Source organism: Fibrella forsythiae, assembly GCF_017353175.1.
GTDB classification, from domain to species: Bacteria; Bacteroidota; Bacteroidia; order Cytophagales; family Spirosomataceae; genus Fibrella; species Fibrella forsythiae.
The window spans coordinates 115,344-230,686 of record NZ_JAFMYW010000010.1; the positions used below are offsets into that span (position 1 = coordinate 115,344).

88 protein-coding genes (1 of these 88 only partly in view) are annotated in these 115,343 nt (G+C 53.6%); 44 read left to right on the plus strand and 44 right to left on the minus strand.

The window, feature by feature from the left end:
- The 3 genes from J2I46_RS26435 to J2I46_RS26445 all read right to left on the minus strand — a co-directional run.
- Nucleotides 1-30: the 5' end (the start) of an isochorismate synthase gene (locus tag J2I46_RS26435; protein ID WP_207332102.1), read on the minus strand. 1,239 nt of this gene lie to the left of the window's left edge; 30 of the gene's 1,269 nt are visible here — the first part of the coding sequence; its start codon is at nt 28-30; its stop codon lies beyond the left edge, outside the window.
- A gap of 114 nt (nt 31-144) precedes the next feature.
- Nucleotides 145-1,119 (minus strand): DUF4349 domain-containing protein, encoded by a 975-nt coding sequence (locus J2I46_RS26440; protein ID WP_207332103.1) that lies wholly within the window; start codon nt 1,117-1,119, stop codon nt 145-147.
- A 184-nt stretch (nt 1,120-1,303) separates the two neighbouring features.
- On the minus strand, nt 1,304-1,702 hold the full coding sequence (locus J2I46_RS26445) for a DUF1573 domain-containing protein (RefSeq protein ID WP_207332104.1): 399 nt from the start codon (nt 1,700-1,702) through the stop codon (nt 1,304-1,306).
- A 314-nt stretch (nt 1,703-2,016) separates the two neighbouring features.
- On the opposite strand from J2I46_RS26445, the gene J2I46_RS26450 reads away from it, so the two are divergent.
- The 3 genes from J2I46_RS26450 to J2I46_RS26460 all read left to right on the plus strand — a co-directional run bounded on the left by J2I46_RS26450 (nt 2,017) and on the right by J2I46_RS26460 (nt 5,425).
- Nucleotides 2,017-3,327, plus strand: a complete 1,311-nt coding sequence (locus J2I46_RS26450) for a sensor histidine kinase (protein ID WP_207332105.1) — start codon at nt 2,017-2,019, stop codon at nt 3,325-3,327.
- 24 nt (nt 3,328-3,351) lie between these two features.
- A complete protein-coding gene (locus J2I46_RS26455) occupies nt 3,352-4,071 on the plus strand; it encodes a response regulator transcription factor (RefSeq protein WP_207332106.1) in 720 nt (239 codons plus the stop codon).
- A gap of 88 nt (nt 4,072-4,159) precedes the next feature.
- Nucleotides 4,160-5,425, plus strand: coding sequence for a WD40 repeat domain-containing protein (locus J2I46_RS26460; RefSeq protein ID WP_207332107.1), 1,266 nt, complete (start codon nt 4,160-4,162; stop codon nt 5,423-5,425).
- 182 nt (nt 5,426-5,607) lie between these two features.
- Here the strand turns inward: J2I46_RS26460 and J2I46_RS33375 are convergent, their stop codons facing one another.
- The 4 genes from J2I46_RS33375 to J2I46_RS26480 all read right to left on the minus strand — a co-directional run bounded on the left by J2I46_RS33375 (nt 5,608) and on the right by J2I46_RS26480 (nt 13,260).
- Entirely contained in the window at nt 5,608-8,649 is a 3,042-nt protein-coding gene (locus tag J2I46_RS33375) for an Ig-like domain-containing protein (protein WP_207332108.1), read from the minus strand.
- Between the two features lie 2,053 nt (nt 8,650-10,702).
- Entirely contained in the window at nt 10,703-12,253 is a 1,551-nt protein-coding gene (locus J2I46_RS26470) for an ABC transporter permease/substrate-binding protein (RefSeq protein ID WP_207332109.1), read from the minus strand.
- A gap of 76 nt (nt 12,254-12,329) precedes the next feature.
- A complete protein-coding gene (locus J2I46_RS26475) occupies nt 12,330-13,061 on the minus strand; it encodes an ABC transporter ATP-binding protein (RefSeq protein ID WP_207332110.1) in 732 nt (243 codons plus the stop codon).
- 43 nt (nt 13,062-13,104) lie between these two features.
- Nucleotides 13,105-13,260 (minus strand): hypothetical protein, encoded by a 156-nt coding sequence (locus J2I46_RS26480; RefSeq protein ID WP_207332111.1) that lies wholly within the window; start codon nt 13,258-13,260, stop codon nt 13,105-13,107.
- A gap of 31 nt (nt 13,261-13,291) precedes the next feature.
- Here J2I46_RS26480 and J2I46_RS26485 point away from each other — a divergent pair, with 31 nt between their 5' ends.
- From J2I46_RS26485 to J2I46_RS26495, 3 genes are all read left to right on the plus strand, one after another.
- Nucleotides 13,292-16,225: a hypothetical protein gene (locus J2I46_RS26485; protein WP_207332112.1), complete on the plus strand. Its 2,934-nt coding sequence runs from the start codon at nt 13,292-13,294 to the stop codon at nt 16,223-16,225.
- Between the two features lie 323 nt (nt 16,226-16,548).
- The gene (gene recA, locus J2I46_RS26490) at nt 16,549-17,637 is read left to right on the plus strand and encodes a recombinase RecA (RefSeq protein WP_207332113.1); all 1,089 of its coding nucleotides are present in this window, start codon (nt 16,549-16,551) and stop codon (nt 17,635-17,637) included.
- Between the two features lie 131 nt (nt 17,638-17,768).
- Complete coding sequence (locus J2I46_RS26495; RefSeq protein WP_207332114.1) at nt 17,769-18,173, plus strand: hypothetical protein; 405 nt, start codon at nt 17,769-17,771, stop codon at nt 18,171-18,173.
- 24 nt (nt 18,174-18,197) lie between these two features.
- On the opposite strand, the gene rnc is transcribed toward J2I46_RS26495, so the two are convergent.
- Nucleotides 18,198-18,965: a ribonuclease III gene (gene rnc / locus J2I46_RS26500; RefSeq protein WP_374758105.1), complete on the minus strand. Its 768-nt coding sequence runs from the start codon at nt 18,963-18,965 to the stop codon at nt 18,198-18,200.
- A 150-nt stretch (nt 18,966-19,115) separates the two neighbouring features.
- On the minus strand, nt 19,116-19,355 hold the full coding sequence (locus tag J2I46_RS26505) for an acyl carrier protein (protein ID WP_085412421.1): 240 nt from the start codon (nt 19,353-19,355) through the stop codon (nt 19,116-19,118).
- 265 nt (nt 19,356-19,620) lie between these two features.
- Between J2I46_RS26505 and kdsA the strand changes: the two genes are divergently transcribed.
- Nucleotides 19,621-20,430 carry a 3-deoxy-8-phosphooctulonate synthase gene (gene kdsA, locus J2I46_RS26510; RefSeq protein WP_207332115.1) on the plus strand — a complete coding sequence of 270 codons (810 nt, stop codon included), beginning with the start codon at nt 19,621-19,623 and terminating at the stop codon, nt 20,428-20,430.
- 51 nt (nt 20,431-20,481) lie between these two features.
- Here the strand turns inward: kdsA and J2I46_RS26515 are convergent, their stop codons facing one another.
- Nucleotides 20,482-24,705 (minus strand): hybrid sensor histidine kinase/response regulator transcription factor, encoded by a 4,224-nt coding sequence (locus J2I46_RS26515; RefSeq protein ID WP_207332116.1) that lies wholly within the window; start codon nt 24,703-24,705, stop codon nt 20,482-20,484.
- A gap of 170 nt (nt 24,706-24,875) precedes the next feature.
- Here J2I46_RS26515 and J2I46_RS26520 point away from each other — a divergent pair, with 170 nt between their 5' ends.
- From J2I46_RS26520 to J2I46_RS26545, 6 genes are all read left to right on the plus strand, one after another.
- Nucleotides 24,876-27,638 carry a PQQ-dependent sugar dehydrogenase gene (locus tag J2I46_RS26520; RefSeq protein ID WP_207332117.1) on the plus strand — a complete coding sequence of 921 codons (2,763 nt, stop codon included), beginning with the start codon at nt 24,876-24,878 and terminating at the stop codon, nt 27,636-27,638.
- Nucleotides 27,639-28,513: 875 nt separating this feature from the next.
- Nucleotides 28,514-31,585, plus strand: a complete 3,072-nt coding sequence (locus tag J2I46_RS26525) for a SusC/RagA family TonB-linked outer membrane protein (RefSeq protein WP_207332118.1) — start codon at nt 28,514-28,516, stop codon at nt 31,583-31,585.
- Nucleotides 31,586-31,606: 21 nt separating this feature from the next.
- Complete coding sequence (locus J2I46_RS26530; RefSeq protein WP_207332119.1) at nt 31,607-33,343, plus strand: RagB/SusD family nutrient uptake outer membrane protein; 1,737 nt, start codon at nt 31,607-31,609, stop codon at nt 33,341-33,343.
- A gap of 279 nt (nt 33,344-33,622) precedes the next feature.
- A complete protein-coding gene (locus tag J2I46_RS26535; protein ID WP_207332120.1) occupies nt 33,623-36,949 on the plus strand; it encodes a VCBS repeat-containing protein in 3,327 nt (1,108 codons plus the stop codon).
- A gap of 18 nt (nt 36,950-36,967) precedes the next feature.
- Nucleotides 36,968-37,378, plus strand: a complete 411-nt coding sequence (locus J2I46_RS26540; RefSeq protein WP_207332121.1) for a hypothetical protein — start codon at nt 36,968-36,970, stop codon at nt 37,376-37,378.
- Nucleotides 37,379-37,461: 83 nt separating this feature from the next.
- Nucleotides 37,462-37,767 (plus strand): rhodanese-like domain-containing protein, encoded by a 306-nt coding sequence (locus J2I46_RS26545; RefSeq protein WP_207332122.1) that lies wholly within the window; start codon nt 37,462-37,464, stop codon nt 37,765-37,767.
- 30 nt (nt 37,768-37,797) lie between these two features.
- Here the strand turns inward: J2I46_RS26545 and J2I46_RS26550 are convergent, their stop codons facing one another.
- From J2I46_RS26550 to J2I46_RS26570, 5 genes are all read right to left on the minus strand, one after another.
- A complete protein-coding gene (locus J2I46_RS26550; RefSeq protein ID WP_207332123.1) occupies nt 37,798-38,283 on the minus strand; it encodes a YeeE/YedE family protein in 486 nt (161 codons plus the stop codon).
- Nucleotides 38,284-38,288: 5 nt separating this feature from the next.
- Nucleotides 38,289-38,861, minus strand: coding sequence for a YeeE/YedE family protein (locus J2I46_RS26555; protein WP_207332124.1), 573 nt, complete (start codon nt 38,859-38,861; stop codon nt 38,289-38,291).
- Nucleotides 38,862-39,405: 544 nt separating this feature from the next.
- Nucleotides 39,406-39,723: a thioredoxin gene (trxA, locus tag J2I46_RS26560; RefSeq protein WP_207332125.1), complete on the minus strand. Its 318-nt coding sequence runs from the start codon at nt 39,721-39,723 to the stop codon at nt 39,406-39,408.
- A 243-nt stretch (nt 39,724-39,966) separates the two neighbouring features.
- Nucleotides 39,967-40,167, minus strand: a complete 201-nt coding sequence (locus J2I46_RS26565; protein ID WP_207332126.1) for a YgaP family membrane protein — start codon at nt 40,165-40,167, stop codon at nt 39,967-39,969.
- A gap of 121 nt (nt 40,168-40,288) precedes the next feature.
- On the minus strand, nt 40,289-40,927 hold the full coding sequence (locus J2I46_RS26570) for a Crp/Fnr family transcriptional regulator (RefSeq protein ID WP_207332127.1): 639 nt from the start codon (nt 40,925-40,927) through the stop codon (nt 40,289-40,291).
- A gap of 206 nt (nt 40,928-41,133) precedes the next feature.
- On the opposite strand from J2I46_RS26570, the gene J2I46_RS26575 reads away from it, so the two are divergent.
- Nucleotides 41,134-41,607 carry a c-type cytochrome gene (locus tag J2I46_RS26575; RefSeq protein ID WP_229379964.1) on the plus strand — a complete coding sequence of 158 codons (474 nt, stop codon included), beginning with the start codon at nt 41,134-41,136 and terminating at the stop codon, nt 41,605-41,607.
- A gap of 87 nt (nt 41,608-41,694) precedes the next feature.
- On the opposite strand, the gene J2I46_RS26580 is transcribed toward J2I46_RS26575, so the two are convergent.
- From J2I46_RS26580 to egtB, 3 genes are all read right to left on the minus strand, one after another.
- Nucleotides 41,695-42,717: an SDR family NAD(P)-dependent oxidoreductase gene (locus J2I46_RS26580; RefSeq protein WP_207332128.1), complete on the minus strand. Its 1,023-nt coding sequence runs from the start codon at nt 42,715-42,717 to the stop codon at nt 41,695-41,697.
- A 68-nt stretch (nt 42,718-42,785) separates the two neighbouring features.
- Nucleotides 42,786-43,781: an L-histidine N(alpha)-methyltransferase gene (egtD, locus tag J2I46_RS26585; protein ID WP_207332129.1), complete on the minus strand. Its 996-nt coding sequence runs from the start codon at nt 43,779-43,781 to the stop codon at nt 42,786-42,788.
- An 18-nt stretch (nt 43,782-43,799) separates the two neighbouring features.
- Entirely contained in the window at nt 43,800-44,993 is a 1,194-nt protein-coding gene (gene egtB / locus J2I46_RS26590; protein WP_207332130.1) for an ergothioneine biosynthesis protein EgtB, read from the minus strand.
- Between the two features lie 221 nt (nt 44,994-45,214).
- Between egtB and J2I46_RS26595 the strand changes: the two genes are divergently transcribed.
- The 5 genes from J2I46_RS26595 to J2I46_RS26615 all read left to right on the plus strand — a co-directional run bounded on the left by J2I46_RS26595 (nt 45,215) and on the right by J2I46_RS26615 (nt 49,265).
- On the plus strand, nt 45,215-45,700 hold the full coding sequence (locus J2I46_RS26595) for a DUF4385 domain-containing protein (RefSeq protein WP_207332131.1): 486 nt from the start codon (nt 45,215-45,217) through the stop codon (nt 45,698-45,700).
- A 42-nt stretch (nt 45,701-45,742) separates the two neighbouring features.
- Nucleotides 45,743-47,218, plus strand: coding sequence for an ATP-binding cassette domain-containing protein (locus J2I46_RS26600; protein WP_207332132.1), 1,476 nt, complete (start codon nt 45,743-45,745; stop codon nt 47,216-47,218).
- Nucleotides 47,219-47,278: 60 nt separating this feature from the next.
- Complete coding sequence (locus tag J2I46_RS26605; RefSeq protein WP_207332133.1) at nt 47,279-48,160, plus strand: bifunctional 5,10-methylenetetrahydrofolate dehydrogenase/5,10-methenyltetrahydrofolate cyclohydrolase; 882 nt, start codon at nt 47,279-47,281, stop codon at nt 48,158-48,160.
- 515 nt (nt 48,161-48,675) lie between these two features.
- Nucleotides 48,676-48,813, plus strand: a complete 138-nt coding sequence (locus tag J2I46_RS26610) for a hypothetical protein (protein ID WP_207332134.1) — start codon at nt 48,676-48,678, stop codon at nt 48,811-48,813.
- 11 nt (nt 48,814-48,824) lie between these two features.
- Nucleotides 48,825-49,265, plus strand: coding sequence for a pPIWI-associating nuclease domain-containing protein (locus J2I46_RS26615; RefSeq protein WP_207332135.1), 441 nt, complete (start codon nt 48,825-48,827; stop codon nt 49,263-49,265).
- A gap of 85 nt (nt 49,266-49,350) precedes the next feature.
- On the opposite strand, the gene J2I46_RS26620 is transcribed toward J2I46_RS26615, so the two are convergent.
- Entirely contained in the window at nt 49,351-50,169 is an 819-nt protein-coding gene (locus J2I46_RS26620; RefSeq protein WP_207332136.1) for a PepSY-like domain-containing protein, read from the minus strand.
- Nucleotides 50,170-50,451: 282 nt separating this feature from the next.
- Between J2I46_RS26620 and J2I46_RS26625 the strand changes: the two genes are divergently transcribed.
- Nucleotides 50,452-51,150: a GDSL-type esterase/lipase family protein gene (locus J2I46_RS26625; protein WP_207332137.1), complete on the plus strand. Its 699-nt coding sequence runs from the start codon at nt 50,452-50,454 to the stop codon at nt 51,148-51,150.
- A gap of 198 nt (nt 51,151-51,348) precedes the next feature.
- Here J2I46_RS26625 and J2I46_RS26635 read toward each other — a convergent pair whose 3' ends face one another.
- Complete coding sequence (locus tag J2I46_RS26635; protein WP_207332138.1) at nt 51,349-54,333, minus strand: TolB-like translocation protein; 2,985 nt, start codon at nt 54,331-54,333, stop codon at nt 51,349-51,351.
- A 139-nt stretch (nt 54,334-54,472) separates the two neighbouring features.
- On the minus strand, nt 54,473-54,649 hold the full coding sequence (locus J2I46_RS26640; protein ID WP_207332139.1) for a hypothetical protein: 177 nt from the start codon (nt 54,647-54,649) through the stop codon (nt 54,473-54,475).
- 173 nt (nt 54,650-54,822) lie between these two features.
- On the opposite strand from J2I46_RS26640, the gene J2I46_RS26645 reads away from it, so the two are divergent.
- Both J2I46_RS26645 and J2I46_RS26650 read left to right on the plus strand, forming a co-directional pair.
- Nucleotides 54,823-55,398 carry a DUF4136 domain-containing protein gene (locus tag J2I46_RS26645; protein WP_207332140.1) on the plus strand — a complete coding sequence of 192 codons (576 nt, stop codon included), beginning with the start codon at nt 54,823-54,825 and terminating at the stop codon, nt 55,396-55,398.
- Between the two features lie 117 nt (nt 55,399-55,515).
- Nucleotides 55,516-56,760, plus strand: coding sequence for an ABC transporter permease (locus J2I46_RS26650; RefSeq protein WP_207332141.1), 1,245 nt, complete (start codon nt 55,516-55,518; stop codon nt 56,758-56,760).
- A gap of 73 nt (nt 56,761-56,833) precedes the next feature.
- On the opposite strand, the gene J2I46_RS26655 is transcribed toward J2I46_RS26650, so the two are convergent.
- A complete protein-coding gene (locus J2I46_RS26655; protein WP_207332142.1) occupies nt 56,834-57,301 on the minus strand; it encodes a hypothetical protein in 468 nt (155 codons plus the stop codon).
- Nucleotides 57,302-57,389: 88 nt separating this feature from the next.
- Complete coding sequence (locus tag J2I46_RS26660; protein WP_207332143.1) at nt 57,390-58,253, minus strand: TraB/GumN family protein; 864 nt, start codon at nt 58,251-58,253, stop codon at nt 57,390-57,392.
- 130 nt (nt 58,254-58,383) lie between these two features.
- Between J2I46_RS26660 and J2I46_RS26665 the strand changes: the two genes are divergently transcribed.
- Complete coding sequence (locus tag J2I46_RS26665; RefSeq protein ID WP_207332144.1) at nt 58,384-61,791, plus strand: methylmalonyl-CoA mutase family protein; 3,408 nt, start codon at nt 58,384-58,386, stop codon at nt 61,789-61,791.
- Nucleotides 61,792-61,828: 37 nt separating this feature from the next.
- On the opposite strand, the gene J2I46_RS26670 is transcribed toward J2I46_RS26665, so the two are convergent.
- The gene (locus J2I46_RS26670; protein ID WP_207332145.1) at nt 61,829-62,356 is read right to left on the minus strand and encodes an NADPH-dependent FMN reductase; all 528 of its coding nucleotides are present in this window, start codon (nt 62,354-62,356) and stop codon (nt 61,829-61,831) included.
- A gap of 81 nt (nt 62,357-62,437) precedes the next feature.
- Here J2I46_RS26670 and J2I46_RS26675 point away from each other — a divergent pair, with 81 nt between their 5' ends.
- From J2I46_RS26675 to J2I46_RS26725, 11 genes are all read left to right on the plus strand, one after another.
- Entirely contained in the window at nt 62,438-63,175 is a 738-nt protein-coding gene (locus J2I46_RS26675; RefSeq protein ID WP_207332146.1) for a tRNA1(Val) (adenine(37)-N6)-methyltransferase, read from the plus strand.
- A gap of 117 nt (nt 63,176-63,292) precedes the next feature.
- The gene (locus tag J2I46_RS26680) at nt 63,293-64,267 is read left to right on the plus strand and encodes a glycosyltransferase family 2 protein (protein WP_207332147.1); all 975 of its coding nucleotides are present in this window, start codon (nt 63,293-63,295) and stop codon (nt 64,265-64,267) included.
- 183 nt (nt 64,268-64,450) lie between these two features.
- Entirely contained in the window at nt 64,451-65,092 is a 642-nt protein-coding gene (locus tag J2I46_RS26685; protein WP_207332148.1) for an inorganic pyrophosphatase, read from the plus strand.
- Between the two features lie 202 nt (nt 65,093-65,294).
- A complete protein-coding gene (gene sppA / locus J2I46_RS26690; protein ID WP_207332149.1) occupies nt 65,295-67,076 on the plus strand; it encodes a signal peptide peptidase SppA in 1,782 nt (593 codons plus the stop codon).
- A 157-nt stretch (nt 67,077-67,233) separates the two neighbouring features.
- Nucleotides 67,234-68,853, plus strand: a complete 1,620-nt coding sequence (tssD, locus tag J2I46_RS26695; protein WP_207332150.1) for a type VI secretion system tube protein TssD — start codon at nt 67,234-67,236, stop codon at nt 68,851-68,853.
- Between the two features lie 70 nt (nt 68,854-68,923).
- Nucleotides 68,924-69,790: an ankyrin repeat domain-containing protein gene (locus J2I46_RS26700; protein ID WP_207332151.1), complete on the plus strand. Its 867-nt coding sequence runs from the start codon at nt 68,924-68,926 to the stop codon at nt 69,788-69,790.
- Between the two features lie 181 nt (nt 69,791-69,971).
- The gene (locus tag J2I46_RS26705; protein ID WP_207332152.1) at nt 69,972-71,336 is read left to right on the plus strand and encodes a glutamine synthetase family protein; all 1,365 of its coding nucleotides are present in this window, start codon (nt 69,972-69,974) and stop codon (nt 71,334-71,336) included.
- A 113-nt stretch (nt 71,337-71,449) separates the two neighbouring features.
- On the plus strand, nt 71,450-72,490 hold the full coding sequence (locus J2I46_RS26710) for an aminoglycoside phosphotransferase/kinase family protein (RefSeq protein WP_207332153.1): 1,041 nt from the start codon (nt 71,450-71,452) through the stop codon (nt 72,488-72,490).
- Nucleotides 72,491-72,604: 114 nt separating this feature from the next.
- Complete coding sequence (locus J2I46_RS26715; RefSeq protein WP_207332154.1) at nt 72,605-73,444, plus strand: TIGR01459 family HAD-type hydrolase; 840 nt, start codon at nt 72,605-72,607, stop codon at nt 73,442-73,444.
- 144 nt (nt 73,445-73,588) lie between these two features.
- Entirely contained in the window at nt 73,589-74,059 is a 471-nt protein-coding gene (locus tag J2I46_RS26720; RefSeq protein WP_207332155.1) for a hypothetical protein, read from the plus strand.
- A gap of 36 nt (nt 74,060-74,095) precedes the next feature.
- Nucleotides 74,096-74,800, plus strand: a complete 705-nt coding sequence (locus J2I46_RS26725) for a VIT1/CCC1 transporter family protein (protein ID WP_207332156.1) — start codon at nt 74,096-74,098, stop codon at nt 74,798-74,800.
- 85 nt (nt 74,801-74,885) lie between these two features.
- Here J2I46_RS26725 and dinB read toward each other — a convergent pair whose 3' ends face one another.
- Entirely contained in the window at nt 74,886-75,941 is a 1,056-nt protein-coding gene (dinB, locus tag J2I46_RS26730; RefSeq protein ID WP_229379965.1) for a DNA polymerase IV, read from the minus strand.
- Between the two features lie 310 nt (nt 75,942-76,251).
- Between dinB and J2I46_RS26735 the strand changes: the two genes are divergently transcribed.
- Nucleotides 76,252-77,943: an AMP-binding protein gene (locus tag J2I46_RS26735; RefSeq protein ID WP_207332158.1), complete on the plus strand. Its 1,692-nt coding sequence runs from the start codon at nt 76,252-76,254 to the stop codon at nt 77,941-77,943.
- Between the two features lie 68 nt (nt 77,944-78,011).
- Here J2I46_RS26735 and J2I46_RS26740 read toward each other — a convergent pair whose 3' ends face one another.
- Both J2I46_RS26740 and J2I46_RS26745 read right to left on the minus strand, forming a co-directional pair.
- A complete protein-coding gene (locus J2I46_RS26740; protein WP_207332159.1) occupies nt 78,012-78,701 on the minus strand; it encodes a thioredoxin domain-containing protein in 690 nt (229 codons plus the stop codon).
- 214 nt (nt 78,702-78,915) lie between these two features.
- A complete protein-coding gene (locus J2I46_RS26745) occupies nt 78,916-79,341 on the minus strand; it encodes a LytR/AlgR family response regulator transcription factor (protein ID WP_229379966.1) in 426 nt (141 codons plus the stop codon).
- Nucleotides 79,342-79,567: 226 nt separating this feature from the next.
- Here J2I46_RS26745 and J2I46_RS26750 point away from each other — a divergent pair, with 226 nt between their 5' ends.
- Nucleotides 79,568-80,395, plus strand: a complete 828-nt coding sequence (locus J2I46_RS26750) for an MbnP family protein (protein WP_207332160.1) — start codon at nt 79,568-79,570, stop codon at nt 80,393-80,395.
- 23 nt (nt 80,396-80,418) lie between these two features.
- The gene (locus tag J2I46_RS26755; RefSeq protein WP_310589087.1) at nt 80,419-81,510 is read left to right on the plus strand and encodes a cytochrome-c peroxidase; all 1,092 of its coding nucleotides are present in this window, start codon (nt 80,419-80,421) and stop codon (nt 81,508-81,510) included.
- Nucleotides 81,511-81,583: 73 nt separating this feature from the next.
- On the opposite strand, the gene J2I46_RS26760 is transcribed toward J2I46_RS26755, so the two are convergent.
- Nucleotides 81,584-82,015: a hypothetical protein gene (locus J2I46_RS26760; protein WP_207332161.1), complete on the minus strand. Its 432-nt coding sequence runs from the start codon at nt 82,013-82,015 to the stop codon at nt 81,584-81,586.
- A 174-nt stretch (nt 82,016-82,189) separates the two neighbouring features.
- Here J2I46_RS26760 and J2I46_RS26765 point away from each other — a divergent pair, with 174 nt between their 5' ends.
- Nucleotides 82,190-84,430, plus strand: a complete 2,241-nt coding sequence (locus J2I46_RS26765; protein ID WP_207332162.1) for a S9 family peptidase — start codon at nt 82,190-82,192, stop codon at nt 84,428-84,430.
- A gap of 50 nt (nt 84,431-84,480) precedes the next feature.
- Here the strand turns inward: J2I46_RS26765 and J2I46_RS26770 are convergent, their stop codons facing one another.
- Nucleotides 84,481-84,729 (minus strand): hypothetical protein, encoded by a 249-nt coding sequence (locus J2I46_RS26770; protein ID WP_207332163.1) that lies wholly within the window; start codon nt 84,727-84,729, stop codon nt 84,481-84,483.
- Nucleotides 84,730-84,898: 169 nt separating this feature from the next.
- Between J2I46_RS26770 and J2I46_RS26775 the strand changes: the two genes are divergently transcribed.
- A complete protein-coding gene (locus J2I46_RS26775) occupies nt 84,899-86,533 on the plus strand; it encodes an NFACT RNA binding domain-containing protein (protein WP_207332164.1) in 1,635 nt (544 codons plus the stop codon).
- Nucleotides 86,534-86,610: 77 nt separating this feature from the next.
- Here J2I46_RS26775 and J2I46_RS26780 read toward each other — a convergent pair whose 3' ends face one another.
- The 7 genes from J2I46_RS26780 to J2I46_RS26810 all read right to left on the minus strand — a co-directional run bounded on the left by J2I46_RS26780 (nt 86,611) and on the right by J2I46_RS26810 (nt 97,578).
- Complete coding sequence (locus tag J2I46_RS26780; protein ID WP_207332165.1) at nt 86,611-87,858, minus strand: glycosyltransferase family 1 protein; 1,248 nt, start codon at nt 87,856-87,858, stop codon at nt 86,611-86,613.
- 226 nt (nt 87,859-88,084) lie between these two features.
- On the minus strand, nt 88,085-88,525 hold the full coding sequence (locus J2I46_RS26785) for a VOC family protein (protein ID WP_207332166.1): 441 nt from the start codon (nt 88,523-88,525) through the stop codon (nt 88,085-88,087).
- 117 nt (nt 88,526-88,642) lie between these two features.
- Nucleotides 88,643-90,013, minus strand: a complete 1,371-nt coding sequence (locus J2I46_RS26790; RefSeq protein WP_207332167.1) for a glucoamylase family protein — start codon at nt 90,011-90,013, stop codon at nt 88,643-88,645.
- Nucleotides 90,014-90,162: 149 nt separating this feature from the next.
- The gene (locus tag J2I46_RS26795; protein ID WP_229379967.1) at nt 90,163-91,830 is read right to left on the minus strand and encodes a glucoamylase family protein; all 1,668 of its coding nucleotides are present in this window, start codon (nt 91,828-91,830) and stop codon (nt 90,163-90,165) included.
- A gap of 107 nt (nt 91,831-91,937) precedes the next feature.
- Complete coding sequence (locus J2I46_RS26800; protein WP_207332169.1) at nt 91,938-92,840, minus strand: LamG-like jellyroll fold domain-containing protein; 903 nt, start codon at nt 92,838-92,840, stop codon at nt 91,938-91,940.
- Nucleotides 92,841-93,002: 162 nt separating this feature from the next.
- Nucleotides 93,003-94,538, minus strand: coding sequence for a RagB/SusD family nutrient uptake outer membrane protein (locus J2I46_RS26805; RefSeq protein WP_207332170.1), 1,536 nt, complete (start codon nt 94,536-94,538; stop codon nt 93,003-93,005).
- A 13-nt stretch (nt 94,539-94,551) separates the two neighbouring features.
- Nucleotides 94,552-97,578: a SusC/RagA family TonB-linked outer membrane protein gene (locus J2I46_RS26810; protein ID WP_207332171.1), complete on the minus strand. Its 3,027-nt coding sequence runs from the start codon at nt 97,576-97,578 to the stop codon at nt 94,552-94,554.
- Between the two features lie 303 nt (nt 97,579-97,881).
- Between J2I46_RS26810 and J2I46_RS26815 the strand changes: the two genes are divergently transcribed.
- Nucleotides 97,882-100,695 (plus strand): two-component regulator propeller domain-containing protein, encoded by a 2,814-nt coding sequence (locus tag J2I46_RS26815; protein WP_207332172.1) that lies wholly within the window; start codon nt 97,882-97,884, stop codon nt 100,693-100,695.
- Nucleotides 100,696-100,702: 7 nt separating this feature from the next.
- On the opposite strand, the gene yiaK is transcribed toward J2I46_RS26815, so the two are convergent.
- From yiaK to J2I46_RS26830, 3 genes are all read right to left on the minus strand, one after another.
- Complete coding sequence (gene yiaK / locus J2I46_RS26820) at nt 100,703-101,686, minus strand: 3-dehydro-L-gulonate 2-dehydrogenase (protein ID WP_207332173.1); 984 nt, start codon at nt 101,684-101,686, stop codon at nt 100,703-100,705.
- Nucleotides 101,687-101,804: 118 nt separating this feature from the next.
- The gene (locus tag J2I46_RS26825; RefSeq protein WP_207332174.1) at nt 101,805-103,820 is read right to left on the minus strand and encodes a M1 family aminopeptidase; all 2,016 of its coding nucleotides are present in this window, start codon (nt 103,818-103,820) and stop codon (nt 101,805-101,807) included.
- Between the two features lie 26 nt (nt 103,821-103,846).
- On the minus strand, nt 103,847-104,263 hold the full coding sequence (locus J2I46_RS26830) for a DUF2141 domain-containing protein (RefSeq protein WP_207332175.1): 417 nt from the start codon (nt 104,261-104,263) through the stop codon (nt 103,847-103,849).
- A gap of 63 nt (nt 104,264-104,326) precedes the next feature.
- Here J2I46_RS26830 and recJ point away from each other — a divergent pair, with 63 nt between their 5' ends.
- Nucleotides 104,327-106,096: a single-stranded-DNA-specific exonuclease RecJ gene (recJ, locus tag J2I46_RS26835; protein ID WP_207332176.1), complete on the plus strand. Its 1,770-nt coding sequence runs from the start codon at nt 104,327-104,329 to the stop codon at nt 106,094-106,096.
- Between the two features lie 180 nt (nt 106,097-106,276).
- On the plus strand, nt 106,277-107,011 hold the full coding sequence (gene lptB / locus J2I46_RS26840; RefSeq protein WP_207332177.1) for an LPS export ABC transporter ATP-binding protein: 735 nt from the start codon (nt 106,277-106,279) through the stop codon (nt 107,009-107,011).
- 74 nt (nt 107,012-107,085) lie between these two features.
- On the opposite strand, the gene J2I46_RS26845 is transcribed toward lptB, so the two are convergent.
- Both J2I46_RS26845 and recO read right to left on the minus strand, forming a co-directional pair.
- Nucleotides 107,086-107,892, minus strand: a complete 807-nt coding sequence (locus J2I46_RS26845) for a hypothetical protein (RefSeq protein ID WP_207332178.1) — start codon at nt 107,890-107,892, stop codon at nt 107,086-107,088.
- A gap of 119 nt (nt 107,893-108,011) precedes the next feature.
- Nucleotides 108,012-108,704, minus strand: coding sequence for a DNA repair protein RecO (gene recO, locus J2I46_RS26850; protein WP_207332179.1), 693 nt, complete (start codon nt 108,702-108,704; stop codon nt 108,012-108,014).
- A gap of 118 nt (nt 108,705-108,822) precedes the next feature.
- Between recO and J2I46_RS26855 the strand changes: the two genes are divergently transcribed.
- Nucleotides 108,823-109,365 (plus strand): hypothetical protein, encoded by a 543-nt coding sequence (locus J2I46_RS26855; RefSeq protein ID WP_310589088.1) that lies wholly within the window; start codon nt 108,823-108,825, stop codon nt 109,363-109,365.
- Nucleotide 109,366: 1 nt separating this feature from the next.
- Here J2I46_RS26855 and J2I46_RS26860 read toward each other — a convergent pair whose 3' ends face one another.
- The gene (locus J2I46_RS26860) at nt 109,367-110,218 is read right to left on the minus strand and encodes an SdiA-regulated domain-containing protein (protein ID WP_207332180.1); all 852 of its coding nucleotides are present in this window, start codon (nt 110,216-110,218) and stop codon (nt 109,367-109,369) included.
- A gap of 105 nt (nt 110,219-110,323) precedes the next feature.
- On the opposite strand from J2I46_RS26860, the gene J2I46_RS26865 reads away from it, so the two are divergent.
- On the plus strand, nt 110,324-111,727 hold the full coding sequence (locus J2I46_RS26865) for a M20/M25/M40 family metallo-hydrolase (RefSeq protein WP_207332181.1): 1,404 nt from the start codon (nt 110,324-110,326) through the stop codon (nt 111,725-111,727).
- A gap of 68 nt (nt 111,728-111,795) precedes the next feature.
- Here the strand turns inward: J2I46_RS26865 and J2I46_RS26870 are convergent, their stop codons facing one another.
- Both J2I46_RS26870 and J2I46_RS26875 read right to left on the minus strand, forming a co-directional pair.
- Nucleotides 111,796-113,004, minus strand: coding sequence for a sialidase family protein (locus J2I46_RS26870; RefSeq protein ID WP_207332182.1), 1,209 nt, complete (start codon nt 113,002-113,004; stop codon nt 111,796-111,798).
- Nucleotides 113,005-113,057: 53 nt separating this feature from the next.
- Complete coding sequence (locus tag J2I46_RS26875) at nt 113,058-115,340, minus strand: TonB-dependent receptor (protein ID WP_374758106.1); 2,283 nt, start codon at nt 115,338-115,340, stop codon at nt 113,058-113,060.
- Nucleotides 115,341-115,343 lie beyond the last annotated feature (3 nt).

Below are 115,343 nucleotides of genomic sequence, written 5' to 3' on the forward strand. Positions count from 1 at the left end.
GGTGTTGGAACCGGCAGATGAAGCAGTCATGAGCGCAAGTAGGTACGAAAGGACCTGTATACTGTACCAACAGATTGCAGCGGCGTTTGGTGCTAAAAACGTTATCATCGGCGGGCCACCAACACGGAGAAAGTTTCGAGTTGACTAGGTTCTGGCCAACAGTGTTCGCCTGAAGCGCCCGATAATGTATCTGATCAGCACGTAGGCAACCAGACAAAACAGAATAATACCCCAACCTTCGAGCAACAGGAGAATGACGTTCGCCAACACGTGCCCTCCGGTGGCAAGGGCATCGGCTGCTTTGGTCAGAAAAGCAGGTTCGTATGCTTTCACGTCATTACCGTTCGGAAGAACCGTTCGTTGACATGATTGCCGCTGGTAGATGGTCAGGGTTATGGTGCTGAGCTGAAGCTGATCAACCAGCAACAGATCGTTGATGCGTGCCTCGTCGGTTTGCTGTTGATGGGTTAGCCGGTTCTCTTCCGTATCGTTAACGTCGCCCAGTGTTGAACCCCGTTTATCGATGGCCGCCCGCAGGCGCTGGGTATATGCCGTATTGCGCTGCTGGGTCTGAGCGGCAGCCAGGCGTTGTAAGGCCACATCGTCGGACTTTATTTCCCGAAAATCAAGGTAATCAGACAGGCCAACGAGGGCGCAGAGGGTGGTGTCGAGGCGGGCGTTGGGAACGCGTAGCGTCATGGAGTTGCTGACCGTGAAGCGCGTGGTTTCGAGTAGTGAATCAGCGCTGATGGCTACCGTTTCGGTGTCGTCTTTCTGGCTATCGAGTCTGGTGAAGGTGACAAAGCCTCCGTATCGGGCCGTGATCGCTTCGATCCGGTTGGTTGCGTTGACAACATTATCGACCCGAAACTTTATGTCGGCGGTACGAATGAACTGACGGGCGGGGAGTTTGGTCTGATCGGCCGATGCTCCCGGCAGCGTAGCGGGTGCTTCCTGGGCGGTTGCTTCAGGTACTGGTTGGGGAGCCGTCGAGTCTGTCAGTAGCCTGGCATCTGACTGAGGCTGGTATACCTGCTTTGGGCTTTCCTGCTTCGATTGGCAGCTAGCCAGCCAGAGTAGCGTTAGAGCCAGCAGAATAGGGTTGTTAAGGGTCTTCATTGGCTTTCTTGTATCGATGTTTGACGGTTACTCATTCCATAACCCGCTCACTATTAGTTGGTAAAGCATAGGGGTATGCAGGCTTGCCTGAATGGGCGCATCCAGTTACTAGGGGGGGGATAACATGAGTGCCAGCCTGAACCTGTCTGTTCGGGCTGGCACTCGTGCAGGGGGCTGCAAACGGTTACCGTCCGCTTGGTGCGGTGCCTTCGGCCACTACTTCGCCCTTGAACATCAGCGTAACAGCCCCACCGTCGGCATTCGATTCTACGTAGACCGTTTTGCTGAACGCGCCCAGAGTTGCTGCATTGAAGGTGGCTTTGATCTGCCCTGTTGCGCCGGGCATCACCGCTTCTTTGGGCCAGTCAACGCCGGTGCAGCCGCATGACCCCTTGGCATAGGTGACCAGCAGCGGCGCTTCGCCTTTGTTGGTGAATGTGTACGAAACGGTGACTGGCTTGCCCTGATGTATTTTGCCGAAATCATGGGTGGTGCTGGTCCAGCCAAAGGCTGCTGCCAGCGTGTGGGCCACTACGGTTCCGGCTACCAGAAGCGCCGATAAAAGAAGCGTTAACGTTTTCATAAAGAATGAATTAAGCGATGGTTTTAGGTCCGTCGGGCTTTCCGGCGGTTTGCTGGATCAAAAGTAGACGATGCCTGGGGGGCGCTTGTTAACGGCTGGTTATCAGTTGTTAATGAAATGTTAAAGGACCCGTAAAGCATAAAGGAGTGATAGCGCGAATGAGCGAACGCTGTACTTTAGTTGTCGAAAGAGTGAATGAACGACTATGGATTGGTAAATGCCGGACGATGCACCCGCAGCCAACTCGTTTACCGTCTTCTGCCGCTTGACCTGATCGCTCTTTCACGCGTTACTTCGTTCACTCGTTATCATATATGTCCCGTTCGTTGATTCGGCTTCTGGTTGTGCTGTCGGTAATTGCCATTGTGGGTATTCTGACGGTACAGGCCATCTGGCTGCGCCGGGCCTATGCACTGGGCGAGCGGCAGTTTCGGCAAACAGCTTTTGTGGCGTTGCAGGAAGTAGCCGATGAGGTGGCGCGTCTGAACAACATTCGGCAAACACGCCTGGCGGTCACTCAGCTCTCAACCGATTACTTCGTTGTTCGTACTGATGCGCCCATCGACCCGATCCTGCTGGAGCATTACCTGCAGAATGCCTTTCGCCGGCACCGTCTTCTGACTGATTTTGAATACGGCATCTACAATTGCGAAAGTGAGCGGATGGTGTACGGAGCCTACGCCAGTTCTAAACAAGCAAGTGCCGGCCAGCCTACCAAACGAATCAGCCGGAAACGCACGCTGCCCAAGATTAAGGGTTACACGTACTATTTCGAGATCCGCTTTTTGGGTCAGGCAGGCGTAGTGGCAGGTCAGCTCGACGGTTGGATCGCGTCGTCGGTGGCCGTAGGGCTGGTTGTATTGCTCTTTGGCTACACGCTTTGGGTTGTGCTTCGTCAACGCCGGCTGACCGAAATTCAGCGCGATTTTATCAACAACATCACCCACGAACTGCAAACGCCCGTGTCAACGCTGCGAATTGCGGCGGGGGTGCTTCAACTGCCCGATATTGGTCAGCAACCCGAGCGCCTGCGGCAATATGCCCGCATTGTGAACGAAGAGAGCCGCCGGTTACAGCAGCAGGTGCAGAATATACTGCAACTGGCTCGTCGCCGACAAACGGGCTTTGCCCAGGTACGTACCCCGCTCGATCTGAACGAGGTAATGGCGGCACTGGCAGGTCAGTATTCGCCGCCGCTACAACTTGATCTTCAGGCGGCTACAGCGATTGTAGAGGCTGATCGGTATGCACTCGAAACATTACTGACCAACCTGATCGATAATGCCCGTAAATACTGCGAAGGTACACCCTGCGTGGTGCTGGGCACACGGACAGAAAACAACCGGCTGGTCTGGTCGGTGGCCGACAACGGCATTGGCATTGCCAGAACGCATCACAAGGCTATTTTTCGGCAGTTTTATCGGGTTCCAACCGGCGATGTGCATGATGTAAAAGGCTTTGGCCTGGGCCTGTATTATGTGCGGCAGGTAGCCCGTGCCCATGACTGGCGTATTCGGCTCGAGAGCGCGCCGGGTCGGGGAAGTCGGTTTGTATTCATCAGTCGGCCGGGTACGTTGCCGAAAGAAACGGGTATAACTGGTGTAGTTGTTGATGGAGTAAACTAACGTACCTACAAACCCTGCCTGTTCTTGACACCCCGCGCCCGGATTTTATACGTCGAAGACGACATTAACCTGAGCTTCGTCACGCGCGACAACCTCGAAGCCGCCGAGTTTGCCGTGTATCACTGCACCTCCGGAACCGACGGCTGGACCGCTTTTCAGACCGGCTCCTTCGATCTGTGCCTGCTTGATGTGATGCTGCCGCAGACCGATGGCTTCGCGCTGGCCCGACAGATTCGGGCTGTCAACACCGACGTACCTATCCTGTTCCTGAGCGCCCGTGCTGACCGGGCCGACCGGCTCACGGGGCTGCGTTTAGGAGCCGATGATTACCTGACAAAACCGTTCAGCATCGATGAGTTGTTGTTGAAAATTGACGTGTTCCTGAAGCGGAGCCGAGCTACGGTGCCGCCCGCTACTGCTCAGGTGCGTGCTGCCTCATCACTTCCTGTTATAGGTACGTACCTGTTCGACCAGGCTAACCTGACGTTGCTGCGGGCCGGCCTGAATGATGTGCTGACGCAACGCGAGGCTGATGTACTGGCTTTTCTGCTCAACCGGGCCAATACCGTTGTTCGGCGCGATGACTTATTGCGGGCCATCTGGGGAGATGATGATTATTTCATGGGCCGCAGTCTGGATGTGTTTATCTCGCGGCTCCGCAAGCGGTTGTCGGCCGATCCGGCGGTTCGTATCGATAGTGTGCATGGCGTTGGTTTTCGGCTGGTTATTCCAGCTGTTTCGTAGACAATAAGCGCCGCCAGAATCGTTAGGTAATCTGATTCCTGCGGGTATCTTTGTGTTTCACCTAAACAGCGTTTTTTACCGATTACACATGAAAAAAGTCAGTTTTCTCGCTGCGTGGCTGATGCTGGCGGGCATCACCACAGGCACCGCTTTTGCGCAGGCACCTATCCAGTTCAACGCCCGGGCGCTGGTCGCCATTTCTGACGCTGACTTATCGGCCTCAGCCCTTGTCGACGGTAACCGGTACACCACCCCCGGCACCCGTGATCAACTTACGTACATTAGCTTCCCCCTGAACCGTAACGGGCAAAGCATTGGCACCTCAAACACCCTGTCGAATTCGATGGCGCTGACCGATAAGGTGCTGGCCATTGCGCCGAACGGGCGGCTGGGCTTTGTGGTTGAAGGCCGTGGCCAGCTTAGCGATAGCCTGGCAACGATCAAAGGCATCACCGATTTTCCGGCCACAAACTACATGTTTGCAGTAGACCTGAGTTCGCCACAGAAGCCGCTGGTCAAATATCGGCTTCCTGTTGGTGCCGGCGGGGCACTGACGGCGGTGGCCCTGGCCCCCAACGGAACCAGCCTCGTTATTGCCTCAACCGAATCGGGTAAGGAGCTGAAACTGATCGATCTGGATGCCAGTTCAAAACCAAAATATGTTCTGACGTCTGCGTCGCCGGTTCCGGGTGTTGCCATTACCGACGTTACGTTCCACCCGGGTGGGCAGTTTGTGGCTTACACCACCGCTGCCGGTGAAGTGGGTATTATGAAATATGTTGTCGACGAGAAGACCAAGAAACCATATGTAGCGGCGCACGGTAAACCCGTAAAAGTGGGTACCCAGCCTGGTTCCGGTAAATTCACGGCCGACGGCAAACACTACGTTGTTGCCGACAGCAAAGAGAATAAAGTGTTTGTTGTTGAATTTGGTACCGACGAAACACCCGTTGATGCCAAGATTGCCTCGCAGGTAGCGACCTCCGAAGCCCCCGAGGCCGTAGCTATCAGCCCCGACGGGTCAGTTGTGGCGGTGATTAGCTCCATGCAATCGGGTCAGCCGTTTACGAATGCAGCAGCGGGTAAAAGTGAACTGGCGCTGTTTGCCTTGTCGGGTGGTCAGCTGACGGCGGGTGGTAAAGCCCAGATCGACGGCGTTATGCCACAGGCCGTAGAGTTTGACAAAACAGGCGATAATCTGGCCATTGCCATTCCCGAATACCTGGATTACGGGATGCGTAACGGCGGTATCGAGTTTTATAAAGTAACAAAAGGCGCCCAACCCAGCCTGACCAAACAGCCGGGCCGTATCAGTCTGACGCGGGGTGTACACGCAATTCGGGTAGTAAACTAGTTCGGTTGAGCCGATATAACAAAAAGCGGAGCAGGGCAACCTGTTCCGCTTTTTTAGTAATGATACGGGTACGTTGACGAGTCGACACTACGGTTCGCTGGCCGGGTATCAACAACGTACCTGACAAGTAAAACGGGCTGGCTTCAGTACTGAAGCCAGCCCGTTTTATTGACTAACTGCTTCTACAACTTCATGATCTTCCGGACCACGTGGTGCTCGCCGACCTGTACGTTCAGCAGGTAAAGCCCGGCGGGTTGCTGACCCAGGTCGAGTACCGTTTGGCGGGCGTCTGTCTGCCGGGTCAATACGGGCATCCCCGTCATATCGCGCAGGATTAACTGGGCTGGTTCTCGTGCTGTGATAGGCAGGTCGATTGATACCGTCAACAGGTTCTGTGTAGGTACCGGATACAGCGATACCGTGTTCAACAACGGATTCTCGACAGCTAGTAACGGAAGAACCGTTACTGCGGCCGTACCCGATACGGGGCCGGTACTGCTGCAGTTATTGCTCACCGACGTCAGGAAATAACTGGCTGTTTTGGATGGCAATACAGACAGAATATGCGGATTGGCGTTGGTCTGAAACGTGTTGACCGTTTGCTGAGCCCCATCGATAATTGAGCTGTAGCTGATCGACCAGGGGCCATCGCCGGAAAGGGAAATGCTCAGGCTGGCCGGGCTGCCTTCGTACACGGCCTGTGTGCCGCTTAAAACAGCAGCGGGCAGTCCGCGAACCGTCAGCACCGTTGGGCTACGTAGCCCCGGCACCTCGGCCCCCGGATTGGTGGCCACTACCCGAACAAAATAAGGGCCCCCTTTTAAACTAGCCGGTAAATTGGCGGTGATGGTGCTGCCAGTACTGGTTGCAGAGGCATCAACGTAGTTTTTCGACGTAGTATCGGCCACCTGAACCTTGAAGGCATTACCCGTATTGAACACACCGGTGGTTGCATAGGTGACGGCAAAACTGGTGCCCGCGCAGACCGTTCCCACCGTCAGCGCCTGTGTGCTCACCGTTGGAATATTGACGAAAATAGTGGCCGTGGCGGGGTTACCCGGCAGCCCGTTTCCGCAAACGTTCGATACGCTGGCTACCCGGTAGGTGGTTGTTTGCAGTGGTTTTACCGAAACCGATGATAATGTATCGGTAGCAATGCCGGATGTGCCGTCTGTCAGGGTGTAGGCGTACGGCGGTGAACTCGTAAACCGAAGTCTTAACGACGCCGTCTGACCATAATTGACCGTGGTAGAGCCCAATAAGCCCAGGGTTGGGTTGGTATTGATGACCAACCGGATGGTGCTGCGCGGACTGACGCAGCCGCCACTTGAAACCGAGTATACCTGATAGGTTTCGCCCCCCTTGGTTGCGTTGGCAGTGGGTGGGGTTGGGTTCTGATCGCTGGCCGGTAGCAGCTGACCATTCGGGTCGAACCAGCGGAGGCCAGGTCCGGTTGCGCCTAGCGGCTGAGCTACATCGTTGCGGCAGTACGTCACCAGCGACGACGATATCACCGGAGCTGGATTGGCTACTACGGTCACGCGCAACAGACCCTGATCACTAATGCAGCTATTAACCGTTTGGGTCACGCGGTAGTCCATCGCGTAGGTATTGGTTACGGCTGGGGTGGGCGTGAAGTTTTCGGGGAACGCGTTACCATCAACAAAATACCACCGCAAGTTTTGGCCCTGGGCCGAGAGCGGCTGTACGGTCTGCTTTGGCTGGTCGGGATTGTTGCTACTTTCGAGGCAATAGGTGACTGCCTGCGTAACAGGTGGCGCGGGTTTAGGCTGTACCACCACCGAGTAATCGATCTTCGGCCCTTCGCAGCCGTTTGTCGATTGCGACACCCGGTATAGCCACGTACGGGGCGTTTCCGTGTTCAGAACGGGGGCCGTTGACCCAAGCGGGCTGTTGTTGGCGTCGTAATATTTCAGATCGCTACCGTTTGCCTGAAGCGCCCGGCCCGGGCTAAACTGGCACAACTGGAACGGCGTGATACTCGGCTGCCCCGGCGTTGGTTTAACCCGCACCGTGACTGTAGCCGGGTTGCTCCGACAGCCGTTGAGCTCCTGCAGTACCTGATACGTATACGTTTTAGCGTCGCCGTTTTGTGGCGTTGGGCCTGTTGCGCTCTCTTTACCATCCACCAGCCAGATGATCGAGGCGTTGGTTTCCGGGGTGGCTGTCAGGGTGGGTGCGCTGTACGTTTGGCAAAATTCAACGTTGCTCGTGGTGGTTGGTAAGGCCGGCTTGCGCTTTACCGTTACGTTGATTTGCTGACGAAGGCTTTCGCAGCCGTTTATAGTTTGGGTAACGAAGAACTGCTGCGGGTTACCAACGTTCGACGCCGCCGTGCTGGGCGTTGGTGCCTGGCCATTAGCCGATCCGCCCGTGCTGCTGCCATACCAGAGCAGGCTCTGACCCGAAGCAACAATAGGCGAGGCTGATTCTTCGGCGCAATACTCTTTGGGCTGGGTAAAGGTGGGGTTGCCGGGAATGGCATACACAGGTACGTCATACGTAATCTTCGGTCCCTCACAACCATCTGTCGACTGAGATACTTTGTAAACAACTGTTGTCACCTGGCTAGTGCTGGGCGAGGGGGCTGTAGTGCCAAGGTACTTGTCGTCTTTGTCGTAATATTTCAATTCTGTCCCGTTAACCTGAAGCGGCTGCGAGTCGCGGTTCAGACAAAGTGAGTACGCTTTGATACCAGGCTGGCCCGGTGTTGGTTTCACTGTCACCTTCACCGTAGCGGCGTTACTGCGGCAACCGTTCAGGGTTTGTAACAACTGGTACGTGTATGTTCGGTCTACGTCATTGGGCGTTACAGGTGCCGTTCCGCTTTCTGATCCATTATTGACCCAGATTAGCGTAGCACCACTTTCGGGTTGCGCTGACAGGGAAGAAGGTGCGTATGTCTTACAAAAAGCAGTACTAATGTCGGAGAGTTGGTCAGGTTTACGCTTCACCGCCACGGTAACCCGTTGCCGTTGCTGACTTTCGCAGCCTGCCACTGTTTGGCTAAGGAAAAACTCCTGAACTGCACCCACATTACTGGCATTGGAACTTGGTGTCGGTGCCTGTTTGTTGCCTGTTACCGCTGTTGCTGATGTGTACCATAATACTCCTGGCTCCGTGGCCGATAGGCCCGTTACGGCGTCGCCGGCGCAGTATGTGCGCGATTGAGCCGAGGTTGGGGCAGGTGGTGTAGCATTCACATAGGCTGTCACAGTGAGTAGATCACTCGGGCAACCATCACTATTGGTCTGGGAAACGTAATAAGGTGTGCCCCCCTGATTTGCTGTAGAGGGCGATGGCGCCTGTGCGAGACTTGTACTGTTAGGTGCGTTTGAGGTATACCACTTTATGTTTTCACCTGTAGCTGCTAACTGATACGAACTCTGACCCTGGCAGAAGTTGGCAATGTTATTGTCATATGACGTCGTTGGTTTAGTTGGGGTGGCTTTTACTTGAACCGGTACAGCAAGAAAGTCGCTCTGGCAGTCGTTTCCATCTGTTTGCGTTACCTGATACGTGTATGAGCCTGACCTGGTTGGAGCTTGAGTAGTCGTATTTGAGATGAACGTACCCAGATTACTACCCCCGTCGGTATACCACCGTAGTTTGTTGCCATTGGCTGTTAGTGAAGTAGGAGCTTGGGCTGAGCAGTATATATATGAACCCGACAACGTAGGTTTGCCAGGTAGTGCACGAACAAAAAAGGTCAGCTCAGCGCTTTTCGTACTAACACAACCATTACCATCGGTTTGGGTTACTTCGTAAATAGTTTGACTGTTGGGCTGCGAAGTAGAGGGGCTTGGCGCGCCGGGTAAAGGAGTATTGCTTCCCTTTACATACCAAGTTATCGAATTAGAACTCGACGACACTGTCAGTGCTCTTACAGACTCGTTCTGACAGACCGATACATTCTGAACGCTAGGGGGGGTTGGCCGTTCATTGATTGTCACGTCAACGGTTTGTGATGGGCTTGAGCAACCATTTGCGTTTTCCTGCCTCACCTGATACTGCCCTGCCTGAGCGGTTGAACTCAGTGTGATAGAGGTGCTATTTATTGGCGTTGAATTCCCAGGAACAGTCCAAAAGATTGACGTGCCATTGCCGGTGGTTTGAGCTGATAACGTTGTTGGTAAATCGTGCCGACAGATTGATAGACTCGTTTTAGAAACGTTAGGCGGAGAAGACGGTGGCGCGTCGTAAACACGAATAAGAATTTCTTTCCGGCTGCTTTCACAGCCTGTTGAACTCAATTGACTAACGCTATAGCTATATAAGCCGGTAGTAGTAGGTGCTGATGGAGGAGAAGCCGACGTTGTGCTATTAGGCGGACTATACCACCGGAGCGAGGCTCCCGCTACGTTAGTTGATGCTGTTAAGGTGACTGGTGGGTTATTTGTAGGGCAGTAAACTGCTGGTGGTGTTACTTTATCCGGTACTGGCGGAGGGTCTGATAAATACACAGTGAGAGCCGTTCGGGCGCTTAAACACTGGTTTATTTTCTGGGCGATATAATAAGTAAGTGAGGAGTTGGGCGTGCTAGAAGCGGTCGGTATAGAATAGGTGTTGCCCTGACTGATAGACGTAGACGTAGAGCCTGAATACCATTCCACGTTGGTACCGGTAACCGAGATAGGTTGCGTTCCCGTATTAGCGCAGACTGCTAGGCTGTTTGTTGTGCCGACACTTAGTGAGGGTGTGCCAATAGCAATGTTACTTGTAAAGGGACTAGTCCTTATAGGGCTACTTGACCGTATCCAGAACTTATAACCTGTAGCATAAGGCAATGTAGACAGGGAGGGTAACGTGCCTGATATTGTGAACGTGGAAGTGCCTATAGGCACAGCGCTTCCGTTAATATTGATAGGCGAAGAAGTATCACCGTTACCACTCGATAGTTGGAGCGCAAAGGAATTTGTGGCTGAAAACGAGCCTGTTGTTGTAAATGTTACCGAAACAGGCGATCCTGGACAGGGTGCAACTGGCGATATAGCGTTGATCGTAATGGTTTGCGACCAGGATAAACTACTGGTGGCAAGGCTACTTATGATGGCTAGCCACGCAGCTAGATAACGACGAGTAAAGAACCGATTCATACTATGAATTTTATGAGTTAGATATGATACGTACCCCAAAGGTAGGGTATTTAACCGGAGTCGAAGTCCACGTTTTAGCTAAAAAGCCGCCTCGAATCGTTGTTAAATCCAATTCCTGAACTAAAATGGAGTGTGCTCAAAAACCAGACCAGATTGACATCTACTGTTGATCTATGTAGCTGGTCAGCCTTGAAATAGAGCGGATACCGAGCGATTGGGCTTCCGGGCGGCGCATCATCAGGCAGTAGGCGTTATTAAAGCCCAATGGTTTTCCCCAGTGTAGTTGATACCGCCGGGTAAACTCCTGATCAACATACTTATATACGGCTTCTGGTTGCCCATTCAGGGAGTCTAGCACGGCGGATTTGGGTTGAAGGATCACCAGCAGCCCTGTGCCCGTATACTCAGGATAGAAATCGATGGCACCCGTACGCAGGGCATCGAAGCAGAGTTGCGTACCACCAAAGCCAGTCTTCGACGCTACCCGTAGCGACGTATGCCCTTCGATTAGCTGCCGGTAGATCTCGGCCAGAATATACTGTTCGGTAAACACTTTCGAGCCCATGACCACCTGCCCTCGCCGAGGCCCCGAGGGCGAACGCAACAACCCGGCCCGGTTTAGGAATTCCCGCGCTACCCGCTCCGGCGACTGGTGCAGGTAATCGGCCCGGTAGTTCAGGTCGGTCATGATCGAGTCGGTAAGTCGACCTGCCAGACGGTCGAGCGCCGGGCCAAGTTCCGGGTATGTTCTGAGCGTTGCTTCGCGCACAACCGGAGCGGCGGCATAGGGTGGGAACGCATGCTTGTCGTCATCGAGCACCACGAGGTTGAAGGCCTTGATACGTCCGTCTGTTGAATAGCCGCTGATCACGTCGACTTTTCGGGTACGTATGGCCTCGTACATCAGGCTTTGGTCGAGCAGACGGTTCGAGATGTTGAGGCCGTAGGTTTTCTGCAAACCCGGATACCCGTCGGCCCGTCCGCCAAACTCATGGGCGAAACCTGCCAGCAGCTTTGTTTGCCCGGCCCGTGGCAGCAGATAGGCCGACGATAATACCGGAAGCAGCAGTAGCCACAGGCCGGTCCGGCTGCGTAACTGCCCCCATTTAACCACCTGTAATCTGGCCAGGCCCCAATCGAAAAATACGGCCAGCAACGCCGCCGGAATAGCACCCGCCAGCATCATGTTGGTGTTATTCAGGGCAATGCCGCCGAAAATGAACTCGCCAAGCCCGCCTGCCGCCACGTAGGCCGCCAGCGTAGCCACGCCCACGTTGATCACCGTGGCCGTGCGGATTCCCGCAAAAATGACGGGAAGTGCCAGCGGCAGTTCAACCCGGCGTAATACCTGCCCATCCGTCATGCCCATGCCCCGTGCCGCTTCGGTTAGTGTTGGGTTTACTTCCGTAATGCCCACGTACGTATTTCTGATGATAGGCAGTAACGCGTATAAGAACAGGGCCATCAATGCCGGACCAGCGCCAATGCCCAATAGCGGAATCAGGAAACCCAGGAGCGCAATGCTCGGCACGGTTTGCAACACGCCGGCCACACCCAGCACCACCGATGCTACCCGCCGCCGTTTGGCAATGAAAATTCCCAGTGGCAGACCAATCAGTAAGGCCAGTAGCAGCGACCCAAACGTTAAGCCAATGTGGGTCATGGTCTGCTCGAGCAGTTTGGCAGCGTTTTCGCGTATAAATTCAAGCATAAATCAAGGATCAGTTACCCGTGAATAAGTATCAGTGGCTACCGTATGGAACGTGCCATAGCAGCACTGATAACTGTTACAGTGCCATGTATTCTTTAACGAAATCGGTAGCTGGCTGGTCGCTTAACTCGCTGGGTGGCCCAAGTTGAACGATCCGGCCGGCGTCCATGAGGGCAATTCGGTCGCCGAGGTTGACGGCTTCGCGCACGTCGTGGGTAACCAGCACAATGGTTTTCTGTTGCAGCGCTTCCAGTTCCCGAAATTCACGGCGAATGGCGGCGCGGGTAATAGGATCGAGCGCGCCGAAGGGTTCATCCATCAGAATGATCGGCGGGTCGGCAGCCAGGGCGCGGGCCAGGCCGATGCGCTGGCGCTGACCTCCGCTGAGCTGATCGGGGAAACGCAGCAGCACGGAATCGGGCAGGCGGAGCATCGCCAGCAGTTCCTGGGTACGTTGCTTCATTCGGCCGTCGTCCCAGCCGAGCAGGCGCGGCACTACGGCAATGTTGTCGGCCACGGTATAATGCGGGAACAGCCCGGCATCCTGAATAACGTACCCAATACTTCGGCGTAATAGGTGTGGTTCCTGCTGCCGGATATCCACGCCGTTGATGGCGATCGTGCCCGAATCGGCGTCGATCAGGCGGTTCAGCATCTTTAATGTTGTGGTTTTACCGCAGCCCGACGTACCCAGCAGTACCAATGTTTCGCCCGCCGGAATTGTCAGTGTAAGGTTATCAACAACGGCCCGGTCGTGGTAGCGCTTGGTTACGTTAGTCAGGCAAATGGCAGAAGTAGCATCGTTCATGAAAGACAGGGTGTCCACTGCTTATGGCTGTTGACACAATAAGCTAACCCCAAAGCGTGCGGTTTTGATTATACGCCAGGCGCCGTTGGGCTAAATCACCGGCCGTTGGGTACGTTGTCGGTACGTTCAGTAAAAATAGCTGGAACAACGTAAATAGGCTACGTACTGGCAGGCGTACCTTGCCGTTGTGGATGGTCATCGTTGCCAGTCATCGTCACCTGTTTCGGTCTATGCTTATTCTTCGCGCCCGATTGGCTTTGTTTGTTCAACAACAGGCGGCCAACCGTGTATTCTGGCTTGTTCTGACCGGACTAACCGCCGCCCTGATTGGCTTTGTGGAACGGCAATTCAATGGCGGCGACCTTCATTCGCTGGCCGGCCAGTATGTCGACACGGGCGTCAATCCGACGATACTCATCAGGGATTGGCCAGCCGAACGTAGTTGGCTGGCGTGGCTGGATTTAACCGTCGATACGTTACTTTTTCTGCCGGCCTATACGCTCACGCTGGCTATCTGGTGCCGGTACTTTTCTTACCATAGTTTGTTTGTCACCAATCGGTTTCGGCCGCTCCTGAAACTGGTTATGCAGTGTGCTGGCCGCTGGATCAGGCGGTTGCTGGTTGTGGCTGCGTTGGCCGACCTGCTCGAGAACGTGACCATGATGGGCTGGCTGCTGGCCTACCCCGGGCCCTTGGCGGGCGGGGCTATACTGCTGTTGCGGCTATTGAAGTTTATACCGGCCGGGGCCGCCGTTTTTTTTATTCTGCTTCATCCGTTGGGCATCATGCTGTCGATCCGTGAAGCATTTTTCCGGCTCATTGGTATCGATCGGTACAATCAGGCTGACGTTCGCCACCGACTGATGCACCACATAAACCGGCGTCGTCAGACTGATCTGGACATTCGGAATGCCGTACTTCGGTTCAAGCACGATAAGGCATTTACCCCGCCGCCGCCGCTATCGTTCGGTGCGTATGTTTCTACCCTCTGGAAGGGCTTTCTGAACGTGCAATTTGTGGTATATCTGCTGCTGGCCATGTTTGGCGTTTTTCAGCTCGATCAGTTCGACGAACTTTTCTATTTCCTGCTGACCGAACAACGTGGCCTGTGGGTAGTGCTGTTTACGCTTATTGCGCTTTGTCTGTGGAGCGGCATGGTGTATGTGAGCAGTAAAATTCTGCTGTTCATCCAGCCTAATTTTTTCGAGGGCGTTGATCCCGATAAAGTAGACTCAACGGCCCGGGCGCTCGACAAAATAGGGGCTGAACTGCGGCTGCTTCGCAACACGCCTCTTTGGCTATCGCATGTGCCGTTTTTGTTACTGTTCCTGACCCTTGCCCTCAACTTTGGTCGTCTGGCGTCTGTGGAGCAGAAAACGCCGGATTTCGCCTTTAAATACGTTTCCATTCTGCTGGCACTATCGGTCGTTTATGTGCTGTTTGCGATCGTTATCCACCGGATTCATTACTATTCCGACAAAGAAACCCGGCCCGAGCGGCGCTGGTCGTTTGCGCTGTTCAAGCCCGATTCGCCCGCCAGCGATTATGCCCTGCTTGTGGATAGGGCTCCTTACAGTATCCTGTATGGGCAGGGCGTGCTGGTTATCCTGATGCTGCTATTTCTGCCTTCTGCTACCGGCCTGATCCTGTCGAAAGGCATTGGCCTTTATGCCATCGTTATGATCTGGCTCACTGGCCTGGCCTACATGGGTACGTTGCTGTATCAGTTCAACCAACTACCCAAATACCCCGTTCTGGTAGGTCTGCTGCTTGCCGTGCTGGCCTTTTCGCGCTTCAACGACAACAGCGATATTCGGCAAAGTCCGGTTAAGCTGAATGCGAAGACCGGCGAACCCGACACAACGGCTCGCCGCCCCAGTGTGGAGGCCTACTATACCCACTGGCTGAAAACCCGGCACGCCTTCACCGACACCAGTACCCTGCCTGTGGTGGTCATTGCTACGGCCGGCGGCGGTATTCGGGCTGCCGCCTGGACAACCGAATCGCTGATTGCGTTGAACAAACAGATACCCGGCTTCGATCACCACGTATTGGCCATCAGCGGAGTATCGGGCGGTGGGGTCGGTGCGGCTACCTACGTGGCTGTTCTGGGTGGTCAGGCAACGGTTCCTGTCAGCCAGTCGCTCACCTCGTTTCCCGACAGTATTACGGCGCATCTGCGAAGTGTGGTGACCGAAGACCTGGTATCGCCTGCGGTGGCGTCGATGCTGTTCCGGGGAGGAATTCATAACTTCATTCCGTTTCCGCTACACGCCATTGACCGGAACCGCTGGCTCGAAGATGCCTGGGAACAACGCCTGCTGACAAGCACTAATATACCGAATGATGGCGTACGGGGCCAGCTTACCGAATCATTTCTGTCGCTCTGGCCCGACAGTACCACGCTGACGACCGATTCGCTGAATCTGCCCGCCCTGCTGCTGAATGGGGCCGTGGCCGAAACGGGTCAGAAAATTGTGATGAGCAACCTCGATCTGGGCAATACCAGCGACCGGCAAAACCCATTCTACGACGTAGCCGATCTCTTTGCCAGCACAGGCCACGATGTTCCCTACAAAACGGCTACATTTCTCTGCGCCCGGTTTCCGTTCGTAACCAGCGGCGGCAAAGCGAAGGGTGTGCTGCCCAACATCACAACCGACGTTCGGCAGACCAGTTACCACATTATTGACGGCGGCTATGCCGAGAACACGGGTATCGTCACGGCGGTGCAACTGATCAAAAAACTGCAGCGCATCAGCGAAAGTCTGAGCAAGCCGGCGGCGGGTCGGGCTACGCTTCGCAGACCGGTGGCTTATTACCTGCTGTTTCTGCCCAACTATGCTGCCTCAGAAGCGAAGGGTTCGGTGAATACGTTCCGTTTTCTGGTTGAACCGGTGAAAGGATTTCTGAATACATGGGACCGGAACGGGGTTAGCCTCGACCAGCTTATCGGCCGTACATTGCAGGGCGACAGGCGCGCGCTTAGTTTCGATTACGCCAGCCTGATGCTCAACACAAAGAAACACCGGTATCCGCTGGGCTGGTATATTTCGCCTACGGCCGTCGGTAAAATGGCCGGTCAGGCGCAGGTCGATGTGGGGCGTCAACTGGCTGATTCTACCTCAATTTTCAGGCAATTGAAGCGACAAATCCATCCCTGAAGCCTCGCCGCAGCTCCCCGCCCTGAAGGGTACTCGCTATCGCCCGAGCGTTGCCAACGCGAAGTGACTATCGCGCCAGCAGTTACTCTTCAGAGTGGGACGGGGCACCAATGGATGGGTTAGCTCTAATTCAGAAGAAAGGTGGAGTTAGATGATTGATTATGAGTCTGTTGGTGTTCTGAAATGTGGCTTATGCACACTCGTTTCAGTTTCGAAAGAAGTATGGGTTAGGTACGTTGCCTGCCTACTGATTTCATTGTAAAAATCGCTTGGAAAAGCCGCAAAAAAGTCTTAATTTTATTGAGTTAAACAACCCCGTAAACATGGCAAAATCCGATTCTGCTACGGCCACAGCAACTGCTAATGACAACAAGCTGAAAGCCCTTCAGACAACTATTGAGAAACTAGATAAAGCGTTTGGCAAAGGAACCGTTATGCGGCTGAGCGAGAGCAAAGTCGTTGACGTACCTGTTATCTCAACAGGCTCGCTAGGCCTTGATCTTGCCCTTGGCATTGGTGGTTTACCACGCGGCCGGGTCGTTGAAATATACGGTCCTGAATCGTCGGGTAAAACCACGTTGACGATGCATGCCATTGCCGAAGCCCAAAAACTAGGTGGCCTTGCCGCCTTCATCGACGCCGAACACGCTTTCGACCGGACGTATGCCGAGAAGCTGGGTATCGATGTAAATAACCTGCTGATTGCCCAGCCCGATAACGGCGAACAGGCGCTCGAAATCACCGAGCACCTGATTAGCTCCGGTGCCATCGATATTATCGTCATTGACTCCGTTGCCGCTCTGGTACCAAAAGCAGAGATCGAAGGTGAAATGGGCGAGAGCAAAATGGGTCTTCAGGCTCGTCTGATGTCGCAGGCGCTGCGGAAACTGACGGGTACGATCAATAAAACCCAGTGCTGCTGCATTTTCATCAACCAGTTGCGTGAAAAGATCGGTGTGATGTTCGGTAACCCCGAAACAACAACCGGTGGTAACGCCCTGAAATTCTACGCATCCGTTCGCCTTGATATCCGTCGTATCGGGCAGATCAAAGAGGGCGCCGATAACGTAGTGGGTAACCGGACCAAAGTGAAAGTGGTGAAGAACAAACTGGCGGCTCCCTTCAAAGTCGTTGAGTTCGATATCATGTATGGTCAGGGTATCTCGAAAGTAGGTGAGATTCTTGACCTCGCCGTTGAGATGGAGATCGTGAAAAAATCCGGCTCATGGTTCTCATATGGCACCAGCCGTCTGGCACAGGGTCGGGATGCCGTGAAAGACCTGATCCTCGACAATCCCGAGTTGATGGCCGAACTGGAAGGCAAGATCCGCGCGAAAATCTCTGAAGACCAAAACGCCCTCCTCGACCCAATGGGTGCCGTTGAAGAGGAAGACGAAGTGGCTGAATTATAAGTTTAGCCGTTTAGCCGCTTTTATGAAAAGGGCCGTTTCTTAAGTGGAAACGGCCCTTTTTTGCTGCCTTTACCACTGCAGCGAGAGGAATATGCGATAGCTTCCCAAACTTGAAATAACATAACACCAGCATGGAGGAAGATCCTGATTTTGAATTGAAAATTAGTGCAACAATTCATGGTGAAGATTTTATGCCTCGTAAGCTTCTGTCAATGAGCAAATTGATATTTGATGATTGCCAAGAGAAGGGGGATGAATACGTGCGTAAAACGCATAAGGGTATTCACCAAAGCGGTTTGGCTACGCTCTCTGTAGCCGTAAAATCGCTATCAGAGAGGAATAGTCAGTTCGATAGCTTGCTCGCTATGATTGTTGATAACTATAAAGCTATTAAAGATAGCGGTGGCATTAGCATTAGTATTTGGGTAGCTGTTTTCCGCTCGATACAGGGAAATTGGGAAGCTACACCGGAGCAAATTCAAAAGATAGCGTCGTTCAACGGTTCGCTGGCCGTTACGTACTACAGAGAAGCCTAGATTAATCCAGCAACGTACCTGCGCTTACTTCAGCTCTAATTTTTTGAAAGCATCTTCAGCGGCTGATTGTTCCGCCTTTTTCTTACTGTAGCCACTGCCCGTAGCAAACGGCTCATCGTTGACGATAACCTGGGCAATGAACTCGCGGAACTGGCTGCTGCCCTGTTCCGAAATAATTTCGAAACGAAGGTCTTTGCCTTCGCGCTGCGCCCATTCAATCAGGCGGCTTTTAAAGTTGCCGTTATTGTTCACTACGGCGTCGAGATCGTAGTGGGTCAGCAACTTTTTCAGGATGAAGCTCCGGGTAAAATTAAAGCCTTTATCCAGGTAAACGGCTCCAACGAGCGCTTCAAGCGCATCGCCATACATAGAAGTTCTGGCGGGCATAAGCCGACCGCGCTGCCCGTCGTATTCGATCAGATTATCGAGACCGATCTTGCGCGAAATAACATTGAGCATTTCGCGGTTCACGATCCGCGAGCGAATCTCGGTCAGAAAACCTTCGTCTTTGAAGGGGTATTTTTTAAAGAGGTATTCGGCGATGACCATCCCCAGAACGGCATCACCAAGGTACTCAAGCCGCTCGTTTGATTCCCGAAAGCCAGTCACTGCCGACTCTTTGGAGGCCGACGTATGTAGTACCGCTAACTGGTAAACGCCTATGCGTGAAGGGGATTCGCCGATGATGTGCGCAATAGCCTGACGCAGTTGCCGACGTCGGTTTTTCTCATCAGACGAGCTAAACCAATGGGCAAACGGTTGCTTGAAGAAGCGGGGCAATGCGAGATCCACAAAAAAGCGGCGAAAAGATTCTAAACGAACTGGCAGCTGAGCAAGGGCCGGAACCGGCTGGCGTCGATACGCCGCAATGGCGTACAAAAAGAAGATATGGCCGGGATCAGTCAATATGTTGATGCCCGGCCATGACTTAATGCGTTGAGCTTACTTGCCCGTGTTCTCGTCCAGGTATTTGATCGCCTGACCTACCGTGGTGATGCTCTCAGCCTGATCGTCCGGGATTTGTACGTTGAATTCTTTTTCAAATTCCATAATCAGTTCGACCGTGTCGAGGGAATCGGCACCAAGGTCGTTTGTAAAGCTTGCTTCCGGCGTAACTTCCGACGGATCAACACCTAATTTATCAACGATGATTTGCTTTACTTTTTCAGAAGTCTGAGACATTTCGGTAGTCCTTTTGTGTTAAAAAACTTCGCAAAGAAAACACTTTACCAACGTAAAGCCAAACAATTTTTGCAGCTTGCTATCGTTGATTTTGCACGCCAATTTACACTTAACTCACTTGTTATAAGTTTATTACTTATATATAAGCAGTACTTGTAGCCGTTATGAATAGTGAACTCTACTAAGTGAATAGTGTATGTTTTGCCCGGCATACAGCCGGGAGCCTTGTACCTTTGCCGGGTTATATCGTCTTAATTTGATTGTCATGCTGATCCCGAAACTCAAACATACTGATAATGACCGCTTTTTTTTGATGGCTGGCCCCTGTGCTATTGAAGGCCGCGATATGGCCCTGCGCATTGCCGAGCGCATCGTTACCATTACCGATCGCCTGCAAATCCCGTACATCTTCAAAGGGTCGTATCGGAAAGCAAACCGGACTAAACTAAACTCCTTTACCGGCATCGGCGACGAACTGGCCCTGTCAATTCTGGAAGAGGTTGGCCGTACATTCGATATTCCCACGGTTACCGACATTCACGAGTCGCACGAAGCGGCTATTGCGGCACCACATGTCGATGTGTTGCAGATCCCGGCGTTTCTGTGTCGTCAAACCGAGTTGCTGGAAGCGGCGGCCAAAACGGGGAAGGCGGTAAACGTAAAAAAAGGGCAGTTTTTGTCGGGCGAAAGCATGGGCTTTGCCGTTGAAAAGGTAAAAGCCACCAACCCCGATGCCGTCGTTTTCCTGACCGATCGGGGCAATTCCTTCGGCTACGGCGATCTGGTTGTGGATTACCGGAATATACCGGCCATGCAGGCTCATGGTGTACCGGTTGTAATGGATTGCACGCACTCGCTGCAACAACCCAATCAGGCATCGGGCGTTACGGGCGGTAAACCGGCGCTGATCGCCACCATTGCCAAAGCCGCTATCGCCGTAGGGGCAAACGGATTATTCATCGAAACGCATATGAACCCTGCCGAAGCCAAATCAGACGGAGCCAATATGTTGCCGTTAGACCAGCTTGAAGCCCTGCTTGAGCGGTTAGTGCGCGTTCGGGAAGCGATATTGTGAGAGTTCACTGGGGTCAGCAATACATATCAGCGCAAAGCAACGTACCTACACTTACACGCTCAACTCCTGCTGTTGTTTAGTATAATCGGAAGGGGAAAGGCTATATACATTCTGGAAGGTTTTACGGAAGTGCTTTACATCTTCCATACCCACCAGGGTTGCCACTTCCGACACGCGCAACGTACCTGACGTGAGCAGTTGCGCGGCTCGTTTCATGCGAATGTCGCGAATGAACTCAACAACTGTCTGGCCCGTAATGGCTTTCACCTGCCGGTAGAACGACGATTGGCTCATGCCCATTTCCCGCACCAGTGTGGGTACGTTGAATTCAGGGTCGCTGAGGTTGGCCTCTACAATGGCCATTGCCCTTTCGAGAAGTTGCTTCTCCTGATCGGGAATGACCACATCGGTCGGTTCGAGCAGGATCTGGCGCTGGTAGTATTCCTTGAGCTGATGCCGACTCTGAAGCATCATGGCAATTTTGGCGTACAGGATTCGGGGGTTGAACGGCTTTGCCAGGTACTCGTCGGCACCCGTTTCCAGCCCTTCCAGTTCATGTACGACGGCTACCCGGGCAGTTAGCAACACCACCGGAATATGCATCGTTTTTGGGTGTTGCTTAATCTTCCGGCAGAGTTCCAGGCCGTCGCTGCGGGGCATCATGACATCGCTGACAACCAGATTGGGCATTAAACTCAGCGACTTTTCCCACCCGTCGATACCGTCGGTGGCTACGAAGACCTCAAACGCCGGTTCGAATAGCTGCTGGAGATATTGCCTCAATTCGTCGTTGTCTTCTACCACCAAAATGCGGGTTGAACCGGAAATGGGCAGCAACGTACCTGCTTCGGCACCAACGGTTTCAGGCATGGCCTGCGGAAGCCGTTCGGGGGCGGGTACGTCATCCAGAATGTCTGTTGTGGCCAAATGACCCTGACCGAAGGGGAGACGAAGCATGAACGTTGTGCCCGCGCCGGGGGTGCTTTGTACCGTAATTTCACCCGCGTGGGCCTCGGCAAACTGCTTCACCAGCGACAGGCCAATGCCCGTGCCCATGATGCGCAGCGTTTCCGTATGCGATGCCTGGAAATAGGGGTTGAAAATCTGATCCAGTTCATCTGCATTCATCCCGATTCCCCAATCGCGCACAGTGACCTGCAGGTAATTGTCGTGTAACGTGTTGCCGTGAAAAACTGCCGGTTCATCGGGCGAACCAACAATAGACACCATCAACCTGATTTTGCCTTTGCCAGGCGTGTATTTCAAGGCATTGGAAAGCAGATTGGTCAGGATGATTTCGAGTTTGCTGCGATCGAAATACATCATAATGGTCGTCTCTGGGGCGTCCAGGGCATAATCCATCTGCAACTCGTCGGCCTTGAGCCGGAAGATCAGGAAGATTTCGGTGATGAAATTGATGACGTTGCCCCGGCTGGCGCGCAGCATTACGTGCCCTGATTCAACCTTGCGGAACTCCATCAGCTGATTCACCAGATCGAGCAGTTTGCGGGTTTGCTGGTGCATGAGCATGATCTTGTCTTTAACCCCGTGGAACGTATTTTTGGCCGACGCCAACTCTTCCATAGGCCCCAGAATCAGAGTAAGCGGCGTACGTAACTCGTGCGATACGTTGGTGAAGAAGCGCAGTTTCAGGTCGGTCACTTCTTTCTCTTTTTCGGCCTGAAACTTCTCAAGGGCCAGCGTGTTCTTCAGCTTCTGCTGAGCCAGTTCTATCCGCCGGTAAACGAATAAGCCACCCGCGCCCAGGCTGACGTAGAGCAGGTAGGCCCACCAGCTCCGGTACCAGGGGGGCAGCACCGTGATGTGCAGCGTAGCTGGCTGGAGCGACCATTTTCCTTCGCCGTTGTCGGCTTTCACCACAAACGTATAATCGCCGGCGGGCAGATTGGCGAAACTGGCCGTACGTTGGCCTGGTGCGGGCATGATCCAACTATTGTTATACCCGATAAGCCGGTACGCGTACTTGTGTTTCTGCGGATTGGCATAATTCAGCCCGACAAAATCGATGGAGAAATCATTTTCCGACGCGCTCAGCAGCAGGTCAGTTGTTTTATCGATTCGCTTCGTCAATAGTACGTTCCCATTTACCGGTTCGTCGGCCAAAACGGGTTTGTTGAAGATGCGCAGGCCCGTCAGGCGAACCAGCGGCGCATAGGGGTTGGGCTGAATATCGCGGGGCTGGAAGTACGTAACGCCTTTTATTCCGCCAAAGTAGAGCGTGCCGTCGGTCGATTTATAGGCTGAACCAACCTTGAACGAGTTGCTCTGCAGCCCGTCGGCCACCAGATACTGCACCGACTGCCCCGTTGCCGGGTTGAAACGCGTTAAACCGGCGCCACCGATCCAGAGATGTCCCTGATCATCTTCCAGAATCGTTTCAACGTTGGTGACGGGCAGTTTCTTATCAAAACGCCGGATTACCTCCTTGCCCTGTGCATCTGTTGTTACCTGATTCAGGCCGCCGCCGATGGTACCGATCCACAACGTACCCCGCCGGTCTTTTAGCAGGGGCCATGCGTAGTTGTTGCTCAGGCTGGTGGTGTCGCCTGCGTTGTAACTGAACTGTTTCAGTAAACTCAGTGATGTGGCCGTGACCCTGAACTTCAGCACGCCGGCATTGCGGGTGCTGGCCCACAGCAGGTCTTTGTCTGTATCGAGGCACAAAAACGAAAACTGATTGGTGGGTACGGGGCTGTTGCCCGTATGAAAACGCTGAAGCAGCTTGCCGTCTTTATCGAAGCGAAGCAAACCCAGATCGAGCGAGGTTACCCAAATGGTGCCGAACCGATCCTCAACGATACTCTCCAGCATGGTTGAACTAAGCCTGAGTTGCGGAGAGAGCTGCGTGGTGGTAACGAGTTTATCCTCCCTTAGCCGGATCAGGCCGTGATAGCGGGTACCCACCCAGAGCGTGCCATCCGACGCCCGGCAGAATGCCGAAATGTCGATTCCGGTTGCATCGCCCGGAAGCTGCCGATTCTCGTAGTTCCGGTACGTTTTAGTGGTCAGATCATAGCGCGAAAAACCGTTTCGGGTGCCGATCCAGAGCCAGTTTCTGGCTTCATCTTTATAAATGGCATTGGCGAAATTGTTTGTCAGGGTTGGGTGCTGGGCGTATTGCCGTTGCAGGTTGGCAAACGGCTTGTAGCGCAGGTTCACCTTGTTGATGCCCCCCGCCGAAACGGCCAGCCACAGAATCTGATTCTTGTCTTCGAAAAGCTGATGAATTCGGCCCGAATTTATACTGAACGGGTCATCGTCGAGCGGAAGGTAGGTAGTAGGTTTGCCCGTGAGCACAGGCATGGGCGATACGGGGCTGGTTGCCCGTTGAGGCTCCCACAGGTGCAGGCCGTAATTGGTGCCTACCCACAGCCGCCCATACGAATCGAGATGAATGCATTCGAGGCCCTGAATGGAGTACCCCAGTGAGTACGTGTTGAACGGCTGCCGGGTACGTCGGTGCTGTTGACTGACCCAGAAAATCTGATTGTCGGTTCCGATCCATAAATCATTGCGTCGGTCCAGATGAAGGGCGCTGACAACCCGGTCGGCCAATGGCGCAGGCTGGGCAACTAGTGGCTGGGCAGCTAAGTTGGCCGGGGAAACAAACCACAAACCAACGCCGTAGGTGCCGATCCAGACGGTGCCACCCCGGTCAACAACAACGTCGGAAATATAATAATCAGGTCCTGCGTGGCCCGCCAGTACAAGTTGCTCAATGTGGGTTAACTGGTTATCTGAATCGAGAGTGAGCACAAATACGCCGTGGCGACTGGAGCCAACCCATATCCGGCCCAGCTTATCCGAGGTGATGGATAGCACGTCGATCATCTGTAACCGTTCAACCAGCGCCTTGTTGGCCGATGGCCTGACCCGCTGGCTGATGTTGACAAATCGGTCATGATCGGCATCGAAAAGGCTCAGTCCTGCGCTTTCCGTTCCCACCCAGAGCCGGTCCTTCGCATCGCAGTACATGTCCTGAATCCGGTTACTGAACAGGCCATTCCGGTTGTTGATGGGCAGCAGGTATTTCTTTAGCTCGTAGCCGTCGTAGCGGTTGATGCCGTCGTTGGTACCCATCCAGATAAACCCGGATTTATCCTGTTCGATACACATGCCGTCACTGTGCGCCAGCCCTTCGTTGACGGTGATATGTTCGAACCGAAACCGACCCGATTCGGGCTGGGCCAGACCAGTTGTTGCTACTAAGCAGAGTGCTACCAGGCAAACGATGTGTAGGAGAAGCCGCTTCATGATCAGGGACTAATTTACCCCCTTTTTTTGACGAAAACCGACCTGATTGCCGATAATTAATGTGGTAATGTTGCATTATTTACAACATCTTTTGGAAAATCCCGTAGTAATGCTCAAAGTATCAGGGGATTCAGTTGACTCGCTCGTATCAATATATCTCTGTTATATCTATGTTTCATTTCCCGTTTAAATACGGTATATCCCTTGGCGTTTTCCTGGGTGCCACTACCCTGACGACGTACCTGACGGGGCACGAGCCCATGCCAAATCCTGCGATGCAGGCAATGTCTGACACAACCAATCGGCCGGAAGAAAACCGGTTTAAAAAAACGGTTCTGTTTAATGACCTTAACGAGCCGATGGAACTGGCTGTAGCGCCCGACGGACGGGTGTTCTTTGTGGAACGGGCCGGTAAGTTTTATATGTACGACCCCGGTCAGAAGAAAACACGCCTGCTCCATGATTTCCCCGTAAAAGCCGTTGACAAGTACCTGAATGGCATGCTGGGTATGACCATCGACCCAAACTTCAGGAAGAACCATTTCCTCTATTTCTTCTACACTATTCAAGACAAAGACCAGACCCGTCAGCGTATTGCCCGGTTCAGGGTGAACGACGACAGTACGCTGGATCTGGCTTCGGAAAAATCGATCATCGAATTTCCGATCGATCTGGAAGTAAGTGCCCATACGGGTGGTTCGCTGGCCTGGGATGCACACGGAAACCTGTTTATCTCGACAGGTGATAATACAGTACCGTTTGAGTCGAACGGCCATGCGCCCATCGATTCGCGATCGGGCCGGCTCACGTTCGACGCCCAGCGGTCGGCCGGGAACCCGAACGATCTACGGGGGAAGATTCTGCGTATTCATGTGGCCGACGATGGATCATACACGATTCCGGAAGGGAATTTGTTTCCGCCAGGTACGTCTGGTACCCGCCCCGAGATCTACGTGATGGGCTGCCGGAATCCGTACCGTATCTCGGTCGATCCGGCTACGTCGATTGTGTATTGGGGCGAAATCGGGCCCGATGCCGGTACGGATGGTGTGCAGGGGCCGCGCGGGTACGATGAGTTCAATCAGGCCCGGAAAGCGGGAAATTATGGCTGGCCGTATTTCGTAGGCGACAACAAACCATATTTTCAGTACGACTTCGCCACTAAATCGGTTGGTGCGCTCTTCGACCCGAATGCGCCGGTAAACAATTCGCCCAACAACACGGGGATGAAAAACCTGCCGCCAACCCAGAAGCCGATGGTCTGGTATCCATATAATAAATCAGACGAGTTTCCGGCGCTGGGCGTGGGCGGCCGTTGCGCTATGGGCGGGCCGGTATATCACTTTGATCCTAAACTGGCATCGACTACCAAACTGCCTGCCTACTACGATAAGGCCCTGTTCGTCTACGACTGGATGCGCAACTGGGTGTATGCGATTCGGCTGGATGACAACCAGAATTACCAGTCGATGGAGCCGTTTATGCCCACAACCGGTGATTTCCGCCGGCCTGTAGATATGGAAATCGGCCCTGATGGCAGCGTGTATATGCTGGAATACGGATCGGTCTACGGGATCGATAATGACGACGCCCGCCTGGTAAAAGTTGACTTCAACGGCGGGAATCGTGCGCCGGTTGCGCAGGTAACGGCATCCGACACGCTGGGTAGTGCGCCGCTGACGGTTGCGTTTAAAGGCGACCAGAGCCGCGACTTCGATAAAGGTGACCAGCTTCGCTACGAGTGGCGATTCGACGGGAAAACGGTTGGCTCAACCGTAGCGAACCCGAGCTATACATTCCGGAAGAACGGCATTTATAAGACAATTCTGAAAGTAAGTGACCAGCTCGGCAATGCCAGCCTGGATACGATGACGATCCGGGTAGGTAACACATTACCACAGGTGGCCATTTCGGTCAATCAGAACAGCACGTTCTTCCCGGCCACCCAAACACCGCTGGCCTACTCAGTGTCGGTAAAGGATAAGGAAGATAAGGTAATCGATAAGAAGAACGTGAAGGTGGTGCTGAACTACATTCCTAAAGTGAGCAGTGAGCCCATGATGGGCCATCAGCAACTGACGGCGTCGTTCAACCTGGGTAAATCGCTTATTGCGGGCTCAGACTGTAAGGCCTGCCATCAGGTAGCGGCTAAATCGGTTGGGCCGGCTTTTGTTGACGTGGCCAAGAAATACCGCGACGACAAAACCGCTACGGCCAGGCTGGCCAACAAAGTAATTGTTGGCGGCGGTGGCGTCTGGGGCGAACACGCGATGAGTGCTCACCCGCAACTATCGCGCGAGGATGCCGCCGAGATGATCAAGTACGTGTTGTCGCTGGGGACTGAACCAACCGAAAACCGCTTGCCACAGCAGGGTAACATTGTGTTGAAAGAGCATGTCGGTAAAGCGCAGGAAGGTCGGTACATGCTGACGGCTTCGTATACTGATAAGGGAGAAGCCAACGCCACCACGCGGAGTAAGTTAGCGCTCATGAAAAGTGATGTGCTGATGCTGCGCCCCACAAAAGTGCTGGGCAGCGAGGCCGATGAACTGAACAACATGACCCGGCAGGGTAAACGCCTCGGTAATATTCACAACCAATCATATTTTGTTCTGAAAAACATTGATCTGAAAGGCATCGACCAACTCACGTACCGGTATTCGTCGAAAGACCGGGATGCTACAGTCGAGGTGCATACTGACTCGCCGACCGGCCCGGTCATCAGTACGCTGGCCTATACGGCTACGGGCGGCTGGAACAAGTTCGTTGAGCTGGGTACGTCGATCCAGAATCCCGGCGGCAAACACAACCTGTACTTCGTGTTTGTTAAGGCAGATACGCCCAACCGGGACCTTTTCAGCCTCGACTGGCTACAGTTTGGCACCAAAACGGCCGCCACCGCTGGCGGACGCGAACCATCAACAGGCAACTAGCTGATAGCCCGTCAGACTGAATTTTGCCAGGTAATTAACTTGCTCGTATTGATCACCGATCCAGGATGCTGACTCTACTGCCACGTATATACTTGGTGGCAAGGTCAGCATCCTGTGTATTGACCTTGGGGTATTCCCCAGGAAGACGTTTGAAAAAGGAGGGTACCGGCAAAAGCCCGCCTAAATGCTGGAAAATGACTTTTTAACCCCTGTTGACGAAAAAATCCACCCTTTTTGACGAAAAAAATACTCTGGCCATAACTCGTAAATTCATAGGTTTGCATTATTCAAATATCAAACTTGACCGTACGAAGAGGTAGAGTCAGGCGTCATGAATAGGGTCTTTTTTTTGACGATCCCAAGTATCTGTTCAATAAACGAAGATTAATTTGTGGAAATATGAGTAAAAATACGAGTGAATTTATAAAAATTGATCGCCGCTTTTCATGATCTGATGGATAGATAAGTATTTGACTGATAGGTGACTGTGATAAGTATAGCTCTTATGTATAGTTATTTTTTTGGTAAAAAAACCAGCTGTTTATGTCTGCTTTGTTTACATAAAAATACTCAAGGTCTTTGAAAAGTATTGACAGGCAAGTAGTTGTACTATTGATGTGTCGCTCAAAAAATGATCTCTTACTTTTCGAACCGTACACAGAAAAATAAGAAACACGATACGTGCGATTTGGCTAATTGACGAAGATCTCAACAATGAGAAAAACAACCGTTTAAAACAGGATGATTATATGATGACAAGATGTACCGAAAAGGAATCGGTTCAGCGGAAGTTTACTTCGCTAAGAAAAACAAGACATGGCTTACAACGAGCTGGTCTGCTAGTTTTTATGCTTCAATTGCTGGCAATTTGTGCCATGGCTCAGACCAAGATTACAGGTCGGATTACGGGCGATGCCGATGAAGAATTGCCCGGTGTAAGCGTGGTGGTAAAGGGCACGTCGACCGGTACGGTGACGGGAGCTGATGGCCGGTATTCGTTGAACGTACCCAACAATAACGTGACGTTGGTTTTCTCATTCATTGGGTACGTTGCCCAGGAAATCCCGCTGGCTGGCCGGGCGAATACATCGGTTGATGTGAAACTGCTGACCGACAATAAATCGCTCGATGAAGTTGTGGTGGTTGGTTACGGGGAGCAGCGCAAAACGTCGACAACGGCAGCTGTATCTACTTTGAAAGCGGCCGATGTAGCGCTGAAACCAGTGGTTAACCTGACCAACAGTCTCGGCGGCCGGGTGGCCGGTGTGATCTCGCGGCAGGGCAGCGGTGAGCCTGGTCAGGATGGCGCGAATATCAACATTCGCGGTATCTCTACAACAGGTAACAGCCAGCCGCTGTTGATCGTGGATGGTATCTACCGGGACTTCTCCCGGCTCGACCCCAGCTCGATTGAAACATTTACGGTATTGAAAGATGCGGCAGCGGTAGCGCCCTATGGTCTGGCCGGAGCCAACGGTGTGGTGCTGGTGACGACCAAGCGCGGGAAAGCTGGTACGCCCACGCTGTCGTATAATGGCTGGGTGGGTATCCAGAACCCAACGCGGGTAACGCCTCAGGTGAATTCGTATGAGTTCGCCCTGATGCAGAACGAGGCGGCGGCGAACGATGGCCGTCCCGCAGCCTACACGCCTGAACAGGTGGAAGGTTATCGGAAAACGGTAGCGGGCGAAGCAGGGGCTGACCCGGACCGCTACCCAAACAGCAGCCCGCTAACCGACCTGATCGATCCGAACACGGTGCTGACGTACCACAATTTGGAACTGTCGGGTGGTTCTGAAAAGATTCGCTACTACACGGGCCTGGCGTATACCAATCAGCAGGGGATGTACCGCTCGGTTTATACCAGGAAGTACAACCTGATTGCCAAGGTGGAGGCCGATGCTACGCCAACGACCAAGATGAGCCTGAACATCAACGGCTTCATTGAAGATAACGTGTATCCAGGCCGGTCGGCAGGTGATCTGTTCTATCAGGCGTTCCGTACGCCGCCCGTATCGCCGGTGTATTATTCAAACGGTTTGTGGGGGCAGTACATTGGTCGCTCGCTGATCGGGCAGGCGTTCTACAGCGGCGAAACCTTCAACGAGCGGAACCAGTTGTACACGACGCTATCTATTGAGCAGCAACTTCCGTTCATCAAAGGGTTGAGTCTGAAAGGAGTTGTCAGCTATGACCCCGACACACGCACCGGTAAAGCCTACGCAACGCCCGTACCCGTATACACGGTCGATCTGTCGAAGCAACCTTACAACTACGTACTTGGTGTTCAGGGTGCTTCTAAGCCGAGCCTGAGCCAGGGTTATTCGCAAAACAAAGCGTTTACCTATCAGGGACTGATCAACTACGCCAACTCGTTTGGGAAGCATAACGTAACGGCCTTGGGTGTATTCGAATACCGGAATCAGAAATACAACCAGTTTGGCGCCAGCCGTCTGAACTTCAACACGACCATTCCTGAGTTGAGCGTTGGTAGCTCTACGCCGCTGGATATCAGCAACTACGGATCATCATTGGAGCAGCAGCAGATCGGGTACGTATACCGGATTGGCTACAACTTCGACGAGAAATACCTGTTCGAAGTGGCGGGTCGGTATGATGGTCACTACGTGTTTGCGCCCGGTCAGCGGTATGGTTTCTTCCCGTCGTTCTCGGCAGGCTGGCGCATTTCGGAAGAGAGCTTTATGAAGAATAATGTGAACTGGGTCGACGCCCTGAAAGTACGTGGTTCATATGGTGAATCGGGCGCCCTGCCTTATATCGGGAACAATCTGGCGGCGTTTCAGTATCTGAGTTCGTACAGCCTGTATGGCGGTTCGGCTGTGTTTGGTGATCCTACGCAGGGTGTGTTCGAGCGCGCTCAGGCTAACCCGAACATCACCTGGGAACGGGCCAAGAAATTCAATATTGGCCTGGAAGGCTCGCTCTACAAAGGCAAGCTGACGTTTGAAATCGATTACTTCACCGAGCGCCGGTCGAACATGCTGGTGTTCCCGCAGGTATCCGTACCGGCTGAATACGGCGTGGGCCTGTCGCAGGTGAACGCGGGTATCATGCAGAACCAGGGCATCGACCTGACGATGGGCACCAACCACCGCATCGGCCGTGACCTGCGCATCAGCATGAATGTCAACTTCCTGTATTCGAAGAACAGGCTGATCGAAACGTTTGAAACCAACGCCACGCGGCTTAACCCGAACCGGGCACAAACGGGTCGCCCGCTGGGAACGCCATTCGGGTATCACGCGCTGGGCTATTTCACCGCCGACGACTTCAATGCCGATGGCACGCTGAAAGCGGGCATTCCAACGCAACCCTGGGGGGCTGTTCGGCCGGGCGACCTGCGGTATGCTGACCTGGCCGGTGCACCTGGTGCCGATGGTGTTCCAACGGCTCCTGATGGGAAGATCGATGCTAATGATCAGACCGTGACGGGTTTTGCCAATACGCCACAGATCGTGTACGGTCTGATTCCGAAAATCTCGTATAAAGGCTTTGACCTCGATTTGCTGTTCTCAGGTGCCGCTCGCTCAGGGCTGGGCCTGTTTGGCAGCATCGTGTATCCGTTCGACGCGTCGGCATCGGCCACCAAGCTGGAGTTCACCGACCACTGGACGCCAACGAACCCGAATGCGCTGTATCCACGACTGACGGGTGCACCAACGACCAACAACACGCAGGCGTCTGACTGGTGGGTACGTAACAATTCATACATCCGCCTGAAGCAGATCGAGCTGGGCTACCGGTTGCCAACCAACCTGATCAGTCGTGCCAAACTGACCTCGGCTCGCTTCTACATTTCGGGCCAGAATATGTTCACGATCACACCTCATATGAAAGAGATCATTGACCCAGAGGCAAGCACCGGTAACGCGCAGTATTATTTCCAGCAGCGGGTTATCACATTCGGAACCAATCTAACGTTCTAACTGCCTTTAAATAAAGCAATTATGCTACAACATACGTTGAAAAAATTCGGTGGCATTGCCCTGGTGGGTACGTTACTGACCACTATACTGACGCAGTGTAAACCCAGCCTGGAGATAGAACCGCGCGACCAAATTTCGGATGCATCGCTCTTTGCCAGCACCACCAATGCCGATCTGTTTCTGAACGATGTCTACAATCAGTTGCCCGACGTCAATAATGAAACCCTGAACCTCGACCAGGCCGCCGACAACTCTTACGTGGGGGCCGAATGGATGTGGGGTCGTACGGCGATCTATAATGGATCGCTGAGCGCCAGCGACGTACCTGGCGGACCCGGCGATAACGGCGGAAGCTGGACGTGGGGAACTACGTATTCGCGCATTCGGAAAGCAAACCTGTTCATCCAAAAGGTGGGCGCGTCGGGCTTGCCTGCCGATTACAAGAAGAGCCGGATTGCCGAAGCGCGTTTTCTGCGGGCATTCTTCTACCACTACCTATGGCAGGCTTACGGTGGGGTGCCGATCATTACGGTGCCACTCAACAACCTGTCGCAGGGTGACTCGATCAACCGTCCCCGCGCTACCGCAGCTGATACCTACAAGTTCATTGCCGACGAGCTAACGGCCATTGCCGGTGATTTGCCGCTGAAAGTGTCGGGCAATGACCTGGGGCGCCCAACTAAAGGAGCCGCCCTAACGCTACGTGCCTGGGTTGATCTGTATCACGCCAGCCCGCTGCGCAACAGCACTAGCTCGGTTGACCGGTGGGCCAAAGCCGCCGCATCGGCCAAAGAAGTGATGTCGTTGGGTGTGTATGGTCTGTTCCCCGATTATGAGAAGCTGTTCTACGTTGAGAACAAAAACAACGTCGAGGTGATTTTCGACCGGCAATATAAGTCGATCGTGAAAGGACATCAGCGCGAAGGCCGCGAAGGACCCGCCTACGTGAACGGCATTCAGCAGTCGTGGGGTAACCTGGCACCAACGCAGGAACTGGTTGATGATTACGCGATGGACAACGGCAAAGCCATTACGGAAGCGGGGTCGGGTTATAACGCACAGGACCCGTACAAGAAACGGGAAAAGCGCTTCTACCAGAGCATTATCTATGATGGATCGGTTTGGCAGGGCGACACCATGCGGATGCGCCGGGGTATCAACGCCCTCAACGAGATCGACCTGGGCTCGGCCAGTGACGTAAGCAACACGGGCTATTATGGCCGTAAAACGCTGGACGAGCGCATTTCGGGCCAAACCAGTCTGGCGCAAAGCCCCGGTGGTAACAGCTACATCTACTTCCGTTACGCCGACGTGCTGCTGATGTATGCCGAAGCTCAGAACGAAGCCGCTGGCCCCGATGCCTCTGTACTAGCCGCCGTTGACGCGGTCCGGTCGCGCAGCAGCCTGCCAACCATTACGGCAACGTATGGCACAGTAACGAAAGACAAGATGCGCGAGATCATCCGTCGCGAACGCCGGATTGAGCTGGCTTTTGAAGACAAACGCTGGTGGGACGTACTTCGCTGGAAAATTGCCAACGGGACCAACGGAGTGCTGAACAAACAGGCATCGGGTATGGTGATCGAGCGCAAGAATGGCGTATGGACCTATACACCAACCAGGATTGTAAGCAAGACCTTCCTTGACCGGATGTACGTGTTCCCGATTCCGCAGTATGTATTGGATCAGAACCCGATGATCCGGGCCCAGAATGGTGGCCCTGATGGATGGGTGAACGGTCAGAACCCGGGTTATTAAGTTGTGGTCATTGAGTGGTCATTCGTAGTCATTAAGCGAATGACCATTCCTTGTGTTGTGCCAGGGTCAGGAGCTGATTCTGGCACAACGCGTTTTATGAGGGGTTGATTTACCGTTTGCTGTTGCTTCGCAAGCAGATGGTTGACGCTTATCCCTTCAATGGGGTCTTCGTTGTTCACTCGCCACAGGCAAGCGAGAACGTACCTTCGCGAAGCAACAGTAAAAGCAACGTACCTGAATCGGCAATTTGCGGCGGCGATTGTACCTTTAATAACTGGTATGAAACGAATTATAAGTGTTGTTCTGACGGCCACGTTGCTCTATGCGTGCGCTGGGCAGGAATCAACTGAACCAACGTTGTTTACGTTGCTTTCATCGTCGGAGTCGGGCGTGGCGTTTACCAATACGTTGACCGAAACCGACGATCTGAACATTCTGAACTACATCTATTTCTACAACGGCGGCGGCGTGGCCGTAGGCGACGTGAACAACGATGGGCTGTCTGATCTGTATTTCACCGCCAATCAGTTGCCCAACAAGCTGTACCTGAACAAGTCGGCCAATGGGAAGCTGGTGTTCGAAGATATCACGGCAAAAGCGGGCGTAGCAGGTCAGAAAGGCTGGAACACCGGCGTGACGATGGCCGACGTGAACGGCGATGGCTGGCTGGATATGTATGTCTGTCAGGTCAACCTGCGGAGCCAGGCAGGGGCGAACCAGCTGTTCATCAACAACGCAAAACCGGGCGTGCCCACCTTCACTGAACAGGCGGCCGCCTACGGCCTGGCACACCGGGGCTATTCGACCCAGGCGTCTTTTTTCGATTACGACCGCGATGGTGATCTGGATATGTACCTGCTCAACCACTCGCTGCGGGCCGTGGGCGCACTGGGCGACACCACGATGCGCAACATGCGCGACCCCGAAGCGGGCGATAAGCTATTCCGGAATGACGATAATCGCTTCGTGGATGTAAGTGCCGAAATGGGTATTCGGGGCAGCAAACTGGGCTATGGGCTGGGCATTGCCGTGGGCGATATCAATCAGGATGGCTGGCCGGACATCTACGTGTCCAACGACTTCCACGAAAACGACTACCTCTATTACAACCAGGGTAATGGGCGTGGTTTTCGCGAAGGCATAACGCAGTCGATGGGGCACACCAGTAACTTCTCGATGGGGAGCGACCTGGCCGATTTCAATAATGACGCGGCTCTGGACCTGATCACGCTCGATATGCAGCCCGAGAACGAAGAGTTTGTGAAAACCTCGGCCGGAGCCGATTCGTACGACCTCGTTCAACTAAAGACCAAAGCCGGTTTCCATTTCCAGTACCCACGTAACGCCCTGCAACTGAACATGGGAAATGGCCGGGGCAACGTACCTGAGTTTAGCGAAATAGCACAACTGGCAGGTGTTTACGCCACCGACTGGAGCTGGAGCGCGCTATTCAGCGACCTCGACAACGATGGCCTGAAAGATCTGTACATTACCAACGGCATTGCCCGCCGACCCATCGACCTTGATTTCTTCAAGTATATCGCCAGCCCAACTGTACAGGCGTCGTTGCGCAACGGAATGGCCGGTCAGCGGCAATCGCTGATAAACAAGATGCCGGTGGTAGAGGTGCCGAATTTCGCTTACCATAATGGCGGCGATCTGACGTTCGAGAACAGGGCCAAAGCCTGGGGGCTCGATCAGAAAGGGTTCTCAAACGGGGCCGCTTACGCCGATCTGGACAACGACGGTGACCTCGATCTGGTGGTCAACAACATTAATCAGGCAGCATTCATTTACCGGAATAATGCCCGCCAGCAACAGCCTGCCAACACGTACCTGAGCGTGAAACTGGCAGGAACGGGCCGGAACACGGCTGGTATTGGTGCGAAAGTGATGGTGCAGGCGGCGGGTAACACGTATTACCAGGAACTGATGCCCACGCGCGGATTCGAGTCGGCGGTGGAGCCGGTACTGACGTTTGGGCTTGGTAAAACGACCCAACTTGATTCTATTACCATAATCTGGCCCGATGCGCATTATCAGGTGTTGCGAAACGTAAAACCAAACCAGCGGTTGACGGTAAGACAGACCGACGCCACCCATACGTTCATATATGGTAACGCCAGCGCAGGTAAACCGCTGCTTACCGACGTGTCGGCCCAGGTACGTGTTAACTACCGGCATGCTGAAAATCAATACGCTGATTTCTACCAGGAGCCACTAATGCCGCATTTGCTCTCAACGGAAGGGCCAGACATGGCCGTTGGTGATGTGAATGGTGACGGGCTCGACGATTTCTTTGTGGGTGGTGCAAAAGGCCAGTCGGGTACGTTGTTTGTCCAGCAGCGGAACGGTCAGTTTGCGCCAACCAACCAGACCGTGTGGCAAACCGACCGAGACGCCGACGACGTGGGCGCCGCTTTCTTCGATGCCGACGGCGACCGTGATCTGGACCTGTACGTGGTCAGCGGTGGAAACGAGCCCGTAACCAACCCCGCCCACCTGCTCGATCGGTTGTACCTCAACGACGGCAAGGGGAATTTTGCCAAATCGATTGGCCAGCTGCCTACTCTATACGCGAATGGTTCGTGCGTAAAGCCCGCCGATTTCGACCGGGATGGTGACATTGATCTGTTCGTTGGCAGCCGGTCAGTACCCGGCCAGTATGGTTTGTCGCCTACCAGCTACCTGCTCGAAAACGACGGGAAAGGCCATTTCTCTGATGCTCAGAAAACGCGTAACATACCTGATCTGGGTATGGTGACCGACGCCGTTTGGGCCGACGTCGACCGCGATAACGTACCTGATCTGATTGTGGTAGGGGAGTGGTCGCCGGTGCGGGTTTTCAGCCCTAAAGGCAAGGTATTTCAGGAGATAACCGGTGCCTGTGGCCTTGCCAATACGAGCGGCTGGTGGAACAGCGTAGTGGCCGACGACATGGATAACGACGGCGACACGGACCTGATCGTGGGCAACCTGGGCCTGAATTCACAACTCAGAGCCAGTCAGAAAGAACCGCTTCTGGGCTACTTCAACGACCTGGACGGCAACGGCACGTTCGACGAAATACTGGCCTATTACAAAGCCGGGAAGCTGTATCCCATTGCTGGTAAAGATGAATTATCGGCTCAACTGGTTGGCCTGAAAAAGAAGTTTGTCACGTATGCCGACTACGCGAAAAGCGATTTCGAGGGTATTCTCAGTACCAATGACCTGAAGGGAGCCGTAACCCGTCAGGCCACGCTGATGGCAACCTGTTTCCTTCAGAATCAGGGCAACGGCACGTTTACCGTACAGCCGCTACCTGTAGAAGCGCAGTTATCGCCCGTTATGGCCATCCTTACCGGCGACTTCGATGCTGACGGTAAAAAAGACATTCTGCTTGGCGGTAACTTTTTTGGTGCTGCGCCTGTGTTTGGCCGCTACGATGCGGGGCATGGCCTGTTTCTGCGTGGCAACGGATCGGGCACGTTCAACGCGATCTGGCCGCAGAAAAGCGGTTTTCACCTGAACGGAGAAGTCCGCGATATGCACCGCCTGAAAACCGCCACCGGCAATCTGATCATGATCACACGAAACAACCAGCCTGTTCAGGTGTTCAGGTAAGCGATTACACCGATGCACATGAACCCAGCTAATTTCATCGAACCCGGTATTCGTCCACTGGTTGAGGCCCTGAACAAGACAGGACTACTGGAAACGTTTTCGAGTTGCGAAGGTCATTTTGCCCCAGATGAGCAGCAAATGCGCGACCGGAACCACGCAGAGGTTCGTTTCGTGCCCGCGCCAGGTGCGTTGCCCGGGACCGAAACAACGCTGGAACACTGGCTGGGTACGTTGCTGGCCCGGTTCAAGACCCGCCACGGTCTAATGCCCGTTACGGTAACCGGCTACAAGCTATTTACGCCCATCGATGAGGAAACCGTTGAAGAAACGTACGTGATCGAACTGCGTCCGTTCAACCGGTTCGACCAGCCGGCCACCAGGCGTGCAGACATTGACCGGGCCGTTCGGCAACTGGCCGACCTGATGTAGATCAGTCTTTCAAAGTGATGGATGTCATCTGTTTCTGGCTGGGGGCTCAAGAGATTTGTGCTCTCTCTTAACTCGCTACAAACATGTTGACTCTATTAAAGACTGTCTTCGGCAGCACCGGAACGAATAAACTCAAACAGGTGGTGGCACAGGGAGCGGTCATCGTTGATGTGCGTTCGCCCAACGAGTTCGACGCTGGCCACGCCAAAGGAGCGCTCAATATTCCGCTCGACGAGCTAAAAGCGAAAGCTGTTCAGCTGAAAAATTATCAGAAGCCCATTGTGTTATGCTGTGCCTCCGGTATGCGTAGCTCGCAGGCCAGGCTGATTCTGCTTGACGAAGGCATCACCAATATGTTTGATGCCGGTAGCTGGCGCAATCTGAAGTAGGGCTTTGTGCGTACAAGCCCAGCCAGGGGGTCAGTGCGGTAGTTTATCGCGCAGTAAGCCATACACCCACGTACCGCCAATAGCGCTGAGCAGCGTAACGATCACCGTAACGTACCCACTGCCAATCTGGGCGAAGAGTGGTCCCGGGCAGGCGCCCGTGATGGCCCATCCCAGGCCGAACAGCAAGCCACCGTATACCTGGCCCATATTGAACGTTTTGGGATGAAACTGTACCGTTTCGCCCGCCAGAGTCTTGATGTTGAAGCGTTTGATAAACCAGATCGAGATCATGCCGACCACGATGGCCGAGCCAATGACCCCGTACATGTGGAAACTTTGCAGCCGGAACATTTCCTGAATGCGGAACCACGAAATGATTTCGGCTTTAACGAAGACAATACCAAACAGGATGCCTACAATAAGGTATTTACCGTTGGCCAGTCCGGCCTCTGGCTTTTTCATATCGTTGGGTGCATCGCATACCAACGCTTCCGGCAGTTCGTCTATCTGTTGCATATCGGTTAAACCAGCTTCAGGATAAAGGGTAAAAAGAGGTGGGTCATGGCAAAGCCGCCGATCATAAAGCAGCAGGTAGCAACCAGCGATGGCCATTGCAGATTGGAAATGCCCATGATCGAGTGCCCCGAGGTGCACCCCCCGGCCCAGCGGGTACCGAAGCCAACCAGGAAACCGCCAAACACCAGGAAAATCAAGCCTTTGAGGGTAAACAGGTTTTCAGCGGCGAACAGGTCGGCGGGCATCAGGCCCGAGAAATCACGAATACCCAATGCGCTCAAATCAGCCTTCGTTGCCGCCGCCAATTGAAACGCGTCAGGGTTTTTCAGGTACGTGGTGGCCAGAAAACCACCAACCAACGTACCCAGCACGAAAATCAGATTCCAGATTTCTTTCTTCCAGTTGTAGCTGAAGAACGGAATCCTGGCAGGGATGCAGGCCGCGCAGATATGCCGGAGCGATGATGAGATTCCAAACGATTTGTTGCCGATCAGTAATAACGTCGGCACTGTAAGTCCAATCAGCGGACCGGCCACATACCAGGGCCAGGGTTTACGAATGAGGTCAAGAAACTCCATGCAGTTTGCTAAAAGTGGTGGCCAGGACTGAAATTCTATCCCGACGCCCTGGGTAAATGCCCTTCACGGCTGAAGGTATCAGTGGTTATTTAATACTATATAACACCTATAGATCAAATCAGTTCAGCGCGCCTGTCAGCCGCCTGCGGGGCTTCGGGGAAACAGACAAGTCTTCAGGAAGCCGGTTCTGAATCAATCGGTTATTGATACGCGCCCGGGTGTCGGAAGTGCTATGATACCCCATAAAAAAGGCGGTCTCTATGAAACCAGCTTCATACACCCTGACCAGGGCAGCGAAGGTAGTTTCACAGAAATCGCCTGTATGTGACAAGTGTCACAGTGTAGCCTATAAGCCTGCGTTAAGATAAGCCCAACGCCGTGCCTGCTTCATGATCAGTTCGGCCATGGGGCCAATTGCGGTTCAGGTCTTTGGCTGGGCTACCTGGCGTCAGGTACGTTCATACAGCGTTGAGCAGCCAACAACATTGATGACCGGGCAACAGCCCCGTTGGGCCAGGGTGCGACCAGAAAAAGGGCACGAAGATCAACCAGCATTTGCCTGCTTAAGTACCTGCTCCAGTTGTTGCAGCGGCACCACGCCCGACTGTCGCCAGATGATCTGCCCTTTGCGGAAGAGGATTAGTGTGGGTACGCCTTGAATTTTATACCCACTGGCCGCCGCCGGACTCTTGTCGATGTCTATTTTTAGAATACGTACCTGATCACCCATCCGGGAGGCCAGGTCTTTCAGAATGGGCGCCATCGTTTTGCAGGGACCGCACCATTCGGCGAAGAAATCGACGAGAACGGGCGTATCGCCTTTTATGATCTCATTGAATGGCTGTCTGGCTGTCGTTTCCATATTGGTTAGAAAGGAGTTGAATGAATGAGTTGATGCACTAGATCAGTGAGCAGGAAACCCATTATACCACCCCACGCCGACTTTGTTTGCTCCTTTGATTGAATGGGGCAATGTCCACTGAGGCAGCTCCCCCGCGCCAGTGCGCCAGCCAGCGCACCAATTCCGGTTAGCCAGTTACTGTAGTGCTTCGTTGCTCTTTCTCCGGGTCCTCCGTGCCTCTGTGTTTAGGCCATTTTTAGTTGCTTATTTTTTGTTAGTACGAATGCCGAAAGGCAGATACAGTGGGCAGGTGCTGACTAGGCTGGTCAGCAGAAATACCCCGGCCAGTGCCAGGCCTACAACACCCCAGACGCCAGTGATTATGCCGGTTACGAATAAAACGATCAATGCCAGTGCAATGACGACCCGGAGTGTCCGGTCAATGAAGCCCATATTCTTTTTCATGGTGGTCTTTTTCGAACAAAGGAACCGCATTCGTCAGAACCATTCCGTGATAAAAGTCACACAGGTTACTGATTATCAGCGTGGTTGGTGCCCGCCGGGGGAGGTGCTGCGTTGGAAGGCACTACGCGAGCAGGGTGATTCTGTTGCGCATCAGGGTAAGACGCCCCGCCCGTTCCAACTGTTTGAGCAGGCGCGAAATAACCTCGCGGGAAGTGGCCAGATCCTGCGCAATTTCTTCGTGGGTGATGGCCAGAACGGTACACTGGCAATGCTGCTGTTTCTTGTGCAGGTACGTTAACAGCCGCTCATCGAGCTTGTGAAAAATTACCTCGTCGACGGTAGCAAGCAGGTTGTTGAATCGTTTCTGGTAGGTCTGGAAAACAAACTGCTTCCAGCTAGCGTATTGACATAGCCAACTATCTACGTTGGCAACGGGAATGGCAATCAACTCCGTTTCTTCATCGACAACGGCCGTAATTTCGCTTTGTTTACTGCCCATGCAGCAGGTCAGCGACATGGCACAGGCATCTAGTCCACCCAGATAGTACAGCAGGGCTTCGCGTCCTTCCTGATCAGGGCGCATGATCTTGACCGAACCGCGAAGAATGATGGGCACCGACCGGATGAATTCGCCGGGCCGAATCAGGTACGACCCCGCCGGCGCTAGTTTGTGTCGGCCAACCTCGGCCAGCTCCTGAAGCAGCGCATACTCGAACTGGCCTTTAAGGGTTTCCTGTAAAAAATCAACCGTGAGCTTCATAGCTTCTACTGTACGTACATTACGGAGTTTGACCCACAACGTAGAACAGACTGATCAAGTTACCCGTAGGTACATGAACGCTAATTGGAAGAGGCAGGTACGTTCGGAGAAGCAGACGAAAACGAGGTCTTTTATTGATAGTTATCAGGTCGGCCAATTGCCCGTCGGTTTACATTTGCATGATTGTAGTATGTAATCCCGATCGTATGCTCGATTCTAACCAATTACGAATGCTGCTGATGGTCCTGTACGGACTGGTGGCGACTGTAGCGCTTATGTTTTTGTTGATGGCCGTACTGGCCTGGCACATGCCAGACGCTGGCCAGCCGGTTGCCCAGGCTAGTGGTGAAGGGCCGGTTAATTCGCCGGCAGCAGTGGCCAAAGTTGTTTCAGCCGACGCCCTTGCCGGTAAAGCGATCTTCGCCACCAATTGTGCTTCCTGCCACAACACAAATGCCGATAAACTGCTGGGCCCCGGATTGGCCGGTGTTCGTCAGCGTACACCCGGCGAAGTATGGTTGCAGAAATGGATTCGTAACTCGTCGGCAGTTATTGCCAGTGGCGATGCGTATGCCGTGAAGATCTTCAACGACAATGGCAAAATTCAGATGACGTCCTTCGCCGCCTTAACCGATCTGCAAATCAAGCAAGTGCTTGATTACGTCGATTCGCAGAATTGAGGGAGGTGGTGTCGTTTGGCGAGTTGGGTTGCCTTACGCCGGGTCCGCACGTAAAACAGCCCAACTCGCCAGGCAATACGACCCACCTCAACCCAGTTCATTATTGCGCAAAGCGGCCTCTTTGGTGAGGGTTGTCAGCACGTTCTGTGTCAGGGCTGATTCCAGTTCCCTGCCTTTCTTGCGAACGCTGCTTCGCCCTGCCGAAGACGGATCGGGCAACATGGTGTTCACGAAAGCGAGCGTATCAGTGACGAGCCCGGGAAAGAGCCCATGTATAGCGCCGGCGAATTTAGCGGGCAATGAAACAATACGTTCGGCCTCACCATAGCGGGTGGCCTCGACAATTTCCGAAGCCACCTGTTCTGCACTGGCCGACAGACCGGGTAACGAATCACCAATTTTAAACCACGCATATTCTTTTTCGTGCTGACCACGTACCTGCGCCTGCCGTGGACTACCCGTACGGATCAGGCCGGGGCAGATGGTGGTTACGTAAACGTTGTCGCGGGCAATCTCGGCCCGGAGCCCCTCCGAATAACCAACCAGCGCGAATTTGCTGGATGAATACGGCAGGAGATGTGGAACCGACACCTTCCCACCAAACGACGCTACGTTGACGATCCGCCCCGCTTTCCGCCGTTGCATATCCGGTAAAACCGCATTGATAGCGTGGTAGGCAGCCCAAAAATTGGTATTCATGGCCTCTTGAAAATCGTCGTCGGTCGTGTTGGCATACGGCCCCGCCATAATTACCCCCGCATTGTTGATCAGGATATCGACGGGACCAAGTTGCTGATTGACCGCCTCGAAAAAGCCGTTTAGCTGATCTTTACTGGTCAGGTCGCACTGATGAGCGTATACGTCGCCGCCATAGGCGCGTAGCTCAGTGGCAGCAATAGAGAGGGCTTCCTGCGTTCGGGCGCAGATGGCCAACCGGGCACCCTCGCGCGCCAGCTGACGTCCCAGCACCAGCCCCAGGCCGCGCGACCCCCCGGTGATAACAATGACTTTATCCTGAAAATCGATTTTTCGGCCGCGGCGTTGAACAGCCCGGAAAGCAACCAGGGCGCCCACGCCGACTATACTCCAGAGTAATGTGTGCTTTGCCATAAACTGAACGGTTTATACCAAAACAAGAGCTGGCAGGTGATGGCGCGGTAATTGACGCAGCGGTCCCGCTACTTCTTCGTATACACTACGTCGGCAAAGTAGTGGCGGCAGTCGGTAAACCAGTGTGTTTGCGTAAACCCGGTCTGATTGGCCAGTTCGTCGATCTGCCGACGGGTAAATTTTCGGGATATTTCGGTGTGGATTATCTCGCCATAATCAAAGACTACGCTCATGTCCAGCGCCCCAATAGTGACTGTCTGCTTTGTCTGGCTTACGAGGTAACTACGCGCTTCGCCCGTTTCGGGGCTGTATGTTTCGTAATGATCAAAAGCCGCCAGATTGAAGTCAGCGTCGAGTTCGCGGTTGATTCGGCGGAGCAGGTTCAGGTTGAATGCTTTTGTTAAACCCTGCCGGTCGTTGTAGGCGGCATGAATCACGGCGGGGTGTTTCTGTAAGTCGAACCCCGTCAGCAATAAATCGCCGGGGCGAAGCGAGGCCGACAGTTGGGCGTAAAAATCGAGGGCGTCGGCAGGCGTGAAATTGCCGATGTTCGACCCCAGGAAGAGCACAACCCGCCGGGGAGCATCAGCTCCGTCGTAGGTACGTTCGGCAATGCGGGCCAGCGCATCGCTGTAGTCGCCATGTTGCGGACTAACCGTCAATGCAGGCAGTTTATTGCTTAGATCATCCGTCAGTTCATCCAGTGCCGTTTCCGAAATGTCGACAGGCGAATAGCTGAACCGGGCGCCCTGCTCTACGAAATAGGTAAGCAACAACTTCGTTTTCAGGCCATCACCAGCACCCAGTTCAATCAGGTCGAACGGGCGGTCGTTGGCAGCGAACAGGTTGAGCCACTGGTCTTTATAGTTATCAATGATCTCATACTCGCTGCGTGTGAGGTAATACTCAGGCAAATGCATGATCTCACTAAAGAGTCTGCTTCCTTCGGCATCGTAGAAGAACCGCGATGATAACTGCTTCGGATGCTGTGTCAATCCTGAACGTACCTCGTCGGCGAGGGCCGTGCTGATCAGGTACGTTGTTTCGGTATGGTCTGGAAGCATATGGTTGTATCGTAATAACTAGGCATTTACCAGCCGGATGCCGGTGTATTGCCACTGCTTGTCGGGTTGGAAAAAATTGCGGTAGGTGGCACGAACGGAGTCGGGCGGGGTGGCTACGGAAGCACCGCGCAAGACCATCTGCCCGCTCATGAATTTGCCGTTGTATTCGCCCACCGCTCCCGGAACGGTTTTGAAACCGGGGTAGGGGAGGTAAGCCGAAGCCGTCCATTCCCAGCGTTGCCCCCAGTTCAGAGTACCCTGCAAGGCGGCCGTTTCCCACTCAAATTCAGTGGGCAGGCGCAGGCCTCGCCAGCGTGCGTAGGCGTCGGCCTCATAAAAATTAACGTGGCAGACCGGCGCGTTCAGGTCAATCGGTTCCAGACCGGCAAACGTGTAGTTATGCCACTGCCCGGACCCGGAACCGCCGTCCAGTTTGTGCCAATAGAGTGGCGCTTCGGCTTTGGTAGCATTTACCCACGCCCAGCCATCGGCCAGCCAGTGCTGAAACTGACCATAGCCACCCGCTTCCATAAAGGCCAGATAGTCGGCGTTAGTGACCAGGTTGCCCGCCAGTGCGGTTTCGTTCAGGTAAACTTTATGAACGCCCAATTCATTGTCGAAACTAAAGTCATTGCCCTGATAGCCAATTGTATATACACCTTCTGGAATGACAACCGACGTACCTGGCCGCTCAGATGTATGCTCGGTAACGGGTATGTCAAGGGCCGGAAACAGTGGGTTATGACCGAGCGTGTATTTGATATCGGTGATCAACAATTCCTGATGCTGCTTCTCATGTTCAAGGCCCAGCACGACCAGTGATTGCAAGTCATCGGCCAGTTCGTTTTCAGTCAGAAAACGGTTCATGTGCCTGTCAATGTACTCCCGGTAGCGGTAGACTTCGGCTACTGTTGGGCGGCTGAGGTTGCCACGCATGGTGCGCAGTGTACGGCGGCCAACCGTTTCGTAGTAGCTGTTGAAAACGTAGTTGAACTGGTCGTTGAACACCCGGTAGCCAGGTACGTTGGGAATCAGGACAAACGTTTCCCAAAACCAGGTAGTATGCCCCAGGTGCCACTTCGGCGGGCTGGCGTCGGCCATTGGCTGCACCACAAAATCTTCGGTTTCCAGGCCCGAACATAGCCTTACCGACTGGTCGCGCACCTGATGAAATGCGTCGGCCAGCGCCGTAGTTACTAAGGATACATGCATAGAAGCGATAAAGTAAGCTGGTTGGGCTTTCAGATGAAATAAGCCTGTCTGCCGACTGAACAAGTCGGTAGACTTGTTAATTATTAGGTCAAACAACGTAAGGTGGCTAATGGTGTTGCTACATCGAAAAAATAATAGGGAGTGGGCCGCAAACGCAGAACGGCCAACCGTTCATCACCAGCAGGGTTAAGCCTTGAGAGCATCCCTTCAAACTACATTCTATGGCAACCGAGAAGCCCAACTATTATGGTATCGATTTTCGTGAGCATCCCGAAAAGTACCGGGTAAGCGTGGGGGAAATGGGCGTGCTCACGGCTATGCCCTACAAGGCGGAGATACTACCATTCTGGCGATTTAAAGACCCTGAAGTAGCCCGCGAATCGTCGGAGAAAATCTACCAGCTCTTTCTGGACTACAAGGAAAAGAACGACTTCATCGGGATGGATATGGCCCGCAAGTTTTTGCAGATGGGCTACACCCGGTCGCGGCGGTATGCCAATCACAAAGGGGGTAAAAAATACGATGGCCCGGTGCCTGATGACAAAAAAGGGCAATCGGGGGCGCATGGCCGGGCGCAGCTACCGCGCAGTGAAGAGGATCCCGTGAAAGCCGAATCGGCCCGGATTTTCTACGCCAGGTACCTCGAAGCCCGCGAAGATCCGGAATACAAACGCCAAAAAAAGGAATGGCAGGTGAAATATGGATGATGGTTACGAAGTTTGTAGCCAGCTTCGCTATACGTCTTCCCAATGCTCATTCAACTCATTAACGCCACCTTCCGACAAGCAGGTAATCAGTCATACCCACCGATCAACTTTACCCTGAACGCCGGAGAGCACTGGGCCATTATGGGGCCGTCGGGGGCGGGGAAGAGCCTGTTGCTGGATGTGCTGGCGGGGCGAACCACGTTGCAAAGTGGTCAGCTGCTTCATCCGGTTGGTCCGCTTAAAGCCATGGTTGAGCTGGTCGCGCGCGATTATTCATTCGACTGGCGAATTGCCAGCGCGGCGCAGTTTTACCAGCAACGCTACAACGCCCAAACCGTTGATACGGCCCCAACTGTCCGTGAGGTGTTACAGGGCCAGGTACGTCCCACGGGCACGATCGATCCGGCGTCAGCGCCTGTTCCGCCACCGGCCTATACCGATGAATGGCTGGCCGAGGTGGCGGCTCAACTCAACATAACGTACCTGCTCGACCGCCGATTAACGTCGCTCTCGAATGGCGAAACCCGCCGGACGTTACTGGCCCGTTCGTTGCTGAAACGCCCCCGCATATTACTGCTCGACAACCCGTTTGTTGGGTTGGATACCGATAGCCGCGCTCAGCTTCATGCCATCGTCGGCCGCGTGGCACAGTCGGGCGTGTCGCTGGTGCTGGTCGTTGATGAGCGCGACGTACCCAGGTGCATCACCAACCGGCTGGTGTTGTCGGGAAGCGTAGGGCAAGGGAAACAGGTCTTGGAACAAGGAACCGAGGGTATGGAGGCTTCTCCCGCCACAGGCCCTCTGCTCCGGGCTTTGCGCCCCTCGCCCCAAGCCACGTTCACGTATGCTGTACGGATGCGGAAGGTGACTATTCGGTATGGCGAAAAAACGGTATTGAATGGCATTGACTGGACGGTGCGTCGGGGTGAAAAATGGGCGTTGCTAGGGGCTAATGGCTCCGGGAAAAGTACGTTGCTGAGTCTAATCACCGCCGACAATCCACAGGCATACGCCAACGATTTCGACCTCTTCGATCGCAAGCGCGGCACCGGCGAAAGTATCTGGTCGATCAAGGCGAAGATCGGGTTTGTCTCGCCCGAACTGCACCTGTATTTTCCCCGGCAAACAAAGGTCTACGACGTGGTTGCCTCTGGCCTGTTCGATACGATGGGCCTGTTCCGGAAACCAACGCCCGAGCAACGTACCCAGATCGACGACCAACTGCGGCAACTCGGCCTGGATCACCTGCGCGACAAACCATTATCGGCGCTCTCAGTCGGGCAGCAGCGGTGGGTGTTGCTGGCCCGGGCACTGATCAAGAATCCACCCCTGCTGGTTCTCGACGAACCCACGCAGGGGCTCGACGCTACCCAAACGGCTCAGTTTCGGCAGTTGGTTGAGCAGCTTTGCCAGGTGAATCCCGACCAGACACTGATCTACGTGACTCATTATACCGACGAACTTCCCGCTTCAATTTCCAATACGCTGCACCTCGATGGCGGACGGATCGTGGCCTGACCTATTGTTTGCGCTGATTCTTTGCGACCTTTGCGGCTTCAACCGGCAGACAACATTTCCATGATTCTATTAGACGGTAAACTCCTTTCTGCGCAGATCAAGCAGGAAATTGCGGCTGATGTCGCCCAGATCAAAGCCGAAGGCGGTAAGATTCCGCACCTGGTGGCCATTCTTGTTGGCACGGCGGGGCGGTCGGAAACCTACGTGGCCAGCAAAATGAAGAGCTGCGAAGAGGTTGGTATGCACTCTACGCTGATCCGCTTCGACGATGACGTGACCGAAGCTGAACTGCTTGCCGCCGTTGCCGACGTGAATAACAACCCCGATATGGATGGCCTGATCGTTCAGCTTCCGCTGCCGAAACACATCAATACGGATCTGGTGATGGAGGCGATCGACCCCGCCAAAGACGTCGATGGCTTTCATCCAACCAACGTTGGGCGCATGACCAAAGGCTTACCGGCCTATATTTCTGCCACGCCGCAGGGCATCCTGGAGATGCTGAAACGGTACGACATTCCAACGAGCGGCAAGCATTGCGTGGTGGTTGGCCGAAGCCAGATTGTGGGCCTGCCCATGAGTATTCTTATGCAGCGAAACGGCTATCCCGGCAACTGCACCGTAACGCTTACTCACTCGAAAACGCAGAATCTCGCCGACATCTGCCGTACCGCCGACATCCTGATCGCCGCCCTCGGGAAGCCCGAGTTCGTCACCGCCGACATGGTGAAAGACGGTGCCGTGGTGATCGACGTAGGCCTCGAACGGGTACCCGACGCCAGCAAGAAAAGCGGTTTTGCGCTGAAGGGCGACGTGAAATTCGACGAAGTAGCCCCCAAAACCAGCTACATCACGCCCGTCCCCGGCGGCGTAGGCCTCATGACGATCTGCTCACTCATGCAGAACACCGTCAAAGCCGCCCGGCGTGAAGTGTACGGGTAAGTAATTTAAACAGAAGCTATCTCGATTGTAACTGATCCTGTACAGTTTCATTTTTATCAGGAAGCCTAAATCGCATAATAGTTTCCAAAAAGATAGCGCTCCGGGAAGGCGGTATAAAGCAGCACTAACAGAAGCGTTGGTAGCTTCATGCCCTAATTACGAGAGTAGTACACAAGACATGTATGGACTTGTGTACCACTTTTATACTAAATACGAGGGGTTCGATGCTGATAATCTGAGCAAGCCTATTGGGGATTGCCTTTGTAATGAGTTGTACAATGATGACCGACAGGTGAAACTACGTGTAGCAGGAAGGTTTAACCTGTTAGATGCGTCGTACGATTTTAAGTCTCTCAATTTTAGCGGTTTATCTGGTGATCTGATTGCCAACTCACTTGATGCTTTTGAAACGGAGAGCCATGTATTGTATAGTGAATGTGGTGTATTTAATTCCGACATGATACGGTTAAACCTGGCAGAGAATGCAAATTAGACCACAATACCTACAGCGCTACATGCATGATATTGCTGTAGAACAGTTAATGGCTGATTATCAGGCTAAAGGCTATCAAGTTGCCAAAGAAGAAAAGATTGGCAATTACAGGGCTGACCTTGTGGCCAGGAAAACGGATGAAGTGGTTGTTTTGAGGTGAAAGTCGGAAAGATGACACCACAAAAACGGGAGCAGATCTCTGGGTTGGGGGATTATGTAAGCGCACAAAAAAACTACAAATTTTTAGTTGTAGTGGCTACGCCACCTAAGCCTAAGAAAATAGAAATCCCTAATCTGGATGAACTTCTTTATGAGTATGTAGTCAATCATTTCCCTGACGAACTAAATTCGTTGGCTTCTCTTGCACGAACAGAAAATGTAGTTGATACTTCTGTTGATGAGTTAACTGTACTTGAAGAAGGTAGATTTGAGGCGAAGGGGAACGGAACTGTAGAGGTTGAACTTCAATACGGCCCAACCAATGACGGATCGTTAAGCGATGATAGCTTCCCGTTTACGTTTGAGATTAAACTAAAACAGAATGAACAGAACGAATTGATTCTTGAAGAGGTCGTGCAATTGCATGTCGATACCTCCTCGTGGGATGAGTAAATCACCCTATCTCATAAGTGCAAAGAGGCGCTGTCAGGTACGTTCCCGGCAGCGCCTCTTTGCACTTATGAGATAGGGGTGACTCTTATTTGCGGCCTTTCTGAATCTGAACAAAAGTGCCGTCTGCAGCGAAAGTCAACTCGGCGAGTTGGCCGGTACTGAGCTGAATAAATACCTTGAACTGACCCGTCGGGTTTTTACCCGCCAGTTTGATCGTCGACCCAGCGTAGTTCGTTGTGATATACGTAGTAATGGCCGCTGGGAGCGTAGCTGCATCCACTACGCTGTAGTTGCCTTTGATACCACGTACCACCTCCTGGGCAAATGTGCCATCAATATTGAACAGCAGCGCTTTACGGGTTGTGCCGTCGGCCAGCGTGATCATGACGATGTAGCCGCGCGTCGCATCTTTGCCCGCTACGTTGAGGGTTGAACCCGCATAGTTGGTTTTGATGTACGACGTAATGGCGGCAGGCAGATCGGCAATGGCTACCTGACTCAGGCTATCACGACCATGTTTACCGGGGCCATGCCCGCCGGGTCCTTTACCACCCGGCCCGTCGCGCAGGGCAAGCTCCTTGTTGAAGGTGCCGTCGGCGTTGAAGAGCAACGTTGTGCGGGTCGAGTTCTGCGTGATGGCAACCAGGAAATTACCCGCGTCATCTTTGGCGGCGTAGTCGATCGTTGCGCCGGCATACGAAGCACTAATGGCCGACGTGATGGTGGCAGGCAGATCAGTAACGGCGATCTTGGTGATGGCCTTCTTGCAATGGAAACCAGTGGTGTCGCCCGATAAGCGGGCCGAAGCGGTCGAAGCGTCGGGAACTACCTGCTGCGAGTTGTTGCAACCCCAGAGTGTCAGGCTAAAGAGGGCGATGAAACCCAGGAAATACGTCGTTTTCATAAAGCTATTTTGTGTTGATTATAGCCCTGATTACGACGGGAAAAAGCCAGGCGTTGCAGCGATTTACATTAATTTTCGATGAACAATTTATTCGACCCGAATTCGTTTTTGTGCGCCCGTCACCAGGCGCGTGGCGATACTGCCTGGATCTATAGTCCACGTAAATAATTAACAATCAAGTGATTGTAGTTAGTAAGATGTTTTGGTCATAATGTCAGTATGGATGTGCGTTCAGGACATAATTTGTTAGGGAATTATGGTAGAATACGAGAAATTGGCCCGATGAAAAAACGATTCCTGATCTTTCTTTTTGTGGTGTCGCTGCTTGAGTCCACAGCCCTTTTCGCTCAGTCGACCGTTCTGTCAGATAAGCGGCTTACCCTGCTGACCTTTGGCGATAGCAACGGTACATTTCCACACAGTTGGCCTGAACAACTCAAACTCGCGCTGCCAAATGCGCAGATACATAACATCAGCAAATCGGGGCGAACCATCGGCTTTGTCAACAACGGCGACAGCACCCTGAATGCATTGCTGGTCACGGAACAAAACCTGAAAAAAGCTGCCGAGCTGACCAGGTCTCAGCCCTACGATTTTATTATAATCGAACTAGGAACGAACGACGGGAAAGCGGTCTTTGCCGACCGTCAGGCAGAGGTCCCGGGTAATCTGGGGAAGCTGATCGGTCTGATCAAACGTTGTCCGTCCGATGTGATCCGCAACGCCAGCATCATCATTATTTCGCCCCCGCCCTATGGCGCAAAAGCAGAGGCTACGGCAAAATATGCAGGTGGCGGTCAGCGGGTAAAAACCATGTCGAAAGCATTCAGAAAAGTGGCCCGGCAACACGGATGCCTTTTCGTCGATGGTTTCCGAACCCCCGGCCTCGACATCGAAACTATGACCACCGACGGTCTTCATCTGGATGCCACCGCATCCCGTAAACTGATTGAACCGGTTGTGGCGTTGATGCTGAAGTAGCGTTATGGTGGGCTGGTTGGCTGGTTAATTGGTGGGTTGGTTGGCTGGTTAATTGGTGGGTTGGTTGATTGGTGGGTTGGTTGATTGGTGGGCTGGTTGATTGGTTAATTGGTTGATTGGTTGGCTGGTATAAGGTGACTAGCCAACCAATTAACCAATCAACCAGCCAACCAGCCTACCAATCAACCAGCCAACTAACTAAAACCCGATATCCAGTACCAGCGGTTGCAGCAGGTATTGCCCCGTACGAATGCTGTAGGTGGTGCGTAAACCTACTTCCAGCGGTGTGCGGAGACGGAGTGGATTGAAGACAAACGACAGGTCGGTCCCGACAGTCCAGTCGTAGGTGCTGAAGGGAACGATGGCTCGCGGAACGCCCCGGCTGTCGTACTGCACCTGATTACTGTTACCGCGTCCGTAATCGGTGAAAACACCGCCTTTGATGCGCTGAATATAGAGGAGCCGGGTGATCGACAGGTGCATGTCGGCGAGGGGCAGCCGGTAATCGCCGCCGAACACCGCCAGGTTATCAAACGGAATGTAGGCGGCTCCGCGCGGGTAGAGTACGCTGGCCTGGAACCGGTACAGTTTGTTGGCATCGGGTGTGCCCCACTGATACTGGTATGCCCCGCGCAACATGATGTAATGATGCTTGCCAATACCCGGTAGAAACACGTTCATCGATGTTCCCCATTGCAAGCCTGTTAGTTCACCAGCCTTGGCAAAGGGTGTGCTACGTACCTGCGTACTTACAGCAAAACCCAGGCGCGGACCCACGTCGCGGCGGTTCTGACGTAACGTCAGGGCGTAGTTGGCTCCGTAGGTCATCGTATGCAGATAGCCATTGCCCGTTTCGGTAAACAACCGCCCCGGTAAATCGTAGCCGCTGACCTGCATGAACCCGTAATTTGCCGACAGGTTTGCCGATTGATTGAACCGTGATTGTGTTAGTTGGAAAGGCAGCCGAACGCCCGCTGTTATCTGGTTGTATCGCCACGTATCGGTGCGGAGGCTGTCGAGCGGATTATAACGGTCGAGGTAGTAGGAAGTACGTCGGTTGCCGGTCTGGAAACCAACATCCAGCACCGGGTAGAGCCCCTGATAACTTACGTTGGCGGCAAAACCACCCACCTGTTCGCTTTGGTTGTACGTGTAAGCGGCCGTCAACTGCGTGGTTGCCAGCAAATCCTGCGATTGAATGCCCAGGTTCAGCGCCTGCCCGTTCGACGAAAACACGGGGCCCCAGCTATAAATATTCAGCGGATGCGCCAGCCGACGATACCGTTCGGGGGGCGAAACCGGCGAAGGAGCCACGGAGTCTGACGCGATGGGGGACAGGGTTTTGTCGCCTGCGTTCAGCAGCGGGCCAAAATAGCGCGTAGTCTGGTCGGCTACGGTGCCTGGTTTAGCCACAGGAGGCCAGGTGGCCGGGTCGAGGGGCATTTCGGCGATTCGGAATCCGTGGGTGTTGTAGTCCTGAAACGCAATCCATTGACCCATTGGGCTGCCCGCCGAAATCGCCGCATGATACGCTCCAAACGGCCGTGATGTTACCTGCACCACCTGCCCCGACGCCACATCGACGGCGTAGATATTGTCGATGCCGGACCGTGGCGAATTGAAGAGCACAAAGGCGTTGGTATAGGGTTGTGGGTTGCTCAGGTTTTCAGTTGAAACAGGCAGCAGGGCGCGTTTCTGGCCGTTTCGCGTGTCGATCAACTCAATGGTTTTTCCGGCCTTCGTCAGCGTCACCGTCACAATGGCGTCCAGGTTGAACCAGCGGGGATGAATGTACAGATCGTTGGTGGGGTTGGGCAACACAGTCAGTTCGCGTCCAGTTTTCGCATCCAGCACCACCAGCCGGTTCTGGTTGTCGGTCTCGTTCCGAACGGCAATGAGCTTGCTGTTGTCGGGCGAGAGGGCCACGGCCTTGTATCGGCTGCGATGGGTCAGGCGGGTGAGCTTGCCCGTGGCCAGGTCGAGCACCCGTATTTCGGCAAAGATTTGCTGTCCCCACCGCGGATCGTAGCGGTTTTCGATCCAGCAGGCCATTTGTGGCGTAGCCGAAAAATGATCGGGGTTTTCCAGAATCAGTCCCTGTGTGTATACCCGTTTTTCAACCCCGTTTCGCGACAGCATGACCAGTTTCGGAATGTCGCCGAGGCCGCTTTTCAGGCACAGAATGGTGCTGTCGGAGAGGTACTGCGGGTTGCGATAATTGGTGAAAACGGGGCGAGGCGTATTGGCTTTTTCGGCTGAAACCGGGTAGAGCGTCGCGGGTGTAATGGTCAGGGAGGCCTGCCTCTTCCGCCAGGTTTCGATCAGATCGGCCACTGATTCGTTGTACAGATCGTCGACGCGGGTGCCGTTTGGGTTCCCGGCTGATTTGGTCACCTGCTTCAACCCATTCGAGAAGGAGAACGGGTAGAAAGGAAACTGCGTGTAGATCCGGTTCAGGGCTTTACTCCAGGCGTCGGGACCGTAGGTACGTTTCAGTTTCGTGGTCAGAAAATACCCGAGTTCGTAATGGTTGGGTACGTTGTCGCGGAAGGAGCCACCCACCGCTTTGGCGTAGCTGAACGGCTTGCGGGTCAGTAAGTTGGTACGGGTGGCCAGTTCAAACGCCGGAATCCGACCGCGCCCGCTTCGGGTCAGAATGGTTTCGGTGCCTACCGCGTCGCCTTCCAGAAACCAGCCCGGCGTAACCACCTGCGATGGAAAACCCAGCCCCTGTGCACCCAGCAGCGTGTAGAGTATGCGTCCGTAGCCCTGCAACGCTTTTTCGTACTGTACAATATGCCGGTACTCATGCACGGCCAGCAGGTCGGTCCAGTTCAACGTACCCAGCAGGGCCGGGTCCTGTGGCGGCGAGGTGAAAAATTCAGCCCGACGCGGGTACAGCGTAGCAAAGGCGTTGCTGACACTCGTCTGATTTTGCAAAATGACCGATAACGGTCGTGGCCGACGATCCAGTCCAGCGCTGACGGGTTCGTATACCTGCTCAAGGCGCTGAATGGTGCGTTGGGCAGGCTGATCGAATCCTTCAGGATATAACACCTTGAAATGCGGCGTTTGGATCCGGTACCAGCGGAGCGACGTAGGGTTCTGGCTCAGAATCGGCAGCGTCTGGGCCGTGGCGGTCAGGGTTGCCAAAAGGGCAGCGAAAAGAAGACGGAATTGCATGTAGCGAAGTACGCGAAAAAACCGCAAGTCGAGGCAACGTACCTGGCTGGGCAGGTCTTTCTTATAAAAACTGGAACGGCCCGGATAGGTCGGGTCAGCAGTGCCGAGGACTGCGTATCGAATTTTGCCTTCTTGCCGGTTAGTCGCTTCGACGGATGAGATGGTAGTAGACGTTCACCCAGTTATTGCTCGTCTGATTTGTGCTCGTATTGGGTCGATACGATGAACCAAATCCTGAACTGCCATATGGTTGTGAAATGGCGTTGCCGGTCGTAAAATTGAGTAGCAGAAAAGTTAGTAAGTTGTACGTTTTCATGCTGGTAGTAGTTTGTCGTACGACTATATCAATAAATACTCATCAAGCGAATTATTGGATGAGTATTTATAGGCAGAAGTTAGAAAAGAGTCGTTTAAACGTACCTGCTCCTAAAAGCCAACCTTTTTGCAATTGATCTTGTTAATCTATCAAACAACAAGACTCAACTACTAATGAAACACGCACTCTTACTGCTCGCCTTTGTGGTGGGCTTCACGGCCTGTGCACCGCGGGTAGCGGTTGACAAGGCTAACGTCGACTTCTCGAAATACCGCACCTTCGCCTGGATGAACTCCGACGTAAAGGGTTCGCAAAATCCGGTATATTATAATCAACTGGCTACCGAGCAGGTTGAGCAGACCGTGGCTGGCGAGCTGGCCAAAAAAGGGCTGAAAGAGGTTGCCCGGCGTCCCGATCTGCTGTTGGGGTACCATTTCTTTGTAGAAGAGAAAACCCGTACGGTAGCCAACAACACAGGGCCCTACGGCTTTTATGGTCCGTATACGGGCTGGGGCCGTTGGGGTTATGGTGGCTGGGGACCCGGCTGGAATGGCTTCGGCGGCACGCAGTATACGCAGGAAAAATATGATGCCGGTACCGTTGTGGTCGATATGGTTGATGCCCGCACGAAACGCCTGATCTGGCGCGGTGCCGTGCAGAACGCCGTCAGCGATCCAACCAAGATTAGCCAGAACCTGGCCAAACAGGTTGAGCGCATCGTGGAGCAGTTTCCGCAGATACGTGGCTAACCTCTGAACCGATCAGCTTCGAAACCCCGTCTCATCGATTGAGGCGGGGTTTTTTGCGTTAAACTATCAGAACGCCGCCCTGACTTGTAGCTTTGTGTGGTTAAACGATCGTCATTCTTGAATCTCCCTGTTTTCCTTGCCAGCCGGGTGCGTAATGCGCCATTGGGTAGCTTCTCGGCCACCGTCACGCGCGTGGGCATTGCCAGTGTGGCCGTTGGCCTGGCCGTGCTGATCGTGGCCTTCGGCATTTTGTTTGGCTTCAAACGTACTATTCAGCAGAAAATTTTTGCGTTTGGTGCCCACTTGCAGGTGGTCAAATTCTCGGGTAACGTCTCCTACGATGCGCCGCCTGTTTCGCTTAAAGATCCTGCCTTTGCTCGCGTGAAAGCGTTGCCCGACGTTCGGCACGTACAAGGTGTCGCGACTAAAGCGGGTATTCTGCAAACCAGCGATGACCTGTCGGGCGTGGTGATGAAAGGCGTTGGTTCCGATTACGATTGGAACCTGTTTGGCGAATCGCTGGTAGCGGGTAAGTTGCCCAATTTCGATTCGGCGGCAACAAACGGCTATTCCACCCAACTACTGATCAGCCGCGCCATTGCCAATCAGCTTCGGCTTGAGGTGGGTCAGTCGGCCATCCTGAATTTTACAGGCTTGGGCGAAGGGGCCACCGGGCTGCGCCCCCGCAAGATGACCATTGTCGGTATCTACGAAACCGGTCTGGAAGAAGGCGACAAAACCTTCGTCATCGGCGACCGGCGACTGGTGCAGCGACTCAACAACTGGGGTGCCGATTCGGTGGGGAGTTACGAGATTTTTGTCCGGGATTTCTCTCAGTTGAATCAGACGTTTGCGCGCGTACTTAATCAGATCCCGCCCGAAATGCGAGTCATTAAGGTGACCGATCAATACGGTATGCTCTTCGACTGGATGGTGCTGCTCGACCGGAACACCGCCGTGTTCATCGTCCTGATCATGTTTGTGGCCTGCTTCAATATGGGCTCGGTGCTGCTGGTGCTCATGATGGAACGTACCCCGATGATTGGCCTGCTGAAAGCCCTCGGAAGCCCCAACGCGCTGCTTCGCCGTATGTTTGTGGTCGTGGGCCTGAACATCGTTGTCTGGGGCCTGTTCATTGGCAACGGCGTTGGCCTCGGCCTCTGCTGGCTTCAATATCAGTACAAGCTCATTCCGCTCGACGCCAAGAATTATTACATGAACTACGTACCCATCGTCTGGGACTGGCCCGTCATCGGCCTCATTAACCTCGTCATCATCCTACTCATTGCCGTGGCGCTCTGGATTCCCACCCTCATCGTCAACCGCATCGACCCCGTGAAAGCGCTGGTGTTTAAGAAATGAGTTAAGAAGTTACCGTATACCCCTGCTGCTGAATCATGAGCTTGTTATCCGCAACCGGTAGCCAGGCTAATAGTTATGCCATGCCCGACATAAAAGAGATAAAATAGTTCGACGCATAAACACCGAGCAAAATCAATAAAATATCCTGCGATTTTTTGTCAGATTGGATATCGTAATTATAGTCGAATTTACTCCAGCTAAATTTTGGGTCTAGTTGAATCAACCTTTCTCCAGCCTTATTTTCAATTACGAATTTATTGTAAAACATGCCTGTTGGTTTCAGCATATATTCTTGCCCATCCCGAAAACTAATCGAAATGTGTCCACGCCAATTCATAGTTAAGTTGACTAATTCAGCTCCATTCTTTGTGACTGAAACGCCTGTTTTGAAAAAGCCAACTGGTTGTATGCTAATGAATTCTGAATCCTGTAACTTGATTTTCGCTTTAAAGGAAAATAAGTGCTCGTAAATCAGTTCACCTAACTGCTGGCTGTTTTCAGTTAGCTGAAAGGTCTTTCTGTTTGTCGATTTCGTTTCCATTTTATTTGATTTTTAATTGGTGACTTGATAATCGACTAACTATACTGATCGCTAACTTTTTAGCCTGGGCCGTTGCGCTAGGAAATGTTCAATTCTTAACTTCTTTCACGCTATATCCTTGTTTCCGTAATAGCGCGATCACGCCTTTCTCACCGCCGAGGTGACCGGCTCCAAAGGCGAAGAAGGTAGGCTTGCTGGCGGCGGCTTTTTCGATGACCGGAATCCAGTTCTGGTTACGTTTTTCCAGCAGATCGGCTTCGAAATCGTCCAGGCCGTCGTATTTACTGTCTTTCATCTGTTTCATCATCGCCGTAATGTCCTGCGATTTATAGGCGGCCAGCAGCTTGGCCAGTTCCTGCTTGGCTTCGTCGGGCTTGCGCGCCATATCGACCAGCATGGCTACCTGCTTCTCCATCGGAATCTTGTCGAACACGGCCATCTGATCGCCGATCGTTTCCAGACCAAGAATCTCCTTTTTGTCTTTCGTGGCCAGTTGCATCAGCGTAAGGTCGTAGGAGGCGGGCTGGCAACCCAACGCGCTCATCGCCAGAAACGAATACATGCCGATGGGCTTAATGGCCGACAGCGCCGCCATACTCATGCCTGAGCTCTTTTTCAGGTACGTATCCAGCATCGTGTACTCATCGGCCGACATGTAATCCTTAAGTGTTTTGCCGTTGGTAAACATCAGCCCCTGCATCATCGTCGCCTGCAAGGTTGGGTCGTCCATGTCGATTTCCAGGTACAGCTGTTTCGTGTCAGAAACGGCTTTTTTCATGGCATCGGTGATAACCAGATCGGTGGGGCAAACCAGGTGAAACGTGCCGTAGAGGTAGGAGGGGGCCGTCAGGTCTTTGCCCGTCACTTCATACAGCAACGAATTGTCTGTCTGGCAAAACGCGTTGGTTGATAGTATGGTAAGGGCCGTTGCCAGCGCTAAAAAAGCGTTCATATAGACTATGTTTGTTTACTGATGTCTGTCTACACACAAAGGTAGTCTCTCCGGCCAATCGTGCGTTTCGCTGGCTCAGACTTTGGGATAAACGGCAGAAAGGATGGGACGAAACCGGTATCTTTGAGGTATGATTACTTCATCCGAACAACCCAAAACGTCGCCCAGGCCGGCTGTAATGCCAGCCCGGCTTCGACTGGTTACAGCAGCGTCACTTTTCGACGGACATGATGCGGCCATTAACCTCATGCGGCGACTGTTGCAGTCGTCGGGGGCTGAGGTTATTCATCTGGGGCATAACCGGTCGGTGGCCGAGATCGTTGATTGCGCTATTCAGGAAGATGTGCAGGGCATTGCTATCACCAGCTACCAGGGCGGACATATTGAGTTCTTTAAATACATGTACGACCTGCTCGGGGAACGCGGCGCAGGGCACATAAAAATATTTGGTGGCGGTGGCGGCACCATTCTTCCAGGCGAAATTGAGGAGTTGCACGCCTACGGCATCGCCCGGCTCTATAGCCCCGACGATGGCCGGACGCTGGGCCTGCAAGGCATGATCGATGATTTGCTGGCTCGTTGTCGCGAAGTGGTACTGCCAACCAACACTACAGATGACGATGTCACCCTGCGCGTTGCCCGGCTTATCACCCTGGCCGAAAATGGTGTAGAGGCCGCACCGGCAGACCGACAAAATCTTGCGTCTCTACGCCCCACGCCCGTTCTTGGCATTACCGGCACGGGCGGCGCAGGTAAATCGTCGCTGGTCGATGAACTAATCCTGCGCTTCCTGCGAACGTACCCGGATAAAACGATGGCGATCATCTCGGTCGATCCGTCGAAACGGAAAACGGGCGGTGCCTTGCTGGGCGATCGAATCCGGATGAATACGCTGAACCCGGCCGTAAGTCAGGGGCGGGTATATATGCGGTCGCTGGCTACCCGGCAGGCCAATCTGGCCCTGAGCCGCCACGTGCAGGATGCCATCGACATTTGTAAAAGCGCGGGCTTCGATCTGGTCATTGTAGAGACGTCGGGCATCGGCCAGTCAGATACGGAGATCACTGAACATGCCGACAAAACGCTTTACGTGATGACGGCCGAGTACGGCGCAGCCACGCAGCTGGAAAAAATCGATATGCTCGATTTTGCCGACCTCATCGCCATCAATAAATTCGACAAGCGAGGGTCATTGGATGCCCTTCGCGACGTACGCAAGCAATACCGCCGCAACCACAACGACTGGGACACGCCCGACGAGCAATTGCCCATCCTGGGCACCATGGCCGCCCAATTCAACGACCCCGGCATGAACGAGTTGTTCAGTCGGGCGATGAAGAAGTTGGGATTTGGGGTTTCAGATTTGGGATTGGGCGCTGCTAGCAAGCTCAGTTCTATTGTGGAGCAAAATCCCAAATCCGATATCCCAAATCCGACATCCGCTATTATCCCGCCCGACCGGGTACGTTACCTGGCCGAGATTGTGGAGGAAAGCCGGCGTTACGACCGGTTCGTGACGGAACAGGCTACGCTGGCGCGCAGGCAATACCAACTCAGCGGTGCTCTTGGTATGGGTATTGAGGCGGCTCGTTCGCTCTATGAGCAGATTACAACGCAACTGCACCCGGAAGCCCGCGCCTTGCTGGCTCAGTGGCCCGACATGCAGAAACGGTACACGGCTGATCAGTACGAGTTTAAAGTCCGTGATAAGGTGATTCGGCAACCGCTGTACACCGAAACATTATCGCACCTCCGGATTCCGAAAGTAGCGTTGCCGAAATATTCCGACTGGGGCGATGTGCTGCGCTGGCTCATGCGCGAGAACGTACCTGGCGAGTTTCCCTACACGGCAGGTGTGTTTCCGCTGAAGCGCGAAGGCGAAGATCCCACGCGGATGTTTGCGGGCGAAGGCGGACCCGAACGGACCAACCGGCGGTTTCACTACGTCTCGAAAGGGATGCCTGCCAAACGACTGTCGACCGCCTTCGACTCGGTAACGCTATACGGCGAAGACCCTGCGTTGCGTCCTGACATTTTCGGTAAAGTGGGTAACTCCGGCGTCAGCATCGCCTCGCTCGATGATGCCAAGAAACTCTATTCCGGCTTTGACCTCTGCGACCCCGCCACCAGCGTGTCGATGACCATTAACGGCCCCGCCCCCATGTTGCTGGCCTTCTTCCTGAACGCCGCAATCGACCAGCAGGTAGAAAAGTGGTTGGAAGGGAAGGAGGAAAGGGAAAAAGGAGGAGGGGGAGAAGGGGGACTGTCCGCGACCTCTTCCTCCCTTTCCTCCCCCTCCTCCCTTTACTCCCCTTATCAAGGCTCACTACCCGACGGTAACAACGGCCTGGGCTTGGCGCTGCTTGGAACTACCGGCGATAAAGTCATCCCGGCTGATGTGTATGAGCAGATCAAAGCCGATACGCTGCGGAAAGTGCGCGGAACGGTGCAGGCCGATATTCTGAAGGAAGATCAGGCGCAGAATACCTGCATTTTCTCCACCGAATTTGCCCTGCGCATGATGGGCGACATTCAGGAATATTTCACGCAGAACCGCGTTCAGAACTTCTATTCCGTCTCGATTTCCGGCTACCACATCGCCGAAGCAGGCGCTAACCCGATTAGCCAACTGGCGTTTACGCTTTCGAACGGCTTTACGTTCGTAGAATATTACCTGAGCCGCGGCCTGCATATCGATGACTTCGCACCGAACCTGTCGTTCTTCTTCTCGAACGGCATGGACCCCGAATACACGGTGCTGGGTCGGGTTGCGCGGCGTATTTGGGCCAAAGCGATGAAGCATAAATACAACGCCAACGACCGGAGCCAGAAGTTGAAATACCACATTCAGACATCGGGGCGGAGTTTGCACGCGCAGGAGATCGCCTTCAACGATATTCGGACAACGCTACAGGCACTACTGGCTATTTACGACAACACCAACTCGCTGCATACCAACGCCTATGACGAAGCGATCACCACACCAACGGAAGAGTCGGTTCGGCGGGCGATGGCGATTCAACTGGTGATCAACCGCGAGTTTGGCCTGACCAAGAATGAAAATCCGTTGCAGGGGTCATTTGTGGTGGAAGAACTGACGGATATGGTTGAAGAGGCCGTGTATCAGGAGTTTCTGGCCATTAACGAGCGGGGTGGTGTATTGGGTGCGATGGAGCGAATGTACCAGCGCAGCAAAATCCAGGAAGAGTCGATGTATTACGAGACGCTGAAACATAATGGGCAACTGCCCATCGTTGGCGTGAATACCTTTCTGGATCCGAATGGTTCGCCCACGGTTACACCGGCTGAAGTGATCCGAAGTACCGACGAAGAAAAACGCGCTCAGGTCGACAACGTCCGCCAGTTCCGGGAACGCAACGCCGATGCGGCCGGGGTGGCGCTACAGCAGCTTCAGCAGACCGCCTTGACGGGTGGTAACCTCTTCGCCAGCCTGATGGAAGCCGCCAAAGTGTGTTCACTAGGCCAGCTCTCGCAAGCTCTCTACGCCGTTGGCGGGCAATATCGCCGGAATATGTAGGCATGATGTGTAGCATCGGAGCCGCCCGGTTCCGACGCTATACATCACCCGTTAACCCATCTGCCAAACGCCGCAGCGCCTGCTCAGTGGCAGGATCAATGAGTTCGCCGCTGGCGTTCATCTTGTTTCGGATAGACGAAAGCACCAGCGAACAGCCGTCGGGGATGCTGGTATTCAAGGCCGTGAGTGTGGGCAGGAGCGAAGCCATTGCCCGTTCGCCACCCATGTAGCTGGGTGAAGCACTGATCGCGGCCATTGGTTTTCTGTCGAATAAAGCCGTTGACACGCACCAGTCGAGGGCATTTTTCAGTAGGCCGGGAATGCCAAACGCGTATTCGGGCGTGCAGATGATAACTCCCTGCGATTGACCGATGGCTTCACGCAATGCCCGGACGCTCTCTGGTACGTTGTCGTTATCGCGTTCGGGGCTGAAATGCGGCAGCTCGTCAAGGCCGTCAAAAATCGTCAGTTGGGCCGGAGCGGGTAGTAGCCGACCAACGGCCCGTAGCAGCTGTGTGTTGGTGGAGCCGGCACGAAGGCTGCCCGATATGCCGAGAATGTTCATTTGTTGGCGCAATATTTATGGCTTGTTCCAGAAAAAACTTGTTGCCCTGTCAAAAAACGGGCTCAAACGGCATAGCTAACCATGTTTCGGTTTAAACAATTCACTATTCAGCAAGACCGCACGGCCATGAAAGTCTGCACCGACGCCTGCGTGTTGGGGGCCTGGGCCGATGTGGCCGGAAACCACCTGCTCGATATTGGCACCGGTACCGGACTACTGGCGCTGATGGCCGCCCAACGAAACCCGGAAGCGCAGATCGACGCCGTTGAACTCGACGAGGTAGCGGCTGGCCAGGCAAAGGAGAACGTAGCCGCCAGTCCGTTTGCCAGCCAGGTACGTGTCTGGAATACCCCGATTCAAACGTACCTGAACATAGGGTCGGGCAACCTACCTGAGCCTGTTTATGATTGTGTTCTGACAAACCCGCCGTTTTATACCAACTCGCTTCGGTCGCCCGATAAAACGGTGAACCGTGCCTTGCATACCGATGATCTGCCGTTTGCTGACTTACTTACGGCCGTCCGGCGATTGCTCCGTCTGTCAGGTACGTGGTGGGTACTGCTGCCTCCGCCCGAATCAGATGCGTTGATCAAGCTGGCTGCAGTTGCCGGAACGGCCTCAGGTACGTTGCGCCCATTCCGGCAACTGCAACTACGCCATCATGCACAAAAGCCCGTATTCAGGCATCTCACGGCTTTTCGTTTCAGCGCCTCCCCCATTGACTATGGGCCAGACGAACTGGTCATCCACGAACTTGACGGACGTACCTACACTCTTGAATTTCGCGCCTTATTGCAACCCTACTATCTGATATTCTGAAATCTTCCGAACTTTGACAGCGTTATCAGGTATCGATGAACGTAAACAAGCTCTTCAGAAATAGGGCTGATACCTGTTCATTGATATCTGTTAACTGTGATTCAAGCGTAGCGCCACATGCAACTGACCATATTGATTCCGCTCTACAACGAAGACGAGTCGCTGCCCGAGCTGCACGACTGGATCGTTCGGGTCGTGACGGAACATAATTACTCGTACGAATTGCTCTTCATGGATGATGGCAGTACCGATCATTCCTGGGACGTCATCGAAGGGCTGGCCGCGCGCAACCCTCATGTACGGGGTATCCGGTTTGCGCGTAACTCGGGCAAGACGGCCGCCCTGCAAACGGGTTTTCAGGCCGCACGGGGTAGGGTGGTTATCACGATGGATGCCGATCTACAGGATAGCCCTGACGAGATCCCCGAGCTGTACCGGATGATCACCGAAGAGGGCTATGATCTGGTGTCGGGCTGGAAAGAGAAACGGTATGACCCGATCACTAAAACACTGCCTACCAAGCTGTTCAACGGTGTGGCCCGGTGGGTGTCGGGCGTGAAGCTGCATGATTTCAACTGTGGGTTGAAAGCGTACCGGCAGGAGGTGGTGAAATCACTGAACCTCTACGGCGATATGCACCGCAACATTCCGATCATTGCCAACTGGAACGGCTACAGCCGCATTGGCGAGAAGGTGGTGCAACACCGGGCGCGCAAATATGGTACCACCAAATTTGGCCTCGAACGGTTCGTGAACGGCTTTCTCGACATACTCGTCATTGCCTTCGTAAACAAGTTCAGTAAACGGCCGATGCACTTCTTCGGCGGGCTGGGTACGTTGTCGTTTTTTTTCGGGATGATAATGGCATTGGTGATCGTTGGTCAGAAAAAGTACAATATCCTGCAAGGGTTGCCATACCGGAATGCAACGGATAATCCGCTGTTCTATTTCGGCCTGATTGCCATTGTCTTAGGGGTTCAGCTCTTCCTGGCCGGCTTCCTGGCCGAGCTGTATATCCGGCAGTCGTCGGGTAAGACCACAGAGTACCAAATTGCCCGAAAGATAGGTTTTTCGGAGACAGTGACGGTTTAGCTTAACTACCGTCTTATCTTTGTGTTATCACGCTGGTAGACATCGTCTTGATGCTCTGCACAGAGTCGTCCCGGTATCTGGCATCCGTTCAGCTTGTGGCTGAAACAGGCTGCTGAATACCGGGATGTGTCATTTATATCGTTTCCGTTTCGCGGAATAATACAAAATTTTCAATTACCAATTATGGAAGCTGAATTCTCAACCAAAGAAATTGACACCGTTGTCAAGGCGCAGTCGAAAGCTCACCCCTGGCATGGCATCACCCCCGGCGATGCTGCCCCCGAAATGCTGACGGCCTTTATCGAAATCGTTCCGTCTGATACGGTCAAGTACGAAATCGACAAGCAAACGGGCTATCTGAAAATCGACCGTCCGCAGAAGTATTCGAACATCATTCCGTCTTTGTACGGCTTCATCCCGCAAACCTACTGCGGTGAGGGCATTGCTAATCTGGCGTCTGAAAAAACAGGCCGTCTTATTCCCGAAGGCGACGGTGACCCGCTCGATATCTGCGTACTGACCGAATCGACCATCACGCACGGCGACATTCTGCTGCAGGCCCGCCCCATCGGTGGTTTTCGCCTGATCGACAAAGGAGAAGCGGATGATAAGATCATCGCCGTGTTGAAAGGCGACGCCATGTATGATGCCTTCAATGACCTGTCTGAACTACCCGAAAGCGTAGTTGACCGCCTGCAACACTACTTCCTGACTTACAAAAACTTACCCGATCAGCCTACCGTTATGGAACTGGCCAGTATCTACGGTCGTGAAGAAGCGTACGATGTAATTCGTATGGCGATGGAGGATTACAAGAAGTTATAACTAGTCGTAAGTGTAGTAGTTGTTAAGTCGCTTCGCGATGAAGCATGTCTGAGAGTTGCGGATCGACTTATGACCTGCGATTCCTGCACTTACGACTTTTTTTCCTTCCATCCCCCATATTGCGCATTCAACAAAAAGTGGCTCACTCCTAAACAGTGAGCCTTTATTTTTGGTGTATATACAATAACATGTAAACGAACCTATGCGCCAATTTTTGAAATACCTCCTGGCTACCTTGCTGGGGCTATTCATCTTCACGTTTCTGGGCATCATCATTTTTGCGGGTATCATCGGCGCAGCTTCGTCGAAAAAAGAAACGACCGTTGCCAAAAACTCGGTCTTGAAGCTCGATCTCAACGAGCCTATCCGGGAGCGTAGCTCGGAGAACCCGTTTGCCGCGTTTGGGGGCGGTGGCGATGCGAACGTGCTGGGGCTGATCGAGATCAAGGAAGCGCTGAAAAAGGCCAAAGACGACGATAATATTCAGGGAATATACATCGATGCGCAGAACCCACAGGCGGGCTGGGCTACGCTCGAAGAAGTTCGGAACGCGCTGATCGACTTCAAGAAGTCGAAGAAATTTGTGTATTCATACGCCGAGGTCATGACCGAAAAGGCGTACTACATTGCCTCAGTGGCTGATAAGGTGTATCTTAACCCGGCCGGTGATCTGGAATGGAACGGTATCGCAGCCGAGCTGACGTTCTTCAAAGGCACGCTTGATAAACTGGGCCTTAAGCCCGAAATCTTCCGCGTAGGTACGTTCAAGAGCGCCGTAGAACCGTTCTTGCTCGACAAAATGAGCGATCCTAACCGGTTGCAAACGGCTTCGTTCCTGAACTCGATCAACGACCATTTTCTGGTAGGCGTATCGAAAAGCCGGGGTATCCCAACGAGTACGCTGCGTGGCTATGCCGATAGCCTGAGTATCCAGACGCCGGCAGACGCGCTTCGCTATAAACTGGTGACCAACACCGGGTATTTCGACGAGCTGGAAACTGAAATGAAGCGGGTGATGAAAGTCGATGAAAAGAAAAAGATCGACTTTGTGGGCCTAGGCAAGTACAAAGACAGCTCATCTGACAGCGAGAAAGACGATGATGCCGAAAAGGTAACGAGCAGCAACCGCATTGCCGTGATCATTGCCAATGGCGATATCAACACGGGCGACGGCGACGAGAACAGCATTGGTTCCGACAAGATCGCGGGCGAAATCCGGAAAGCACGGATGAACGAAAGCGTAAAAGCCGTGGTGTTGCGTATCAACTCGGGCGGAGGCAGCGCGCTGGCGTCTGATGTGATGTGGCGCGAAGTGCAGCTGACCCGCAAGGTAAAGCCAATTATTGCGTCGTTCTCTGATTATGCAGCCTCGGGCGGGTATTTCATGGCCATGGGTTGCAACAGGATCGTGGCGCAGCCCAACACCATCACGGGGTCGATCGGCGTATTTGCGCTGATGTTCAACACCGAGAACCTGTTCAAAGACAAGCTTGGCGTTACCTTCGACCGCGTACTGACCAACCCCCACGCCGATTTCCCCAGTGCCACAAAACCCCTGTCTGATTTTGACCGGCAGGTGCTGCAATCCAGTGTAAACCGCATTTACGCCAGCTTTACCAAGAAAGTAGCCGACGGCCGTAAACTGTCTGTCGATAGCGTGAAAGCCATTGCCGGCGGCCGTGTGTGGACCGGCATTCAGGGTAAATCGATTGGCTTGGTTGACCAACTGGGCGGGCTCGATGAGGCCGTGAAAGTAGCCGCTACGGAAGCGAAACTGAAAGACGATGATTACCGCGTACGATACTACCCGGCCAAAGAAGACGCCTTCAAAAAAGTGATGAAGTTCTTTGGTAATGGCGACGACGATAACGCACGGATACAAACGGCTCTGGGGCCGCTGGCACCGGTGGTTAAGCAGATGAAAAAACTGCAAAGCTTACAGGGCGTGCAGGCCCGGCTACCATTCGAAATGGAGATTCGGTAGGTACGTTCCAACTTCGTTCATTCAATAAAAGAGGCCCATACGCTACGTATGGGCCTCTTTTCGTTCGTTGAATAATATGTATGTAAATATATAGGATAAATAGTATTAACTAGAAAGCTCGACCGTTCTGTGTTAAGACCGCTTTACCTGACTGTCTATGGCTTCATTTGCAGCGTATCTCAGCGTCGGTTCCAGTACCTACCGGCTCTATTCATATGACCTGGCCATTCGGCAGGAAACCGATTCGCTGGGCCGTCCGTCGTCGCCTACGCAGGGCGGCGTGATCACCTGTACGCTGGATGCGCCCAACGACGGCTTTCTGCATCAGTGGATGTTTTCGCCCACGATGCAGGCCGACGGGAAGTTGGTGCTGATGCAGGAGTCGCCGGAAGCAACCCTGAAGACCGTCTCCTTTTTCAACGCCTACTGCGTCAGCCTGGACATCCGGTTTCGCCCTGGCACGGGTGGTGGTGGTAGTTTCGTGAACACCCTGCGTATATCGCCACAGCGGGTAGCCGTAGGGGCCATCGTACTGGATAACAACTGGCCACTGGCTTCGCACGGCGCGGGTGAAACGTTCCAACTCGCCAATTATCAGCGCACCGGTGCCGTAACAACCCATCCCAAGCCCCGCAAACCGCCCGTTTGTGACGATATAGCGGCCTCTACCGACATGAAAAAGTCGAAGAAGGAGCGGTACAATGCCCGGTTGGCGGTTATCGATGCCTCGTCGGCGAAATTGAAAGAAACCAACCTGAGCCCTTCGTCGCTGGTGATGCCCGCCGATGCAACAAGCGTAGCGGCAGCAGGCCGAACCGGCAATAGCCAGTCTGCCGCCGACACGCCATATGGGCAGGCAGCGGTGGCCAACAAGCGGTTCGAGTTGAATAACCGCGCCATCGAACGCGCCAAGCTCGCTAACGCCATCTACCTGATGGATAAGAAGAAATTCTACGAAAGCCAGGTGCCCCCCCAACCCGAAAAATTTCAGGCGATGCTAGCCGCCCAAACCTGGCCAACTGAAAAGAACGGTTTGCCTGAAGGCTGGGGTATGATCGAACGTTCTGAAAAGGGCACCGAACCTGTTTATGCTATTTACCAATCTACGTTCGAACCGAATCCAAAACCAGTATTAGTGTTCAGAGGCACAGACAATGCTGTAAATGCCAAAGACGACTGGATCACGAACCTGATGCAGGGTAACGGGATGGATACGAAGCAGTATAGAGGATCAATAAAGAAAGCGAGTGAGTTGAGGAAGCGTTACGGGGCAGATGGATTTGAGATCGTGGGCCACTCAAAGGCTGGTGGTCAAGCGGCTGCGACCGGTATCGTTACACGGGCCAAAACATATACATTCAATGCTGCCGGTGTTCATCCAAGAACTGTAGGCAGAGAAGGGAATTATTCGGTGGCTGACGCTCAACAGATCAGATCGGACGGGCAACCTGTAGTTGATGCCTTCAATTTTCCTCATGATATTCTCAATAATTTACAGGATACAGCCATTCCGATGGTGAAAGGAGGCTTGATGATGGCACCGTCTGCCGTTGGTAAGGCAGTTGGACTGGGGCTGACCCTGAATAATACGATGCCAATTGCGGCGGGGATTCGACATATTGTTCCGGCGCAGGATGGTTTGGGCAACTCTATCAGTAGCCCTTGGAACCCTATGAGTCGGGTGGAGTATCATGGAATGCCTTATCTGATCGATTCAATGGAAAAGCAGAAGAAAGATGATCTCAAAACATTGGGGGCGTATATGGGATGTCGGTAAGCGGTGGAGCTTACTGCTTAATTGCTTTTTTGCGTTGCTTACGAGCTGCGCGTCTGTAACCCAAAACAAGATGAACCCAGAACAGTATTTTGAAGGTACAGCCCTGGAACTGGCTCGAGCCATTCAGCAGAACCGGCTCGACGACGTGGAGCAATTAGCCAGGCGGGTGGAGTTGAATCGCTTTTATAAAGCAGACATGACACCGCTGATCTGGGCAATGCTGGTCGACCAGGAAGCCGCTTTTCTGCTGCTGTTAAAAACAGGGGCCAACCCAAATCTGAAAGACCATGACAATATCCAGCCGGTGGCGCTGGCAGCAGGTGCGCGTGAAGATAATAAGTACCTGAAACTGCTCTTACAGCACGGCGGTGATCCTAACAGCACCCAGCGTTCTGAACCGGCCTTACATGTCGCCTATGATTTCGATTATTATAAAAACGTACTCTTGTTGCTGGATGCCGGCGCTGACATTAACGCGCGGGATCGGGATGGTAACACGATTTTGATCAGTGCGGGGTATCAGGATGAGTTTGACAGAGCCATCGACCTGATCAACCGGGGAGCGGATATAAACGCCCAATCGGCGGGCGGGGGCATTGCCTTTGATGTTCAGGAGAGCACTCCTCGTGCCGGGTCGAAAGCCTATCAGGGGCAGGTTCAACTTAAGAAGCTACTGGTTGAGCGAGGAGTGAAGTTCCCCGTGCCACAACCGTCGAAACAACCTTATGCTGCATTGCAGGAACGATGGTACCAGACCCCGGACGGGCAGCAATGGCAGCAAAAAATTCAGCAGGTAGCCAATGATCCGCTAGGTTTCGGCGATGTGTGGCGCAAGGTTGATGATGCCGCTTTTGCCGCCTTCAAAACCTGGATGAAAGCCAATGATATTCCAGAGCCAGCCCGTCCACAACCCAAATTTATTGACCCAAATGAGTAGGCATGGTTAATTGGCGTGCCGGGCTGATGGGTCAGTTTTGAATCGAAAAGTAGGGGAGGGAAGAAGCAACGTACCTGAGTATGTAATTGCTGTCAATAAAACAGCCTCTGACAGTAGGCAGGCCGTGTTTGTCTGGCGAATTCATTTACTTTAGCGCTCCGACCAACCCCGCTCAACGCGCATGGACGCTACGCAACTCCTCGCTTACCTCGACGAACACGATATTCCGAAAGTCAAATTCGCCTTTGCCGATATCGACGGTATCCTGCGCGGAAAGATCATCAGCCGCGAAAAGTTCCGGGCGGGCCTGGCTGGCGGTTATGGCTTTTGCGACGTAGTATTCGGTTGGGATAGTGGCGATGCGGCCTACGATAACGGCACCGTTACGGGCTGGCACACAGGCTACCCCGACCGGCCCGTTCGGATTGATCTGGGTACGTTCAGGCGTATTCCGTGGGAAAATGACCTCCCCTTTTTTCTGGCCGATTTCAGCGGGGGCCATACTGGGCGTGAAGACCTGGAAGCCTGCCCCCGGTCGTTGATGAAGCGGGTGGTGGCTCAGGCAGAAGCAATGGGGTATCGGGCCGAAATGGCGCAGGAGTTTGAGTGGTTTAATTTCCGCGAAACGCCGCAGACAATCGAGCAGAAGGGGTTTCGGAATCTCACGCCGCTTACGCCGGGCATGTTCGGTTATTCCATTCTGCGCCCGTCGATGGAGCATCAGTTCGTCGACGATCTGTTTACGGGCCTGGGAAAATTCGGGATTCCGCTCGAAGGGTTACATACCGAAACCGGGCCGGGCGTATACGAAGCCGCTATTCACCACGATTCGGCCCTGAAAGCAGCTGACAAAGCGGTACTCTTTAAAACAGCGGTGAAAGAAATCGCGTATCGGCATGGGGTGCTGGCTACGTTTATGGCGAAATGGAACGCCGATCTGCCCGGGTGCAGCGGCCATATTCACCAGAGTCTGTGGTCGCCGGATGAGGCTCAAAACCTGTTTTTTGATGCCACTGCGCCTGATAAACTGAGTACCCTGGCCCGCCAGTACATAGCCGGCCAACTGTATTGCCTGCCGCACGTTCTGCCCATGTATGCCCCCACCATCAACAGCTATAAACGGCTGGTTGAAGGGGCCTGGGCACCTACTACCCTGACCTGGGGGTTTGATAACCGGACGGTAGCCATGCGGGTGCTGAACCATGCCGAAACATACACCCGCGTTGAAATGCGGGTGCCGGGGGCTGATACCAACCCGTATCTGGCCATGGGAGCCGCGCTGGCATCGGGCCTGTACGGTATTCGGCACGGCCTCTCGCTCGACGTACCTGCAACGACAGGCAACGGCTACGAAAATGCAACCAACGGCCGGTTGGCCCCCAACCTGCGTGATGCAACGTACCTGATGCGCGACTCGGCCGTTGCTGCCGAACTTTTCGGTGAAGGCTTTGTTACACATTTCTGCCAAACCCGCGACTGGGAATACCGGCAGTATGCCAGTCAGGTAAGCGACTGGGAATTGAAACGCTATTTTGAACTCATTTAAAAAAACCTGTTTACAGTTTTCTGTTTACCGTCTTCTGTTGCGCTGCTACCTCATGACACTATAAACTGGCAGCGCAACAGAAGACGGTAAACAGAAAACTGTAAACTGACCTTATGCGCCTCATCGATTATCCTACTATTATACGCCAGGCCTGGGCCTCGTTTGACCCCAGTCAGACGGTGCAGACCGTGGAAGATATCAGTGCTAAAGTTTCCACGAACCACGTCTTCCGGCTGACGCTCGATTCGGGCGACCGTGTGATTGCCAAACTATCGTATTTCGGCAAATTCGAGCATTTCAAAGAAGATCACCGCATCATTCACGCGCTGGCCAACAACCTGCTGTACCCGTTCGAAAATGTGCTGGCCAAATCGCTGATGAAGAACGGGCAGGTGTTCGTTTACCGCCATCAGAGCGAATCGGTTGATGCCTGGGTGGTTTTCTACAACCCGATTCGAACGATGGAACGAATGCCCCGCCGCCTGGAGGAAACGCACATCCGAAAGCTGGGGACCGAAATTGCCCGGTTCCATCTGGCCTGCGCGCGGGCATCATCGGTGCTGCCGAAATACTCGAAAACACTCCGTTCAGACGTGCAGGGGCTGCTCGACCTGCTGGATACCGACGCCGGAAAATTTGAACATCGGATGCAGGAAGAGACGCTACGGAAACAGTGCCAGTTGTTTCTGGAAAACCGAAAAAAGCTGGTTGATAAAACCGTTGAAACCATGCCCGTTTTTGTGGATTGGAACATTGGCAACTTCTCGGTAACAGACGATCAGAAACTCTTCTCGCGTTGGGATTACGACTGGTTCCGCATCAGCTACCGGGTCATGGATTTCTACTTTTTTAGCCGGGTTTGCTCTGATGCGGGCGATCGGACAGTATTTTCGTACTACATTGGGCCACTGGCCGAAGAACGCTTCGGCTGGTTTCTGGAAGAATACCACAAAGTGTATCCGCTCACTGAGCGCGAAGTGCGTTTCCTGCCCGAAGCCTACCGGTTCTTCATTCTGAACTATGTGATCAAGTACGGCCGGTATTTTTTCCACCGTACCTACGCCACTAAACTTCAGCGTGAAGCTTACGACATCTATTTCCCGTCTATCGACACCTTCGACGTAACGCCGATTCTGACGAGGCTGGGCCTTTAATATTTTCGTCCTCAGTCCTCTGTCTTCCGTCCTCTGTTGCTCCGCTAATGAAACGCATCGGTGATTAGCGGAGCAACAGAGGACGGAAGACAGAGGACTGAAAACATAAAAAAGATGACTCCATTCGCCTCCCTGATTGATCACTATAAAGCCGTTTTCTTCGATGCCTACGGCGTGTTGAAAAACGCACATGGATTAATTCCCGGTGTAGACCGAACCATCCATGCGTTGATTCAGACAGAAAAGCCATTTTATGTACTGACTAACGATGCGTCGCGTAGCCCGGAACAACTCGCCGAATCGTATGCCCGGCTGGGCCTGCCGCTGGTTACTGCCGACCGGATCGTGTCGTCGGGGATGCTGGCGCGGGAGTATCTGCAATTAAAAGTGAGTCATGGAACCGTGGCCTACCTGGGCACAGACACCTCGGCGCATTACATTGAAAATGCCGATCTGCACGCACTGCCCATTCGTGATGTAGACCTGAATGATGCCGCCGATATCACCGCCCTGGTGTTGCTCGATGACGAAGGCTTCGACTGGAACACCGACCTGAATAAAACCGTCAACCTGCTCCGTCAGCGGAATATTCCGGTGATCGTGGCCAACACCGATGCCACGTATCCAGTGTCGGGAAACCGGGTGGCCGTAGCCATCGGGGCCGTAGCCGATATGCTGGAGCGTATCGTAGGTAAGCAGTTTATTCGATTCGGAAAGCCTGATGCCCAGTTGTTTATGTTTGCTTATGACTTGCTGAGAGAACGGATGACGATCGGCAAGAACGAAATCCTGATGGTAGGCGATACCCTGAAAAGCGATATTTTGGGCGGCAACAAATTTGGTTTCGATACGGCCCTTGTTCTGACCGGAAACACCCCCGCCGAAGACGTTGACCTGCGCATTAAAGCCACCGGCATCATTCCTAGCTACGTCTGCGAATCCGCTGCGGTGTAGCTATTGTTGCTTTGCGATGTAATAACGTACCTGCGGTTGGGTCATCGGATAGAAGAAGCCAACTTTTTGCGCAGTTGGCAGTCTGTATCAGTGCTGGGTACGTTGTGTGTAGCCAGACAAAAAGGCACAACTAACTCTGTACCCATGGCAATGAATGGCGCGCACTGGCATTTGCTGGTCAATCACTTTCCGATTATTGGTGGCCTGATGGCGACCATCGTCCTGGGCTTCGGCCTGTTTCGCCGTAATGACGCCATTATCAAATTGGCGTTTGGCCTTTTCCTGCTGATGAGCGTTTTCACGGCCATTACCAACCAGACCGGCGAAAGCGCTGAACACTACCTGAAATCGATCAACGCCCTGGATCGGCCCCGGTTGCACGAACACGAAGAAGCCGCCGATATGGCCAATATTGGTATGTATCTGACGGGATTGCTTTCTTTGCTGGCGCTGGTCTGGAAAAAGGCTAACGAATGGCGCTGGCTTCCAACCCTGATCTTTGTCGTTTCGCTGGTTACGTTTGGCCTGATGGCTAACGTCGGGCGGCTTGGTGGCCTGATCATGCATCAGGAATTACGGGAAACCGGAGCAACGCCAGCCTCCCATGCGCCGTAATGAACGTACCTATCAGCTTTTACTAACCACTACCTCATGACAGACACGGGCCATCTACACCACCACGAAGAACACCTTCACAGCTCTGATTTTATTTCCGACATCGTGATTGGTATGGCCGACGGCCTGACGGTCCCTTTTGCCCTGGCGGCGGGGCTAAGTGGGGCTGTAGCCAGTTCGTCGCTGGTTGTTACGGCGGGTATTGCCGAGATTGTTGCCGGTTCCATTGCCATGGGGCTGGGCGGCTACCTGGCCGGGCGCACCGAAGCCGATCACTACGAGTCGGAGCGGCGGCGCGAAGTAGATGAGGTAGAGCGGGTGCCCGAACGCGAAAAGCAGGAGGTACGCGACGTTTTTGCCGAAATGGGCCTGAGCACCGATCTGCAAAACGTGATTGCCGATGAACTGGCAAAAGACAAAACTAAGTGGGTCGACTTCATGATGAAGTACGAACTGGGCCTTGACGAACCCGACCCCAACCGAGCCACAAAAAGCGCTCTGACCATTGGCGTGTCATATGTGGTGGGTGGTCTGGTGCCGCTGATGCCTTATTTCCTGGTCAAACTGCCCCACGAAGCCCTGTTGTATTCGTGCGTTGTTACGTTGGTTTGCCTGTTTATTTTTGGCTATTTCAAAAGCAAAGTTACCGGCCAGCCTCCATTCAGCGGTGCCGTGAAGGTGATGCTGATCGGCGCACTGGCTGCCGCCGCTGCCTTCGGCGTAGCCCGGCTGTTTGGGTAGAAAAACGGGGTTAATGCCCTCATCGGTTCTGACCCGATACAAACGGGGCAGCAGGAGCCTGAGTAAGTTTGTTCAGTGCTATGACTCAGAACCCAATCTCCAACTGTTTGCCAATCTCATGTCGGTCTACCGACCCGTCGGTCGATTCCAGGTTCGAGAGCGATACGCCCAGGAGCCGAACGCCTTTGGGCAGGGGCATCAAGACGGTCATTAGCTCATAGGCCAGGAACGTTAGCTGAGTTGCATCAGAAATAGGCGACCCAAATGATCGGCTTCGGGTTATCTGTTGAAAATCAGCGAACTTGACCTTGAGCGTCAGTGTCCGGCCAACGGTTTTGAGGCGCTGGCAATCCTGCCATAAATCGGTGATCGGGCCTTGTAGCCCGTCGGTCAGTTCGTCCCACGTGAAGAGGTCGGTGCTAAACGTAGTTTCTGAGCCGATGGATTTTCGTTCGCGGTCTGGCCGAACGGGGCGGTCATCAATGGCGTTGGCAATGGCATGGTAAAAGCGGCCTGCCTTACCGAAATGCCGCACCAGAAAGGCTTCTGTCTGTTGCCGGAGATCGAGCCCGGTGGCAATGCCTAATTGGTTCATCTTTGCCGCCGTGGCCGGACCAATTCCATGAAACTGACCTACGCGAAGTGTTTCAACGAACGCCAGGCCCTGCGTAGGTTTAATCACAAATAGTCCGTCGGGCTTATTATGATCAGACGCCAGTTTCGCCAGGAACTTGTTGTACGAGACGCCAGCCGAAGCCGTCAGTCCGGTGGCTTCTTTTATAGCGAGTTTGATCTGTTGGGCAATTTGCGTGGCCGAGGTCATGTGCTTCAGATTTTCCGTCACGTCCAGGTATGCTTCATCTAATGAAAGCGGTTCGATCAACGGCGTATAATCGGCAAAGACGGCTCGAATCTGCTGCGAAACGGCCTTGTAGACATCAAAACGGGGTTTTACGAAAACCAGATCAGGGCATTTGCGGCGGGCGGTGCTCGAGGGCATAGCTGAACGCACCCCAAACACCCGGGCTTCGTAGCTGGCGGCGGCTACTACGCCCCGCTCGCGCGAGCCTCCTACGGCTACGGGTTTTCCCCGAAGCGACGGGTCGTCGCGTTGCTCAACGGAGGCGTAAAAAGCGTCCATATCAACGTGTATGATTTTCCGATGTGCCTGCTCCACCGTTGTTTCGTATAATACAAGACGAATATACTAATCTACGGCGTAACTGGCGCTGCTTCATAAGGTAAGGTATTGTTGTTGCTCGCTACAGGCAAGCGGTACCGGGTAACAGTGTAGCGCATCTGGTTGAGTTAACCGGAACTCTTATGGCTCTTCTGACTCTTTTCCGGTCTTTACGAAAACCATTCTAGCTTAAATCGTATTTTTGCTATATAACTTACAATCTCACGAATCGTCGGACAGACTGCACGCGATTTGCTACCGCCTAATCAACATGGAATCAATGACAAACACCCACCCCTGGATCAAGTTCTATCCGAAAGGCGTACCTGCTGAAATCAATCCGGATGCGTTCCCGTCGCTGGCCGCTCTGATCGAGGACGGCTGCCGTCGTTTCGCCGATCGGCCGGCCTATGCCTGTATGGGCAAGCAGCTGACCTATCGGGAGATTGAGGAGCAATCAAAGCAATTCGCGTCGTTTCTGCAGCATGATCTTGGCCTGAAACCCGGCGATCAGGTGGTGATTCAGATGCCCAACCTATTGCAATATCCGATTGCCATGTTCGGTATTCTACGGGCTGGTATGACGGTCGTGAACACTAACCCGCTGTATACGCCCCGCGAAATGCAGCGTCAGTTCAAGGATTCGGGCGCAAAAGCCATTGTTATCCTGGCTAACTTCGCCGCCAATCTGGAGAAGATCATCGATCAGACAGACATTAAACACGTGATTACTACCGAGATTGGCGACCGGCTGGGTTTCCCCAAGAAGCTGATTGTCAATGCGGTGGTGAAATACGTGAAAAAGATGGTGCCTGCTTATAACCTGCCCAATGCCATTTCGTTCAATGATGCGTTGAGCCGGGGGAGCCGCCAGCCAATGACACCTGTTTCTATCAAAGGCACCGACCGGGCATTCATCCAATATACGGGTGGCACCACGGGCGTTTCTAAAGGGGCTGTGTTGACCCATCGGAATATCCTGTCGAATGTTGAAGGTCAGTATGTTTGGATGGCACCCGCAGGTATTCAGGAAGGGCAGGGCGTTATTGTGGCTGCTCTGCCGCTATATCACGTATATGCGCTGACAACCAATGCAATGGCGGCGCTCAAAAGCGGCGATATGAACCTGCTGATCACCAACCCCCGCGACCTGAATGCGTTTATTGATGATCTGAAGAAATACAAAATTACGGCGTTTACGGGGGTCAACACGCTGTATAACGGATTATTGAATCATCCCCGCATTAATGAGGTAGACTGGAGTCATCTGAAGGTTACCTCGGCGGGTGGTATGGCCCTGCAAACGGCGGTTGCCGACCGGTGGCAGAAACTGACGGGCAACGTACCTGCCGAGGGATACGGCCTGTCAGAAACGTCGCCGGTACTCTGTTCAAATCCGGTCGATGGTACGTCGCGGGTAGGTACGATCGGGGTACCCTGGCCAAGCACCGACATGAAATGTATGCTTGACGATGGTACCGAAGCACCGCTAGGCCAACCCGGCGAGATTTGGGCAAAAGGGCCACAGGTGTTCCAGGGCTATTATAACCGTCCAGAAGAAACGGCCAACGTGATGGAAGGAGAATGGTTTAAAACCGGCGACATCGGCGTGGAAAACGAAGACGGTTTCTTCAAAATAGTGGATCGGAAGAAAGATATGATTTTGGTGTCGGGCTTCAACGTGTACCCCAACGAGATCGAAGACGTCGTATCGCAGTGTCCGGGTGTGCTGGAAGCCGCCTGTATTGGCGTTCCCGATGCCAAATCGACTGAGATCGTCAAGGTATTTATCGTGAAAAAGGACCCCGCCCTGACCGAAGAGCAGATTAAGGCATTCTGTAAAGAAAATCTGACGGGTTATAAAGTGCCGAAGCAGATCGAGTTCCGGACCGAACTGCCCAAATCGAATGTCGGCAAGATTCTTCGTAAGCCACTACGTGATGCCGAACTGGCAAAGCAGTAAAGCGTGCTCAATGATCAGCTCCGCCGCCGAGGTAATGTCCCTGAGCAGCGCTGATTATTGAGCACTCTTTACTGCTTCAACAGACCCCGTAGCGCAGCCTCGTCGCAAAAACCGATCTGGCGATTGGCCAGCTTACCATTACGGAAGAGCAGTAATGTGGGTAATTCGTCGACTTGATACTGGGCCAGCAGTGCTTTTTCCGTATCTGCATTTGCTTTAATGATAGTTACCTGCCCGGCCAGTTCGGTCGTGAGTTTGTCAACAATAGGCGCCATTTTTTTGCAGGGAGCGCACCAGGTTGCGTACACATCGACCAACACCACAGGCTGCGTCCGAATCAGGCTATCGAAGCGGGCAACGGTCCATTGCGACGCGTCGCCTGAGGGGGTTACGCCGGCTACGGGCATCATCTTCGACGACCATTTCAGGTAGCCGCCCTGGAGTTCATACACGGTTGGGTAGCCTAATTCGCGCAGTTTTTCTGCGGCTGCTTTGCTGCGGCCTCCCGATAAGCAATACACGAATACCGGCCTGGTTTTGTCGAGTTCGCCAAGTGCCTGCCGGAAATCCTCCCGCTGTGAATTAATGTTGACCGCGTTGGGCAGATGGCCATCGGCGAATTCGGCGGGTGTTCGTACGTCGATGACCTGCGCCTGCTTGGTCTGGTTGAGCAGGCTGGCAAACGCATCGACAGCAACCGTTTGCGCTCGCACAAGATGAACAAGCAACAACATGGCCGAAAGCAGTAGGAATTTCATAAATAGCTGGTTCCTGAGGAAAGTGTTTCTTGTGACAAAGCTAAGATACTGCCTGAGTTAATGGCCATTAGCAGCTGTTTGGTTGCCTGGCAACGGATAGGCCGACTACAAAAAAAGCAGACATAGCCTGGTAAGACCCTGTCTGCTTGAAGCATGGCATCCTGGCAGGCGTACTGCCAATTTGTTTATCAGCTTGAATCCTTTGGCAGCCGTATTAGTCGGTCAGCGTCTGCACTTTTTGCTGAAAGCCTTCCAATTGTTGAAAGAAAAGGCTGGCTTTACGGCGCGATACGTCGATGCGGTCGCCGTTGGTTAACTGCACCGTGAGTTGATGCCGGTTAGGATGTGCTTCATCCAGATACATCAGATTGACGATGTTTTTCTTGTGGGGCCGGGCAAACACACCGGGTGCCAGGCGACTGGCCATTTTCTTCAATGTCAGCGATACCATCAGCCGGGTGCCGTCGCTGAAATGAAACATCGTGTAATTGCCTTCCCCTTCCAGGCGCACAATCTTGTGCATAGGCATTGCCTTACGGTAGCCCCAGAATGGAAGCGTGACGTCCGACATATCAAACAGGCGTGTGAGGGCCTCGGGGGCGATGCCCGAGCAGACAGAAGCGAGTGAATTCGCGTTCATATAATCGATGATGTAGATTGTGGATAGATAGAAAGTAATAGCGCAATATTCATTAAAAGTGCCTGACAGTCAATACCTACTTCGTGGTATATTAACTGCCGCTCAATAAATAAATAGTTATGGATCGCCTGTTGGCGGGGGCTTTAAGTTGGCTTAAATATGGCTGATTATGGCAACATGACATCCGGATTCAGCGTTAGTCTACCAGGAGAATCTACGGTTTGTTATGCGCCTTTTCGTCAGTTTGCTTTTCACTGTATCGGTATTGATGGCCTGCCAGAAGAAGGAGGTAGACAGGCAGATTGGCTCTGTGCAACTTTCTTTCGATAACCGGGTCGGTAACCGTGATCTGGCGTTGGGTACGGGTACGTATCAGAATAAATCCGGCGAAACGTTTACCATCACCCGATTCGATTATTTCATCAGTAACATCCGGCTGCTTCAGGCCGATGGCTCTTCCTATACCGTTCCGCAGAACGATAGCTATTTCCTGGTTCGTGAAGCCGACTCAACGTCGCAGAAAATCACGATCAGCAACGTACCTGCGGGCGAGTATACACAGCTCGAATACATGGTCGGTGTCGACAGCCTGCGTAATACGGCCGACGTAGGCCAGCGCACGGGCGTGCTGGACCCCGCCGGCAGCCACACCAGCGGTATGTACTGGGACTGGAATACGGGCTATATTCACCTGAAAATGGAAGGAACTTCGCCGCAGGCGCCGCTCGATGCTACTGGTAACCGCAATTTCCGGTATCATATTGGCTTGTTCGGCGGTTACCAGACGCCCACGCTCAACAACCTGCGTACTGTTCGCGTATCGTTAACTGGTTCCGGAACGAGTGGCGTCGGGAAGGGCGTTCAGATAGGGAATGTCCTTTCAGAGACTACGCTGGTTACGGTTAATGTAGACGCAGGCAAACTGTTTGATGGCCCTACCCCGATTCGTATTGCCACATATCCTGATGTAATGGTATCACCTATTTCGGCCGCCATTGCCAGTAATTACGCTACTATGTTTTCATTTAAAGCATCTGCCTTCGTATCAAGGTAGAGGCGCTTAAGTCGTTCGTATTCGTGAGCTCTATCCGCTGGTTTGTCTTGATTTGCAGCGCAGCCCTCTGGGCTTGGGTGGCATCGTGTGGGCCAAAAGGCAGTTGGGGCGGTGATGTGAATCCCGAGCCGCCTACGGCCGTAGGAACGCCTTACCCCTGGAAAACGCCCGCCAACTTCCCCGCGCCGGTCTACGATTTCGCGAATAACCCGCTGACCAGAGAAGGTGTTGCGCTGGGGCGAACGTTGTTCTACGACGCTACCCTATCGAAAGACGGTACAATTACCTGTGCCTTTTGCCATTCACCGTTCACTGCCTTCTCGCATACCGACCATCCGTTGAGCCACGGCATCAAAGACCAGATTGGTACCCGCAACGTACCTGGCATTTTCAATATGGCCTGGCGGGAAACGTTTTTCTGGGATGGCGGGATTTTTGATCTCGATCTGTTACCCATTGCGCCCATACAGAACCCCGTTGAAATGGGCGATTCGCTCGGGAATGTACTGAAAAAAGTACGTGCCAGCGGTCGGTACCGGCCTTTGTTCAAAGCCGCTTACGGCACCGATTCCATCACGTCGGAGCGGTTTCTGAAATCGTTGTCGCAGTTTATGCTGACAATGGTATCGTCAGATTCGGGCTACGACAAGTACGTGCGCAAAGAAGCCGACGCTGCCCTGCCCGATGCCGCCCAGCGTGGCCTGACGCTGTTTCAGGCGAAATGCGCAGGTTGCCACAAAGAACCGTTCTTTACCGATCAGCGCTTTCGCAATAACGGGTTACCGAAACTCACTACAGCCAAATTCGATGACCTGGGGCGCGGTGCCATTACGGGGCAGGCGGCCGATAACTACAAATTCCGCGTGCCCAGTCTGCGCAATGTCGAGTTTACGCCACCTTATATGCACGACGGCCGGTTTACCACGCTTCAGCAGGTGCTGCGCCATTATGCTGCCGGTGTGCAGGATAGCCCGCAGCTTGATCCGCTCCTGAAACAAAATGGGCAACCGGGCATTCCGATGACCCAGCAGGAGCAGAACGACATCATCACCTTTCTGCTTACGCTGACCGACTACACGTTTATCAGTAACCCTGATCTGCAGCCGCTTCGGTAGGCAGGGCGCTGCTGCGCCCGGTACCCGCCAGCATTTTTTCAGTATGAAAGGGCGATCATAAACTCAAGGTGGTTTACCGGATGCGGCTATAGGTTGCTCCGCTACTGGTTGTGCTGTATGAGAGGTCGCTGAGAGATAGACGCAGGTTATTCAGTTCGTCAATCCGCTGGCTAAACGGGTATAACGTACCTGGGTTTCGGGTTGATTGCTCGGGAGTCAATGTCAGCGCTAGGGCGTCTTTTCCCGTGTATTTGTCCTTATCCAACGCAAGCGTGAACGTACCTGACTCGATCAGGGTGCCTTTAATTGTCTCCCTATACCGGTTTGGTGGTGAAAAGTGCAGTATATGCTGATCCTCAGGCCCGAACGTAGACCTGCCGCCGCCGAAACAGCCCTGGTAAAATGATTCACGCAGGAGCCAGTCGCCCAGAATCACGGGTTCTGGTTCGCCACCTTTACAACTGATCAGGAAAGACAGAAAAAGAAGTAAACCGATCGTTTTCATACAGAGAGATTGCTTTTAAGCACACGACCCACGTTGCCCGCAAACCGTTGGAATGACCAGGATATATGAAACGGACGGGCAGTTGGCATAACCGAGTGGGCCCGACCAAAAATCCCTTTTCAGGCCAGAGTCGAAGCGTGCCGGTAAGAAACTAGTTTACGTTTATCTTGCAGGATGCAACACCACCAACGCTTCCTGCTTCCACTACTTCTGCTCTGGGCCACCTTTGCCGTGGCCCAATCCTCGACCAACGTGCTGGTCACCGACCTTACCCGTATCAAACAGGTGGGTGGTATTCAGGTATCGCCGACCAACCGGCAACAGGTACTCTACACGCTGACAACGACCGAGCCGCAGCCAGATCAACCCCTCGAATTCGACTACCGTACGCATATCTATCTGATGAACCAGCAAACCGGTGAAACAAAAGCGCTGACGCGCGGCACCGAAAGTGCCCGGCAGGCCGTGTGGTCACCGGATGGCAGGCAAATCGCATTCGCTAGAACCGTGAAGGGTAAATCGCAGGTGTTTGTGATGCCGCTCGACGGGGGTGAAGCTTATCAGTTGACTACGCTCGCCTACGGAGCCGGAAGCCCCGCTTTCTCGCCTGATGGGAAACGGATTCTGTTCAGCACGTCGGTATCATTTCCCGAAGTGCTGGCCGATACACTACTGAACCCGGGGCGGGGCGGGCCGCTTTGGTCGCAGGAAAAACCCGGCATATCGGCCGCGGATGCGTTGCCGAAGAAAGACGGTCCGAAGCCTAACCCCGACGGAACACTGGCCGAGATTAGGGCGTATCTGGCCAAAGATGTAGAGGATAAGAAAGCCAAGGTGATTACCCGGCTGAACTTCCAGGGCGAATCAACCACCGAACCTGTAATGAATTTTACGCATCTCTACGTGGTGGATGTGCGCGAAGGTGCCACGCCCAAGCCCATTACGCGTGGCTTTGCGTCGTACCAGGCAGCTACCTGGTTGCCAAACGGGCAGGCGGTACTGGCCGTCACCGACCGCGACCCGGCCCAGCACCCCGACCGGGAGGTCGACAACGCCATTGTAGCAATTGCCGCTGATGGCGCTGCCACGGTAACACCAGTGTTGAGCGAAGCCGGTAAGTCGTTTGGCGCGCCAACCCCTTCGCCCAATGGCCTGAAACTGGCTTATCTGGCCGGTAATTCGCGGGGCGTAGGCTTCCCAAACTTAGCGGTGGCTGATCTGACGGGCACTACGGTCAGCAACCCGAAAACCGTGGAGTTCGACCGGGCGGCGGGTAATCTTGTCTGGGCCAACGTACCTGCCACCCGCCCGGCGAAAGGAGGCAACCGGTCGGCAACGTACCCAGCGGCTGGATTAGCGCTCTACTTCACCGCCAGCGCCGACGGTGGTATTCCGCTGTTCCGGTTAAACACCAGCACCAATGCTATCGATCGGCTGACTACTCCCGAATCGGGCGTGACGAATTTCGATGTTGGTGGCGGCGATATTGTCTTTGCCAAAACAGAAGTGGCTGACCCATCGGCGCTGTACGTAGCCACGCTCGATGCCGCTTCGCCAAAGAAAATGCTGGCACCCAATGCCGATTGGCTGACGGGGAAAACGCTCAGTTATCCGAAAAAAGCCGTTTACACGAATTCAAAAGGGCAGGCCGTCGACTACTGGATCATGAAACCGGCCAAATTCGTGGAGGGTAAAACGTACCCACTGGTGCTGAATATGCATGGTGGACCAACGGCGATGTGGGGACCCGGCGAACCGTCGATGTGGCACGAACTGCAATACCTCTGCGCGCAGGGCTACGGTGTTGTTTTTGCCAATCCGCGTGGTTCGGGTGGCTACGGGCAGGCATTTCAGCGGGCTAACTACCGCGATTGGGGCACTGGTCCGGCCGAAGACGTACTGGCCGCTGCCACCGCCGCTGCGCGCGAGCCGTGGGTCGATACCACGCGGCAGGTCATCACGGGTGGTTCATATGCCGGTTACCTGACAGCCTGGATTGTTGGGCACGATAACCGGTTCAAAGCAGCGTTTGCGCAACGCGGTGTGTATGATCTGACCACGTTTATGGGCGAAGGCAACGCCTGGGCGCTGGTGCCAAACTACTTTGGCCTACCCTGGGAACCGGGTGCGCAGGCTATTCTGGACGCCAATTCGCCCTATTCGTTCGTGCAGAACATCAAAACGCCGCTGCTCATCAAACACGGTGAAAATGACCTGCGAACGGGGATTATCCAGTCAGAAATGATGTACAAGAGCCTGAAAGTGCTGGGTCGCCCGGTCGAGTATGTACGTATGCCCGGTGCTACCCACGAACTGAGCCGTTCCGGCAACGTTCGCCAGCGTATCGACAGATTGCTTCGTATCTACGAATTCTTCGAGCGCTTTGTGGGAAATACGAGCGGAAGAGTGAAATAAAAAGCGTTAAAACACAAAGGGGGCCAGCCCCCTTTGTGTTTTAACGCTTTTTAGTCCTGCTTGTCCTTGTGTCCGTGGCCTTTAGGGCCGCGCTCATCGGCTAATTCGGTTTTGGTTTTGCCACCCGGCGTTTGCTGACGGCCCGCTGGTGAGTGGTCTTCTTCTGTGCTTTGCTTGCTCTTGTGAACACCCCGCGACGTTTTGCCCTGGGCTTCGTCGGGAAGATTGGTGTTCAGTTCGTACTTCTTCGTATCGTCGGCGGTTTCGCGGACGGTCGGCTGGGTTGTTTGCTTGCTCATAACGGTTGATGTTTAAAAATGTGGCAGTTGGCAGCGGCAACAGGCAGTCGCTCCGGCGTAACGTACCTGGGCCAGACCTGTCTGCTGCCGTTGCCAACCGCCACTCCGGTAGAACCCCCATCCCCGGCGCGTTGTTTACCTTTGGCGATTCATCGGTCCGCCTTTCTTTATGCACACCAACTATTATTTTCTTCGTCAACTGGCTCCTGTACTTCAGGCCCGCTTGCAGGGGCTTTATTTCATGGAATGTTTCAGTCAGGATCGCGACGAGGTGGTGCTGGCGTTTGCGCAGGCGCGGGGGAAAGCCAATTATTACAAGCCTGTTTTCGTTAAAGTCACTCTCCGCCCCGACTTTTCGGGCATTCTCGTTTCCGATGATGTACGCCGCGCGCGAACCAACAGCGTTGATCTGTTCAACAACCTGACGGGCAACGAAGGTGGCGACGATCCCGACCGGCCGGGTATGGAAACGCCCGGCAAAGCGGTGCTGGGGGTGCGTTCTTTCCTGAATGAGCGCTGCCTGGCCGTCCAACTCGCCGACGACTACACCCTGCTGTTCAAATTCTTTGGTAATCGACCAAACTTGTTGATATTCAGAGAGAACAATGTTGAAGATCTATTCAATAGCAAACTCGTTGCCGATAAGAATCTGCTGCTCAACGCCATCGATCGACCGATCGACCAAAGCGAAAGGGCGTTCAACGCCGCAGGGGGCGATTACCGGAAGCTATTTCCTACGTTTGGCAAACTGGTGCGTGCCTATGTGGAAAAACGTGCGCAGGAGGCTGGTGCCGGGGTAACCTGGGCCCTCTTGCAGGATGTACTGCGTGAACTCGACGCGCCGACCTATTCCCTGATTCGGTTCGAGCATCACCCGGCGTTATCGCTGGTGCCTTTAGTTGAACCGGTACGTACCTGGAATGACCCGATCGAGGCTACCAACGGGTTCTTCATCGCTTACAATGGACAGAACGTTGTTGAACGTGAACGCGCCGAGGTGCTTCGCCTCATCGACAAACGCCTGAAACGGGCCCGTGCCCTGATGGATGCTAACCTGCAACGCCTGATCAGCCGCGATGATGGTCCGAGCCATGAAGAACTGGGTAACCTGCTGATGGCCAATCTGCACAACGTACCTGTGTTGCCCGGTGGCCGTTCGCCGGAAACGATCACCGTCGAGGATTTTTACCGCGACAACCGCCCCCAGACGATTCGCCTGAAGGTTGACCAAACGCCGCAACGGAACGCCGAGGGATACTACCGAAAAGCAAAGAATGAAAAGATCGAAGCCGAGCACTTAACGCAGCAGATCGAGTACCGCGAAAAGGAGATTGAGGAATTGCAGGTGCACCGTGCTCTGATTGAGCCAATGCTATCGCTGAAAGAACTGCGCAGGTACGTTAAACAACATGGCCTTCTTGGCGACGCCCCGGCCAGTACCGACCCCGCCGAACTCTTCAAGGAAGTACAGTACGAAGGCTTCGTGATCCGGATTGGACGGAATGCCAAAAATAACGACCTGCTCACCCAGCGATACGCCTATAAAGATGACCTATGGCTACACGCCCGCGACGTGAGCGGGTCGCATGTGGTGGTGAAGTACAAAGCAGGCAAACCATTTCCGAAAACAGTGATCGAACGGGCCGCTGAACTGGCTGCCTGGTATTCAAAACGCCGTACCGATAGCCTTTGCCCGGTCATTGTTACGCCCAAAAAATTTGTCCGTAAACCAAAAGGCCTGGCTGAGGGCCAGGTCGTGGTGGAAAAAGAAGATGTAGTGCTGGTTGTTCCGAGAGGGGAGTGAGTGGTTAAGAGTTGCTTCACAAACACGTCAGTTGGTGTAGTAGCGGAGCAACTCTTAACCGCAGCGGCGGACCGCTCTTAACTCTTAACTTCAGAAATACAGTTGCTCATATCCTGCCAGGTCTTGTCCCACGAGTTTTCGTTCAGGAACTGATCAACGGCTTCCCAGCTTTTCGGGTGTTCGTGCTTAAGAGCTTTTTCAATGGCGGCTTCGAACTCGGCAGCGGTTGAAGCAATCTGCGTAAAGCCCTTTTCGCCATAGGTACGTACCACATCCCGGATGGGCGTTGATACCGTAGGTAAACCGGCGGCCAGATACTCCGGCGTTTTGGTTGGGCTGATAAACTTCGTTGACTCGTTCAATGCGAAAGGCAGCATAGCCACATCCCAACCGCTGAAATAGGTTGGTAAATCTTTATACGATTTCATACCCAGGTAGTGAACGTTAGGCGTATGCGGCAACGTAGCTGGGTTGATCTTCACGATTGGCCCGATAATAACAAACTGCCAGTCGGGGCGGCTCTGCGCCAGATCGCGCAGGAGGTCAACGTCGAACCGCTCATCGATTACCCCCGAAAAACCAATGCGTGGCTGCGGAATCTGCGCCTGATCGGCAGGGTCGGTCTGGCGGCTGCGGGCTTTCGAGAAGTGGGTAAAATCAATACTGCTTGGAAACGCGTGCGCATGAGCGTGGCGCGTGCGTTTTGCTTCGTAGAGGCTGTAACCACCGGTAAAGACCTGATCGGCAAGGCCCATCAGCCTTGTTTCCTGATCGAGCAGTTCGCGCGGTGCACCCAGAAAAGCCGACAGCTCATCCATACAGTCATATACCGTGCGGGTAGGTGTCAGATGATCGCTAAAGAGCAGTGCCATAGGCGTATAATACCAGGCAACGTAGTTGGCTATACGTTCTGATTCAATCAACTGATCTACCATCCGGCGCTGATAAGCAATCACTTCCTGGTGAGGTGTTCCGTGCGGAATATGGGGCACAACTACCTTGAGGTTGTCGCCTTCCGAACGGACCTCAACCCGTAGATCATGGCCCCAGATAGGTTCTTCCAGAAACCAGACCGTCATCTGCTGGCTGGCCCGGCTCATCAGGTGCTGTGGTCGCTGATACACGAAATTCCAACGCAGGTGTGAAAAACAGAGTAGGTGTTCGGGAAGCTCAGCCTCATTCGACAGTGCATCTGTCGCCCGGCCCAGCTTGGCTACTTTATTTAATTCTGTTGTATTCGAAAAGGTATTGACTGCTGTACTGTTGGACAAGTTTTCGGTCGTTGATGCGCCAGATGACGACGTTGAGTAATCACTAAGTTTCATGAGAAGGGGACGGAAACGGTTAACAAAAGGTCAAACCCGTTCAAACAGGGCATACGCTTAACTAGAGCGAGGGTTCCTCGTAGAGTCAATAATTACACCTGAAAACGTATTGATTGACAAACGGCCTATCGGCGGCGTGTACAACCAGAACATAGGGCTGTAGACAATGTTACCGGGCTTTTCAGATACTTAGGCAATGGTCCGCGCGCCTGGAACACGAAGTGGCTCAGTATGCCTTGGTCACGACTTTACCCTGATTTAACTCCCACAGATACCCATCGGGGTCCGAGAAATAGAGCTGAACCACCCCATCGAAACGGGTTTGCTTGTGGAACGTCATATTATGTGCTTTCAGGTATGCTTCCGACTTGTCGATATTATCGACGAAAAGGGCAATGTGGCTGGCGTTTTTATCGTGGATAATCTCCTCCGTGCGACCAGCCATCAAGTGAATTTGTTGCCCGTTGCCCAGATCGAACCATGACCGGATGGCCTTCAGATTTTCGGGTACGGGAATCGGTTTCAGACCCATCACGTCGCGGAAGAAGGCGGTGCTGACGGCCATATCTTTCACGTGGAGGGCCAGATGGTTGTGGCCAACAATGCCTAGTTTATCCTGAGCAACAGCAAGTTGAGCCAGCAATAAAAGAGGGAGAATAAAACGCATCGATAAGTTCATGAGTCAGTAATGCTTATGCCGGTTGGCAAGTCTGTAGGTACGTATCAGTCTGTAAACGGCTGCTTTCCGGTTTCTTACTTATGAAGCAACGCCTGCGAATAAAATTCATTTCAGCCACCCACCCTTGAAGCCCGCCCGCTGTAACCCGCGACGAATGTGCGGGTTTTTCTTCATCAGGTTCCAGACAAAATTGGTTCGCAGGTTTTCGGCCATCAACACAATTGGTCCCTGGTCGATACCCAGGTAATCAACGTCGAACCAGCCGGTTGTGGTTGGGCCGTTGGCAAAAGCTGACGGGTAACGGTACGTAGGATTGAAGGCATCGCGAAAGCCATATTGACCGTATAGTTTGCTACCATAGCGGGTTTTCATTGACCGGAGCGCAGGCAGGCAAATGTCGGGCGCAAAAGCCAGCGACCCACCTGCCGCCGTTGGCGCAATGGTACCGTCGTCGACGATCTGCTGGCTGGCGGCTCCACGAGCCCGATATGAGAAGAAAGATCGTCCTGCCACCGTGGTGTCTTTTGGGCCATCACAGGCGGTCAGGCCCCAGATCGTAGCGCTGTAGTCGGTCCACTTATCCGGATTGGCCAGACAGTAAGCCCGGTTGGCGTAGGTGGCCCGCCGTGAGTTTTCGACATAATCGATGCCTTTCTTGGTCATGTAATCATCTTTGATTCCCCGGAAGTCGATCCAGACGTGCGAATACTGATGACCAAATAACGGATCGAAGTTGACGTGGGGTTGCCCCTGAAACGTTGCCCATTCGTAGCCCTTTGTCCAGGCTGGCCATACGTCGGAGCCAACAGGGTGGGTAGGCGAACCGAGGGCCAGTACGTAAAGCAGCATGGCTTCATTATACCCGTGCCAGTCGCTGGGAATGAACCCTTTCTCGGGATGCCACCCCATCGACACAAATGGACTGTTGTGCTGAAACCAGGTCCAGTCGGTTCGGCCGTAAATCTGCTCAGCCAGCATACGGATCTCCTTTTCCTCCGGTACGTTTCGGTCGAAATAGGTCTGTGCACTGAGGATTCCACCCAGTAGCAAGGCCGTATCGATGGTCGACAGTTCGACCTGCTTGAAGCGTTTTCCCGTTTTCATGTCCAGAAAATGGTAGAAAAAGCCTTTGTAACCCGTCACGCCCGTTGCCTTGTCCGATTGCTCTGCGCTGGCAAAGAATCGTAATGTCGCCAATGTTCGGTCTGCGGCCTGTTTTCGGGTAACGTACCCACGCTCAACGCCTACCAGGTACGTTGTCAGGCCGAAGCCAACGGCAGCAACACTACTAAACGAAGGCGTGGGTGCCCGGTCGGGAATAAGACCATTCGATGGATTGGCCGTTTCCCAGAAATACCGGAACGTGTCGCGCTGAAGGCTATCCAGAAACGCATTGTCGGCACGGGTCAGTTTGTAGGCCGGTTGAGCCTGAGCAACGGTAACGAAGAAGGTTAAAAGAAGGAAGAGACGTTTCATGTCGGAAGAAGGATTGTATAAGTCGGCTTTGCCCCCCGCCCTTGAGGGGGGGGCCTGCTGGCGCATAAGTACGTCTGCGGCGAATAGGCTCGTGCGCCGGCAGGCCCCCTCAAGGGCGGGGGGCAAAGTCAGCGCCCAGGCCATTGCATTTAGTTCAAATTCGGACTGGTAAACCCAAGTCCTTTCATGCCTTTTTTGACTTCGGGACAACTCATAAACAGGTTCCAGAGAAGACCACTGCGCTGGTTCTCGATCATGACAATGATGGGCCCCTGATCGATAGCCAGGAATGAATCGGCAAACCAGATATTGGTCAGATTGAACGCGTCGACAAAGCCCTGCTCTTTCCAGATTTTGTCGCCCAGTTTATAATAGAAGAAGCGCATTGCCCGCATCGACTCAGTAGGCGTGTAAGGCATTGAGGAGAGAGCGGCCGTGGGCGAAATGGTGCCGTTGTCGTTGTTCGGTTCGTGGGCCGAATAGCCGTTTTGCTGGTCGCTGGCGGTCAGGCCCCAACAATCGGCGCTGTAGCCAGCATAGCCTTTCGGGTTGGTTTTGCAGTAGGTGTAATTGATCTGCGAGTGCGCCGTGTTCTGTTGCCAGTAATCGGCATACGTGTCTTTCAAGTCGTGGGGGTTGATGCCCAGAAACGAATATTGCGAAAAGAAGAGCGGCCCTCCGTAGGCTGGGCCAAGTGGCAGTTTAATGCCGTAATAGCTGTTACCATTGGCCATTCTGCCGTTTTGTGCCCAGCTGGCATCATATACCGTTTTGCTGATCGGCGTGGTGTTTGACGAGGCCGCCAGCACGTAGGTGATCAGGGCTTCATTCCAACCCCGGACAGGCAGATTCATGTCCCAGTTGTAGTTGGGCGACCAGTGCCAGTACAGGTTTGTTTCGGCACCGCTTTTGGTGAACCAGTTCCATTCCACGCCATCCCAAAGTGCGTTGATCGACTTGCGCAGCGCAATCTCATCGGCATTGGTTGAGCTGTTGAAATATTGCCGGGCGGTCAATAAACCCTGCATCAGGTACGATGTTTCGACCAGGTCGGCACCGTCGTCTTTCTGGCTGAACGGAATGGTAGCGCCGGTAGCGCCATTGAGCCAGTGTGGAAACGCACCGTGATAACGTTTGGCATTGTTGGCCAGAAAATTGGTGATCTTTTGCAGACGAGCCAGCCCATCCTGCCGGGTAATGAAATTCCGGTTGACTGCCGTCACAATGGCCATTACGCCAAATCCCGTTCCGCCCGAGGTGACCACATCGCCGGAAGAGTTACGCTCACGGGCCATGCCTGAAGTTGGGTGGCCAAAGTCCCAGAAGTACTTGAAGGTCTGTTTCTGTACCAGATCGAGCAGCGCGTCGTCGCTGATGCGGGCGAACTTGTCGGTGCTGTCGAGGGCAGTGGTCAGGTTAACGGAAATAGTTGAGTTGAGGGCCGTTTGGCGCTGCGACAACAGCGTGGGCAACACCTCGACGGTATAGGCCGTGAAGGCTTTTAACGGTTGCTGTGGCGTGATGGTAAGCAGGGTATCGCCGACCGACAGCGTGTACGAGAGCGGCACCGTCTGTGCCGTACTGGTCTGCGTCAGCCGTACCGACGTACCCAGCGCGTCTTTCTGAACCGGGGCCGAAAACGATAGGGTAATGATCGGTGTAGCCCGTACGCCCCGAAATGTCTGGTTTGCCGACGATTGTCCATCCACCTGCACCGCCCGATAGAAAAACGATTCAAGCGGGTCCGTAGCGGTCTGTTGCTTGCAGGAAAGCCCGGCCAGCAAGGCAAGGACGAACAGGAGACTGGGTACGTTCATAGTCATTGTTGAAAAAGAAAAGTGCACACGTTGTATGAAGGCATACGTAAGCGTAGAGACGCAAGGTGTTGCGTCTCTACACGCGCCAGCAATACGGTAAAGAGGAATTAACGACCGGCTGCTTCCAGTTGGTACAGTGAGTTAATATCACCAGCCGGAAGCGCTTTATTATAAATACGTACTTCATCGAGCTGTCCGGTCATTGGCACCTGCCAGCTATCAGCAGTACCACCACCTGGCAGGTTGGTGCCCCATGCGCCCATGATCACTTTGGTTACAGGGTAAAGGGCCAGATTGCCAAGTAGCGCTCCGTTGTACATACGGGTTTCGTAATCCGGGTTGTTTATTTTTTTGCCATTACCATACAGGGTGATTTTAGACGTACTGGCATCATAAACAGCTACGAAATGCGACCATTTTCCGCCAGCTTTAAAAGTCTGGTCACCACCTTTCTGCGATGAGTTAACGTTATCCTGGAAAGAGGCATTACCGTCAGATGCTTTTTGGACAAGCAGGCCCTTTACATCAAGTGTATCATTTGTTGGAGCATACCGTCCTGTTTCGGCCAACAGATTGACGCTCCCGGCCCACTCGTTGGCTCTGGCCAGGGTAAAGAATGCCGACGGTGCGCCTGAGCCTCCTTTCGTGTTCTTCACATTCACCCACAAGCTAACCGTGAAGCTAGGCAGACCAGCCGGGTTAAGCAGGCTTGCCGGCGTTGGGAAGGCAACGTACCCAGCGGCCAGATTCAGTGCCTGACGCTGGCCGCTGGCTCCCGTTGTGAACGAGGCATTCACAGCTGACGAAGGGGCGGTACCCGAAATGCGCTCATTGTTTGACCCATCGAATGGCCAGTGAGCTAGCAAACTCGACGTAGCGATGTCATTCGAACTATTATAGCCACCAATAGCAGGCAGGGTAGCCGTGTCGTCTTTTTTGCACGATGAAACGAGGGTTGCGCCCGCCATCAGGGCCGCTATGGCCCAGGTACGTTGTGTTGTAGTATTCATGATTAATCGGTGTTAAAACTGAATATTAAGTTAGACTTGACTGTACTGTTATTGATTGATTATTAGGCTGTTGGCTTGGATGGTGTTGCTTGCTCTGGTGTAGCCCCGCAGCGGCGGACCGTTCCACCTTAAAGGGGCCAAGCCAGAGCAATAGGCAACTCATCAGTATCCGTTGTTCTGGTCTAGTTTGCCGCCGCTGAGTTGAATTTGCAGGCTGGGTACGGGTAGTAACTCGTTCTTGCCCGCCACGAAATTTTTGCCCGCCGCTTTCATCACCTGTGCGGCACGGCCCTGCCTCACGAGGTCGAAAAAGCGGTCGTGTTCCATGGCCAGTTCCAGGCGACGTTCGTTCCAGATGGCGGTGCGCAGATCGGTTTGGCTGGTGGCTTTGGTAGCGGCCAGACCAGCGCGGGTGCGAATCTGGTTCAGGTATGCTATCGCCGCAGCCGATTGGCCCAGTTCATTGGCGGCTTCAGCGTTCATAAGCAGCACGTCGGCGTAGCGGAGCAGACGGATGTTTTTCTGCTTCTGGTCGCGGTTGCCCAGAAAAGGCTCGACGTTCTTGTTTTCGCTGGCGTAGGCTTTGTAGTTGTAATAGGCATTCTGCACTGAATCGCCGCTCGGAATCCGGAAGCCGTCGTAGAGCAACGTACCCAGTCCCCGGCCGGTCCGGTCAATGGCAATGATAGTCGATGCTTTGCGCTTGTCGCCGGGCTCATAGGCGTTCACCAGATCCTGCGAGGGTGTGTCGAAGCCAAATCCGAGGTCGGTCCAGCCGCCTTTGGGGCCAACGCGTGGTCCCTGCCAGGTGCAGTAACCGGCGGTGGCAATATCGGAGTTGTTGAACGTACCACTCTGCGTTTCGAAGATGGATTCGGCGTTGTTGGCCCCGGCATACCGCCAGATGATCGAGTAGTCGGGCACGAGCGAATACTGACCTGAGGCGATCACGGCCTGCGTCAGCGTTTGCACCTGTTGCCAGTTTTTGCGATACAGGTACATCTTCGCCAGCAGCGCCTGCGCCGCTCCCTTGTTGGCATGCCCCACCGCCGACTGGGTACGTAGCGGCAGGTTGTCGATGGCAAATTGCAGGTCCTGCGTAATCACGTTGTAAATCGTATCGATCGGCGCACGCGTCTGAAACGCCGGGTCGGTATTGGCGTCCTGGGCATCGTTCGGCACCCGCACTACCTTGGGCACTTTTCCGAAGAAGCGAACAAGGTTGAAGTAGTAGTAGGCCCGGATAAATCGCACCTCGCCAATCAGCTGGTTCTTCGTTGTGGGTGCAAGCGAGGCAATTTGTAACGCTGCCAGTGCCTGATTAGCGCGCGAAATGCCACCGTAATACCCGTTCCAGAGTGCCGCCACAAAGTTATTGGTGGGGGTGACGCTGAAATTGTCGATGTCGCCGAGTGGTGGCTGATCGCCGGGCGTACTGCCTTTCTCGGCATCGTCAGAAATGATGTTGGTGGCGGCAATGAAGCTGATACCGTGAATGTCGCCGCCTGCCCCGCCGAAGGCTTCGCCGTTGAAGAGGCTGTTATATACGCCCGTGACCAGGTTAACGGCCAGGTTCGGGTCAGTGGCGGTGGTGGCTTGCCCCTGTACAGGTACGTCGAGGAAGCTTTTCTGGCAGGATACCGCGCCCAAAATGGCGAGCAGACCCGTGAAAAATAGGAGTATGAAGTTGCGTTGCATGGGTGCGTTGAGGTTAAAAACCAGCGTTCAGACCGATAGCGAAGGTTTGCGTCGTTGGATAGGCGTTCAGTTCAATACCCTGACTGGTAGGGTTACCAACCAACTCTGACGTGAATCCGCTGTACTTTTTCAGCGTCAGGATGTTTTGTGCTGTTGCGAAAACACGCAGGTTGCTCAGGTGAATCTTGTCGGTCAGGCGTTGGGGTAGCTTGTAGCCCAGCGTGGCATTGTTGATGCGGGCAAACGACCCGGATTCGATGAAATAGGTAGACGCGGGCAGGTTACCGCTATTAGCGCCAGGCTCTGTTTGCGACCCATTGGCCGACGTCCATCGATTATAGGCCATCGTTTTTTCAACGTTATCGAGCACGTTCTGACGAAACGCCCGCTTGCCGTTATAGACCTGGTTGCCCACGTTCCCGTACACATCGACGCTGAAATCTAGGCTCTTGTACGTCAGCCCTAGATTCAGACCGAAGTAAGCTTTGGGCTGGTACGACCCGGCAAACACCCGGTCGTTATCGTCGATTTTGCCATCGCCGTTCGTGTCCTGGTATTTAAAGTCGCCGGGTGCAGCCGACGGCTGAATGACCTGCCCCGCTGGATTTTTGTAGCTGTTCACATCCGCATCGTTCTGGAAAACACCCAGCACCTGAAGCACGTAGAAACTGCCAACGGGCTGGCCATTATCTGTGCGGGTGGTGTACTGCTGGTTGGCACCGATGCCCCCGTCAAGAATAGGCTGGCCGCCATTGAGGCCAATGACGCTATTGCTGTTCAGTGTGGCGTTGCCGCCGATTCGGTAGGTCAGGTCGTTGCTGATCCGGCCGCGCCAGTTCAGGGTTACTTCCAGGCCCTGGTTGCGGATCGATGCGGCATTTGTTAACACAACGCCGTCGGCATCACCGGCCACAGAAGGGACTTTTACGTTGATGAGCAGGTCGCGGGCTTTTTTGTCGTAGTAGTTAACCTCACCGGTCAACCGACCTTTCAGGGCTGAAAATTCGAGGCCCAGATCAAACTCTTCGGTGGTTTCCCATTTCAGGTTCGGGTCTTTGATCTGCGTAATGGCGCTGCCGGGCGTTGCCACACCGCCGCCGAATGGATAGGCCAGATTTGGTTGAACGGTGACGGTGTAGGAATCTGATGGAATACGGTCATTGCCTACGCGTCCCCAACTGCCCCGGAGTTTCAGCAGATCGAAGATGTGCTGGCTCTGCATGAACGACTCGTTGGAGATGAGCCAGCCCGCACCCACCGACGGGAAATACCCCCAGCGATTCTGGCTCGGAAACCGTGATGAACCGTCGGCCCGGAGGGTGGCCGTAAGCAGGTACTTGTCGTTGTAGTTGTAATTGATCCGACTGAGGTACGAGTTGCGGGTGTACTTATCGCCGGTACCATCGTTGGTCGAGGTGTTGGCATTACCCGTTCCGATATACCAGAGGTTCTGCGCGGCAGGTACGTCCTTCCGGAAGGCCGTGACGCTGGTCAGCGTGTATTGCTCGGCCGTGGTACCAACCAGTACGGTCAGCGAATGTTTGTCGATCTGCTTGTTGAACGTCAGTAGATTATCAAACGTCCAGTGGAATGTTTTGGTGTTCCCAACGCTCAGGTTACTGTTCGGATTCCGCTGGTTACCGCCGGGAGTGATGAAGGTAGTGGTGTCGTTATTGAACTGGTAGTTGTATACCCGGCTGTTCAGGTTCACAAAGTCACCGCCGAGGTTGGTACGGTAGGTAAGCCAGCTAACCGGTTTGATTTCGAGGTAGGCCGACCCCAGCAGGCGGTTGTCAATGGCGAGGTTGTTGTTCTTCTCGATATCCAGCACGGAGTTACCCACGTTCTGATAGACCGACGTGTTACCATACTTACCATTGGCGTCTTTCGAGGCAATGATCGGCGCAGCCCGGTAGGCGTTGTTGTAAGCTGTATTAAGGTTGGCAATCTGGTTGTTGCCATTGGCGTACGAAGCCGAGAACCCTGCCCGAACGACTTTGTTGAACGTAAAATCCTGGTTTGCCCGGATCGAAAATCGTTTGTAGATGTTGTCGATAACAATGCCCTGATCGGTAAAATAACCCGCGCTCAGGAAATAAGTCGATTTGTCGGTGCCGCCACTGATAGACAGACCGTGGTTTTGCTGAAAACCGGTGCGCAGGATCTGGCCATACCAATCGGTAGAGGTTGGTCCGGCGGTAACCAGGTTGCCACTGGCCGTGCTGACATAGTTGGCATACTCAGTAGCGTTGGCCATCGTGACCAGATTGGCCGGTAAACGGAAGCCCGCATTACCCGAGTAGTTGACGGTCATCTTACCCGAGGCACCGCGCTTGGTGGTGATGATCACAACGCCGTTAGCCCCGCGCGCACCATAAATGGCCGTGGCCGAAGCATCTTTCAGCACATCGACGTTAGTAATATCGGCGGTGTTAATGTTGGAGATATCGTCGGTTAATACGCCATCAACGACAAAAAGGGCGGCGGTTCCGGCCAGGGCAGTGCCTGTACCACGTACCCGTACTACGGGAGAGCTACCCGGCTGCCCGCTGCTGATGATCTGCACGCCAGCGGCTTTACCCTGCAGTGCCTGTGTGGCGGTCAGTACCGGTTGCTTCACCAGTTCATCGCCTTTGATGGTAACCGTAGCACCCGTTACATCGGCCCGGCGCTGCGTACCGTAGCCCACCACAACCACTTCGTTCAGAGTTTTGTTATCGTCAGCCAGCGCTACATCGATCGAGGTCCGGTTGCCCACGGCTACTTCCTGTGATGTGTAGCCAATACTCGAAAAGATCAGGATGGCATCGCTGGCAGCCTGAATCGTATACGTACCTGCGCCGTCGGTGGTGGTGCCTAAGGTGGTTCCCTTAACCTGAACGGTTACGCCGGGTAAACCAGCGTTAGTCGATTTCTCCGTGACGTTACCAGTGACACGAATCGTGGCTGTCTGGGCGTAGGTGGCGAATACCTGTAGAAAAAGCAGTAGGGCCAGCAGCGTGGTTGCTACCGTTTTGCGTTTATCTGAAAAGTGTCTCATAGGGTGTCGAGGTCAGCTGTGGCGCGATGTGTAGGCGTGTAATTTGCACTATAGTTCATATGTAGGATTTGGCGTTTATGCACCACTTTTCTTATATTTTCTTGGACAAAAGTAGGTAGGTGTTTATTTGGTACCTAAATTAGAGGTACATCATTACCACATCATATTGCCGTTTTTAGGCCGTATTCAATGTTTTTTAACACATCAATCAAGTTTTTAGCGATAAACCGTGATTATGGCTTCGCTCATGTGTCTTTTCAGGTCAGACAGTTACTAGTGGGTTTTATAGGTATATTGCTTACAGTGCATGTAAGTGTAGGTCAGGATAGTTATAGCTTCTGCCGACCAGAGGTTACGCAGTTTTCCCGTCAGCTATATGGGGCTTACAACCAGACCTGGAGCATTAGTCAGCATCGGCAGAGTCAGTTCATGTACTTTGCCAATTCAAAGGGACTACTTGAGTTCGATGGTAGTAGCTGGCGGCTTTACGAACTGCCCCGAAAGCAGAAAGTCAGGTCGGTAGCCGTTGATAAAAACGGCCGGATTTATACGGGCGCGCTTGGGGAATTTGGGTACTGGTTGCCAAATCAGGCGGGCAAGCTGACCTACTATTCACTGACATCGCTGGTTCGTGACAAGGCATTTCGGAATGAAGAGGTATGGAATATATTGGTTACACCAGGGGGTGTTTTATTCCAGTCGTTTGCCTACATCTACCGGTATCAACAGGGGAAAGTGCAAACGCTGCACCCGCCGGGCAATGTATTGTTTGTGCAGCAGGTACGTGACCAGTTGCTGTTGGAAGTGATCGACAAAGGGCTGTATGAGCTACGCAATGATGCGTTCTTATTAGTAAAAGGGAGCGAGTTTTTGGGTAGAGAAACGGTGAACACGCTGCTTCCTGCCGGCGAAAAGGATATTCTGATCGGTACCGAACAGGCTATTTATCGGTACGACGGAAGCCAGTTCAAGCCATTTGATGCGCGTGTTAACGTGTTTATGCGGCAGAACCGGTTGAACCGAGGGTTGAAAATCGGGACTGACCGGTACGCGTTCGGAACATTGCTGAATGGTGTGCTGATAACCACTGCAGACGGGCGTATCCTGTACCGGTTTAACCAGAAAAACGGCCTGCAGAACAGCACTGTCCTGTCTATGCGGCAGGATGCCGACGGCAACCTGTGGGTCGGACTGGATCGGGGTATCGACCTGATCAACCTGAACTCACCGATCCGTTATTTTACCGACCATGATGATAACCTGGGCACCGTCTATGCCATTGCTCGCCATGCCAACTACCTGTATCTGGGCACAAATCAGGGGTTGTATTATAAGCTCCTGACCAGGCCCGATAGCCCGTTTCAACTCATTCCCGAAACGCAGGGGCAGGTCTGGAATCTAGCTGTGTTGGATGGGCAATTACTGTGCGGCCATAACCGGGGTACGTTCCGAATCGAGGGGGTAAAGGCTCGGCTACTCTGCCCCATCACGGGTGGGTGGGTGTTACACCGCCTGAGCCGCTATCCCGACCAACTGATTCAGGGAACCTATACGAAGCTGTGCGTTTATCAAAAAGACAGCCGGGGACAATGGCTATTCTCGCATACTGTTGATGGGTTTTCAGCACCTGTTCGGCAGTTGGAAGAAGATGAAACTGGTGCCATATGGGTCAACAAAGCGCCCAATCAGGGTTTGCAGCGATTACGCTTGTCGGCTGATCTGAAGCGGGTAGAGGCCAGCACCGAGTATGCTGATCCTGTTTTTCAGCAGGCATTCGTGAACTTGTGTCGCCTTGGCACAACCATCCTGGCTACGTCGGCCAGAGGCGTACGACGGTTTGATGTTGGAACAGGCCGGTTTGTGTTGGCGCCAATGCCGTTTCTGCAGTCAGAGTTGGCTATACGGAAATTGTTTCCCCTGTCAGATGACGAGCTCTTTATACTTCGACAGGATGGAGCACTATCGTTCTTGCAACGTGGGAACGGTCATCGCCGAAACAGCACCTCCCGCGAAGTTCCCATCCAATCTAATCAGTGGGTTGATGAATCGGAAGCGATCGTACCGCTCGATTCCGGCCATGTGGCAATATGCCGCGAAAATGGGTTTGCTCTGCTATCACGTGCCGAACTGCCTCAACTGGCTACCGGTACAGTTCGTTCGCCCATCATCCGGTCAGTAACCGCTGTTGACGACCCCGCTACCAATCAACTGTTTCAGGACCAGCAGCAATACCGGCAGGCTGAACCGATGTTGTCGTTTTCGCATCGGCAGGCCGATTTGCTGGTTACGTTCAGTATGCCGTATTATACCCGGCCGATCAAGTACAGTTACTGGCTCGAGAACAGTACCCGAACGTGGTCGGCCTACTCGGCGGCTTACCAGAAGGAGTTTAGCAACCTGCCGCCGGGAACATACGTGTTGCACCTTCGCTCAAACCTGAGCAACGCTGAAACAGCCCTGACCTTCGAGATTCGCCCGCCCTGGTACTGGACCACCTGGAGCAAGTTGCTGTATGTTCTGCTGCTGATTGCACTGGCCCGATTCCTGTATCAGTTGCACCTGCGGCGGGTGGCCTTGAAACAGAATCAGGTACGTGAAAAGCTGGAAGAGAAACTACGGCACCAGGAAGAGGAAAGTCAGCGAGAAATCATACTGTTGCAGAAAGAACAACTGGAGCAGGGACTCATTCAGAAATCGGAAGAACTGGCCAACTCAACCATGACGCTGATCCAGAAGAACGAATTGCTGATGCAACTGAAAGATGAGCTGAAGCAGGTAAGGGGGCAGTTGGGCAACCGGTTGCCAACCGATCATTTTCAGCGCATCAACTACCTGATCGACACTAACCTGTCGAGCGAGCAGGACTGGAAACTCTTCGAGGCGAACTTCAACAAAGTGCACGAACAGTTTCTCAAACACCTGATCGAGAATCACCCCGATCTGAGTCAGGGCGATCTGAAACTGGCGGCCTACCTGCGGATGAATCTATCGACCAAAGAAATTGCCCAATTGCTCAATATCACTCATCGTAGTGTTGAACTAAAACGATACCGACTTCGGAAAAAACTGGCCCTCGACGCCGATATAAATCTGAGTGAATTTATGATAAAATACTAGTGGTCAGTTACATGGCAAGCAACTCCTGCCAGATTTTCTCATTGACCCGAACGCCCGTTTCCAGGCTCTCATTCCGGCGCGCCAGCGTATTTTCGCCGGGATAGGAGATGACGTCGGTGGGTTTTACGAGCGCGCTCGATTTGGTGAAATCGATCAGTTGATCGATCAGTGAATCGTGCATGTCCGGGTTTTTGATGCAGATGAAACACTGCGAAACGCCCGATTCGTTGCCGCTTCCGGTAATTGCCGCCACGGAGTTGCCGCCGCTTAACGCTGTGAGCAGAATATCGAGCAGCATAGACAGGCCCGCCCCTTTCCAGAATCCGACCGGCAAGGCCCGCTGCGACTGGAGAATAGCCTCCGGATCGGTTGTCAGGTGGCCGTCTTTATCATAGCCGCCGGGCAGAGGTAGTTGTTTTTTCTCACCTGCATACTGGTTTATTTTTCCGTACGAGTACTGCGAAACGGCCATATCCAGCACAACGTTTCCTCCGTTTCGCGGCACCGCGATCACCATCGGATTATTGCCCAGACGCGCCTCGGTTCCGCCCCAGGGTGGTACATTGGCAATGGTATTTGTAAAGCAAATACCAATATAGCCAGCATCAGCCGCCTGCCAGCCATACGTTCCGCCGCGCATCCAGTGGTTCGTATTCTTGATGACCACACAGCCAATGCCACTGTCGTCGGCCAGTTTCATGGCTCTGTTCATGCACAGCGTGGCGTTATACATACCGGGAGCCAGATTACCATCCCAGCGTTCTATAGCGCCAAGTGCCGATACAACGATCGGTTCGGCATCGGGGATGATCAGGCCATCTTTAACGAACTGAACAAAGACCGGAAACCGGTTTAGCCCGTGTGTTTCAATGCCGTCGCGGCTATTTTCGGCAAAGATGCGGGCGCATAGCTCGGCTTTTGATTCCGCAAACGAAAGCGCCAGCAACACGCGTTTAAATTCAGCTTTCAATTGATCAAAAGGAACACGCATAGGGAGTAGGAAGTAGCCCCGAAGCGGAGCGCCACCCGGCTCCGCTTCGGTAGTGTAAACAACTTAATTGTTACCGAAGCCGGAGCCGGGTGGCGCTCCGCTTCGGGGCTACAGAACCTTACTTCACCAGTACGGCTGCGGTCTTGGCACCGTCGGCAGTTTGAAGGCGGAGAACGTACCTGCCAGCGGGCAGTGATTTAAGCGAGAGGGAACGTACCTGTTTTCCCGCAGGTACGTTGCTGTCGGCCTGCGTGGATACAGACTGCCCCAGCAGATTGACAAGTGATACCGTCAGCGGCCCCGCCGTTTGCGTGGTGAACTCGGCGGTAAGCAGGTCGTTACCAGGGTTCGGGAAAACGCGCAACTGTGTTGCCTCTTCAGTTGCCAACACAACCGGTTCAGCCGGAGTTGTGGTTTGGGAAATGGTTGCACCGCGCAGAATCCAGGTATTCGGGTCAATCGCTACATTGGTGACCGTGCCTTTCCCTGTAACGGTAAATGATTGTACCGACTGATCGTTGAACACCGTGATGGTACTGTCTCCGGCCAGCGACTGCACTGTAATTTGCACCGGCATGGTAAACGACGATGGGTTTGTGCTGGTTGACGTTTGGCTAAGGCGTATAACAGCCCGGTTAGAATTGGCCACAGGTGCTACCGAATAACTATAGATCGGGTAACCTTCGCCGTAGACCCATTCGCGGAAGAAATAGCCCAGGTTTTTGCCCGATGCGGTTTCCATCACCTTCTGAAAATCTTCGGTTACGGCTGTGCTGTAGGCTGCCGGCGAACTGGCATACGCTTTCATTCCTTTAAAGAAATCAGTGTCGCCCAGCACCCCCCGAAGCATATGCAGCACCACGGCCCCTTTGGCATACGTTCGGTTGCTGTCGAATATCTGGTTGATATCGGCCACGTTCTGCACATACAACGTACCCGAGGCGGCTCTGGCCCGGGCAATGAAGCTGCCCATATAGGTTTTGTAGCTGCTTGTGCTGCCAAGCGACTCCTGGTAAATGGCCTCCCCATACGATGCAAACCCTTCGTTGAGCCAGATGTTCTGCCAGTTGCGGCAGGTGATCTTGTCGCCAAACCACTGGTGCATCAGCTCATGGGAGATGGTGGTCCGGGTCATCGCACTTTTAATGATCGAGGTGGCCGTCTGGTGTTCCATGCCGCCTCCCCAGCGAAACTGCGCATGCCCATACTTTTCGCGGATGAATGGGTACGTTCCGAACAGGTCTGAGAAGACCTTGATCATGTTGTTGGTTTCGGTCAGGGCCGTTTTCACGCTGGCCAGATCTTCCGGAAAAACGTAGTGCGAAACGGGCATCGTAACACCATTGTAGGTAAATGGATTGTCGTAGAGCGTGTAGTTCGAGGCGGCGATCGAGATCAGGTACTGAGCAATGGGATAGCTGTTTTTCCAACGGTAGGTCTTGGTGCCGTCGCTATTTGTAGTTACCCCCTGCAACAGCCCGTTGGAAACCGATACGAAGAAGGGGGCCATTGTAACATTCACCGCCGACGAGTCTACTTTATCAGCGGGGGTATCTTTACAGGGAAACCAGTCAGAAGCGCCGTAGGGCTCGCTGAGGGTATATATCAGTGGATCGCTGGTGGTTTCGTGGGTGCTGAACACAAACGCCTGATCGGTCAGACCCGCGTTGGGCGTAGTTGGTAGCCCCTGATAATAAACGACGACGCGACCCGTTTGCCCCTTCGTGATTGCCTGCGGTAAGGTTATCGTAAGCCGGTTGCTCTGGTGCGAATAGGTCAGCTTCTGCGCACCCGATTTTACCGAATCGACCTTCATGCTGGTGTTGAAATCCAGATAAAATTGCGCCAGTGTAGGTACGTTGGCTTTCAGGGTCACCGTAGTGGCTCCGCGCAGGTAATTAGGCGCGGTGGTCACGCGCAGATCGAGCCCATAGTAGGTCACATCGATGGTCGAGTCGCCAACGGCCTGAATGGTAGGTGCCATCTGCCGCCCCGAGGCTTGCCCTGTCTGGAAAAGCTTACCGAAGTAACGCACTTTGCCTTCTGCGCAAACGTCGGCACCCGACTGGTCGATTTGGGCGTGGCCGGGTGTCAGCATCAGCCAGCTCAATAACAAAAAGAAGATGTGTTTCATAAAGGAAGTGTCATTGCGGAGCGTGTTTATTCAATTCGTACGCTGAATGTTTTAGGTTCGTGGCCGATCTGCACGCGGCATTCCGAAAAATTGGGAGCCGAAAAACGCGGGCGTATATTGTTACTAAACCCGTAGGGCTCCCGGGGAACGAAAAAACGCATGTCGATCTTGCCATTCTCGTTCAGATCATGAAAAACGGCAAAGGCATACTCGCCGGGATCGACTTCGAAAACCGCATGCACCGTACCTTTTGTAGCCGTCACCTGCTTTGATTCCACTGGTCGGCACTTATCAGGAAAGCCCTCACAGGGCTTGAATACGCCGATCTGCACTTTGCCCGTTGTTGCCCGAACATTGTGCACTTCAACGGTGATCATCGTTTTGCGGACCGGTGGTAGTGTAGGGTTGAACAGGAAGGGAAGCAGCGACAGGAAAATGAGCATTGGCGAAACTGTTTTCTTTGAAACGAAATTAACTTGCGTACTGATGCTTTGCTAACCGACCGTATGATTGTTCGTTCTTCCCCTGCTACCAAGCGCTGGCTTCACAAGCCTTTTCCCGATGCGCCGCCTCAATTGTCGGCTATCGAATCGCTGGTGCAGACCCTGAACATCAGCCCATTTCTGGCTACATTGCTGGTACAGCGTAAGGTAACCACATTCGAGGAAGCCCGCACATTTTTCCGCCCCGAGCTGAGTCATCTGCACGACCCGTTCCTGATGAAGGATATGGACCGGGCCGTTGATCGATTAACCCGGGCGATGGCGAATGGTGAAAAAATACTGGTATACGGTGATTATGACGTAGACGGAACCACCTCAGTTGCCCTCATGTATGGTTTCCTGAGCACCATCTATGACAAGCTTGAACACTATATTCCTGATCGTTACAAAGAAGGATACGGCATTTCAAAGGCCGGTGTTGCCTACGCGGCCGAGAACGGGTTTACGCTGATCGTTGCCCTCGACTGCGGTATTAAAGCCATTGATCGGGTGGCGGAAGCCACGGCGCTGGGCGTCGATTTTATCATTTGCGACCATCACCGGCCGGGTGATGAAATTCCTGCTGCCGTGGCCGTACTGGATCCTAAGCGGGCCGATTGCCCGTATCCGTACGATGAGCTGACGGGCTGTGGTGTAGGCTTCAAACTGCTTCAGGCTCTGTGTCGGGTACGTGGTATTCCGGCCGAAACGCTCTGGCCGTACCTCGATCTGGTAGCTGTTAGTATCTCCTGCGACATTGTGCCTGTAACGGGCGAAAACCGGGCGCTGGCTTATTACGGGCTGAAACAACTGAACTCGGCGCCGCGAACGGGCCTTTGCGCCCTTCTCCGGATTGCGGGCTTTGTAGCGCCAAACGAAACCTGCCCGCCAGCGGCTAAGCATCTCGATGTCACTAACGTTGTGTTTGGGCTGGGGCCACGCATTAACGCTGCCGGGCGTATTAAACATGCCCGGGCGGCGGTCGATCTGCTACTAGCCGAGCATCACCACGATGCCGAAGACTTTGCCTACGAACTGAACCAGCATAACCGCGACCGGCAGGATTTCGATAAGAGCATGACCGAGCAGGCGCTGGCCATGATTGAGGCCGACGAATGGTTAAAAAACGCTAAATCGACTGTTCTCTATGACGCTTCCTGGAATAAAGGCGTTGTGGGTATAGTGGCGTCGCGGTGCATCGAGCGGTTTTACCGGCCAACGATTATCCTGACCCGGTCGAACGGCAAAGCGTCGGGGTCGGCGCGGTCGGTGGCAGGGTTTGATGTGTACGAAGCCATTGAAGCCTGCTCTGATTTGCTGGAACAGTTTGGTGGCCACACGTTTGCCGCCGGGCTGACCATGCCGGTTGAAAACATCGAAGCGTTTCAGAAGCGTTTCGACGAAGTGGTTTCTGCCAGTATTGAAGCAGATGATCTGATTCCAAAGGTCGACATCGACATTCCGCTTGATTTCAGCGAGATTGATGCCAAGTTTTACCGGATCATGAAGCAGATGTCTCCGTTTGGTCCGCAGAATCTGGCCCCGGTTTTCTGTACGGAAGAGGTGGTGTTGGTGGGCGAACCGATTATTATGAAAGAGAAGCACCTGAAGTTTACCTGTAGGCAGGTTGGCTCCGGGCGAACGTTCACAGCGATTGGTTTTGGTATGTCGGCCTGGGCAGATCACCTGCATCAGAACGCCCCTTTCTCGATCTGTTATTCCGTAGAAATGAATCACTTCCGCGACCAGTCGACCATTCAGTTAAATCTGAAAGACATTCGGTTAGCCGAATAAATAGTGCGCGGATTTTTATAGGTATGCACATTAAAGGGATTTAAACCGATTGGCCGCGGCGGCGGACCGTGCAGATTTTAGCTTAAAACGGGTTGGCTCCGCTTACCCTCGCACTCTGCGTAAATCCATTTGAATCCGAAAAGACGCACGGTCCGCCGTTGCGGTACAATACACCAACGCATGATTCTTAGAACTGAACATTTAGTAAAGAAATACGGTAGCCGATTCGTTAACAGCGATGTGTCGTATCAGGTCGCGCAGGGCGAAATTGTGGGGCTGCTGGGACCAAATGGCGCTGGTAAAACCACATCGTTCTATATGGCCGTGGGGCTGGTAAAACCCAATAGTGGCAAGGTGTATATCGATGATACCGATATTACCGACCTGCCCATGTACAAGCGGGCACGGCTAGGTTTAGGCTATCTGGCGCAGGAAGCCTCCATTTTTCGGGACCTGACGGTGGAGGAAAATATTCTGGCGGTGCTGGAAATGACCAACAAGCCCAAAGCCGAACAGAAACAGCGGGTTGAAGACCTGATCGAGGAGTTCAACCTTGGTCACGTTCGGAAGAATCCGGGAAAAGTATTGTCGGGTGGCGAACGTCGGCGTACTGAAATTGCCCGGGCGCTGGCCGTTGACCCGAAATTCATCTTGCTCGACGAGCCCTTTGCCGGGGTCGACCCCATTGCCGTTGAAGACATTCAAAGCATTGTGGCCACGCTGAAACACCGCAACATCGGCATTTTGATCACCGACCACAACGTAAACGAAACACTCTCGATCACTGATCGGGCCTACCTGCTTTTCGAGGGCAAAATTCTGAAGCAGGGCACCGCCGAAGAACTCGCCAGCGACGAGCAGGTACGCCGCCTGTATCTGGGCCAGAACTTCGAGCTAAAGCGGAAGTTCGTGTAGCGGCTGGGTACGTTGCTTAGATTGTAGATTGCTGACGCGCTCCAGGCGAAGCATACAGCGCGTCAGCAGTCACATTAGAATGTCAGTATAGCACCCACGCCGCTTTGGCCGGGGGCGAAGCGGAGGGTCGTTGGCTGGCGGTTATTGTACCGATCGGAAGCCCGGCGAAACTGCACGCTGGCGCGGTGATCGAGCCAGAGCGAGGCTACGCCCAGCAGCACGCCACCACCTATCAACGCCGCACCAATCCGGTGCCCGTCGCGCCGTCCATCGAACTGGGGGCCGTTGCCATTGTTGTTTCCACCCATCGGTCCGTTGTCACGTCCCCAGCGGCCATCCCGGCCAATAGCCAGACCAACACCCGTACCAATCAGCGCACCAGCCGACACGGCCGTAACGACCGACCAGGTACGTAGCGAGCGGCCTCGTTCCAGAGCCGCTATGGCTTCGGGCTGGCTGTAGAAGAGCGAGTTTGCTTCCGACACCCCGATATGCTGGCCGTTGTTGCCGACGTAATAACGACTGAATAAACCCCGGTGATACCGAAGACCATTAAGCCCCTGCATCGGTGCGGCTGGTGCAACGGCCATACCTGCTTCTGCAGGCATAGGGCGGCCCGGTCTGTTACGTATAGGGACAGGGCCGCGGTCATTACCAAACGAGTCTTTCGTGCCGTTAGCGTATTTGATAAGCAATACATCGCGCAGGGCAGATGTGTAAATGGGGCCGTCTGGATTGGCAGATTTTCGGTACTTGAGGTCCGTCTGGGTTACTTCAAGCACTTTCGCCGGAATCTCTTCTCCATTCCTGAGAATGATATTATCCTGAGCATAGGTAAGTGTAGCCGTTAGTAACGAGACTACGAAGATGAATAAGCGCATAGTGGCGAATGGTTTACCGAGCGGGATATCGCTCTTGTTCGTCCATACGCATAGCTGGTAGTAAAGTGTTGCCGGAACATACTCTTTTGTTTGTTGAATACCGTTAACAGCTTTTGTGGTTAGCCGAGTACTTCGCGCAGTACAGGCAGTGATTTCACCTCGCCGAGGTTATCGAAATGAATGCGGTAGTAGGAGACGAGGGCGTCGAGCAGGTCGGCGCGCTGGGTACGTGTCAGGCGAACGGGCGTATCAACGGGCTGGCTCATCATTGTGGTCAGGGCGTCGTTCATCGCTTCGTCGGCCATATACGGTACTGAACGCTCACGGAGTTGATTTTCAAACTCTTGTGGACTTTCAGGACCAAAACCCAGATAAGACGCTAACTGTAGTAAAAAAGCCAGATGAAGATTTTCGTATTGGTCGGCGGCCTCTTCCAGATACACGATCGAGGTCAGTAAAAAGCGGAAAAGCTGTGGATTGCCAGACTCCTCTTTCAACGTTTTGCTCAAAATCTCGGTCATGAACAGGGCCATACTCGACTTGGCCACTTCAAACGGAATATGCTGAAACGGGTAAGGCGTTTTTACCTCCGATATCCGGTGCAGGTCGCGGTCGTCGCGGTAATAGACCACCATGTCGAGCAGCGTTAAGGGCTGGAACAGGGCAATTCTGTTCGTTTTGCTTTTCGCTGAACGTACCCCGTTGATGATGTAGCTTTGTAGCCCGAAGTCTTCGGTATACACGCGGGCAATGATCGACGATTCGCGGTAGCGGATATAGCTAAGGGTAATGCCCCGGGTTTTGTGCAGCATGAAAAGAAGTACAGATGCGTCTGTTTCTATAACAAGAGCGGGCCTAAAAAAGTACCGGATAACAAACCCGCCCGTTAGTGCGTTGAGAAACAGTTACACTCCTAGTCCACCTATCACTTTGATCGTACGATTTTCTCTTAGTCTGGCGATGCTGTTTCTATCGCTAGCCGCTTACGCACAGCGCGATACCTCCTTTTACCGTCAAAGCGCTGTGCCTGCTCATTTGCGCCCTATCGAACGGGCCGCTGGTTCGTCGGCCTTGGGAAGCGTGTATTTCTACGGCGGAAAAAAGCTGAACTCGCCTTTTTCGCTGGAAGTGCCGTTTATTGAGCTCAACGACCCACAGGTGAACCAACATTTCCGAAATTTCCGCACCTGGACCACCATCAGCCGCCTTACGGGACTGGTTTCGCTGGCCTATTTTATTACTACCGGTTCCAGAAGCAACGCAGGTCAGTACTGGACCGTATATGGAAGCAGCCTGGCCCTGTCGCTGGGGACGATCATCGTGGCCAATTCGCAGGTGAACAAAGCCGTGGGTCGCTACAATACCATGCTCAGGCAAGTGCCGCCAAACGCCATCCGGGTGGGGGCTGTATACACACCAACATCGCTGGGTACGTCGGTAGTAGGGTTTGGGGGGGCGCTGGTGATCAGGTGATTCAATTCGCGTTGAAGGCCAGAATAATCCCCTTTTTTCCGTCGCCTTCGCTTGATATATAGAGGGTTCCGTCTGGCGCGAAACAAATGCCTTCGGGTTGTGGCAGGGCCTTATCATCAATTGGCACCAGCGATTTTACTTTTCCATTTGGGGCCACTACCGCCAATCGGTGCGCCGCGCTCGACAATATGTAATACTCGCGCGTTTTTGGGTGAACGGCAATACCCGACGGTTTAAACTCGTTTATCGACGGGTCGAACGCCTGTAAATCAGCTTGTTTGAGCACGATTCCCTGAAACAGTGCCTTGGTTTTCAGGCTGTAGAAATAAATGATTTTGTCGGTTCCCTTACCGTCTTTGGTTGCCAGGAGCAGCGCTTCCAGTTGCGGATCATAGCCCAGTCCTTCCATATCATTTTTGCCCGGCAGATCGATCTTGATGTGCCGCGTTTGGGGGCTGCCGCCGATAATCTTGATGCCATCGGTAGGTTCCATTTCGTAGAGTTCGCCATCGCTCCGTAACACGTAGAGCTTCTTGCCAACATATTCAACACCTTCGTAATCACCGTTCTTTCCCAGAATGTGCTCATCAGCGATGGCCTTCTTTCCTAGATCGTAGATGAACACCACTCCCAGCTCGTCCTGCACACAGGCTAATCGGCCGGGTTTATAATAGCTCAGTCCCGATATTTCGCGGAGGTCGTCCGGCAGTTTATGTCGTTGGGTTGGGTTGGCCAGATCGTAGGGGAGGGGGGCATTCACCACGGATTGAGCGGCCGTTTCATCCTGCTTTTTTTGGCCGGGCTGGCAGGCAGACAGGCTGGCAAGTAGTAGAATCAGGGGAAGGTGTTTCATAAAGCAAGAATACATAGTTAATTATAAAGACAGTGTGGATAACTCGTCGTAGTGTGCATAATAACTGCTTTCTTGTAGTTTCGTTAGCCCAATCAACAAACCAATATGTATCACCAATACCTACGTCCTGCCCGATTGGCGGGACTGACTGCCTTTCTTGTGTCGTCATTGACGTACCTGAACGCATCGGGTCAAACCATTACGCAGCGCGATCCGGTCATTGCTGATCTGGTCAGCCAGATTTCGGCCGATAGCCTCAAAGCGCATGTGGACGGGCTGGTTCGGTTCGGCACGCGGCACACCCTGTCGACCACGACTGACCCTAAGAAAGGTACCGGTGCCGCACGCAACTGGATTCTGGGAAAGTTCCAGCAGTATGCCAGGCAGTCGGGTGGGCGGATGACCACGGGAATTGACTCCTGGACCCTCGCTGCCGACGGTCGCCGTATCGACAAGGCGTCGGAAATAGCAAACGTAATGGCGACCTTGAAAGGCACTGACCCTACCGATGACCGGGTGTTTATTGTGCAAGGCCACATGGACAGCCGCGTAACGAACGTGATGAATCGTGAGAGCGATGCTCCCGGCGCCAACGACGACGGGTCGGGCACGGCGGCGGTGATTGAGTTATGCCGCGTAATGAGCAAAACACCGTTTCCGGCGACCATTATTTTTGCGACGCTGACCGGCGAGGAACAGGGACTACTGGGTGCCGAGCACCTCAGCGAACGCGCCGTTCAGGAGAAGTGGAACGTGGAGGCTGTGTTGAACAACGACATTATGGGCAGTAACCACTCCAACGAAACGAACATCATTGACAACACGCGGCTACGGGTCTTCAGCGAAGGGCTTCCGGCCTACCAGTTGAGCGATCGGGCAGCCAACATCCGTCAGTTTGGCTCAGAGAATGATGGCAAGGCCCGCACATTGGCCAGGTACGTTAAAGAACTTGGCGAACGCTATGTAGACAATCTGGAGATCATCACCGTGTACCGTAACGACCGGTACCTGCGTGGTGGCGATCATACGCCGTACGTACAGCGTGGTTTTGCGGCTGTGCGCCTGACAGAAATGAACGAAAACTACGACCACCAGCACCAGGATCTGCGTACCGAAGGTACGGGCGCAAAAGCCGTTGAGTTTGGTGACTATGCCAGGTTTATGGATTTTGCGTATCTGAAAAAGAACACGGCCGTGAACCTCGCCACGCTGGCAAATCTGGCAAAAGCACCCGCGCCACCCCAACAGGTGACCATTGAGGTACGCAATCTGACTAATTCGACAGCGCTCTACTGGCAGGCCCCTAAAACAGATGGCAGCCGCAAAACAAAGGGCTATTATGTGCTGATGCGCGAAACCCACATGCCATACTGGCAGAAGAAATTCTTCACGACCAAACTCGGTATGACTTTGCCGTATTCAAAAGACAACTATTTCTACGCCGTTCAGGCCGTGTCTGACGATGGCAACGAAAGCATTCCCGTATTGCCTTCACCAAACCTGCGGTAGGGGAAAAGTCATTTATGATCACTGGTAGTCATTCATTGTTTTTATAATGAATGACTACCAGTGACCTTTCACTTAGACAGCAGTTGAGTAACGATCACTGGTTTCTGATCACCGGTTTTCTGCTCGAAAGCGACTAATAATCCTTTGGGTGTTGCCAGCGCAACGGGGTACGTTGCACTCACCGTTTCGGCCGTTAGGTACGTTGTTTCGGCGGATGGACCGTAGCGGAGGGCAACGCGCTGGGTAAACTTCGGCATAGGTTCGTTGGCGGGTTGGTTGGGTAACCGCACCGATTCGTCCCAGAGCCAGAGAAGCTGATCCTGATAGGCTACAAGCTGCGGGTGTTTAGCCCGATTTGATGCGACTGTAGCGGCCAGCTCAGTCTGCCCAGCCTTGGCCAGGCGCAAACCGGCCACGCCTTCTTTTCCTGAAAACCAGCTTGTATACAACGCATTGCCCACCTGCGTCACGCTCGAACCGGCGTGCGGGCAGGCAGCTACCCGCCAGTCGTCGGCGTAAATCCGTTGCGGCTTGCTGAATGTTTTACCACCATCAGTAGATACTACGTGGCTGATATCGCGGGCGGCGGGTGTGCCTTTTCCGGTTGGAATCAGATCTCGGTAGGTTAGGTGAATCTGCCTGTTCGAATCAACAAAGACATTGGTACGGCAGCACTGGCAGGCATTACTATCAACCAGCACTTCGGCACCGAAACCGCCCTGTGGCTGGCTCTGCACAAATTTGATGGTTCGCCCTTCCTGCCCGCGCAGCTTTTCATCGATCCAGACCAGGCCGATTTCACCGTTTGGCAGGCGAGTCAGGTCGCCAAAGGAGTGGCTTGTGCCGGGTGCCACATTACTGTGAACCGGCTTCGGATCTGTCCATGACTGACCGTTTGTGGTAGAGGTCATCGTATACAGATTTCCTGCGTAGGGTGAGTCGGCAGTGGGGCGGGGTACCTCGAACAGCGCGACCAGGGTGCCGTTGCCCTTTATGGCAATCTTCGGCATGCCCTCGGCGTGGGTTGAGAGATCGGCGGGTACGGGTATCCGCTTTTTTGTGCCGAAGGTTTCGCCACCGTCCGTAGAAATGGCGAAGTAGAAACTGGCCGTTTTATCACCCGTTTTTTCAGCCCACGTCAACACGGGATTTCCACGCTGGTCGGTTGTAAAGCGTGGAGTTGTGCCCGTAAACTGCGGGTTCGAAACCGTTGTTTCGCGAACAGGCTGGCCAAGAAAAGCGAGGCCGGAGAGCAGGAGTGACAGTATCGTTTTCATGTTACTGATTTATACCAAAGCTGGAGCGGGGCTGCCCGGTTTGGTGCTATACTTTATTTTCCTGAAAAGCTGTATTGTAATCCGATGACAAAGGTGCGGGGGGCGGCGGGTGTGTACGTGGTGCGGTCGGTAGCGTTGTTGCCGCGTGTGGCATTTGTAGCAAATAACGCGTTGGTGGTATTCAACACGTTGGTGTAGAGCTCAATACCTTTCCACTGATACCCAACCCTGACGTTGGCGAAGTCGTAGCCGCCATAGCCAACCGTATTGGTCTGGTTCTGGTACCAGCTGGCTACGTGCTGCCATTCTACCGACGCACGGAAATTGGTCAGCCATAACGGATAATAGCTGATTTCTGTGTTCCAGAGCGTACGCGGTGCCGATGGCATGTCTTTTCCATTTACATTCTGAATCGCATCAGAGGTACGTTGGCTGAGCGTGAACTCCACAAACTGATGCACCGCGTGTGTACCACCAAAACGCAGGAACCACTGCTTCGACGGCCGGTAGGTCAGCCCGATCTCTACGCCCCGATGCAGCGTTTTGCCGGCCGACTGGTAGTCTGTTGAATTGTCGGGCTGGCGGATGTTGAGCAGTTCGTTAGTACCGTTCATCTGGTATAGTGCGGCATCGACGTACACCTTGTTATTGAGCAGTGATGCCCAGCCGCCAATCTCCATATTGTCAAATTTGGCGGGTTGCAGGTTGTAGTAGAACAAATCGCCTGAGGCGCTTGGGGTGGTGCGCTTCAGGAAAATGGCCGTGAGGGCGGGTGGAGCAAAGCCTTTGGCGTAGTTGGCGTACAAGCCTTTGCCAGTACCCAGATCGTAGGTTGCCCCGATTTTGGGCGTTACCTGGCTGTAAGCTTTACCCCCGGCCGTTTTATCCAGTGCGTTGGTATAATCGAAGGCCATCCGGTCGTAACGTAGTCCGGCCGATACGCGTAGTTTAGACACGGGTTCGAACTCATATTGCATATAGGCAGCCGTATTATGAATGTGTGCCTGGTAGTTAGCCAACTGAAGGTCAGGACGTTCGCCCAATAACGTGTACCTGACCACCGATTTTTTGTCGGCCCGTAACTCAGCGGCCATCTCGGTCTGGTAGGCGTAGTATGAGTTCGGCGACAGATCAAGAGTGGCTCCGATAATGAGTTTGCTGTTCAGGAATTTCAGCCGCTGCGTGTGTTGGGCAATGACGCCGTAACTCTTGAAATCGTTGCTGTTGATCTGCCCGGTTGCTGTTGCTGAACCACTGGTCCACCGGATGGCGTAGGCCGGGTTCTGCCCAACGCTGTTGTTTCGGAAGAAAGCTGTTACGAACGATTGCGACCCATTCGTCCAGTCATGTTCAAGCGTTAGTCGACTACGCAGCGAGAACGTTTTGCGGTAGGTGAAATCCGTGGTACTGACATACTGCCGGGCAAAAAAGGCGGTACTATCAACGCTGCCACTCGTTTGGGAATCATAGTCGTTGTACGACAACGTACCTGTGAGGCGGGTTCTTACCGTAAGGGCGTATTCGAGCCGGGTGAAATACGATGATTTGGTGTAATCAGAACTGGCCAGCCACGAGTTGCGCTGGCGGGAAACGAGGCCGCCCACGTAGATGCCGAACTTACCCTGCCGGGCACCCGCCCCAAACTGGAGCCGCTGGTAACCCCACTGGTCGGCCTGAATGCCCACACGCGCCGTAGGCACTGCTGTTGGCCGCTGTGTAATGAAATTGACCGCACCGCCTACGGCTTCCGGGCCATAAATAGACGAAACAGGCCCTTTGACTACTTCGATGGAGCTAACCGTAAACTGGTTCAGTTCGAGCAGGGCGTTATGGTTGAACACACCCATCGGCCTGATGGGCACGCCATCTTCCAGGTATAGGAAATAGGCGTTGGTAGTCATCGGCTGCCGAATGGCCATCATGTGCTGTTCATTACCCAGGTTGACCATCAGCACGCCCGGCGTTTTATTGATGACCTCATAAATGCTCGTTGGCTTGGTTTCTTCGATCAGCCGGGGCGAGAGTTTAGAGATGGCAATGGGGGTCTGCGTACGCAGGGCCGCCTCTCGGTTGCCCGTCACCACCACCGTCTGAAGATCTTCAATGGCGGGTTCGAGCGATACCCGAACGGCCTGACCGGGCGTTACGGTAATTTCCTGCGTTCGGTAGCCAACGGCCGACACGGTGATCTTTGTAGCGATACCGGTGATGGGGAAATGTCCGTTGGCATCGGTTGTGACGCCCGATTTCCCCTCGGCCCAGGATAAAGTTACGCCGGGGAGCGGTTCTTTCGTCTGGGCATCGTATACCTGGCCCGTTATAACAGACTGAGCCATAAC

Bases quoted from the DNA above. Each gene is read 5' to 3' on its own strand.
- J2I46_RS26440 (WP_207332103.1), bottom strand. From the start codon at position 1,119: ATGAAGACCCTTAACAACCCTATTCTGCTGGCTCTAACGCTACTCTGG.
- J2I46_RS26445 (WP_207332104.1), bottom strand. From the start codon at position 1,702: ATGAAAACGTTAACGCTTCTTTTATCGGCGCTTCTGGTAGCCGGAACC.
- J2I46_RS26450 (WP_207332105.1), top strand. From the start codon at position 2,017: ATGTCCCGTTCGTTGATTCGGCTTCTGGTTGTGCTGTCGGTAATTGCC.
- J2I46_RS26460 (WP_207332107.1), top strand. From the start codon at position 4,160: ATGAAAAAAGTCAGTTTTCTCGCTGCGTGGCTGATGCTGGCGGGCATC.
- J2I46_RS26470 (WP_207332109.1), bottom strand. From the start codon at position 12,253: ATGCTTGAATTTATACGCGAAAACGCTGCCAAACTGCTCGAGCAGACC.
- J2I46_RS26475 (WP_207332110.1), bottom strand. From the start codon at position 13,061: ATGAACGATGCTACTTCTGCCATTTGCCTGACTAACGTAACCAAGCGC.
- J2I46_RS26480 (WP_207332111.1), bottom strand. From the start codon at position 13,260: ATGACCATCCACAACGGCAAGGTACGCCTGCCAGTACGTAGCCTATTT.
- J2I46_RS26485 (WP_207332112.1), top strand. From the start codon at position 13,292: ATGCTTATTCTTCGCGCCCGATTGGCTTTGTTTGTTCAACAACAGGCG.
- recA (WP_207332113.1), top strand. From the start codon at position 16,549: ATGGCAAAATCCGATTCTGCTACGGCCACAGCAACTGCTAATGACAAC.
- J2I46_RS26495 (WP_207332114.1), top strand. From the start codon at position 17,769: ATGGAGGAAGATCCTGATTTTGAATTGAAAATTAGTGCAACAATTCAT.
- J2I46_RS26505 (WP_085412421.1), bottom strand. From the start codon at position 19,355: ATGTCTCAGACTTCTGAAAAAGTAAAGCAAATCATCGTTGATAAATTA.
- kdsA (WP_207332115.1), top strand. From the start codon at position 19,621: ATGCTGATCCCGAAACTCAAACATACTGATAATGACCGCTTTTTTTTG.
- J2I46_RS26515 (WP_207332116.1), bottom strand. From the start codon at position 24,705: ATGAAGCGGCTTCTCCTACACATCGTTTGCCTGGTAGCACTCTGCTTA.
- J2I46_RS26520 (WP_207332117.1), top strand. From the start codon at position 24,876: ATGTTTCATTTCCCGTTTAAATACGGTATATCCCTTGGCGTTTTCCTG.
- J2I46_RS26525 (WP_207332118.1), top strand. From the start codon at position 28,514: ATGGCTCAGACCAAGATTACAGGTCGGATTACGGGCGATGCCGATGAA.
- J2I46_RS26530 (WP_207332119.1), top strand. From the start codon at position 31,607: ATGCTACAACATACGTTGAAAAAATTCGGTGGCATTGCCCTGGTGGGT.
- J2I46_RS26535 (WP_207332120.1), top strand. From the start codon at position 33,623: ATGAAACGAATTATAAGTGTTGTTCTGACGGCCACGTTGCTCTATGCG.
- J2I46_RS26540 (WP_207332121.1), top strand. From the start codon at position 36,968: ATGAACCCAGCTAATTTCATCGAACCCGGTATTCGTCCACTGGTTGAG.
- J2I46_RS26545 (WP_207332122.1), top strand. From the start codon at position 37,462: ATGTTGACTCTATTAAAGACTGTCTTCGGCAGCACCGGAACGAATAAA.
- J2I46_RS26550 (WP_207332123.1), bottom strand. From the start codon at position 38,283: ATGCAACAGATAGACGAACTGCCGGAAGCGTTGGTATGCGATGCACCC.
- J2I46_RS26555 (WP_207332124.1), bottom strand. From the start codon at position 38,861: ATGGAGTTTCTTGACCTCATTCGTAAACCCTGGCCCTGGTATGTGGCC.
- trxA (WP_207332125.1), bottom strand. From the start codon at position 39,723: ATGGAAACGACAGCCAGACAGCCATTCAATGAGATCATAAAAGGCGAT.
- J2I46_RS26565 (WP_207332126.1), bottom strand. From the start codon at position 40,167: ATGAAAAAGAATATGGGCTTCATTGACCGGACACTCCGGGTCGTCATT.
- J2I46_RS26570 (WP_207332127.1), bottom strand. From the start codon at position 40,927: ATGAAGCTCACGGTTGATTTTTTACAGGAAACCCTTAAAGGCCAGTTC.
- J2I46_RS26575 (WP_229379964.1), top strand. From the start codon at position 41,134: ATGCTCGATTCTAACCAATTACGAATGCTGCTGATGGTCCTGTACGGA.
- J2I46_RS26580 (WP_207332128.1), bottom strand. From the start codon at position 42,717: ATGGCAAAGCACACATTACTCTGGAGTATAGTCGGCGTGGGCGCCCTG.
- egtD (WP_207332129.1), bottom strand. From the start codon at position 43,781: ATGCTTCCAGACCATACCGAAACAACGTACCTGATCAGCACGGCCCTC.
- egtB (WP_207332130.1), bottom strand. From the start codon at position 44,993: ATGCATGTATCCTTAGTAACTACGGCGCTGGCCGACGCATTTCATCAG.
- J2I46_RS26595 (WP_207332131.1), top strand. From the start codon at position 45,215: ATGGCAACCGAGAAGCCCAACTATTATGGTATCGATTTTCGTGAGCAT.
- J2I46_RS26600 (WP_207332132.1), top strand. From the start codon at position 45,743: ATGCTCATTCAACTCATTAACGCCACCTTCCGACAAGCAGGTAATCAG.
- J2I46_RS26605 (WP_207332133.1), top strand. From the start codon at position 47,279: ATGATTCTATTAGACGGTAAACTCCTTTCTGCGCAGATCAAGCAGGAA.
- J2I46_RS26610 (WP_207332134.1), top strand. From the start codon at position 48,676: ATGCATGATATTGCTGTAGAACAGTTAATGGCTGATTATCAGGCTAAA.
- J2I46_RS26615 (WP_207332135.1), top strand. From the start codon at position 48,825: ATGACACCACAAAAACGGGAGCAGATCTCTGGGTTGGGGGATTATGTA.
- J2I46_RS26620 (WP_207332136.1), bottom strand. From the start codon at position 50,169: ATGAAAACGACGTATTTCCTGGGTTTCATCGCCCTCTTTAGCCTGACA.
- J2I46_RS26625 (WP_207332137.1), top strand. From the start codon at position 50,452: ATGAAAAAACGATTCCTGATCTTTCTTTTTGTGGTGTCGCTGCTTGAG.
- J2I46_RS26635 (WP_207332138.1), bottom strand. From the start codon at position 54,333: ATGCAATTCCGTCTTCTTTTCGCTGCCCTTTTGGCAACCCTGACCGCC.
- J2I46_RS26640 (WP_207332139.1), bottom strand. From the start codon at position 54,649: ATGAAAACGTACAACTTACTAACTTTTCTGCTACTCAATTTTACGACC.
- J2I46_RS26645 (WP_207332140.1), top strand. From the start codon at position 54,823: ATGAAACACGCACTCTTACTGCTCGCCTTTGTGGTGGGCTTCACGGCC.
- J2I46_RS26655 (WP_207332142.1), bottom strand. From the start codon at position 57,301: ATGGAAACGAAATCGACAAACAGAAAGACCTTTCAGCTAACTGAAAAC.
- J2I46_RS26660 (WP_207332143.1), bottom strand. From the start codon at position 58,253: ATGAACGCTTTTTTAGCGCTGGCAACGGCCCTTACCATACTATCAACC.
- J2I46_RS26665 (WP_207332144.1), top strand. From the start codon at position 58,384: ATGATTACTTCATCCGAACAACCCAAAACGTCGCCCAGGCCGGCTGTA.
- J2I46_RS26670 (WP_207332145.1), bottom strand. From the start codon at position 62,356: ATGAACATTCTCGGCATATCGGGCAGCCTTCGTGCCGGCTCCACCAAC.
- J2I46_RS26675 (WP_207332146.1), top strand. From the start codon at position 62,438: ATGTTTCGGTTTAAACAATTCACTATTCAGCAAGACCGCACGGCCATG.
- J2I46_RS26680 (WP_207332147.1), top strand. From the start codon at position 63,293: ATGCAACTGACCATATTGATTCCGCTCTACAACGAAGACGAGTCGCTG.
- J2I46_RS26685 (WP_207332148.1), top strand. From the start codon at position 64,451: ATGGAAGCTGAATTCTCAACCAAAGAAATTGACACCGTTGTCAAGGCG.
- sppA (WP_207332149.1), top strand. From the start codon at position 65,295: ATGCGCCAATTTTTGAAATACCTCCTGGCTACCTTGCTGGGGCTATTC.
- tssD (WP_207332150.1), top strand. From the start codon at position 67,234: ATGGCTTCATTTGCAGCGTATCTCAGCGTCGGTTCCAGTACCTACCGG.
- J2I46_RS26700 (WP_207332151.1), top strand. From the start codon at position 68,924: ATGAACCCAGAACAGTATTTTGAAGGTACAGCCCTGGAACTGGCTCGA.
- J2I46_RS26705 (WP_207332152.1), top strand. From the start codon at position 69,972: ATGGACGCTACGCAACTCCTCGCTTACCTCGACGAACACGATATTCCG.
- J2I46_RS26710 (WP_207332153.1), top strand. From the start codon at position 71,450: ATGCGCCTCATCGATTATCCTACTATTATACGCCAGGCCTGGGCCTCG.
- J2I46_RS26715 (WP_207332154.1), top strand. From the start codon at position 72,605: ATGACTCCATTCGCCTCCCTGATTGATCACTATAAAGCCGTTTTCTTC.
- J2I46_RS26720 (WP_207332155.1), top strand. From the start codon at position 73,589: ATGGCAATGAATGGCGCGCACTGGCATTTGCTGGTCAATCACTTTCCG.
- J2I46_RS26725 (WP_207332156.1), top strand. From the start codon at position 74,096: ATGACAGACACGGGCCATCTACACCACCACGAAGAACACCTTCACAGC.
- dinB (WP_229379965.1), bottom strand. From the start codon at position 75,941: ATGGACGCTTTTTACGCCTCCGTTGAGCAACGCGACGACCCGTCGCTT.
- J2I46_RS26735 (WP_207332158.1), top strand. From the start codon at position 76,252: ATGGAATCAATGACAAACACCCACCCCTGGATCAAGTTCTATCCGAAA.
- J2I46_RS26740 (WP_207332159.1), bottom strand. From the start codon at position 78,701: ATGAAATTCCTACTGCTTTCGGCCATGTTGTTGCTTGTTCATCTTGTG.
- J2I46_RS26745 (WP_229379966.1), bottom strand. From the start codon at position 79,341: ATGAACGCGAATTCACTCGCTTCTGTCTGCTCGGGCATCGCCCCCGAG.
- J2I46_RS26750 (WP_207332160.1), top strand. From the start codon at position 79,568: ATGCGCCTTTTCGTCAGTTTGCTTTTCACTGTATCGGTATTGATGGCC.
- J2I46_RS26760 (WP_207332161.1), bottom strand. From the start codon at position 82,015: ATGAAAACGATCGGTTTACTTCTTTTTCTGTCTTTCCTGATCAGTTGT.
- J2I46_RS26765 (WP_207332162.1), top strand. From the start codon at position 82,190: ATGCAACACCACCAACGCTTCCTGCTTCCACTACTTCTGCTCTGGGCC.
- J2I46_RS26770 (WP_207332163.1), bottom strand. From the start codon at position 84,729: ATGAGCAAGCAAACAACCCAGCCGACCGTCCGCGAAACCGCCGACGAT.
- J2I46_RS26775 (WP_207332164.1), top strand. From the start codon at position 84,899: ATGCACACCAACTATTATTTTCTTCGTCAACTGGCTCCTGTACTTCAG.
- J2I46_RS26780 (WP_207332165.1), bottom strand. From the start codon at position 87,858: ATGAAACTTAGTGATTACTCAACGTCGTCATCTGGCGCATCAACGACC.
- J2I46_RS26785 (WP_207332166.1), bottom strand. From the start codon at position 88,525: ATGCGTTTTATTCTCCCTCTTTTATTGCTGGCTCAACTTGCTGTTGCT.
- J2I46_RS26790 (WP_207332167.1), bottom strand. From the start codon at position 90,013: ATGAAACGTCTCTTCCTTCTTTTAACCTTCTTCGTTACCGTTGCTCAG.
- J2I46_RS26795 (WP_229379967.1), bottom strand. From the start codon at position 91,830: ATGAACGTACCCAGTCTCCTGTTCGTCCTTGCCTTGCTGGCCGGGCTT.
- J2I46_RS26800 (WP_207332169.1), bottom strand. From the start codon at position 92,840: ATGAATACTACAACACAACGTACCTGGGCCATAGCGGCCCTGATGGCG.
- J2I46_RS26805 (WP_207332170.1), bottom strand. From the start codon at position 94,538: ATGCAACGCAACTTCATACTCCTATTTTTCACGGGTCTGCTCGCCATT.
- J2I46_RS26810 (WP_207332171.1), bottom strand. From the start codon at position 97,578: ATGAGACACTTTTCAGATAAACGCAAAACGGTAGCAACCACGCTGCTG.
- yiaK (WP_207332173.1), bottom strand. From the start codon at position 101,686: ATGCGTGTTCCTTTTGATCAATTGAAAGCTGAATTTAAACGCGTGTTG.
- J2I46_RS26825 (WP_207332174.1), bottom strand. From the start codon at position 103,820: ATGAAACACATCTTCTTTTTGTTATTGAGCTGGCTGATGCTGACACCC.
- J2I46_RS26830 (WP_207332175.1), bottom strand. From the start codon at position 104,263: ATGCTCATTTTCCTGTCGCTGCTTCCCTTCCTGTTCAACCCTACACTA.
- recJ (WP_207332176.1), top strand. From the start codon at position 104,327: ATGATTGTTCGTTCTTCCCCTGCTACCAAGCGCTGGCTTCACAAGCCT.
- lptB (WP_207332177.1), top strand. From the start codon at position 106,277: ATGATTCTTAGAACTGAACATTTAGTAAAGAAATACGGTAGCCGATTC.
- J2I46_RS26845 (WP_207332178.1), bottom strand. From the start codon at position 107,892: ATGCGCTTATTCATCTTCGTAGTCTCGTTACTAACGGCTACACTTACC.
- recO (WP_207332179.1), bottom strand. From the start codon at position 108,704: ATGCTGCACAAAACCCGGGGCATTACCCTTAGCTATATCCGCTACCGC.
- J2I46_RS26860 (WP_207332180.1), bottom strand. From the start codon at position 110,218: ATGAAACACCTTCCCCTGATTCTACTACTTGCCAGCCTGTCTGCCTGC.
- J2I46_RS26865 (WP_207332181.1), top strand. From the start codon at position 110,324: ATGTATCACCAATACCTACGTCCTGCCCGATTGGCGGGACTGACTGCC.
- J2I46_RS26870 (WP_207332182.1), bottom strand. From the start codon at position 113,004: ATGAAAACGATACTGTCACTCCTGCTCTCCGGCCTCGCTTTTCTTGGC.
- J2I46_RS26875 (WP_374758106.1), bottom strand. From the start codon at position 115,340: ATGGCTCAGTCTGTTATAACGGGCCAGGTATACGATGCCCAGACGAAA.